Source organism: Domibacillus sp. (assembly GCF_031181085.1).
Classification (GTDB): Bacteria; Bacillota; Bacilli; order Bacillales; family Domibacillaceae; genus Domibacillus.
The window spans coordinates 226101-340889 of record NZ_JAPSLE010000001.1 but is presented as its reverse complement, the minus strand read 5'-3'; the positions used below and the strand labels follow the sequence as shown (position 1 = coordinate 340889).

The window sequence follows — 114789 nt, the reverse complement described above, 5'->3', positions numbered from 1 at the left end:
TAGGTGCCGGTGCTTCAAACTCCATATATTCATTCGTACGCGGGTGAACAAAGCCCAATACGCCTGCATGAAGTGCCTGGCCGTCAATGTCAAGTGTTTTTCGCGGTCCGTATTTTGGATCTCCGGCAAGCGGGAAACCGATATACTTCATATGAACACGGATTTGGTGGGTACGCCCTGTTTCGAGCTCACATTCCACCAGCGTAAAGTCCCGGAAACGCTCAAGCACCTGAAAATGCGTCACAGCTACTTTACCGTGATCTACAATCCCCATTTTTTGCCTGTCTTTCGTATCCCGGCCGATCGGGGCATCGATAGTGCCATAATCATGAGAAATAATACCGTGTACGATCGCCTGGTACTTACGTGTCACCGACTTTTCGACAAGCTGATTCACTAATTTTTCATGTGCCATATCATTTTTAGCGACCATGAGAAGACCAGATGTATCTTTGTCAATCCGGTGGACAATACCCGGACGCATCACACCGTTAATACCAGATAAGTCTTTGCAATGGTACATTAAACCATTCACAAGCGTTCCCGTCGTATGCCCGGGGGCCGGATGCACAACCATGCCGCGCGGCTTGTTGACCACGATGACGTCTTCATCCTCGTAGTAAATGTCCAGCTTCAGGTCTTCTGCTTCAATATTCAGTTCTTCAGGGTCTGGAATGTCAATGGTCACTTCATCTCCTGCTGCCGCTTTGTAGTTCGCTTTGACCGGCTGACCATTGACTAGAACGCGCCCTTCCTTAAGCCACTCCTGCACCTGCGAACGGGAATACTGCTCCTCTTGAGCTGCGGTGAGTTTATCAATCCGGCTCCCGTTTTCTTCTTCACTTACTGTAAACTGTAATGATTTCATATTATGCCTTCTTTCCTTTTCGATCTTCTATTAGCATGGCAGCAAACAGCAAAATAACACCGATCGTTAACGCCGCATCGGCAATATTAAAAATGGGAAACCGGTAGCCGAAAATAAACGTCTGCACAAAATCAACCACTTCCCCGCGGATCAGCCGGTCAATAAAATTGCCTAATGCTCCCCCGAGCAAAACAGCTAGGGAGATTTTCATTAACGGTTTTCCCTTTGCTTCTTTTTGCATAAAGTAAATAATGCCAACCACTACAATAGCTGTAATCAGATAAAACAGCCAAAATTGACCTTCAAGCATTCCCCATGCTGCTCCCCTGTTTCGGTGCGAAGTAATATGAAAAAGATTGTCCATAACCGGCACACTTTCCCCTATTTCCATTGATTTCACAATAAGCCACTTTGTCCATTGGTCAAGCAGAATGATGAGCAGCGACAATACGTAGTAATACATATTTTACCTCCAACGCTGAAAAGAGGTTAGCGGTTTTCTTAGCTAACCTCTTTTTCGTTTGTTTTAGTTCACTTCTGAATAATGCTCTTTTACAACAGACGCACAGCGTGGGCAAAGCGTCGGATGCTCAGCATCCTTTCCTACTTCGTCCGTTACAGTCCAGCAGCGTTCGCATGTTTCACCAGACGCTTTTTCTACTACAACAGAGGCTGTTTCAAGCTGAACCGCATGTTCAGGTGCTTCAGCGTCTGTTCCAGCAATTTCAAATCCAGAAACGATAAACAGCTGCTTCAAGTCTTCTTCGATAGACGCAAGCAATGCTGTTGTTTCCGCTCCAGCAAACAACTTCACATGGGCTGTCAATGATTTCCCAATGACTTTTTCGTTGCGGGCTTCTTCAAGCGCTTTGAGCACATCGTCACGAACTGCCATAAACGCTGTCCATTTTTGCGTTAACGCCTCAGCGTCCGGAAGTTCTTTATACTCCGGCATATCTGTCAGCTGTACGTATTTCTCTTCAGCTTCCGGCACTTCCACCCATACTTCGTCCGCTGTATGCGGAAGGATTGGCGATACCAATTTTGCAAGTGCTGTTAACGTTTCAAAGAGAACCGTTTGAATAGCACGGCGGTCGGCATGATTCTCCGCTTCGATATATAAAACATCTTTCGTAAAGTCAAGGTAGAAGGAGCTTAAATCAACTGTACAGAAATTGTTGATCGCATGGTAAATAGCCGCGAATTCATAGTTTTCGTAATGGCCGCGTACCGCTTTGATTAATTCGTTTAATTTCACCAACATAAACTGGTCAACTTCACGCAGGTTTTTATATGCTACCGCATGCTCACTCGGCTTAAAGCCATCCAGGTTTCCTAAAAGGAAGCGGAACGTGTTACGGATTTTGCGGTAAACTTCGGCCACTTGTTTTAAAATCGCATCTGACACACGCACATCCGCTTGGAAATCAACCGATGATACCCATAGACGCAGAATATCAGCACCAAGCTGCTCCATTACTTTGGCTGGAACGACCGTGTTGCCAAGTGACTTACTCATCTTGCGGCCTTCACCGTCAAGTGCAAATCCGTGGCTTAGCACCCCTTTGTATGGAGCACTTCCCGTTACGGCTACTGCTGTGATCAAAGAAGAGTTAAACCAGCCGCGATACTGGTCAGAACCTTCCAGGTAAAGATCAGCCGGACGCTGGGCATCCTCGCGCTGCTCTAAAACAGCTTCATGTGAAGAGCCGGAATCGAACCAAACATCCATAATATCGTTTTCTTTCGTAAATTCACCGTTCGGGCTGCCAGGATGCGTAAATCCTTCTGGAAGCAGCTCCTTCGCTGTACGCTTAAACCAAATATTTGATCCGTGCTCGTGGAATAAATCCGAAACACGCGAAATCGTCTCATCAGTAATAATCGCTTCACCGTTTTCTGCATAAAATACCGGGATTGGCACTCCCCATGCCCGCTGGCGGGAAATACACCAGTCACCACGGTCACGGATCATATTAAACAAGCGTGTTTCGCCCCATGCCGGCACCCATTTCGTTTCTTTTACAGCTTGGAGCAATTCCGGGCGGAACTTGTCGATCGACGCAAACCATTGAGCTGTCGCGCGGAAAATAACCGGCTTTTTCGTCCGCCAGTCATGCGGATACGAGTGGGTAATAAACTCCATTTTTAACAGCGCGCCGGCTTCTGTCAATTTTTCGGTAATCGCCTTGTTGGCATTGTCATAAAACAGCCCTTCAAATCCAGGAGCTTCCTCTGTCATCACACCGCGGTCGTTTACCGGGCAAAGAACATCAAGGCCATATTTCTTCCCAACGATAAAGTCATCTTCCCCATGCCCTGGTGCTGTATGAACCGCTCCTGTACCGGAATCCGTTGTTACATGCTCACCAAGCATTACTAGAGAATCACGTCCGTAAAGCGGATGTGCGGCGATGATACGGTCAAGCTGTTCCCCTTTTACCAGCTTATCAGTCGTATAGGATTCCCAGCCGATTTTTGATGCTACTTCTTCTAGAAGTGCTTCAGCCACAACAAACTTCTCGCCCGCTGCACTGATAACGGCATAGTTCAGTTCCGGATGAACGGAGATACCAAGGTTAGCCGGAATCGTCCATGGAGTTGTGGTCCAAATGATAATTTTTGTGCCTTCTTCAAGCACACCATTTCCTTTTTTCACCTCAAAAGAAACATAAATAGAAGCTGATTTTTTATCCATGTACTCAATTTCTGCTTCTGCAAGGGCAGACTCAGAAGACGGAGACCAATAAACAGGTTTTAACCCTTTATAGATAAACCCTTTTTTTGCCATTTCACCAAACACTTTAATTTGAGCTGCTTCATACTCAGGCTTTAATGTAATATAAGGATTTTCCCAGTCACCGCGGACGCCAAGACGCTTAAACTGCTCCCGCTGGCTGTCGACTTGCTTGTAGGCATAGTCTTCACAAAGCTGACGGAACTCGGCTACCGTCATCTCTTTCCGATTTACACCGGAATTTGTTAGTGCCTGCTCAATTGGAAGACCGTGAGTATCCCAGCCTGGAATATACGGTGCATAAAAACCGCTCATCGATTTAAAGCGGACAATGAAGTCTTTTAAGATTTTATTCAGCGCGTGCCCAATATGAATATCACCATTTGCATACGGAGGGCCATCGTGCAGGACAAACATCGGCCGGTCCTTTGTGCGGTCCAATACCTGTTGGTAAATGTTTTCTTCATTCCATGTGCTCTGCATGACCGGCTCGCGCTTTGGCAGATTGCCGCGCATCGGAAAGTCTGTTTTCGGCATTAATAACGTATCTTTATAATTCATTCCATAATCTCCTTTTTTAAATGAAAATAAAAAAACCTTTCACATCCCTCAAAAGGGACGGAAAGGTTTCCGCGGTACCACCCTGATTGACAGCCAATGGCTGCCCGCTCAAAACCCGTAACGTGGATCGATCGTTTTCCGCTACTCCGATGTTCACGAAAAATGCTCAAGGGTGATTTTGGAGCTGCATATCGGCACCAGGCTTTCACCGTCCCTGGTTCGCTTATAACCGACTATCTGCGCTCTACTGTCCCTTTCATCGCGTTTCACAATTTATTCAGATGGTTACATTATAAAAATGAACGATTCATTCGTCAAGCTTATCTCTCTTCGTCGCTGAAGCGCTCAATTTCTTCCGTATCTATTTCAAATTCAAGAAGTGTATCCCAGTCATCATTGTTTAATAAGTCTAACTGAGCTTCCATCAGCATTTTAAAGCGCGTACGGAATACTTTAGACTGCTTTTTTAGTTCTTCAATTTCAACAGCGATGCGGCGGGCTTTTGATAAAGACTCCTCGACAATGCGGTCGGCATTTTTTTCTGCTTCACGAATCAAAAGTTTAGACTCTTTTAAAGCATTTCGTTTTACATCCTCTGCCGTTTCCTGCGCAATAATGATGGATTTATTTAATGTTTCTTCAATATTGGCAAAATAACTGAGCCGTTCCGTTTGGCCGGCCAGCTGCGCTTCTAATTCTTTTTTCTCGCGAATAATCAACTCGTAATCTTTAATAATTTGATTTAGAAAGTCGTTCACTTCATCTTCATCATATCCACGAAATGAACGGCCAAATTCTTTTTTATGTATGTCCAACGGCGTTAAGGGCATACAGCCACCTCCAAAGCATTACATGATCATTGATTTTCATTATAAAGGTTTTTCGAGCGCTTGTGGGAAAATCCCGGCATTTTCACAAATTTATTTCAAAATGCCCAAGGTCATTCGCCATTTTTCTTTTTTGGTTTGTCCATCAAGGGATAAAATTTTCAAACGCCCTGTTCCACGAATAGACAGCATATCCCCTGTTGCACATTCAAAGGAAGGCTGGTCTACAGCCCGCCAGTTTACTTTCACGGCACCGCCTTTAATAAGCTGCTGAGCCTTTTGACGTGACATCGACGGCAGCGCGCTGATAATCACATCAAGGCGCAGTGATGAAACCGTAACCGCTTGCTCGCGCCACTCTTCAGCTGTGTAAAGAGCTTTTGAAAATGGCTTTTCTTTCAACGAAACAGGTACTTTGCCAACATGGTCAAAATGGCTGTGCAGATAATCGACAAGTTCTTTTGCCACAATTATTTGAAAGAATTCCTGCTCGTTTAAAATATCGCCAAATTTCTCCCGCTTTAAGCCAAGCCCCATCATACTCCCCAAAATATGGGGGTGGCTGATAGAAGCAAATTTATGCGGGTATTCTATATCAAAAAGACTAACATCAAAATCCGTTTCCTTCGGTTCGAAATAAGAAGGATGAATAAGCGCTCTTTTTCGTTCTGCGTTCGGGTAGCCTCCGAAAAACGAAACGAGCACTTCCTCCCCTGATCCGACAACTGACCGAAGAATCTGCCGCTGCCGGGGGTCTAAAAAGCCGGTTAGTTTAGGCGCATACATATCCGCCACTTGCTGCTTCCACTTTACGGTTTTATCAATGAAATCCCGCTCTTCCGGCCTGAAATGCTGATAAATATCACTCATGTTATACCCAGATCATCAGCTGATGAAGTCCGCGCGTTGCTAGATTCAGCGTAATAAAAGCAACGATTGGCGAGATATCAATCATGCCAAGCGGCGGAATAATACGGCGGAATGGGTCCAGATACGGTTCACAAATTCTTGTTAAAAAGCGCCCGATTGATGTATTACGTGCATCGGGAAACCAAGACATTAAAATATAAATAATGAGTGCCCAGGAATATAGATCAATTGCCCGGATCAAATAATAAAGTACAACATCCATCTCTTCTATTGCCACCCCGTTTTTTCTTGATCCTGCTGCCCAAACTGTGTAATATTTCCTGAAATCTCCACGTTTTCCGGCGCACAGAAAAAGATTTTTTCCCCAATTTGCTGAATTTCGCCGCCGATGGCGTATACCGTTCCGCTTAGAAAATCAACAATTCTGCGCGCCTGATCTGTTTGAATGCGCTGCAGGTTTACAACAACTGCTTTTTTTGCTTTTAGATGATCGGCAATCTCTTGTGCTTCTGCATACACACGTGGTTCTGCCATAACGACTTTTGATGGCTTTTGCGCACTTTTTAAACTCACAACATTTTTTTTGCGAGGCGCTGCCGCTGGAGGCGGCTCTTCTTCATACACTTCTTCCTCCACCATATCGTAATCTTCTTCATCCAGCAGGAAAAATGACTTAAACTTCGACTTCACGCCCATCATTCCACCTCCGCTTTCTTTTTACTCTCCAACAAGCGCCGTGCCAATACGAATCATTGTAGCTCCTTCTTCTACAGCTATTTCAAAATCATTGCTCATGCCCATCGATAGCTCCTGGCACGGGGCATAGGGAAGATTTAATGCTGCCACTTCTTCTTTGCATAAAGCAAGCTTCCGAAAGCAGGATCGCAGAACATCACGATCTTCTGTCAGCGGAGCCATTGTCATCAAGCCGCACACGCGAATTTTTTCGTAGATATGAAGCGATTGAATAAATGGAACGACTTCATCCGGTGCCAGCCCGTGCTTTGACTCTTCACCTGATACATTTACCTGCACAAAACATTGGATAGGTTTTTCAGCACGGCTGTTTATTTCTTTAGCGAGCGATGCCCGGTCAAGTGAATGAATAAAATCAGCCTGGTGAATAATTGACTTTACTTTTCTTGTCTGCAGAGACCCGATAAAATGCCATACGGCACGATCTCCAATACTTTCATACTTTTCATTTAGCCCTTCGGCCCGGTTTTCACCAAGATGTGTAATACCCGCTTCCACTGCTTCCTGGCCGCGAGCCGTTGTCACGTATTTTGTGACGGCGATAATCTGCACATCTTCCGCCTGCCGGCCTGACCGGCGGGCCGCTTCTTCAATCCGCTGTTTAATACTTTTTACATTTTCACTAACTTTCATGTTTCCCTTCCTTCCAGCCGATATAACCCATCATTCTGCCCGTACTCCCCCGGTCACGCCGATGAGAAAAAAAGTCCGGAGAGCAGCTTGAACATAAGGATGTTACATAAACATTTTCCGGCGGGAGTCCTGCTTTGATTAAAAGGTCTTTGTTAAAATCCTGCAGGGAGAAAAAATACACATCTACTTCACCCGGCACGGGAGAGAGCGGCAGCTTTTCTCCCGGACGATACCATTTCTGTACTTCTTCTGCCACAGCCGCTCCCACCTTGTAGCATGATCCACAAATAGAAGGGCCAATGGCTGCTTCAATATCCTGCAGGCGGCTGCCTTGCTGCTTCCATTTCTCAAGCATCTTCGGCCCTATTCCGCCAACTGCACCCTTCCAGCCGGCGTGAGCCGTACCAATGCGCTTCGCTGCCCGGTCAAGAAAAAAAAGAGGTACACAATCCGCATAACAAAGAGTAAGGAGCACACCGGCATCCTCGCTGTACAGTCCATCAGTGGCCGCGAGGGCCGTTTCGTAATCAAGTGCGCCCCTGCCGGCATCCTGCTTTGACACATGAGCAATGTGCACCTCATGTGTTTGTTCACACCCAACCCAGCCAGCTGTCGGAAAATCAATTAATTTAGCTGTATTTTTTCGGTTTTCCTGAACAAAAGAAGCTTCCTCTTGCACATGAAAAGCCATGTTCAAGCCATTATAGCGGCCGGTTCCGCCAGCTTTCGACGTAAATCCAGCCACAAGACCTGGTTCTTCCAGCTCCCACTTTTCCAAATGAAATAAACCGTCAATCGATTTTTTAAAAGGTTCTGTCATGGCATGCTCCCGCTCATTTTCTTTTAGTGTACCACATGCCCTCTTTTTCGTCACCGTTCTTCCTCTTTCGGTTCGGTGTCACTATGGCGGACTAAAATAACGTCACCGCCGATTTTCACAATATGCATCCAGGGAATCACCAATTCTTCTTCCCTGCCGAATAAACCAAATTTTTTTCCGCTTTGTTCAATGATAAGAGCGGATATAGCACCCGTTGCATTATTTAACTCAATATCAGCCAGCCGGCCAAGCTTTTTTCCATTTGTAACATTGACGATATCCTTGAGCTGGAATTCTGAAATTCGCATAACAGCCCCTCCTTTGTATCAATGTATGCGCCAAACCAAAGAAAAAACAGAAGATCTTCTCTTCTGTTTTTTTTGATTAACCATTTATTTTCTTTTTCATTTGTTTGATGGCCCCTTTTTCGAGCCGGGATACCTGTGCTTGAGAAATACCGATTTCATCTGCCACTTCCATCTGAGTACGTCCGGTAAAAAAGCGTTTTTCGATAATCATTCGTTCCCGGTCTGATAATTTACTCAGCTCATCGGTCACCGTCATTGTATCTACCCATTCTTTTTCCCTGTCTTTTCCGTCGCTGATTTGATCCATCATGTAAATAGGATCGCCTCCGTCCTGGAAAACGGGTTCAAACAATGAAACAGGATCTTGAATCGCATCAAGAGCAAAAACCATTTCTTCTTTTGGCACATTGATTTCACGTGCAATATCTTCCGCTGCCGGCTCAACAGACCGTTCGGCTGTCAGCCTTTCTCTTGCCTGCAAAGCTTTATAAGCAATGTCACGCAGCGAGCGTGATACTCGAATAGGATTATTATCCCTCAGATACCGGCGGATTTCACCGATAATCATGGGAACCGCATAAGTGGAAAAGCGGACATTGTGGCTTAAATCAAAATTATCAATGGATTTCATCAAACCGATGCAGCCTACTTGAAACAAGTCATCGGCTTGTTCATTACGGTGGTTGAATCGTTGAATTACACTTAAAACGAGGCGTAAATTTCCGGTAACCAGTTCTTCGCGGGCTTCTTTATCCCCATTTTGGTATTTTACAAACAGCACTTTCATCTCAGGATTTGTTAATACAGGAAGCGTCGATGTGTCGACGCCGCACAGAACAACTTTATTTCGGGCCATCACTGTTCCTCCTCATGATGTCTGTTTCTCAAAACAGTATTGCCGGCCCGAAAGAAATTATTCAGCGCAGTTTATTGAGTTCCTTTTTTAGTCTTCCGATAATCTTTTTCTCCAACCGTGAAATATAAGACTGTGAGATTCCCAGCAAATCTGCGACATCTTTTTGTGTTCTTTCTTCCTGCCCGTTCAGTCCAAACCGCATTTCAATAATTTGTTTTTCACGGCCTTCTAAGTCTTCAAGCGCTTCTGCTACAAGGTGTTTGTCCACTTCTTCTTCAATGCCTTTTGTAATAATATCACTTTCAGTCCCCAGCACGTCGGATAAAAGCAGTTCATTTCCGTCCCAATCGATGTTAAGCGGTTCGTCAAATGAGATTTCCGAACGGATTTTATTATTGCGGCGCAGGTACATTAAGATCTCATTTTCAATACAACGGGACGCATAAGTCGCAAGTTTGATTTTCTTTTCGGGATCAAAAGTGTTTACGGCTTTGATAAGCCCGATTGCTCCGATGCTGATGAGATCTTCAATATGAATGCCAGTGTTTTCAAACTTCCGGGCAATATACACAACAAGGCGCAGATTTCGCTCAATTAGCATAGCGCGTACTGCTTTGTCTCCGGAAGGCAGCTTTGTTAAAAGATGCGCTTCCTCGTCACGTGTAAGCGGCGGCGGAAGTGCTTCACTGCCGCCGATATAGTAAATCGCCTTGGATTTAAGCCCGGCTTTTTGAATCATATTATACATTACGTACATCCATTTCGTTTTTACCTGCCGCATATTATCCACTCACCTTTCGATTCATTCCCGAACCATATTCGGATGCAGGATGCACGCAAACGCTCCGTCATCCGATAACATCTTGTCCGTAAACGTGACAAGCGCCCTGTTCGTTTCTTGTTTTTTTCCATTTATCCATATAGTAAAGCTGTCTGTACGAAAGGAGGCAAGCAGCCTGCTTTCAGCATGAATAGATTTAGATGGTACCCAAACGAGTTTTTCAGTCCAAGTGTCTGGGAGATGGAGCAGATCACTGATGTCTTCTTTAAAAAGCGCTTCGGGCCACTCATCGGAGGGCTGAATCTGGCAGACTGCCACTTCTTTTTTTGAAATAGGATCACACAGCGCATTGCCCGTATCAATCAATCCGTGCCCTGACCAATTAATTCCGCAAAGTGTAAAAGAAACGGGAACTGTCTGACTGATTACCCGCCTTGAAGCATTTAAACCTAATAAGCGGCGTTGAATAAAGTAAAAGGAAATGGCCACTGATACAATAAAAAAGAATATGAGAGACCATTTTCCCGCATCGGCATATTGCCTGTACATAGATTGAAATCCGAATAAAATGCCGCCTGTTAAAAAAACAGTAAAGTAAAAGGTAAGAACCATAGAAACAAGGCTTTTTATGCCGGTTGTTTGAAACGCAATACGAATCATGAACACAGGCATGATGACCGTCAGCGATTTATGCAAAAGTCCGGTCGGGCCTGCTGCTAAATAGATACATACAGGGATAGTTCCAGCTAACGAAGCCGCAAGCAGCCGGGGCACCCTAAATGTACGCCCGCTCAGCTTTCCTGTTACGAAAAGAAGCAGTGCATCCGCAGCAAAATTAAAAAAAATAATCCCTTCTGCGTAACCGGCCAATTGATCCCTCCTTTTTTCCGGCTGCCTGTCCTATGTGCATTAGTGTACCGGATTCAATAGTGGATGTATGTCGGAATGTAAGTGAATTTTTACAGTAGTTTTTCCGAATCATGTCTAATTCGGGCATGGAAAAAGCCTGTTACGCCCTTTACATAGTACGGTGCGCCTTTTGCCTGTAAGAATGAGCATGCACAAAAAACCCGCCACATAAGTGGCGGGTCTGCTTTTTATCTTCTTCTATTGCGGTTACGTAAAAATGTAGGAATGTCCAACGTATCATCCGCTGAAGGCTGTTGATGCTGGCGCATTGGCTGCTCCGGCGCCGGCGTATCTTCACGCTTTAGTTCACGCGATTTTGGCTGCTGTTGCGAAGCTGGCTGTGAAGGCTGTGGTTTTACTTGGCCAAGACTTGGACGAACCTGCTGGCCTGCTTCACCTGGCACCTCTTTAAAACCAGTCGCAATAACTGTAACGACAATTTCTTCTTTTAAATTTTCATTAATAACAGAACCGAAGATCATATTTACGTCTTGGTCTGAAGCGGAAGATACAATATCAGCTGCTTCCTGTACTTCATAAAGACTTAAGTTTGTGCCGCCGGTAATGTTCATTAGCACACCTTGCGCACCGTCAATAGCTTTTTCAAGCAATGGACTGGAAATGGCTTTTTTCGCCGCTTCCACTGCGCGGTTTTCACCCGAAGCAACCCCGATTCCCATCAAAGCAGAACCTTTGTTCGACATGATGGTTTTTACGTCAGCAAAGTCTAAGTTGATTAAACCTGGTGTTGCGATCAAGTCAGAGATACCCTGTACCCCTTGGCGAAGAACATTGTCTGCTTCACGGAATGCTTCAAGCATTGGTGTGCTTTTGTCGACAATTTCAAGCAGGCGGTCATTTGGAATGACGATTAATGTATCTACTGCCGCTTTCATTGATTCGATTCCACCAGCTGCCTGCGTTGCACGCTTACGGCCTTCGAATGTAAATGGACGTGTCACAACCCCTACTGTCAGGGCGCCAAGATCTTTTGCAATTTGCGCAATAACCGGAGCCGCACCTGTTCCTGTGCCTCCGCCCATACCAGCTGTTACGAACACCATGTCAGCACCTTTAAGCGCTTCTTCAATTTGCTCTTTGCTTTCTTCGGCCGCTTTTTTTCCAACCTCAGGGTTAGCGCCGGCACCTAGTCCGCGCGTCAGCTTGTTGCCGATTTGCATTTTCACTTCCGCTTTTGACAAATTAAGAGCTTGCGCATCCGTATTGACGGCAATAAAGTCTACTCCCTGCACTCCGTGCTCAATCATTCGGTTGACGGCATTGTTACCGCCGCCGCCTACGCCGATAACTTTAATCGTTGCCAACGAATCTAAACTTGTATCGAATTCCAGCATGGCAAATCCTCCTATTTAATGCGTTCTTTTTCTATTCTTCAAAGAAGTACCCGAAAAGTCTTTTCATTTTTCCTTTGACGCCTTTTTCTTCTCCGTCATGCGGCTGCTCTTTTTTCACAGGCTTCGGTTCCTGCTTGACTTCCTGGCGCTCTCTTCTAACTTCTTTCGCTGCCGGAGCCGCTTGATTGGATTCACTTAATTTCCGTCCCGTTAACCGGGCATTTTTATAGGCATACTTGATCAGGCCTACAGACGTTGTAAATTGCGGCTCACGTACACCGATATAATCAGGAATCGCAACGCGTACACGATTTTGAAATACATCCTGTGCCAAGTCAAGAATGCCATTCATTGCGGATGATCCGCCGGTTAAAACAAATCCACCTGGAATATCATGAATACCCGACTGGCGAAGTTCTTCCACGACCATCATAAACAATTCTTCTAGTCTTGCCTCGATAATTTCTGAAATTTCAAGCTGGTTAAATTGATCATGCTGGTCACTGCCAATCACCGGAACACTGAACACTTCTTCTTCAGAAGCTAAATCATAAAAAGCATGTCCATGCTTAATTTTAATTCCTTCGGCTTCCTCTGTTGACGTACGCAGACCAATGGATAAATCTTTCGTAATATGATCGCCGCCAACAGGCAGGACAGAGGTCTGCTGAATATAGCCGTCTCTAAAGTAAGAAATTGTCGTGGAGCCGCCACCGATGTCGACTAGTACAGTGCCTAGATTTTTCTCATCCATGGATAAAGCGATTTCCCCACTCGCAAGCGGCTGCAGAACAATTTCATTAATCTCAAGACCCGCACGCTCTACACAGCGCAGCGTGTTATGTAAAAATGTTCTTGAACCTGTTACGATGATCCCTTCCATTTCAAGACGTACACCGAGCATACCGCGGGGATCATTAATTTCATCAAAGCCATCTACAATAAATTGTTTGGCAATTACATTAACAATTTCCCGGTCGGGTGGAATAGACATCACTTGTGCCGCATCTTTGACCCGGATCACGTCTTCACTTGTAATCTCCCGATTTTCGCTTGAAACAGCTACAACGCCATTGCACGGATGCAAAATGGCGTGGTTGGCAGCAATACCAACAATCACGGAGCCAATCTCTAGGCCTACCATACGCTCCGCCTGCTCAATCGCTTTTTTAATCGAATAAACGGTATCGTCAATATCGACGACCGCGCCTTTTCGAATGCCTTTTGATTTTACATTTCCGACACCAATTATATTTAAGGAATCATTAACCATTTCGCCAATAATCACTTTAATCGCGGATGTACCGATGTCGAGACTAACTAAAATTTCATTATTATTCATGCTGCGGCACCTCCTTTACCATAAAAGCGTGAATAACCGAACAAACATTCGCACATTTACTCTACGAATACATGTTTAAGAACGTAATTCGTCATATTCAGCGTGTTTCCCTTTTAAAGTTTAGTATTTTTGATGTTTTTCTTAAACTCTCTCATACAAGTCTACACTAAGATAAGAAGCTCGAAAAGGCTAAGTTATTCAGTTTTAAGAAAACTTTATGGCGTCTCTGCCTCTTCTATTGTTTCCTCTGTTGTTTCTCCTGCTGCTTCCTCTTCGGCTTCTTCCGCTAGTTCCTGCTGCTGAGCTGGATCATAGGCTTTAAAGTACGAACCAACTTCGATGTCGATTACACCTTTTACATCGGGATTAAGCTGCGTAGAAATGGAAGGATAGTAAACCATTTTCTCAGCAAATGTGGAGAGAGTGGCAGACACTTCAAACCCATCTGTCATAAACGCCTTTATATGAAGAGAGTTATTTTTCTTTGGGTCATAGTACACTTCAGAAATTGTATTATACACTTCATCCGGAAGTGTTTGGGCTGCTTTTGTAAACAAATCGAGCGCCTTTCCTTCTTTGAAGTTATACAAAATCGGAAGCTGTAATGGTGCACCGCTCAGAGGCTGGCTTAAAATTTTTCCATTTTGAAGAACAGGGTACAACCCGCCTTTTTGAGCAGCGTAAGCAATTTCATTATGCTCTTCCACTGAAATCATTAAATCATTTGGGAACCCAATTGTAACCTCCGCTTTTTTAATGCGGTCGTCTTTTAAAAGAGCTTCTTCTGCCCTCCCCTTCCCGGCTGCCCAAATGCTGCTTCCTTTTACAAGCCCGCTTTTCTCAATTACTTCCTGATTTGTCACAAGACTGTTTCCCTGCACGTGAATGTCTGCCACTTTGCTTAAGGGAGACTGCAGATACACAACAAGAAGAATAAGCCCGAAAAACAAAGATAGTAAAAACAGCAGCCGGCGGTTCGCTTTCTTTTTTCTGATTTGTTTCAGCTTTGGAATGCGATCCTCAATTGAAATGATTTTTTCCTTTGTCATGTTCACACCTCTGCCCATGCTGCAAACCAGCCGCGCATGGTTTCTTTTAACGCGGCTGACTGCCATGTGTTCAAGATGAACGGCTGGTTCTTTCTGTTAATTCCACCATTACATTATATAAACGGTCTGCCGCATCCGGAATGCCCAAACGTTTTGCTTGCTCTTTCATCTTGCCGAGCCGCGGCTCATTCATCAGGATAGCATCCAACTCTTTCACGAGCAACGCGCCCGTTAAATCTTTTTCAAGCAGCAACACTGCTGCGTCCTGGTCCGTTAGAGAGCGTGCATTTTTCTCTTGATGATTGTTTGTTACGTATGGACTTGGAATTAAAATGGACGGAATACCGAGCGCTGTCAGCTCTGCAAGGGTAGTGGCCCCTGCTCTTGCTACTACCAGATCACAAGCAGCCAGCACATCCGGCATGTTATGAATAAACGGCTCAACCGCTACATTATCAGGCTTCCCTGCAGTCTTGAGCTCCGTCGAAACGCGTTCATAATGAACATCACCTGTGACATACAGCACCTGGTAGCTGCGTTCCGCCAAGTTGTTCAATGCCTCGATTACCGCATCATTAATAGGACGGGCGCCGCGGCTTCCCCCAAAAATAAGAACGGTTTTTCGTTCAGGTGTAAATCCGTACTTTTGCAGCACACCCGCCCCGCTCGCTTCGATCACTTCGGAAGCTCTAGGATTGCCGGTAAGAACGGTTTTTTCTGCCGGAAAGTGTGTTTTTGCTGCATCAAAACAAACCGCCACTTTATCCACATACTTGCTTAGAAATTTATTTGTCAGTCCTGGCACGCTGTTCTGTTCATGGACAATTGATGGGATTCCCATTTTCGCAGCTGCATACACGACTGGTCCGCATACGTAGCCGCCTGTGCCAATCACAACATCCGGCTGAAATTCTTTTAGCATTTTTTTACAGTCGTTAACGCCTTTTAAAAAGCGTATAACCGTTTTCACGTTTTCAAATGAAACTGCCCGGCGGAATCCCGTAATGTCGATTGATTGGAAGGGAATCCCTTCCCGTACAACAAGCTTGGATTCTAGTCCTTTTTCTGTTCCGATGTATAGGAACAATGTGTCCGGGTGTTTCTTTTTAATCATCCGAATAAGTGCGAGTGCCGGGTAAATATGTCCGCCCGTTCCTCCGCCGCTGACTACTATTTTCAATTCTGTCACCTCAATAATTCATCTGGCAGCTTTTGTTGTTTAAACAGCTGTCCAATGCATTTTCATCTTAAATCAATGTGTCACGAGAATCAAATATTATCTTGAAAAACCCGTAAATTTCCTTCAATACTACCGCATATGACGGCTTGCACTTAAAACAATTCCCGCCAATGCCAGTGTCATAGTTAAAGAAGAGCCTCCGTAGCTTAAAAACGGCAGGGTTACCCCTGTTACTGGAAGGAGTCCTACTACGACCCCAAGGTTAATAAAAGACTGCAGGCTAATCATAGCCGTCAAGCCGAAAACGAGCAGCATGCCAAATGGATCGTCAATCCGCATGGCTATATATACTCCGCGCCAAATAAGCAGGAAAAATAAAAGAATAATCCACACAGCACCAAGAAAGCCCGTTTCTTCTGACCATATGGCAAAAATAAAATCAGTCTGCGGTTCAGGAAGATAGTAATATTTCTGCCGGCTTTCTCCGTAGCCATGCCCGAAAAGCCCTCCCGGTCCAACTGCATAAAGAGACTGAATAATTTGAAACCCACTTCCAAGCGGATCCGACCATGGATCCAAATAAGCCGTAATACGCTTCATTCGATAGGGTGCCGATGCAATCAGTCCAACCAATCCAATCACTGCTGTTACACCGATCGTAATAAAAAAGCGAATCGGTGCTCCCGCACTGAACAGCAAAAGAAAAGCAGTTCCCCCCATAACGGCCGCTGTTCCAAGATCCGGCTGCAGCATAATTAAGCCAAAAGCAGCCCCGATAACAGAAAGTGGAAAAAAGAGCCCTTTCCAAAACAAGTGAATGGTTTTCTTTCGTTCAGACAGGATGGATGCCAGAAAAAAAACAAGAGCCATTTTCATCCACTCAGAGGGCTGGAAGGACAAAGAGCCTACGCCAATCCAGCTTTGTGACCCATTGCGCACCATCCCAATCCCCGGAATTAGTACAGCGATTAGCAGCAAAAATGCGACGATGAGCGCATGCTTTGAATAGATCTTGAAAATCCTATAATCAAAGCGTGAGAATACCATCATCACCACGATCCCGGCTGCAGCAAATACGGCTTGTCTTTCTACAAAATAAAAAGAATTCCCATAGTTAAATTGCCCCCATACTTCTCCAGCGCTTGCGACCATCAGAAGGCCGCTTCCTGTTAACAACAAGACAAGCAGCAAAAACAGTTTGTCCGTTCCACGAGTAGAAACAGCAGCCACCCCTCTCATGCGCATTAAAAAACCGGAGCCATTAAGGCCCCGGCTCTTTCTTATAACGTATTCACACAGTCGATAAATATGTCTCCGCGTTCTTCAAAGGTTTTATATTGATCCCAGCTTGCACAAGCTGGAGACAATAAAACAACATCTCCTGCTTTTGACAGTGCAGCTGCTTTTTGTACCGCATCAGTCATATATTCCGCTTTTTCAATACAGGTAATGCCGGCTTTTTCCGCCGTTTCTCTCCATTTTTCTGCTGTTTCTCCAAACGTCACAACTGCTTTGACATCGTGCAGGTATGGAAGCAGGTCATCAAAGCCGTTGCCCCGATCGAGCCCTCCCGCGAGCAGAATGATAGGAGCTTGAAAGGCTGTAAGGGCACTTTTTGTCGCAAGCGTATTGGTTGCTTTAGAGTCATTGTAAAACTTCCGGCCGTTCCATTCGCGTACAAACTGGGTCCGGTGTCTCACACCCGAAAACGTCTTAAGAACATGGATAATCGCTTCATTTGCTACACCTGATAGTTTAACTGCCGCAATGGCCGCCAAAATATTTTCAAGGTTATGGCTGCCCGGCAATGCGATATCTGCTGTCGGCATAATCCCTTCTTCTTGAAAATACACCATTCCATTCTCGATATAAGCCCCATTTTCTACTTTCTGGTGCACGGAAAATGGAATTACATTCGCCATACTCGCCCCAGCCAAAGACAGAAGAGCTTCTTGGTCCGCGTTAATAATTAAAAAGTCTTCGTCAGTCTGGTTTTGCGTGATTTTCATCTTTGCTCCAACGTATTCTTCCCGTGATCCATGATAGTCTAAGTGGGCATCATAAATATTCGTAATAATCGCAATGTGAGGACGAAATTCCTGAATTCCCATTAACTGAAAAGAGGAAAGCTCAATCACCACATGGTCTTCCGGCTTGGCTTGCTGTACGACCTCAGATGCTACCTTGCCTATATTACCGGCAAGCACAGTACTTTTGCCGCCTTTTTTCATCATTTCATCGATCAGTGTCGTCGTTGTTGTTTTGCCGTTAGTGCCGGTGATGCCAATAAACGGCGCTTCAGAAATCAGTCCGGCAAGCTCTACTTCCGTAATCACCGGCAGTCCGTCTAAGACCGCCTTGGATATGATCGGATTTGAGTAGGGAATACCCGGGTTTTTCACGACCAGCTCGAACCCTTCATCCAGCAGTTCTACCGGATGGCTTCCGCAGATCACTTTAATTCCTTCTGCCGAAAGTGAGCGGGCAGCTTCATTTTCTTCAAGCGGCTTTCCATCATTGACTGTGATATCAGCGCCTAGTTTTTTCAGCAAGCGGGCAGCTGCGAGCCCGCTTTTTGCTAAACCTAATACAAGTACTTTTTTTCCATTAAATTGATTGATCTGCTTCATATGTTCCATACTCCAATCCATAGACCGACCGCTGCTGCAATCACACCGACGGACCAAAAAGTGACCACTACACGCCACTCAGACCAGCCGCCTAGTTCAAAGTGATGGTGCAGCGGACTCATTCTAAAAATTCGTTTCCCTCTAGTTTTAAATGACCAAACCTGCAAAATAACCGATAGTGTTTCTGCTACAAATACAATCCCAATAAGAAGCAGCAAAAACTCAAACTTCGTTAAAATAGATAGAACCGCAATCGCACCGCCCAGCGCAAGCGATCCTGTGTCTCCCATAAATACATGGGCCGGATAAGCGTTAAACACAAGAAAACCGATGATGGCCCCAACAACTGAAAAGGCGAAAATGGCTGTTTCATCAAGCCCCTGGCTCCAGGCAATGACCGCATATGCTCCAAATGCAACAGCTGCCGTACCCGATACGAGGCCATCAAGTCCGTCGGTTAAGTTCACTGCGTTTGAAAAGCCGACCAGCCAGAAAAGAACAAACAATGCATATAAAATACCCAGGTCAACGGAGAAAAAACCAAATGAAAGCTCCGTTGATAATCCTTGCTGCGCATAAATCACATAAAAGATAATAGAAATAATAATTTGGCCGATTAATTTTTGCAAGGATGTCAAACCAAGGTTGCGCTTCATCACGACTTTAATAAAATCATCTAAAAACCCAAGAAGTCCAAATCCAATGGTTACAAGTAAAAGCAAGGTTGTTTCTGTACCGATTGAATCAAATAACTGGGCAAAAAACAACGTCGTCACAATAATAGATAGCAAAAAGACAATTCCGCCCATTGTCGGTGTGCCCGATTTTTGCTGATGAGACTTCGGTCCTTCTTCACGAATGCTCTGCCCGAACTTCAGTCTCCTTAAAAAAGGAATAAATAGCGGGGCAATAAGAACCGTAATTAAAAACGAAACCGCAATAATTAACGCTATCTGCCACTCATTCATGCCTGTCCACCGTCCTTCTGAAGAAGTGCTTCTTTCGCAATCTCCCGATCATCAAAATGAAAAACATCTTTTCCAATAAGCTGATATGTTTCATGGCCTTTTCCTGCAATCACAACCGCGTCGCCAGGCTTCGCCGTACGAATCGCTTCAAAAATGGCTTCTTTTCGATCCTCAATCACCGTATAGCGCTCCTGCGGCACACCTGCTTCCATATCTTTTAAAATGGCTTTCGGGTCTTCGCTGCGCGGGTTATCCGATGTAAAGATCGCTTCATCTGCATACTTGCAAGCCGCCTGTGCCATAAGCGGGCGCTTTGTTTTGTCACGGTCACCGCCGCATCCGGCAATGGCAATTACCCGCCCTTTTGTTAATGGCCGAACCGTTTGAAGAACATTAATTAAGCTGTCCGGTGTATGGGCGTAATCAACAATCACCGAAATATCACGGTCATTTGGCACCACTTCAAAACGGCCTGCTACCCCTTCCACCTGCTCAAGCGCTGTTTGAATGGTTTCCGGCTTGATGTCTGAGACGAAGCCAGCCGCAAACGCAGCGAGCATATTGTATACATTGAAGCGGCCTGCTAATTTTGACTGAACTTGCAGCTCTCCGCCCGGATACGTGATAGTAAAAGCTGTTCCTCCTGAGGTGAGCCGAATATTCTTCGCACGAATGTCTGCTGGATGGTCAATGCCATAAGTAACAACATGCGCCGCCGTCATCGAACGGTAAACAGCGGAAGCTGCATCATCGGCATTTAACACCGCAAAAGACGGACGGTCGGAATGCATTACATTTCCAAGGCGGGCAAACAACAGCCCTTTCGCTGTCCGGTATTCATCCATTGTTTTATGAAAATCGAGATGATCCTGCGTTAGGTTGGTGAAAACTGCCACATTAAAAGCAGTGCCGTTTGTCCTCCCTTCTTGGAGTGCATGAGAAGATACTTCCATAACCGCAGCCGTTACACCTGCTTCTTTCATATTTGAAAATGTTTTTTGGAGCGTAAGGCTCTCTGGTGTCGTGTTTTTCGTTTCAATAGTCTGGTCGCCAATCTTCATATACATCGTTCCGATTAAACCAGTCGTCTCTCCGTGAACCCGCAAAATATGGTCAATTAAATGGCTCGTAGTTGTTTTTCCGTTTGTTCCTGTAATCCCAATTAGATGGAAGGAGTCTGTGGGGTAACCGTAAAAATGAGCCGCTAAAAGCGCCATTGCCCGTTTTGTATCCGGTACATAAATAACTGGAACAGATACGTCCACAGGCCGTTCTGCTACAATGGCAGCTGCCCCTTTTCTTACTGCTTCTTCCGCAGCGTTATGGCCATCAAAGGTAAATCCTTTTATACAAATAAATATTGATCCCTCTTGAACAAGGCGGTGATCGTTTTCCATCGACGTAATCGCCGGATTTCCATCCTTATCTTGCTGATAAAATGGAAGTGCTCGGAGCACAGTTGATAAATCCACGTTTTTTCAATCCTTTCTTTTCTGCAAACACTATGTACAATTTCCCGCGATTTCTATTGTAACGAAAAAAAGCCGCCGATGCGAATGCTTTTCAGCCTGTTTCGATCAAATTTGGCGGCATAGGGTCTTTTATTTTAATAAAACGCGTACTTTGCTACCTCTCTCTACTTTTACTCCTTGTTTCGGCGATTGGTACACGACCTTATCGCCTGCTCCTTCAGCTACAATTTCAACATTGATCAGTTGTTCTTTTAATTTCTCTTTTGACAGGCCAATCAAATTAGGGACCTGAATGAAATCCGGGTCATTCCAGGCTTTTTCCTTTTCAATCTGATTCGTTTGTTTTTCAACGTTTAACAGCGGAAGAATATCCTGCATCATTTTTCCGACAATCGGGGCGGCGACTGTACCGCCAAACTGAACCGTGCCTTTTGGGTTGTCAATAGCCGTGTAAATGACCACTTTCGGATTGTTTGCCGGCGCCATTCCGATAAAAGAAACAATATGGTTGTTTTCAAGGTAACGGCCGTCTTTCGCTTTCTGGGCGGTACCTGTTTTTCCTCCAACCCGGTATCCGTCTACGAAAGCGTTTCGTCCGGTTCCTTTGGCTACTACGTTTTCAAGGGCGCGCCGCACTTCTTTCGATGTTTCTTCACTAATGACCCGGCGTACCTTTTTCGGCTTACGAACCTCTTCCGTTTTGCCTGTCTCCGGGTTTGTCCAACTCCTGGCTACATACGGCTCATACAATATGCCGCCGTTTATCGCCGCGGACACTGCTGTCACCTGCTGGATAGGTGTAACGGCTACACCTTGTCCGAAAGCTGCCGTTGCCGCTTCTACCGGACCGGCCGATTCCTCTGTAAAAAGGATTCCAGTTCCTTCTCCATACAAGTCAATGCCTGTTTTTTCGCCAAATCCAAATTTGCGAATGTAAGAAAAAAGCTTTTTTTCACCAAGACGTGAACCGAGCTCTACAAAACCCGGGTTACAAGAATTCTGCACGACTTCAAGGAAAGTCTGATGGCCGTGCCCTTCCCGCTTCCAGCAGCGCAGCCGCGCACCATCCACTTCCACGTAGCCGGGGTCATTAAAGTGATCCTTGTCAAGATCTACTTTCTTTTCTTCTAAAGCAGCTGCCAGTGTAATAATCTTAAAGGTTGATCCCGGCTCAAATGTGCTCCATACAGGAAGATTTCGATTATATACATCTGGATCATATTCGCTAAAGCGGGCCGGGTCATAAGACGGGCGTGAAGACATCGCCAAAACAGCCCCTGTATTCGGATCCATCGCGATACTCATAGCTGCATCCGGCTTGTACGTTTTTTCAGCCTGATCCAGTTCTCTTTCCATTACAGCTTGAATATCCGCATCAATCGTTAAACTTAAATCCATTCCATTTACCGGTTCCTCATAATGGTTGGTAAGCCCCGGCATTTGGTTTCCTTTCGCATCTGTATACATTTGGATCGAACCTGGTTTGCCAGAAAGCTTTTTATCATAATAGGCTTCGATCCCGGCAAGCCCCTGGTTGTCAGCTCCCGTAAATCCAATAATGTGGGCAAGCCTGTCCTTCATTACGTAATCCCGGATCGAGTCTTCCCCAAGCCAGACTCCCTTTAATTGAAGATCCCTTACCGCCTGCGCGGTTTCAGCGGATAAATGCCTGCCTTTGGAAGAAAGACGTTCAATTGAAGAACGTTTTGTCATTCGTTCATACAAAACTGATTCTTTCTCCCCGAGAACGGCGGCCAGCTTCTTGGCCGTTTGTTTCGGGTCGTCAATTTGAGCCGGAATCACATAAACCGTCGGCGCATTTTTATTCCCCACTAATATTTTTCCAGTTCGGTCCAGGATCAGACCGCGCTCCGGCTCAGCAGGGATGCTTCTTCCCCACAGTTCTTCTGCTTTATCTGTCAGCTCACCCCCATTAACAAGCTGGATATAGCCGGTGCGGATGACCAATGCCGAAAAAGCCAAAAAAGACAAAAGAAGGATCCAAAACATTCGCACCCGCATTGTCCACACTCCTTTTCTTCATGATCATATGCTTCATTTGAGGAAAATTGACAAAAAAAAGAGCCGTCCCGGAGATTTAGTGACTGGCACTAAAAAGCGAGACTGCTCCCTTTATCGGGATTGATCCGAGTCTTCATTTGCTTTTTGGTTAGCTTCTTCCGCACTGCCAGGCTCCTGAAGCTTAATAATAAGCTTCTGGCCTTCTTTTACGGCTTTGTTTGGTTCAATATTTTGAGATACTACATAGCCGGATCCTGAATAGCTTACTTTAAGCCCCATACTCTCAGCTACTTTCATCACATCACGCATGGCCCAGCCTTTCATATTTGGCATCGTCCACTTCTCAGATGTCAGCAGGATGGCTTTTTCTCCCTGCAGCAGCTTTTCGCCGGCCGCTGGTACTTGCTTTTTAATTTTGCTGCCTGTACCGATCACGACCGGATCCATGCCGGCGTCTTCGTACGCCTTACGTGCTTCTGATGTTTTCTTGCCGGTAAAATCTTTTAACGTTACCGTTTGAGAAATAATCGTTTTATCCGGCTTGATATTTAAATATTGAAGACTGTTTCGCATAACAGGATTGAAAATCTTTGAAACAGGGACCGATCCGGACTCTCCATCCAGCTGCGGCTGCGCAACTGCTACATATACGATGAGCTCCGGATCTTCTTTTGGGGCCATGCCCATAAAAGAAAACAAGTAATTGTTTGATCCTGTTAAGTAGCGCCCGTCTTCTCCGACAAGCTGTGCGGTTCCTGTTTTCCCGGCCACATCATATCCTTCAATATGATACGGCTTGCCAGTGCCGTGTTCTGCTGTTACGACTGTTTCCAGAATGTCTAGTGTTTCGGCTGCCGTTTCTTTAGAGATAGGCTCACCAACCACTTTCGGTTTTGTATCGACAATTGTTTTGCCGGTCGTGTCATCCACAATTTTATCAATAATATACGGCTTCATCATTTTTCCGCCATTGGCAATCGCCGTCGCTGCCTGGAGCATCTGCATTGCATTTACCGTTGATCCTTGGCCAAATGCGGTTGTCACTTGTTCAAGCGGGTAATTATACAAAATACTGCCTGCCGCTTCATTAGGCAGCTCAATACCTGTTTTACGCCCGAAATGGAAGTCTTCAAGATACTGCCTGAAAACACCCGGCGACATTTGTTCCAGCATATTCGCAATCGCTACATTGGAAGAGCGCTGAATGCCTTCTTTATATGTAATATTGCCCCAGCCGGCCCCGCTGTTATGATCTCCAATACTGCCTCCACCTTTTACTTTATATCTTCCTGACTTGTAAAGAGCATCGGCTTCAAACGTGCCTTCCTCAATCGCCGCTGCCAGCGTAAAAATTTTCATCGTAGATCCGGGCTCATATGAGTATTCAACAAGGTCGTTCATCCAGTTTACATCAAGCCCTTCCCGCGTGCCCGGATGAAAAGTAGGACGCTGGCTCATTGCCAAAATTTTGCCTGTTTTAGCTTCGGCTACAATGGCAAACGCTTTGGATGGATTGTATTGCGCTTCTACTTCACTTAATGCGTCTTCCATAAACGTCTGGATTTTAGAGTCAATGGTTAAATACATATCATCGCCGTTTTGCGGCTCAGTGACCATTTCTTGTTTTTCAGGAAGCAGGTAACCCCATAAGTCACTCGTATAACGAATTTTCCCATTTTTGCCCTGCAAATATTTTTCATAGGATTTTTCAATGCCCATCTGGCCTTTTGTTTCAAACGCAACATTCCCATTTTTATCTTCTTGTTCAATTTGCTGTGTAAAGCCAATTAAATGAGAAGCAAATTTTCCATTAGGATAAAACCGTTTCGCCTGTCGGGTAAACGTAATACCGGGCAGCTTTTCGGCTTCAATTTTTCGCTTCACGCTGTTCGTCAGCCCGCGTCCCGCCGTGCCAAACTCCACTTGGAATGCTCCTTCTTTTTTCAAACGCGCTAGTATATCTTCCTCATCCATATCAATATATTTTGCCAGTACCTTTGCTGTTTTCTCTGGATCTACTACATGATTTGGAGATTCTGGATTCGTTGTTACAGAATCGTCTAAAATTGCTGCCATTGTAAATGAAGTAGTATCTTCTGCAATTACTTCTCCATTTGTATCATAAATCGTTCCCCGGCTCGCTTCAAGAACATCTGTACGCATGTATTTTTCAAGCGCTTCGTTTTTAAGTTTATGTCCGTCTGCTGTTCCGGTCGCCTGAATGTAAAATACCCGTGAAAATAAGATAAAAAAGAGGAGGGCGAACCCGACGTACAGGATCGCAACTCCTATTTTCCGATTGTTTCTATTTTCCATCATTTCGGCTCAACAACCTTAATATTTTTGCTTAAATCCAGTCCCATCGCTTTGGCACGTTCCCAAATTTTTTCATACGTGCTTTCTTCGCTGATCTGAACCTCAAGATCATGATTTACTTTTTCCTGCTCTTGGATTTTCACTTCGATATCCTGAATTTGTTTGTTTGTTTCATAGATCGCTGCTTGTGTAGAGATAAGCTTTGCACTCATAAAGCAAACTGTTAATACAAAAACAAGAAACAGTACCTTTTCTCCAGGAGTAAAAAATGACCTGCTGATCTTCCGCTGTTTAACAGAAGCCTTTTTAGGCTGTTCCACAATCGGCTTTCTCGCTGTGTTGTTCATTTCGATCCCCCCCTAATTGGTTTGTTTTCTTTTTTCTGCAATACGCAGTTTGGCTGAACGTGCCCGATTGTTTTCTGTCAGCTCTTTTTCAGTGGGGACAATCGGTTTTCTTGTTACCAGCTTTAAAACAGGTTCATATTCTTCCGGAATTACAGGTAAGCCGGGCGGCAGCTCCGGCCCTGCAGACGCTTCCTTGAAAACTGTTTTGCAAATACGGTCTTCAAGCGAGTGGAAGGTGATGACACTAATACGCCCATCGACATTCAATAAATCGATCGCATCGTGAAGTGACCGTTCAAACACACCCAGTTCATCATTTACCGCAATTCGAATGGCCTGGAAAATACGTTTGGCCGGATGGCCGCCTTTTCTTCTTGCCGGAGCCGGAATTCCTTCTTTGATCAGTTCCGTCAGCTGGCCTGTCGTTTCAATCGGCTGAACTTCCCGCGCAGCTTCAATTTTCCGGGCAATCTGCTTGGAAAACTTTTCTTCTCCATATCTGAAGAAAATGCGGACAAGCTCTTCAAAAGACCATTCATTCACAACGTGATAAGCAGTCAGTGCAGCACTTTTGTCCATTCTCATATCAAGAGGTGCATCATGATGATAGCTGAAACCGCGCTCCGGTGTATCAAGCTGAGGTGATGAAACACCCAAGTCGTACAAAATGCCGTCGATTCCCGTAACATTTCGTTTGTGAAGCTCTTCCTTCACATGTTCAAAGTTGCTTTTTATAAATTCAACACGCTCAATAAACGGAGCAAGCCGTTTTTTCGCATGTTCAATCGCAGTTTCATCTTGATCAAATGCATATAGTTTTCCGTTTAGCCCGAGCTTTGACAGCAAATATTCACTGTGTCCGGCTCCGCCGAGTGTACAATCTACATAAATTCCGTCCGGGCGGATATTCAGCCCGTCGACTGTTTCATGAAGTAGGACAGTCGTATGATTAAATTCCATTTTTTATCAGTCCAATCAGCATTATAAATCGAAATCAGTTAAATTTTCCGCTATGTCTGCGAACGAATCCGCCGATGCTTCCACATACTCATCCCATGCTGCGGCACACCAGATTTCTATCCGGTTTGACACCCCAACAATCACACATTCTTTTTGAAGTGAGGCATATTGCAGAAGCGGGCCGGGGATATTGATTCTGCCCTGCCGGTCAAGGGTACAGTCGTTTGCTCCCGAAAAGAAAAAACGGGCGAACGCACGTGAATCCTTCCTTGTTAAAGGCAAAGCGGTGAGTTTTTTCTCGAGTACTTTCCACTCGTCTAGGGGATATAAAAACAAGCACTTGTCCAATCCGCGTGTGACCACAAAAGTTTGTCCGGCTTCACCGCGGAATTTTGCGGGGATAATCAATCTGCCTTTTTCATCGACCGAATGACGGTATTCACCCATGAACATAATGCTTCCCCACTTTCTACACTAACTTTACCACATCCCCCCACTTTGCACCACCAATTTCATGTTGCAGATCTTTTCATTTCGTTTACACAAAAAAGCCTGCCCTAAGAGCAGACTTTTCATTTATACGTATAGAAGATAATGGCCGCCATCGTGTTTATATGGCTGATTCAACAAGTCATCAATAAAAGAAGGACCGTACACATTTAAAAATGGATATACGTTCCACACTCTTTCCTGCAATCCATTCGGGCGCAGAGCGGCTTGTACACGGTCAAACCGGCGTAAGGCCGCGTCGTGTGTCTGCTTTAGAACAGCGTCGCTTTTTTGAAGCAGCAGCTCAATTTGCCGTTCATGATACTGCTTGTTTTTTTCAACAATCGGTGCAAGGCCATTATGAAGCTCGGCCGCACGCGCTTCAATTTTCTCATAGCTCGCTATCAAATCCTGCTTCATATGGGCAACAAGCTCATCAAGGCGGTGATCACGAATAGAGTCCATATAAGCAGATTTCTCATTTTGCACGCCTTGCTGCACCGCCGTTTCAATCGGTGTCCCAATCTCTGAAACAATCTCCGCCACTGTCCGGTCTACAATCGTAATATTTAACCTTGGCATAATAAGCGGCATCGTAAGCTCGATATATTCAAAAGCTCCTTTTAACTCCGCCCAATAAGCAATCTCACCTGGACCGGCGATAAAAGCAAGTGTAGGAAACAGCCATTCCTGCATGAGCGGACGCGTCACAACATTGTTACTAAAGGATTCCGGCGACGTTTCCAGAAGCTGCAGTAAATCATCTTCTGTGTACGACTTCCCGCTTTTGCTGATAAACAGCCCGCCTTCCCTTTCAAGCAGGTGGCGCTCTCCCTCTTCAATCAGGAATAGATTCGCCGGCTGGCCGCTCGTTTCAATTGCGGGTGTAAAGCCGGCTTGTTCAAGCGCCTGCTGCGTGGAGTGCACCGCTTCTGCAATCGGGCCGCTTTCCACAATCAGTCTCTTGAAAAATGGCGCTTCAAGCTTTCGGAGCTCGGGATCTGCCGCATCAATCAGCAGCAGACCGTGCTTGGCAAAAAAGGATCCGGTTAAAAAAGCAAAAAAATCGGTAAATGTGCGGCTTGCCTTCACCGCTTTTTTCACATCATGAAGAAGCCGATTCGTATAGTGTGTTTCTTTTAAACAAGCAAAAACAGAGGCCACCCAGCCGAGCATTTGCTCTTGATCGTAGACCGTGCTTGATGCGGCCTGTTTTTTCACAAACCGCTCTGGGTATCCTATTTTTTGCATATTCCCGTTTTTTTCTACAAACACATGGTTGATTTCCAGCAGATCATGATCCTCGCCAGCAATCCAAAAAACGGGGACAACCGGAATACCCAGCTGCTCTTCCTGCTCTCTCGCCAGGTGCAGAATCGAAATGATTTTATGTATAGAATAAAGCGGACCCGTTAAAAGTCCAGCCTGCTGGCCGCCGATCACGACAACCGATCCAGGGTCTTCAAGCTTCTGAAGAGAGTGCTCTGTTTGCGCTGTCACATGATGCGGCTCCATATAATTCCGAATAATGCCAGCCAGCTCTTTTCGCTTAAACATTCGTGTCCGCACCTCTTCTGACCGCTGCTGAAAAGACTGCTGCGAAAATGGATCGTAGTCAAAAAAGCCGCCTGCCTGCTTTGAGCCGCTTGTATATTCCCTGGCAAATGGGGTCAAAGCGGGAACAGAAATGCGTTTTTGTTCCATGGATGTACTTCCTTTCTTTCGGACAAATTTTCTTGTTCGAGTATACCACCTGGCGGATTGAAAGGGAAAACAATGTGCCTGCACAGCTCCAATTCTTTTCCCTTATCTGCCCAATTCGGCTTCTTTTCCTTTTATGAGATGGTATAAGAGCGAAAAAGCGGGGGTCTCAACGCCCCTTTGTGCTGCTTCTTCCAAAAGAGCTCCTACGATTGCGTCTAATTCCGTTTTCCGCCCCGCTTTTATGTCTCGAAGCATCGAGGATTCATTGGCGGCTGTCTGGCGGCATATATCGAAAACAGACTGCGTAACGGATTCCTTCGTTTTAAAAGGAAAAACGGCCGCAATTTCTGCACACAATTTTTCTGCCGCTGCAGCATATTCGCTATTTTCAGCCAGCTCTCCGTTTTTCACATACAAAAGGGCAGTTAACGGATTAATCACTGCATTTGCGGCCATTTTATCAACCAGCATTTCATATGCACTTTCTTCCCATTGAAAAGAAAAAACAGGCGTCTCCAGTTCGCGGGCAACCGCTTCCTCTCCCCCTTTTACACAGGCTATTTTAGTTTGGCCGCGCCCGTTCACCTGCACCGTACGCTCGTCTATTTTGGCTGCCCCATGCGTGACAGAGCCGGCATAAATATTTGAAAAAGGAAGCTGCTGAATCAGCTTAAGATGGCTTAAACCATTTTGGATAAACAGCAAAGATGATGCTTTTGGAAGGTGCTCAAGGATCTCCTGCAAATGGTACTGCTTCACCGCTGCAACGATTAAATCCGTTTCAGGAGGCGCAACAGCGGCTGTTTGAACCGGATAAATATGTGACTGCCCCTGCTCAATTACACGAATGCCTTCCTCTTCAAGGCGTTTCCGTTGTACGCTTGTTCTCGTTTGAATAGTTATGCGGTGGCGGCTGCTCCACTCTGCAGCAAAAAACAGCCCAAGGGCCCCCGCTCCAATAATATGAATGTTCATGTATCTCTCCCGGTTTGTAAGCGATAACAGGATCGCTACTTTTTTTATTTACTTTATTATATAATAAAGGGGACAAATCAAGAGAGAGTTTGCAAAGGAGATTGAGGAAATGGGCTTAGCAGTTGAGAATCTGAAAATGAATTTCAAAACGATGGAAGAGTTTAAATCCTTCAAAGAATATGGACTTGAAGAACTTTCGATGATTGAGGAACTACAAACTTCCATGGTCGAAGACAATACCGATTCGCCTTTTTACGGCATTTATTACGGGGACCGGCTTGCTGCCCGTATGTGCCTGTACATCCGGCGGGATACATCAAATCTCGTACCCGGAAACGATCAGTATGTAGAAATTTGGAAACTTGAAGTGCTGCCGGCTTTTCAAAAGAAGGGACTTGGGGCATTGCTTGTCCAGTTTGCCAAGTCATTTGAACTCCCTATCATGACAAAACCGCGCGTAAAGTCACAGTCTTTTTGGGAGAAAGTAGATTTTAAGCCGGTATCCGAAAACAGTACACGCCTTATTTGGCTTCCTGAAAAGAAAAACGCTCAAAAAACAAGCTGAACTCACGCACAATCTGTTCTCCTTTATCCATACTCTAATGACAAAAAAAGCGAAGAGCCATGGCCTCTTCGCTTTTTTTGAAAGATGTAAAAGATGTTATTTGCTAACAACTTCTTTACCTTTATATGTTCCGCACTCTTTGCATACGCGGTGCGCAAGTTTCATCTCACCGCAGTTCGGGCAAGCTACCATACCTGGCACTTGAAGTTTGAAGTGCGTACGGCGTTTGTTTTTGCGTGTAGTAGAAGTTCTTCTAAAAGGTACTGCCATGTGATATACACCTCCTTAACGGAATAAAAACTATATGAAGCCAGAATAGCTGTACTTCTCAATTACTCATCATCGGACGAAAAGAAGTTTTGAAGTCCTGCTAATCTTGGATCAACAGCCGGCTTCTTTTTTTCGGGAAGCTCTTCTTCTTCTTCAAAAAACGCCCAATCTTTCCCAGACTGAACAACATGCTCATCCGCTTCTTCACTGAAAATCTGCATCGGTACCTCTAAAATGATCGCTTCTTTTAAAATCGGCCGGAGATCTATTACATTTCCCTCCGGAAAGTGAACATCTTCTGTCTCATATGATTCGCCTTCCTCCGGCTTTAATAAAAACCGTTCTGTCAGCGGAATTTCAAACGAGTAAGGCACGTCTACAAGTGTCCGAGAACAAGGGACAATCATTTCACCCGTTGCTTTTACATGAAAAACAATTTGATCATGACGAATATCAGCTCTGCCTGTTACATGGACAGGCGAAATGCGGCGTATGTCATTATCGAGTGTTGTTAAGTCTGTTACGTCAACTGTTTCATCAATTTCAAGACCGCGGTCGCGGTATTTTTGCAGTTGAATTATTGACCATTTCATTTAATCACCTCAAGGCAACAAAAGTAATTATAGCCCTCTCCCGATTGAATGTCAATATATTTTCTTTACAGTGAAATACCGGTTTGACTTTTTATTCACCATCTTTGAAAATGAAAGAACATTCTCCTGAAGAAAGGACGTTTCACATGAACGCAGCCGGCATTGTTGTTGAATACAATCCATTTCATAATGGACATCTCTACCATATAAATGAAACGAGGCGTTTGTCAAATGCAGACACCATTATCGCGGTAATGAGCGGCTCCTTTTTACAGCGCGGAGAGCCGGCCATTGTTGATAAGTGGACCCGCACAAAGGTAGCCCTGCAGCACGGTGTTGATATTGTCGTTGAACTTCCATACGCTTTTTCAACGCAGCGGGCTGAAATATTTGCACAGGGCGCCATTGAAATTCTTTCCCATTTAAAGTGCCGTTTTTTTTGCTTTGGCAGTGAAAATGGCGGTATGGATCCTTTCCTCCACACCGCAGAACAATTGAAAAAAAACAGCATAGAGCTTGATACCTGCGTCCGCTCCCTTATGAAAGAAGGAATGAGCTACCCCGCCGCCCAGACAAAAGCAAGAAACGAAGTGTTCGGAGAAAATGCACTGCCGCTTGATTTATCAAAGCCAAATAACATTTTAGGCTTTCATTATGTACAAGCCAACCTTGGACTGCCCACGCCTATGCAGCCGCTGACGATTCAGCGAAAAGGAGCAGGATTCCATGATACTGAATCAACAGGGCCGATTGCAAGTGCGACAGCGATTCGGCAGCGCCTCTTTACTAAAGAAGAACCGATTCATGATGTCATGCCTTCGCTGAGTGCTGAAGCCATGCAAAACCGTCCGCTACATTCATGGGAATCTTACTGGCCTCTGCTTCGCTATCGCCTACTGTCCATTGAACCCGGCCGTCTTGCTTCCATTTATGAAGTAGAGGAAGGCATTGGACCAAGACTCACAGAAGCAGCGCGGCAAAACAGCTCCTTTGCCGGCTTTATGGGACAGGTTAAAACGAAGCGTTACACGTGGACCCGCCTTCAGCGAATGATGACCCACATTTTAACTGACACCGATAAAGCAAGCATGCAGAAGGCTCAGCAGACCTCGTTTGCCCGGCTGCTTGGCATGACCGAAAGTGGGCGTGCATATATCCGGTCCATTAAAAAAGAAATGGAAGTGCCGCTGCTTTCCCGCACGGCTGCTGCCGGCAGCCTGCTTGCGCTGGATATAAAAGCATCCCGTGTGTTCGCTTCCGCCCCCAACGCGAGTGAAAGCTACGTGCGTTCTCTTTTAGAACAAGAATATTCCATGCCGCCGATTTTACTTTGACGCAGACAGGTTCCTTAAATAGTCCACTGCCTCCGAAAAAGTTTGAACCGGTACAATAACCATGCTTGTTCCAATATCCTCTGCAGCTTTTTTGGCTTCTTCATAATTGGTTTTGACATCTGTACGGCCCGCCGGCAGCTTATCATCCGGTGCAAAGAAAAACTGCGCCCCTGCCCGGTCGGCCGCTACGACTTTTTGAACGATGCCTCCAATCCGGCCAACTGTGCCGTCCGGGGCAATTGTTCCCGTTCCAGCTATCTTTAATCCAGCCGCCAAATCCTCTTCTACCAGCTGGTCGTAAATTTCAAGTGAAAACATAAGACCGGCAGAAGGACCGCCAATGTCATCTGCTTTCAGCGTTACCTTTGGGTCGCTTTTGAGCGCTCGATCATCGGCCAGGCTGATGCCAAGGCCGGATTTGCCGCCCAGCTCTGCGAATGCTCTGAGCTGAACGATTTTTTCATATTTTTTTTTATCGCGTGTAAATGCGACTGTAATTCGGCTACCTGGCTTTTTCGCCTGCACATAATCCGTCATTTGTTTAGACGATGTAACAGAACGGCCATCAATAGATATAATGCGGTCGCCTGCTTCAAGCACTCCTTCCGCAGGCATATCTGGAAATACACTTAACACATAAATACCTTTGTATATCCAGCTATGCGGTTTGCCCGCTTCCCTAAAAGCAACCGCTATGGCATTTTGCTGTGAGGTGTCCATTAAATGAACCTGTCTCACGTTAAATTCGTTCTCTGATTCGTGTGAATAGCGAACCGTTTCTTTTGGGAGAATTTCCTCGTAATCCCGAAGAAATGCCCACGCGTATGAATAAATGTTAGCAGGCCCCATCTGTATCGTGGTCAGCATCAATGTGCTTGTATCATTTTCGTCTCCTTCATCTACATCAACAATTGGATTAAGCGTGTGCGCTTCTCCCGGTCTTGTAATGTAAAACGGCAGCGGGATAAAGGCTGCCACAATAATCAACAGCAGAATCGCATATAAGAGCCCTGTTCTTTTATTTTTCACATTTGTTCTTCCTTCCATGCAGAAATCATCCAGCTCTATAACTGGTATGAATTGTTTCATTAGTCTATTCTTTCTGCCTTTACATATCCTTTTGTACAGGCTCTTTTATTGTACAAAATTTTAAGAAGGCGTGCTTTATATTCTAATCAGGGGGCTTTTTATGTGGAAAACTTATGCTGCTGCCTGCTCCATTACGCTGCTGGCTGCCGCTCTTTTATTTTCACCTCAAACCGGCTTGAAGGCAGCAGTCTACGGTATGGATATATGGTGGAAAACTGTTTTTCCATCCCTTCTTCCTTTTCTCATTTTAACAGAGTTAATGACAGGTCTTGGCGTGATTGCTTTTTTCGGCTCCATTCTAAGCGGTTTGATGCGGTTTTTTTTCCGCATTCCTGGTCCAGCCGGTGTGACTTGGATGCTGTCACTTGCTTCAGGGTTTCCGGCCGGCGCAAGAATGGCTGCACAGCTTCGCACGGAGCAGTCGATTACCCGTACGGAAGCAGAACGCCTCGTTGCGATGGCCCATTCCTCTAACCCATTATTTATTTTAAGTGCGGTGGCCAGCGGTTTTTTAAAAAGTCCGGAGACCGGCCTGCTGCTTGCCTCAGCTCATTACAGCGGTGCTTTTTTAGTCGGGCTTACAATGCGTTTTTATGGAAAAGAAGAAAAAATAGAGAGAAAAAAAATAAAAACAGCCGGGCCTCTTCAGGCATTTAAAGAAGCACGCGAAAAAGATGGACGGGTTTTTGGCACCTTGCTCGCTGATGCAGTACTGTCTTCTGTTAAAACACTTGTACTGGTTGGCGGCTTTATTCTCTTTTTTTCTGTCTTAACCACTTTGCTGCATAAGTATGGAGTGGCCGCTTTTTTATTTTCTCTTCTTGGTTCCAATGAAACAAGCATGCCTGTGTTTAAAGCGCTTTTTGCTGGTTTTTTCGAACTCACGTCTGGTGTGCAGCTCTCCTCTTCCGAATCGATTCCTTTACCCGTAAGCCTGTTGCTGATCAGTGCTATTCTTGGCTTTAGCGGCTTAAGCGTTCACGCGCAGGTAGCGGCGATTATTAGTGAAACGGATATCCGTTTTGGCCCTTTTTTCGCCGGCCGTATTCTTCATAGTGTATATGCAGCAGTCATTACTTTTTGTCTGTTATCGTGGCCTGTTTCTTTTCCGAAGGCAGCTCTATCGTTTGCGCCAGAGCATGGCATGCTGATCACAGTAGTTGTTCTGGGTGTCGCTTCTCTTTTGCTGGGAGTCCGCTACTCAAAAAGCCGGACCAAAAGAGTTTAATCTTTCGGCCCGGCTTTTTTATTTCGAAACGGAATCAGCAAGACGTTTTTTTATTAAAGCTTCTTCCACTTCCCTCGGGACGAGCTCTGAAATATCCGCCCCATACTTCGCCACTTCCTTGACAATGCTTGAGCTGAGAAACGAATACTGACTATTGGTCATCATAAAAAACGTTTCAAGCTCATCGTTTAATACGCGGTTCATGGACGTAATCTGCATTTCATATTCAAAGTCAGATACAGCCCGCAGTCCACGCAGTATGGCTTTTGCTTTTACCTGTTTTGCGTAATCAACGAGCAGGCCCTGATAATGGTCCACTTCCACATTTGGTATATGTGCCGTAACCTGGCGGATTAACTCTGCCCGCTCCTCCGCCGAAAACAGCGGTTGTTTAGATGAATTACTTAAAATGACGACATACACTTTGTCGAATACTTTCGCCCCGCGCTGAATAATATCCAGGTGCCCGTTGGTAATCGGATCAAAGCTTCCTGGGCAAACTGCAATACTTGTCATGATCTTTCCTCCTCATCTGCCGCTTTGTAAATGGAAACAGAAATCATTCCGTACGTTTCGGCGCGTGTGCAAGAAAACGGGCCGACCTTTTCAGGAAGGCGTACATCTGATCCGTGCTCACACATCACAAATCCATGTGGTGCAAGCAGATTATGCTCCGCAATAAACAGCAGCATGGCTTCAAGCTTTTGCTTTTTATAAGGCGGATCAAGAAAAATACCATCGAATACTAACTCGCGCTTTACAATGGCTTTTAATGCCCGCTCCGCTTCATTTCGATATACTTCTGAGCACTCTGAAAATCCAGCGTTCCGTATATTTTCTTTTACTGTTTGAATCGCTTTCATATCGCGATCAACAAAAATCATCCGATCCATTCCCCGGCTGAGCGCTTCAATTCCGAGCCCCCCTGAGCCTGCAAATAAATCTAATCCAGTGCCGCCTTCAAAATAAGGACCGACCATATTGAAAATGGACTCCTTTACTTTATCTGTCGTAGGGCGCGTGTCTTTTCCCGGCACAGCTTTTAAAGGCAGCCCCTTTTTTTCACCTGAAATGATTCTCATATTTTAACCTGCCATTCGTTTTTCTTCATTCATGGTATCATAAACGTATAAATGAAATCTATAGGGTGAAAAAGAAACCCCGCCTTTGGCGCGAGGTTTCTACAGTCCATAAGATGTCAGCTCAATGGCTTCATTGGATTCTTTTACTTCAAAGAGAAACACTTTTTGAAACCAAATTTTATCTATATACGTTATACCGTCGATTTGGTCCAGAGCATGTTCATACAAAGGGTGCGGATGGTTATTTACATATACCTGGTTTCGGGCTGCATCGAACCGGTATACGTCCACTCCTTTTTTCATCCTCCATTGCTGCGGCGATACTTTTTGAACAGAAAATCCGAGAGCTTTGGCTGCGTCTTCAAGCGGAATATACAGCAGGCCATTTTTTGTTTTAACATGAAAAGATACTGGCTGATCCTCTACTGTAACAGGCCGTCCATCAAAAAAAACAAGAGGCAGAGACGGAGGGCGGCTGCTTTTGTTTTCTTTAAAGAAGTTTGTCTGCTCACCTTTTACTGCTGACAGCACCTGGTCAAGCTTAACGGTATTTACTTCTTTGCCTTTAAGCTGCAAAAGTGCTTTTTCCCATTTCTTTTCTTCTTGTTCAGTCAGTACGGCCGTAACTTGCTCCTTCATCTCGGCGGCTTTCATATACATCGGCTTTGCGTTATATAAAGACACAGCAAGGAATGACGTCATCCATTGTTCATCTGCCGGAAAAATAAAGTGTTTTTTAATATACGCATACACCGCATCTGTGTGGATGGTGTTTAAATCACTTTGCTGCCGGATAAACAGCAATCCGTCGAGCTGCTGCGGTTTAATATTAGAAGAGATCACAACGGTCTGCCTTGGAAGGTCTTCTGTAGAAAATGGCATGTCCACTAACCCTGCCGGAAGCTGCACGGTGTCTCGCGCAAAAATGGTTCCTGCTGAAAAATGAGTTTCTTTTAAACGTTCTTTTTGCCAGAAAAGCGGCGGCCTTTCTGCTTCCCCTTCAAAGGAATAAAAATCAATTTCTGAAAGCTGCTTGGCGGCTTTTTGCTCAATAGAGGATATCCATTGTCCACCTCTTTTTGTATGATCCGTTATGAGCAGCGTTGTTTTGGCTGGTGTCATTTCTTCAAACGCTGCCTGCCAATTGTTCAATAAAAAAGAACGCGGAGAAAGCGAAGCCGGAATCGTGTATTGAATCGAGACATTTTCACCTTTTACAGTAATGGTTCCCGACTGACTGCTCGTTATGCACCTATCTCCTTTTGAACAGGATACTTTTTCTGCATCGGCAGGCAGTCTCATTGTTAAATTCGTGCCTTCTGATACGGAAGCGAGCGTTTGCTTAATCGTAAAGCCGCTTTCTTTAACATCTATTTCAATCGTCTGGTTTGCGATTACTTTCTGGAAAGCGCTTGATCGTTTCTCATAGCCAATCCATTGAACTGTTAACAATACGCCGGAGACCGCTGTTAAAAGCAAAAGAAACACAAGGACTTTCTTCACACACAATTCACACTCCTTAAGAACTATGACCTATTTCTATCATATCAAAAAAATTTTTCGCTGACGATGAAATTTGTCAAAATCAAGTGAACATTGCTTATAATAAAGGAGATGAATGGAGGTATATAGATGATTCAACGATTTATTGAACTTGGTGAAGGATATTCAGATTTATATGAGCTTCTTGATATTGCGGAGCGCGCAGCCGGCCGGATTTCGCAATTTGTTGCCCTGCACTCTGCCGGCGGTACGTCATGTGCTGTTATTCTACACCCAACGGAGACAGGCAGTTTTCAGCCGATTTATGTATGCCGGGAAGGCATTCCCAACCCTTATCAAAAAGAAAATGAACGGTTTCGCATGTTTCAGCAGGCTGCAGCTTCAGCGGGCAAACCGCTCATTGAGCTAGAAGTCAAGCCTTCCTCCCAGTTTGCCGAAAAAACGTTGTACTACCAGTATTTAATCGGCATTTTACGCCTTAACCATTATCTTCGTCCGCTTTAAATAAAAGGTTTTGTTAAAGATGAATATCGATAATGACGACAAAAGGCAGAGAACCCAGTCTCCTTGGATTCCCTGCCTTTTGCTTTTTAGTTTCATCGTGTTTTCTAACGGCGAGACAATTGCTGTTCCGCCATTTGCACGAGGCGCTTCGTGATTTCACCGTTGACACGCGACGAGGCATCGGCCCCGGGCTGAACACCAAATTCAGAGGCGATTTCTTCCTTCAATTGGTCAATAGCTTGCTGGTCTCCAGGGCCCAACAGTCGATTGCCATTGCTGCTTGACACGATTCAATCACTCCCTCTTTTTTTGTTCGCCTTGCCTTACCAGTATGGGTCGCTTCTATCCTTCCCATCCTTGGTAACTTAACCAAATAAAAAAGCCTGTCTAAAGACAGGCTTCGGGCTGTTGACAAACGCCCGCTTTCTTACTTTGTCCACAATCTCAAGCCTGTTTAAAAACAGGCTTTTTTTACACACCAATTTTATAATCATATTCTTTTGCTTTATCGGGACGGGAGTTTTCGTAGTCCACCTTTAAAAACGGCTTTTCGGAAAAATCAACTTTCTTAACAAAAGAAAATCCCGTCAGCTTTTCCGCCAGTTCCGGCGCTTCTGCATGGTTGCAATAAAGAACCGCATACTTCATTTTTTTTGAGACGTAATGAATATTCCCGTATTTGCGTAATGATTTGGCTGGCTTCAATGAATGAAGCCATACAATCAATGCCTGCCTTTCTGTCAGCATGTCCACCCCCCGCTTTTTTACTTTTTATGCCGAACAGCCACAAGAACCGCCGCTTCCACAGCTTCCACATCCGCTCGAAAATATAGAGCCGGCTCCTGGCACCTTTACCTGCTCTGATACAGACCGGGCAACAAGCAGGCTCACTTCATCGAGCAGCTGCTGAAGTTCCGTTTCCGCCCGTCTAAAGGCTGCGACATGCTCATCCATATCCATTTCTCGTTTGGCTGTACGTGTTTCCATCATAATCCGCTTATAGTCCGGATGGTATCGCCCAAAACGCTGTACTTCTTCATATTGCTCTTTCAGACGGCTGAAAGCGGAAATTTTATGTTTAACGGATTCTTCCGTATAAAGTTTCTGGTAACATTCACGGTACTGCACGGCTTGCTCTGATTGAAGAATCATGTCTCCAAGTGCGTCTGCTGCATCGGCAATGTTAATAAGCTCCATTGTTGTTGCAATCATATGTGCACCTCCATCGGTTTATTCTACCACATATCGTTACTTTCCGGTGAAAATTTGTGTAAAATGCGTTCGGTAGGCACCGGTACCAAATGAAGTAAACGTATCGCTCAACAACAATTCCCGCTCATCCGGTGAATTGAGCCATGCTTCCATCGCAGCGGGTGCGTCCGGATAATTGGCATTAATCATTTCATCCGCTTGATCAAAAGACAAACCTGCTCTTGTTAAACGCTGCTTTAAATCTCCAAATCGAGGTGATTGATGCCCAAAATAGTCAGCTTCAAACATGTCCTGGCTGTGTGCCTTGGCTGCGCTGTTTAATTCAGGCGCCCAAACAAGTGCCGGCACACCTTCTTTGTCTCTGATGAAATGACTTATATCAGCCAGCTGCGCTTCACTTCCGCGCTCAATATGAACCCATGCCGACCTGCCCGGTGAAGGAACTTCCGGCAATACCCCTTCATACACAAGCTCATAAGGCTTCATTTTCAGCAAAACGTCCGATGTCATAAATCGGATACCCGATAAAATGCCAGTCTGCTGATCAATATAAAGCTGGGCGTAAAAATCGCCAACTGGAATAAGCGGCCTGATATTCAGCTCTTCTTCCGACAATTCAAAGCGATAATAGCTGTCATTTGCATGGGCTACGATCTCGGCTTCTGGATACCGGGAACGGAAAATTTCGCTGGCAGAGCGGCCGAGTAAGAAAGGAGACGTATTCATCTCTCCCTTTGCAAAAATCGTGACAACTTGGCTGTTTTGGACTCCCGCAAGCATATAGCTTTCAGACGTTTTATATACCCACCATGTATAGCCATAGGCAGATGGCTCTCTCCGAACCGGCTCTCCGTATTTTTTGACAAGCACTTCCTGTGACGCACCGATCAGGGTCCCCACGCCTTCTTTCGGCGCCGGTTCTACATCTGCCGGCAGGCGGGGGTCAACCTTTCCGCTGTTTACGGGAGGCAGTGAAGGCGGCTCCTCGCCCTTTTCATCTATTGCTTTGTCAGCATAAATGCCAATCAGCATGATAATTAAAAAAATGACCAAAATCTTAAAGACAGCTCGCAGACGATCATCTCCCTATCCAGTCCTTCTCTTTCTTTCATCAGTATATCATTCCCTTTCTATGTTTCAAAAACTTTCCTTGCCTGCATTGCATTTTGTTCACTTTTACTCCTTCACTCCATTGCGTGAAAGCGCATTTTCGACTATGATGAAAAGAAGAAATAAATGGATGATATAGCGGAAAGGGGTATGTGTATGAAATTTGAGAATACAGGCTTGGAAGGCATGCAAATTGACTTGAACCAGCTGACTCATATCATGGAACAGCACGGGATGGTTCTGGCAGGACAGTGGGATTATGAACGTGTCACCTATGACCGCAAATTTGAATTAAAAGAAGGTATATATTATTTACGTATCTTTGGTTTTGCCGCAAAAGGAGACGTGGGAGCTGAAGATGCCCTGATCGAGTTAATGGCGCCGCTTCTCGGCAAACACTATTATCCACACGGCGTAGAATATGGGGACAATGAATATTTTCCAGAGTCTCTTGTTCAAACCTGTGAAAAGCTGCTGACCGATATAAAAGGAGAAATCCTTTATTATGTATAAAAAAAGCTTTCCTCTTTTCAAAGAGGAAAGCTTTTTTAATGACCGCCTAAAATAGCTTTAAACATAGATGTAGTTGGACCGCCTGTATAAAAAACATACAAAAGCAAATATACCGCTACACCGGTAATCGCGGTGAAAAACCAAATAACACTCGTCACAGGCCCTATTTTCCGATGAAGGACCCATTTACTTTTCAAGCCGCTGGCAATAGAGACGATGCCAAAAACAGCTCCTGTTGTGGCCAGAAAAATATGAAAAACCAAAAAAATCGTATAATAAATTTTAATGTTGTCTGGACCGCCAAATGCCGTATTGCCAATAAACAGCGTGCGGCTTACGTAAATGGTAAAAAACGTAAGAGCAAAAAGCCCTGCTAAAAGCATCGTTTTTTTATGTTTCTCTATTTTTCTCTGTTTGATTTGTGCCCAGCCGATCGCTACGAAAACAGCGCTCAAAACGATAAAAAACGTACTGATCGTCGGCAAAATTGGTAATGACATTTTTCTTCCTCACTTCCATTATGTAAAACAAAAGAAATGGCAGACCATTTCTTTTAATAGATTACATTGTTTTATTGTGCCGGGCAAGTGCGGCCTCTGTTAGTCTGTCCGCCTCTTTTTCTTCTTTTCTCACCCATTCAAAAAAGACCTGGGCCAGAACAACACCAAATACAATTTCCTGTACAACTTTCATGACAATGCCGCCGGTTTTTTGGTCTTCAACAACCGCCATGTTAGAAAATAGTTCCGGTCCGCTTAACTGCAAGTTGGATAACGTGGAGGAAGGCACACAAAGCTCCATCGCTTTAAGCCATGCAGTTCCATCAGAGTAAGTGGCATAAAGCGGTGCGGATGCAAAAATAATCAGCGCGCAGGCAGGCGTAAGCAATATGCCATTCGCAAAAATGCAGCCGACTTTTTTTAATCCATCCAGCCCTTTTTCTCCCGGCTGCTCATTCACAAGCGGCCACCACATGCAAACCGCAAAGAAAAACAACATAACCGTATATAAACTGTGAAATACTTCGTTCATCTTAACAAAATCAAAAATGAGCGGAATGTGGTAAAAAGAAAACAAGCCGTTAAATAAAATAAGTGCAAGCAGCGGCCGCGATGAAAATGAAAAAAGCGGTTTTACTATAGGAAGAGTCATAACAGGCCGCCATATCCACCAAGGAATCGCTTTAATAAAAAGAGGCGGCACGACAAGATAAAGCACAGCCATTTGCAGCATATGGTAGGTCATCATAATATGCCCAAGCAGATCAAGCGGCGAGCCTTTGATGGTATACAAAATGATCACCGCGCTTACAAACAGCAGCGCTTGGCGCTTTGTGAGCGGTTCACTGTTTTGAAAATTCCGGCACCCTTTCGTTGTCACCCAAAAGAACAGCATGGTTATAACCAACAGTATAGCCAGAAAATAGGGGCTCCAAAGAGCGGAAAAACCAAATATACGGATCGGCATCTTTCCCACCTCATTTGTATTTCACTGCTTCTCTATATTATATCGTTCGCCCACATACTTGACAACGACAGCAAATGACAAGTTCTTGACAAAAAAGAGTGCTTCCCGGCAATGTCGGGGAGCACTTTTTTCTCAGAGCCAAATAATCGTTAAAAAAGCAAGAATCGTCACAAATGCTACCACGATGCCTGAGTACATAAATAACTGCGGCGCTTCATGGCCTTTGTGACTCATATGCATAAAATAGTACAGCTGAAAGATGACCTGTACAACCGCTAGAAGCAATACGAATGGAACAACAAACCATTTAGAAAAACCCGCTCCCACTGCAGCAAAAGCAATGACGGTAAAAAAGATCATCATCGTAAACGTAATAACCTGCATTCTCATTTCTTCTGCATTCTTTTTACGGCGATATTCATACGTAACTTTAGGATCTCCTGACTTTGGGTGTAAATTCGCCATTCGCTATCCCACCATTCCCATTAAGTATACAACCGTAAAGATAAACACCCATACTACATCGATAAAATGCCAGTAAAGACTTGCTAAATAAAATTTAGGTGCATTGTACAGATTAAGACCACGTTTTGCATTTCGAACCATCAACGCAATAATCCAGGAAAGACCGAAGACGACGTGTCCTCCGTGAAAACCAACAAGCGTATAAAAAGCAGATCCAAATGCGCTGCTTGTAAATTTGTGTTCAAACTCATGATAGTAATGATAAAATTCATAAATTTCACATGCAAGAAAGCCCAAGCCAAGCACAACGGTTATAAACAGCCATTGCTGCATTTTTTTAAAGCTGTAGTTTTTCATATGATAGATCGCAAAAACCGATGTTAAAGAGCTGGTTAAAAGCAGCATTGTCATAAAAAAAACGAGCGGCAATTCAAACAGGTCACTTGCTTTGGCATGCGTATCGCTTGGTACACTATCTTTCAGAGCTAAATACGTTGCAAATAACGAAGCAAATAAAACGGTCTCGCCTCCCAGGAAAAACCAAAAGCCAAGAAACTTATTTTTCCCTTCAAGCGTTGCCTGCTCAGGCGATTCGGGCCACGTCTGCGGAGTGAATTTTTGTTCAGCTGCCATTACCGTGTTCCTCCTTCTGCCTCATCCAGCAAGTCTTCTTTATGAATATGGTAGCCGTGATCATCTTTAACGGAGCGGTACAGCATCGCGCCAAATGTGATCAGCATACCGATAATCAGCACAGGAATGGCCCAGTCCTTACCTTCATCAGCATGATACATGGCGCCAAATGCAGCGATAAACAGCCCAAGGGAAATCACAAACGGCACAAACGAATTGTTTGGCATGTGAATGTCACCAATTGGTTCAGCTGGTGTCATATCCGTTTTTCCTTCCATCTTTTCGATCCAAAAAGCATCCAGTCCGCGAACGAGCGGAAGCTGCTTGAAATTATAGAAAGGAGTCGGAGATGGAATCGCCCATTCAAGTGTACGGCCATCTTTCCATGGGTCTCTGCCTACCTGTATATTGTTTTTCTGCGTAATGACGATATTCACAAGCAGGACGAGAATGCCAAGAGCCATCAAACCAGCACCGATCGAACTGATTAAGTTCCCTGTCTCGAGTCCCTGCCCTTCAAGGAATGTCCATACACGGCGCGGCATTCCCATCAATCCAAGAAAATGCTGAATAAAGAAGGTTAAATGGAAGCCGACTAAAAACAGCACAAACGTAATTTTGCCCAGCTTTTCGCTAAGCATCGTGCCAAACATAAGCGGCCAATAAAAGTGGGCGCCTCCAAGCAGTCCGAGAACGATTCCCCCTACGATTACATAGTGGAAATGCGCAACAATAAAGTAGCTGTCATGGAACTGGTAGTCAGCTGGCGCAGCAGCCTGCATCACTCCCGTTACGCCGCCCATCACGAAAGAAGGAATAAACGCAACTGCGTACAGCATTGGCACAGTGAATTTAATGCTTCCTCCCCAAATCGTTAAAATCCAGTTGAAAATCTTAATGCCCGTCGGAACGGCAATAGCCATTGTAGCAACGGCGAAAATCGCATTGGCAACAGGACCAAGCCCGGTTGTAAACATGTGGTGTGCCCATACCATAAATCCAAGAAAGCCAATCAGCACCGTAGCAAATACCATGGATGAGTAGCCAAATAAGCGCTTTCTCGCAAAAGTCGGGAATATTTCCGAGAAAAGGCCAAAAGCCGGCAGGACAAGAATGTATACTTCCGGGTGGCCGAAAATCCAGAAAAAGTGCTCCCAGATAATAGTGTTCCCGCCCATTGCTACATCAAAAAACCCTGAGCCAAACATCCGGTCAAAAATGAGCATAAACAATCCAACGGTAAGCGGAGGAAATGCAAACAAAATCAGAGCGGACGCTACAAATGTTGTCCATGTAAAAAGCGGCATTCTCATATACGTCATTCCCGGTGCACGCATGTTGATAATCGTTACTAAAAAGTTAATGCCGCCCATCAGTGTGCCAAAGCCGGAAATTTGAAGCCCAAGAGCATAAAAGTCAATGCCATGCCCTTCGGAAGCAAGTGAAAGTGAGGCGTAGGACGTCCAGCCTGCATCAGGGGCTCCGCCCAGGAACCAAGAAAGATTTAAAAACAGTCCGCCGAAAAAAAACAGCCAAAAACCAAGTGCATTTACAAAAGGAAAAGCTACATCGCGTGCGCCGATTTGAAGCGGCATCACAGCGTTCATAAAAGCGAATAAAAGCGGCATAGCAGCCAGGAAAATCATGGTAGTACCGTGCATGGTAATAATTTCGTTAAACAAACCGGCACTGACAAAGTCATTATTCGGCACAGCCAGCTGAATGCGGATCATCATCGCTTCGATACCGCCGACAATAAAGAAAAAGCCGCCGGCAAGCAAATACAAAATAGCGATTTTCTTGTGGTCCACTGTCGTTAAGTATTCCCAAACTGTGCTGGTAAATCCCCGTTTTTGTGTATGTGTAATGCTACTCAACGGTTTTACCTCCTTTACCCTGATTCTATATATTTATTCTACTTTAAGGCTCATCAAGTACGCAGCAAGCTGATCTGTTTCCTGATCAGACAATTCTCCATACGTGCCTGTCATTTTATTGCCTGGTTTGTACTCTTCCGGATTTGAAATCCAATTCTTCAATTCTTCTTCGTTATGCTCAAGAATACCTGCTATTCTTTCACGTTCTCCAAATCCTGCAAGGTTTGGCGCGGTGCGGGCTGCTTCGGGACGTGCATCAGCCGTTGTAACAGCATGACAGCTCAAACACTTTTGATTGAATATTTCCTGCCCTGCAGCTGCAGCTGGATCCTCTGGTTTTGCTTCTGCTGCTTTCGCGTCGATTGCCTGCATCGCTGTTACCCACTGGTCAAATTCCTGTTTTGGAAGCGCATGCACTTTAAAGTCCATTAAAGCATGGGAAGGGCCGCAAAGCTCTGCACATTTCCCATAAAATAGATTGTCTGCTTCTTCTGCCTTTTCACCATCAAACTCAAGCCAGATTTGATTAACGTTCTCTACATTTGTGTCTATTTTCCCGCCGGCCGCTGGAATCCAAAAAGAGTGTTTTACATCAGATGCTTTTACGTTAAAGTACACCTTCTGGTCTGTCGGAACAACGAGCTCCTGGCTTGTAATAATTTTTTGGTTCGGATATTCAAATTCCCACCAATACAAATTGGCCCGTACGTTTACAACCATGGCATCTGTTGTACCGTCTTCCTTTTTCTTATCCATTGCTTTTGTGTCAGCTAAATCAAATGTAGCCAAAACTGTTGGAATTGCTAAAATAATCAGTAAAATGATCGGAATAATTGTCCATATCATTTCGAGTACATGGCTTCCTTCCACTTGCTTTGGAATAGCCGGGTCATCTTTTTTGCGGCGGAACTTCAAAACCGCAATGGCAAATAAAACAGAGACAACGATGACCACGCCGACCATGATCCATGTGCTGAGCAACATGAGATCATAGGCGGTTTGGCCTGCTTCACCAGCAGGAGTCAACGTTGAAAGAAATGGTTCGCCGCAGCCGGACAGAAAGAGCACCGTCAGGCTGGTAAACGTAAAAAGACGCCAATTTGTCAGCTTCCTTTTCATAGCGTATTACAACCCCTCTTTCGTTTGAAATGTTTACTAAAACAGTGCATATATATGGATTTCTTAAAAGAAGAATTCCCTGTTTAAATAACGGTAACGATAACCATCGCAACGAAAATAATGGTTAAATACTGCAATGAATAAATAAACATATACCTTGCCCATCTCAAATCATCTTTTGCTTTAAAGCCTGCTGCTGCCAGGGCAACCCAGCCCACGTTTAGCAAGGCAGCCAGAACGATAAACGCCGTGCCAAGTTCTGTCATGAAAAACGGCAGCGGCAAGAGAAGCAGCGTCCAAACAAACATATGGCGCTTTGTAACGGCAAATCCTTTTACAGTGGGAAGCATCGGAATTCCTGCTCTTCCATATTCATCAGCACGCTTCATCGCCAATGCGTAAAAGTGCGGCGGCTGCCAGATAAACATAATTAAAAACAGCATCCAAGCCAGCATATCCAGTGTTGGGTCCACAGCAGCCCAACCGATAAGAGGCGGCACAGCACCTGAGATGCTGCCAACGATTGTATTGCTTACATGACGGCGCTTTGACCACATTGTGTAAATCACTACGTAGCTGATGATCCCAATGACTCCGATCACCCCTGCTGTAAAGGTCGTCATAAATAAAAGCGCTGATCCGACAATGACAAGCGCAAGTCCTATAGTTAGTACTTTTGGATAGCTGATTTTTCCGGTAACTGTCGGCCTTGTTTTTGTACGCTCCATTAAAGGATCTATGTCCCGGTCAATATAGTTGTTCAAACTTGCTGAGCCCGCGATGATAAGGGCGGAACCAATGAGTGTTAAAGCAATGGTATCCAGGTTGGCTAAAAACCGGATATCGTTTAAAATAAAAGCCAGCCACATACCTGTAAAAACAGTTATTAAATTGGAGTTAACGATGCCGATCTTAATCAAGGCCATAAAATCTTTTACAGCCGTTGTTTCCGGCACACTTGTTTTATCTAATGCTGTACTGCGCAACACTATTCCCCCCCTTTCTTTAAACACACTATCTTAATCTTACTATAAAGGATATAGCTGCGCTTTTCTACACAATTTAAAAACATTTCAAGCAAATAGACGCTCTCTTCCATATTAAATCATATTCACCGTTTTTATGTGAACGGCTGATGAACGATTTATGTCGAATTTGTGTCTCGTAAAAACGATTTGTTTCCAGTGATTCTTTTTTGTAAGATAATAGAATAAATATGGGAATCGACAAAAATGAAATGGCTTTCTTTCCCGTATATAAAAGGTTAGATATAGATAGATAGAGAGAAGAAGGTGAGCATGTTGAACGGCTGGCTTAAATGGCTTGGAGTTGTGACCACATTGGTTATGCTTGCAGTTTTAATTGGCGGTGCACTTGTGACAAAAACGGATTCCGGGCTTGGCTGTGGTAACGACTGGCCGCTTTGCCATGGACAGGTTATTCCCGAAAATATTCAGGCAGAAACCATTATTGAGCTTTCCCATCGTGCTGTTTCTGGTGCAGCCGGACTTCTTGTTTTAGCGCTGTCTGTTTTTTCCTGGCGCTGTATCGGCCATAAGCGGGAAACAAAATTCCTCTCTGCTCTAGCTTTTTTGTTTCTGCTTGTCCAGGCATTAATTGGAGCGGCGGCTGTTTTGTGGGGGCAAAACGACTTTGTGCTCGCTCTTCATTTTGGCATCTCTCTTATTTCGTTTTCTGCCGTTTTATTGCTAACCCTGCTTATTTTTGAAGTGGATCAGCGATTTGATGCTTCCTCCATCGTGATTGACAGCCGAATGAAATGGCATACTGTCGGCGTTACCCTGTACAGCTATATCGTTGTATATACGGGGGCGCTCGTCCGCCATACAAAATCCAGCATGGTATGCGGGTCCTGGCCGCTGTGCGGAAATGATGAAATACTGCCTTCAAATTTGTACCAGTGGATTCAAATGAGTCATCGGGCGGCAGCCGGCTTGATTTTCATCTGGATTGCTTATATCGCTTACCTTGCCCTTAAATACTATAAGCACCAGCGTGTTTTATATTACGGATGGCTGATTGCTTTCATTCTTGTTTCACTGCAGGCAATTGCAGGCGCGTTTATTATTTGGACCCACTTAAATCTGTATATCGCTCTCGCCCACGCTTTATTTGTATCCTGCTTGTTTGGACTGTTGTGTTACTTTATTCTGCTCGTCTCCCGAAGCAGAATCAATACTTAACAAAAAAGCACCGCCTCTTTTGAGACCGGTGCTTTTTGTTTTCTATTTTATTTTTCAAGTTCTACCAGGAGATCGCCCGTAGAAATGGCTTCGCCGTTTTGTACATGGACAGCTTTAACAGTTCCATCAAATGGTGCCTGTACCGTTGTCTCCATTTTCATCGCTTCGGTAATCATAAGATGATCCCCTCGCTTCACTTTATCGCCTTTTTCAAGAATGACTTTAATGACCGTACCCGGCATTGTGGCCGCAATATGACCCTCATTTTTCGGATCAGCTTTCACTTTCGCATTGACGGCTGATTTGATGCTTTCATCTTTAATCACCACATCACGCGGCTGGCCATTCAGTTCGAAGCTTAAAATGCGTGTTCCATCCGCCTGCGGGTGACCGATCGAAACGAGTTTCACAATGAGTGTTTTTCCTGTTTCAATCTCGATTTCTTTTTCTTCACCGAGACGCATGCCGTACAGGAACGTCGGTGTATCGAGAACCGAAATATCGCCATACTGTGCTTTTACTTTTGCATAATCTGTAAACACTTTTGGATACAGGGCATACGCAATCACATCATGATCCGTTGGTTCTTCCCCGATTTCCTGCTCCAGCTCTTTGCGAAGGGCATCGAAATCAACGTCTTCCAAAAGTTCACCCGGACGTACGGTGATCGGTGATCTTCCTTTTAAGATGACTTTCTGCAGCTGCTCTGGGAAGCCGCCAACCGGCTGGCCAAGATAGCCTTCAAACAGTTCAATCACAGAGTCAGGGAAATCAATTTTGTCGCCGCGAAGCAGCACTTCTTCCTCCGTTAGGTCATTCTGCACCATAAAGAGAGCCATATCCCCGACTACTTTAGAAGACGGCGTTACCTTGACAATATCACCAAACATCAGGTTCACGCGGCGGTACATATCTTTTACTTCATCCCAGCGGTCGCCAAGGCCGACGCCTTTCGCCTGCTGCTGAAGGTTCGAATACTGGCCGCCTGGCATTTCATGCTCGTAAATTTCTGTATGCGGCGCAAGCATGCCGCTTTCAAACGGCGCATAAAACTTGCGGACATCTTCCCAGTAGTAAGAAACCTTTTCAAGCGCATCGATGCTGACAGATGGAGCCCGGTCTGTTCCTTCAAGTGCATAATGAAGCGTATTAGCGCTTGGCTGTGATGTAAGCCCCGCCATTGTGCTGAGAGCCGTATCAACGATATCCACACCCGCTTCAATCGCTTTCGTGTACATCAGCACACCGTTGCCGCTAGTATCGTGCGTATGCAGGTGAACCGGAATATCAACCGCTTCTTTCAATTCGGAAATCAGGCGGTAGGCAGCCTGCGGCTTCAAAAGGCCGGCCATATCTTTAATACCCAGAATATGGGCACCCTGTGCTTCCAGCTCTTTCGCCATGTTTTTGTAGTATTCTACATTGTATTTCGCACGGGATGGATCATCGATATCGCCTGTATAGCAAATCGTCGCTTCGGCAATTTTACCGGACTGGCGGACTGCATCGATGGCAACCTCCATGCCTTTCACCCAGTTTAAGCTGTCGAAAATACGGAATACGTCAATGCCAGAATCGGCAGACTGCTGGACAAACTCTTTAATGACGTTGTCCGGATAGTTTTTGTAGCCAACCGCATTCGATGCGCGAAGCAGCATTTGGAAGAGAATGTTCGGTACCTGCTTGCGAAGCGTTTCAAGACGCTTCCAAGGATCTTCTTTCAGGAAGCGATACGCCACATCAAACGTCGCTCCTCCCCACATTTCCATTGAGAACAATTCTGGAAGAAGGCGGGCCGTTGCCGGTGCGATATGAGTCAGATCCGTTGTGCGGATACGTGTTGCAAGCAGTGACTGATGGGCATCGCGCATTGTCGTATCTGTTAATAGCACTTCTTTTTGTTCTTTTACCCAGTTTACAAGACCGTCTGCTCCCTGCTCGTCCAGGATCTGCTTCGTTCCGTGTGCCGGTTTTTCGGACAGTTTGACTTTCGGGATGCGCGGCGTGTCAAAGACAGGCTTTTTCTTCTGTTCCACACCTGGGAATCCATTCACTGTGACGGTGCCGATATAATTGAGCATTTTTGTTCCGCGGTCTTTTCGTTTCGGGAATACAAACAGCTCAGGTGATTTGTCAATAAAAGACGTATCATAGTTGCCTGAAATAAAATCCTCATGGCGCATAACGTTTTCCAAAAACGGAATATTTGTTTTAATTCCGCGGATCCGGAATTCCTGCAGGTTCCGCAGCATCTTAGATGCGGCCTGTTCAAAAGTCATCGCAAACGTCGATACTTTTACAAGCAGTGAATCATAGTATGGCGTGATTACCGCACCCTGGAAGCTGTTACCGGCATCCAGGCGGACACCGTAGCCGCCGCCGGAACGGTAAGCCATGATACGGCCCGTATCCGGCATAAAGCCGTTTTCAGGATCTTCTGTTGTAACACGTGACTGAATGGCATACCCCATAGTGCGAATGTCTTTCTGCTCAGGAATGCCGACCTTGTCGCTGTGCAGTCCGTGGCCTTCTGCTACGAGGATCTGCGTCTGCACGATATCGATTCCTGTAATCAGCTCCGTAATCGTATGTTCAACCTGAATGCGCGGGTTAACTTCGATAAAGTAAAAGTCTTCACCTGCGGTTAAGAACTCCACGGTTCCCGCGTTCAAGTAGTCCACCTTTTCCATCAGCTTCACAGCTGCTTCACAGATACGGTCACGCAGGTCTTCTGAAATCGAAACGGCTGGTGCTACCTCTACTACTTTTTGGTGACGGCGCTGAACCGAACAGTCACGCTCATACAAATGAACGACATTTCCTTCATGGTCGCCGATAATTTGCACTTCAATGTGCTTTGGATTTTGAACAAATTTTTCTACATACACTTCGTCATTACCAAAGGCTGCTTTGGCTTCAGACTTCGCACGGTCGTATGCTTCACGCACTTCTCCGAGGTTTTGAACAATCCGCATGCCGCGGCCGCCGCCGCCAAGAGCCGCTTTGATGATAATAGGGAAGCCGTAATTTTTCCCGAATTCAATGACTTCATCTAAGCTGCCAACCGGTCCATCAGTGCCTGGAATAACCGGAATTTCTGCGTTGATCGCCTGTGTGCGTGCTTTTACTTTATCGCCAAACATATCAAGGTGAGCGGATTTTGGTCCAATAAAGATAATACCTTCCTCTTCACAACGTTTCGCAAATTCGATATTTTCAGATAAAAATCCGTAGCCGGGATGAATGGCATCAACCTCTGCCTGCTTGGCAATTTCAATAATCCCCTCGATATCAAGATAAGCATCAATTGGTTTTTTTCCTTCTCCTACCAAGTATGCTTCGTCGGCCTTATAGCGATGATATGAACCTGAATCTTCCTTCGAGTAAACAGCTACTGTCCGGATATGTAGTTCTGTGCAGGCGCGGAATACGCGGATGGCAATTTCTCCCCTGTTTGCCACCAGCACTTTGCTGATTTTTTTCATCTTCATCTCTCCCCTGATCTGTTGATAAAATTATATATAAAAAGGTTCAAATCTTTGAACCTTTTTATTTTTAAGAATTATAGTTTTTTTCGTATTTTGACTGCATCGATATGTTAGCCAAAATACCAAGTGAAATTGAGAGCAGCAGTAAAGAAGATCCGCCATAACTGATAAATGGCAACGGAACTCCCGTAATAGGGATGACCCCTGACATGCCGCCGAGATTGATAAATGACTGTATCCCAATCATCGAAGACACGCCGACTGCAAGCATTGAACCAAACGAATCAGGACTTTTCACGGCAATACGAAGGCCGTGTAACACGATAAATAAAATACCGCCTATGGCAAAAATGACTCCCAAGATTCCCAGTTCTTCAGCGATAATCGCCATGATAAAATCTGTGTGCGGCTCCGGTAAGTAGCCAAGCTTTTGTACACTTTGGCCAAGTCCCCGACCGGTCAGTCCGCCCGAGCCAATCGCAAGATAGGAATTCACTAGATGATAGCCATCACCCTGCTCATATTTAAAAGGATCTAAATAACTTGTTAGACGCCCCATTCGCTCTTCAGACAAAATTTCATCTTTTTGCCAAAAGAACAGCGGCGACAAGAACAGGGAAAAAATACCAATCAACAGCATAAACTTAACAAGCTTTTTCATTTTTATACCGGATGTTAAGACGATTGTCAACCCGATTGCAAAAATGATCGCAGCCGTTCCGAAGTCAGGCTGAAGCGCTACAAGGAAACAAATGCTAAAAAGCATAATAACTGGCGGCGCAATACTGTTGTTAAGCGAGTTAATATTTTTTTGTTTTTTTGAAAATATGGCAGCCATATAAAGAATGACAACCAATTTAGCAAACTCTGACGGCTGAATCGAACGCGCTCCTATTTGAAACCAGCTCTGGGCATTATTTGATACATGTCCAAATGCAAACAGTAAAAGCAGCATTCCAAACATGCCTGCCAGCATCCATTGCTGAAACCGCTTCGCTCTTAAACGCTGGTACGGAAAAAAGGATACAACGCCAAAAGCGATAAAAGCCATAAGAATATGTATCTTTTGCTTATCATAAAAATAACCACTTTCAAGTCCCCACCGCTGAACGGCCATTACTGAACTTGCACTAAAAATCATCATCAGCCCAAATAAACATAAAATACAAAACACGGCCGCTAACGGATAATCATATGATTTTAAATTTCTTTTCCACATACAAACCTTCCATTCATGCGCTTACCGATAAGCGATACTCGTTAAGTTAAAAAAACTCAAACAGCTGTTTGAGTTTTCTGTCTGTTTACCGGTCAACGGATGCTTCATGCAATGCTGAAAGTTCTTGCTCAAGTGAGTCAATCAGCTGTTTGCCATCTGCTTCATCTACCAGTCCGAGACGTATAGCGAAGTCTATTTCACGGGATAAGCCGAACATTTGAGTGTCAAGCACTTCCTCGTATAAAGGACATTGCGGCATCGTTAAATTGTCCATTTGCACTTTGATGAGACGCAAAATTTTTTCCGCATCCGCCTGCAACAGAGAGTAGGCCTTTTCCCGATGGTCTATTTTCATTTCAGATGCCATAATTTCTCCCCCTGTTCCAAGAATGGAATCACTGTATATTAAAAGATTTTATCGTTAATACAGGGAATTTGCAAGGAATTTTAACAGGTAGACTGACAACACAAAATTTTCACGCTATACTTATGAGGAAACATAGTTCACTTACATAAAGGAGATATGATTCGATGGAGCAAATCATTCCCATCAAAGGAAACGTATCGTTTCCGCTCACTCTTGACCCTGGTGTGTGGATCTTCGACGACCGCCGCATTGATTTAGACGACTTTTTTTCCTCATCACCTCAGCCTGAACGGGACACAGAGCAAGAATACATAAAAAGCACATCAAAATTTTGGGAAAAAGAAATTCGGGAAGGTGCGGTTTTTCCGCCGACGATTAAATCCGAAAAAAAATATGAAAAAGAAAAAGTGCTCACCAGCACATTCGGCGTGCCGCTTTCACCCTTTTTAAAAAATGCGGTGCCGTCAGACAGCGCTTCCCAAATTGTGATCGAAACAAAGGACGGTTCTTTTTCATTTCCTCTTGCAGAAGCGGACTCGCTCATCATGCAGTTTTCCTTTAAAGGAAAACCGCTGCGGGAAGACGGCCCCGTTTATGTCTTACTGAAAGATGGATCAAACCGTGACTGTCCGATCAAAAATGTAACGGCTGTTTCTGTTCAGTAAAAATCCATCTGCCTTCGGGCAGATGGATTTTTTATGTACCAGACAATGTTGTATCCGTTTCTTTTATAAAAACGGTTGTTTCAACTGCTAGATTCACCTTATAAGGCACCTTTAAGTTGTGTCCGCCTTCTTCCAAAATAAGCAAAACAGGCCGGTCGCTGACATGCTCATTCTGCTCGCACACAATACCCTTCCGGCCGTCTGTAAGCCATACGGTTAAACCTGTTGGATACATCACGATCGCTTTGCGGAATTTTTCAATATACTCCGTTTCAAACTCGGTTCCCGACCCTGCATATAAAATTTCCATTCCTTCATGCGGCAGCATCGCTTTGCGATAAGTTCGATTTGAGGTTACCGCGTCGTATACATCGGCAATCCCAATCATTTTCCCAAAAATATGAATTTCATTTCCCTTTAAGCTGCGCGGATAGCCAGAACCGTTTAAGCGCTCATGGTGCTGAAGTGCACAATGGGCTGCAGTCAGCGGCAGCCCGTGTTCTTTCCGAAGCAGCTCAAAGCCTAATTCTGTATGAGATTTCATAATAGTAAATTCGTCACTTGTCAGCTTTGAAGGCTTTTTTAAAATGGTTAACGGAATCAGCATTTTTCCTACATCGTGCAGCATTGCCCCTAAGCCGATTTCTTCTGTTTGTTTTGGTGTTAAATTTTTCAGTTTCATACTGAGCGCCAGTGTGTAAATGGTCACGTTTAGTGAATGAGTAAAAATATAATCATCATGGGCATATAAGTGGGTCAATAAATCAATCGCTTCTTTTCGGCTTCTGATCTGCCTGGTAATATCACGGACAACAGAAACAAACTTTTTTTCCATTTTATGAAAGCCAAATTTCGGTGAATCTGCCGATAAGTCTTGTTTCACTTGATTAAACGCTTCCGACATAACACAGAGAGCTTCTCTTCTTGTCCCTTCTGTTAAAACCGGACGAATATAGATGTCATCCGTACGTGCATCTTCAATGTATACGTATGAAATACCAAGCGAGTACAGCCGCTTCACGATAGGCGGTGTGAGCTCAGCACCTGCCTTCAGCAGTATTTGTCCTTTGCTGTTTAAAACATTTTCAGCAAGAAAGACATTTTCTTGGATGGATGACACAGCGACTAATCTCAAAATGTTCGAACTCCTTATATAGCCAAAATAACGTTATTGAATCGTTTCCTGTTTTAAAGCTTCCATAATTTGCCCGTCCAGCTTTTCGGCTGCCTGTAAATCGTATGTTTTTTCGGAAACAGGTTCTACTGTAATTCTTGATCCATAAAACATAACATCCCGCACTTCTTTAATAGACACTTCGATAACGGATGTTTTTAACGGTACTCCCTCTAAATGAGAAGATAGGATTTTTGCACTACCACTGATTGTATAAGCCGATTCGGAGGCAAAAACAGCCAGGGAAACCAGTGCATTTTTATGAATATTATGGATGATTTTTGAACGGCTGTCTACCGCTATACGCAGCGTTGTATCATTTAAAGCATACACCCAGGAAATCGCATTCATAAAAGGGGCCCCTGTTTCCGCATCTACTGTCGAAAAAAATGAAAGGCGTTCCGATTGAAGTGCTTCGAACAATTCCGGTATTAAATATGGTTCGTTTCGATTTGCCAACGCCACCGCTCCTTCTGACTTTTCTCCTATTATACCGATATTCTATCTGCATTTCTATATGCTGCCCTCTCCCATGTTATACTACTTGTAAAACGGAGGTGCCTCTATGAGAGTAAAATGCATAATGTGTGACAAAATTGAATCAATTGACGATCAATTGCCTTCTGCTAAAAAGCTGCGCAACCGGCCCATTCATACCTATATGTGTGAAGCATGCCGGGCACGTATTGCGGAAAAAACCGAGCAGCGAATCCGTACAGGACAGTTTTTTGTTTATCGTTCTGGAAAAGAAAAAGAGTGGCTTTCATAAAAAGCCTTCTGTTGGCTGGCACTGCAGGAGGAATAGTGCTTGGCTTTTTTTTAAAGGCAGCCGAATGGCTTACAGGAAAGAAAGTGTATACCTTACTGCTGAACGTTGATTTCATTCCTCTTCTTAACCGAATTGTGTGGCCGGAATGGATGGAATTTCTCTTTCACTTACTTCTTTCTTTTTCGATTACAGCTGTTTTTTTGGGACTGCTTTCCAAAACGAAGCGGCCTTTTACAACTGCTTTTGTTCTTGTGCTGCCGACTGTTTTTCTGTACTACCCTTTATCTATACTTTCCCACAAGCCCGTTGCTGCTCCGTACGATGGACAGGCTTTTGGCTGGTGGGCAGCAGGACATGCTTCATATGCCCTTGTCCTTGGTCTGTACGGGCAAAAAATAAAGCGGGAGGCATAAGCCTCCCGCTTTATTCAGCGTGTGGTTTTTTCTTGTTTTTGATACTTTCTCAGCCTGAATTTATACGCCCCTAACACAAGGGCAGCTACAATCAGGCTTTCAACAACCGGCAGCTGGTAAGACAGGATTAAAAGCAGCAGGGAGCCGGCCGCAAGGGAAACATAAACGATGGCGTTTTGCCACATTTTTAGTTTTTTTGCAAACCCGAGATTATAAACGAGAATGGAGAGGGCAATTAAAACAGCCCAGTAAATATAGATCGCTGTTTGAACACCAAATGATTCAATAAGAGCCCGAAGAAGCGGGCCGACATGTTCCAATCCTTCCACACTCATTCCTCCCTATCCTTATGCTTAATGCTTAGTCCTGCTTATTCTTTTTCGCTGCGCGCTCACGTTCGTTTTTATCTAGGATTTTTTTGCGAAGACGGATCGATTCCGGCGTTAATTCGCAGTATTCATCATCATTCAAGTACTCAAGCGCTTCTTCAAGAGACATAATGCGCGGCTTTTTCATTGTAGCGGTTTGATCTTTGTTGGCAGAACGGACATTGGTTGCCTGTTTTGTTTTTGCGATATTTACCGTTAAATCATTGTCACGTGTATGTTCGCCCACGATCATACCGGCATAAATTTCTGTACCCGCTTCGACAAAAATCGTTCCACGGTCTTCCACACCCATGATGCCGTATGTTGATGCTTTTCCAGTTTCCTGCGATACAAGAACGCCCTGACGGCGGCCGCCGATGCGTCCTTTTTGCATTGGCTGATAGCTGTCAAACGTGTGGTTAATAATGCCGTAACCGCGTGTCATGGTTAAAAACTCTGTTGTGTATCCGATCAATCCACGTGCAGGCACCATGAAAATCAAGCGGACCTGGCCGTTTCCATTGTTGATCATGTCGAGCATTTCACCTTTACGCTCACCCATTGATTCGATGATAGAGCCGGTGTATTCTTCCGGCACGTCAATTTGAACGCGTTCAACCGGTTCACATTGAACTCCATCAATTTCGCGAACGATAACCTGCGGCTTCGATACTTGAAGCTCGAATCCTTCACGGCGAAGGTTTTCAATTAAAATGGATAAGTGAAGCTCGCCACGCCCTGATACGATCCACTCATCTGGAGAAGCGGTATTTTCAACACGAAGGCTGACATCCGTTTCAAGCTGTGCATGAAGACGTTCTTCGATTTTTCTTGATGTAACAAATTTCCCTTCGCGGCCAGCGAATGGGCTGTTGTTTACAAGGAAGTTCATTTGCAATGTTGGCTCATCAATGCGAAGTACCGGAAGTGCTTCTTGATGCTCCATTGGTGTAACTGTTTCACCAACGTTAATATCTTCCATGCCGGAAACGGCTACAAGATCGCCGGCTTTTGCCGTTTCAATTTCAACCCGTTTTAATCCAAGGAAGCCAAACATTTTTGTTACACGGAACTGTTTTACTTTACCGTCAAGCTTCATTAACGCTACAGACTGTCCAACAGACATTTCGCCGCGGAAAACACGGCCGATTCCAATACGGCCTAAATAGTCATTGTAATCAAGAAGAGCTACCTGGAATTGAAGCGGCTCGTCACTGTTATCAACCGGTGCCGGGATATGTTCGATAATCGCTTCGTATAGTGCTTCCATGTTTTCATCTTGTTTTTCGGGATCTGTACTTGCAGTTCCGTTAATACCAGACGCATAAATAACCGGGAATTCAAGCTGCTCATCGTTTGCATCAAGCTCAATGAAAAGCTCAAGTACTTCATCTACTACTTCTGCCGGACGGGCAAAATCACGGTCAATTTTGTTAACAACAACAATTGGACGCAAATTTTGCTCTAGTGCTTTTTTCAATACGAAGCGTGTCTGAGGCATGCAGCCTTCATACGCATCGACAACAAGTAAAACACCGTCAACCATTTTCATGATCCGCTCTACTTCGCCGCCGAAGTCAGCGTGTCCTGGTGTATCCAAAATGTTGATTTTTGTATCTTTATATTGAATCGCAGTATTTTTAGCGAGAATTGTAATACCGCGTTCGCGTTCAAGGTCGTTTGAATCCATCGCGCGCTCTTCTACATGCTCATTTGAACGAAAAATACCTGACTGCTTCAATAACTGATCGACCAGCGTTGTTTTTCCGTGGTCAACGTGGGCGATAATCGCGATGTTCCGTAAATCGTTTCTTGTTTTCAACCTATTTCCTCCTGCCTTTTCTAGAAACTTCGTTTTGTTCGGTTTCCATTAACTGAACTATTATACCACATCATAACCACGATGCCTATTTGGAAAAAGCAGCATTGCAAAAAAAGATCTCGTTGTACTACAATAGACAAAAAGGAGGTCTGCACTTTGCCTACTATTCAATGGCCGTTTTTAGGATTTGCTGTTTTAGCCGCTGCATGCATGATTGGCATCGGTATTGCCATCGGTGAAGGAAGTATTTTAGGCGGCGCGCTCTCTATTATCCTGCTTCTCGCTGTTATGGGATTTGGATTTTCGTACAAAGCGAAAATGCGCCGGGCAGGCAAATTATAAAAAGGTACAAGGTAACAATGCCTGGTGCCGGGCCGAGTAACGCCCTACATATAACGGACTGCTTACAATAAAAAGGAACAGCCGCATAAAGCGCTGTTCCTTTTTTCTTAGCTCAAATATTTCTTTAAAATGTCTTCATAAAGACCTGGCGCTGCCGCAAAAACCGGATTGATGGAAAGCATATCAATTTCTTCTCCGCTAATCGTGCTCACAATGCCGCCCGCTTCTTCGACAATCATTTTACCGCCGGCAAAATCCCACGGCGCATTCCGCATTGTAATATAGGCGCTTAAACGCCCCGAAGCTACATAAGCAAGTTCCAGCGCTGCTGATCCGTATGATCTTACTCCGCGCACATCTTTCGCCAGCTGGATGAGTTTGTTTTGATCAAAATGCCGATTGTTAATCAGCCATGTGGCACTAATCCCTAATATAGCCGTTTCAACCGGTACTTGTTCGAGTTTTTGAAGCGGTGTATCGTTCATCCAGGCCCCATGTCCTTTTCTGGCATGATAAAGCTCGTCATGAACAATGTCATATATGTATCCAAGCCGGCCGATACCGTCCTCATAAATACCGATAGAGATGGCGAAATTACGCTGCTGGTGAACAAAATTCATCGTACCGTCAATCGGGTCGATTATCCATATCACACCATCAAGCGATTTGATTTGATCTCCCTGGCCTTCTTCCCCTAAAATACGATGATCTGGAAAGTGGGAGCGGATATTCTCTATAAAAAACCGCTCTGTTTCCTGGTCTACATTTGTCACTAAATCATTCGGATTTGACTTTGCCTGAATGGTGAGCGAATCAGTAAAGGATGCTCGTATATTTGTGCCGGCTTCCTGAATCCACCGTTTTACCATTTGGTCTATTTTTGTCCAATTCGCCATGATACAGCCCCCGTCTCACTTCTATTCCGTTTTTTATCACCTTACACGAAATAAAAAGGCTTATCAAGTTTTTCCAACTTCTCACGATATGGTAACATAAGAATGAAAAATGATTTGCAGGAAAGGATTACACTCTCATGAATTTTACCGGTTTTACAGAAGAAGATTTTCAGACCTTCCAAATAAATGGTCTTATAGAAAGAATGACTGCCATACAGGAACGGATCCAGCCGAAATTCAATCAGCTCGGCAGCGCCCTGGCCGATGATTTGGCAGCACTGCTCGGACAGGAAATGTTTTTGCACATTGCACGCCACGCGCGACGTAAAGTGAATCCGCCAAACGATACATGGCTTGCTGTAGCAGATAACAAACGTGGATATAAGCAGCACCCCCATTTTCAAGTCGGCTTGTTTGACGATCATGTTTTCGTTTGGCTTGCTTTTATTTACGAGCTGCCGCGTAAAAAAGAAATTGCCCAAGCCTTCTTAACTCATCAGCAGATGCTCCAAAATACGATACCGGCTGACTATGTGGTGTCTCTCGATCATTTAAAAAAAGACGCTCAAACATGGGAAGAGCTGGACGTTGAACAGGCTCTCGAGCGGTTCCAGGATGTAAAAAAAGCGGAGCTTTTAATTGGCCGCCACATTCAAGCGGATGACCCAGTTCTGCAGGATGGAGAAGCACTTTATACCCTTATTAAAGAAACGTTTAAAACACTTCTTCCTATTTATCAGCTTGCTTATAAATAAACAGCAGCCCATTTCCTCTGCCGAAATGGGCTGCTGTATTTACATGCGTATTTTCGCTTGTTCAGGAGCCTGCTTCATTTTTTGAACAGCCCGGTAGGAAGAATAGCCGCTTACTTCTTCAAACTCATTGCAAATGCGCTTTTCTTCTGCTTTTCCTGGCACAATTTCTTTAAAGCGGCGATACCGCTCCATTAACGTTTCTTTGGCAATTCCTTTTTCATAAGCCTGTTCAATGGCTTCGAAAAAGGAAACAACATCAATCACTTCTTCCGTTGACCAGTCCGTTGAAAACGGGTACGAATATTCCATTTTTCTCACCTCCCTTTATTTATTCGCTTTTGTACAAGTCATCTCCTTGCTTGGGAAGAAAAATTTCTTTGCAAGGACCATGCAAAGTGCTATAATTCTTTTGCTTTAGCGAATGATTAGAAAAGAGGTGGAAATGGCGTTGTCACAACACGAAACACCATTATTTGACGGGCTTCTTCGCCACGCCGAACGGAACCCAGTTCAATTTCATATTCCAGGTCATAAAAAAGGAAACGGAATGGACCCCGTCTTCAAAGAATTTATCGGAGAAAATGCGCTTTCCATTGATTTAATTAATATTGCACCCCTTGATGACCTCCATCAACCGCACGGTATCATTAAAGAAGCCCAGCAGCTGGCTGCCGAGGCATTTGGTGCTGACCATACGTTTTTCTCTGTTCAAGGAACAAGTGGAGCTATTATGACAATGATTATGGCCGTTTGCGGACCTGGTGAAAAAATCATTGTACCGCGTAATGTTCATAAGTCCATTATGACCGCGATTGTATTTTCTGGTGCAGTTCCGATCTTTATTCATCCTGAAATTGACAAAGATTTAGGAATTTCACATGGTATTACAACCGAGTCTGTTACTCGGGCATTAACAGAGCATCCGGATGCAAAAGGCCTGCTCGTGATTAACCCGACGTACTTCGGCATTGCGGGCGACTTAAAACAAATCGTTGATATTGCCCATTCATTCAACGTTCCCGTTCTTGTCGACGAAGCACACGGTGTTCATATCCATTTTCATGAAGACCTCCCGATTTCGGCTATGCAGGCAGGAGCCGATATGGCGGCCACGAGTGTGCATAAGCTGGGCGGTTCTATGACCCAGAGCTCTATCTTAAATGTACGCGAAGGACTTGTATCCGTAAATCGTGTACAGACGATTTTGAGCATGCTGACAACGACATCTACGTCTTATATCCTGCTTGCTTCCCTTGACACCGCACGGAGACACCTTGCGATCAACGGGCATCAAATTATTGAGCAGACCCTGAAACACGCGCAGGAAACACGAAAAAAAATAAACGAAATTGATCACCTGTATTGTGTAGGTGAAGAAATTCTAGGCTCAAAAGCCACGTATGATTATGACCCGACCAAACTGATTGTTTCTGTTAAGAACCTTGGTATAAGCGGACATGATGCAGAAAAATGGCTCCGGGACCGTTATAACATCGAGGTAGAGCTCAGTGATTTATACAACATTCTCTGCATTATTACACCAGGGGATACGAAAGAAGATTGTGAACTGCTTGTGAAAGCTTTAACTGAAATGGCAGCTTCCTTTAAAGGCACTGTTCAGTCTAGATATGCGCATGTAATGCTGCCGGATATCCCGCTGTTAGCACTGTCTCCTCGCGAAGCTTTTTATGCCGAGACAGAAACCGTCCCACTTGATGAATCAGCAGGCCGGATTATGGCAGAATTTATGATGGTTTACCCGCCGGGTATCCCAATTTTTATTCCGGGTGAAATCATTACCGAAGAAAACCTGCGTTATGTAAAAGAAAACGTAGCAGCCGGACTTCCTGTTCAAGGCCCTGAAGATGAAGAATTAAAAACATTACGTGTAATCCGCGAACGCAAGCCGATTTATTAAAAAAAGAGCCGCTCCAGTTGGAGCGGCTCTTTATATATCCGTTCAGTCATCACTCTCTGTTTCATGATCACAGCCACAATGAGAGTATAAAACTGTCACCTTTTCTTCTTCGAAATGCTCAATTGTTGCTTTGCATAACTTGCAGATGATTGTTCCCATGTTTTATAACCCCCTGTTTTTGTTTTTGAAAGCGATTTATGTTTAATAAATTTATATCCACTTGGAGCGGCTCATTTTTGCTATCCGTTCAGTCGTCACTTTCAGTTTCATGATCACAGCCACAATGAGAGTATAAAACTGTCACCTTTTCTTCTTCGAAATGCTCAATTGTTGCTTTGCATGACTTGCAGATGATTGTTCCCATGTTTTATAACCTCCTGTTTTTGTTTTTGAAAGCGATTTATGTTTCTTGAGTTAATAATAATATAACACATTTTAAATTTCAAGCTCTAATTGTATAACATATTTAAAAACGGGACAAAAAACCCCCGGTTTCCTAAAATAAGGAAACCAGGGGTTTCAATGTAATCATTCGATTATTTTACGATGTGAATTGGTGTTCCAAGTGCTACTTCTGCTGCTTCCATTGTCATTTCAGCAAGCGTAGGGTGAGCATGGATTGTCATCGCTACATCTTCAAGTGTCATACCTGCTTCAATCGCAAGACCAAGCTCTGCAACCATATCTGAAGCACCTGAACCAGCGATTTGCGCGCCGATAATCAGTCCGTCTTCTTTGCGTGATACCACTTTTACGAAGCCGTCTGTGCTGTTAAGCGCAAGCGCACGGCCATTCGCTGCGAATGGGAATTTCGCAGATACGATTTCGATATTTTCTTCTTTTGCTTGTGCTTCACTGTATCCAACTGTTGCAAGTTCTGGCTCTGTAAAGCAAACCGCTGGAATCGCAAGGTAATCCACTTCAGATTTTTCCCCTGCAATCGCCTCAGCAGCAATCTTACCTTCGTAAGATGCTTTGTGGGCTAAAGGAGGTCCCGAAATGATATCGCCGATTGCGTAAATGTTTTCTACACTTGTACGGCACTGTTTGTCAACTTCTACCAAGCCGCGCTCTGCTACTTTCACGCCAACGCCTTCAAGACCCATTTCATCCGTGTTCGGACGACGGCCTACTGTAACAAGTACGTAATCCGCTTCAATTGTTTCTTCTTTTCCGCCTGCTTCGTATGTTACTTTTACGCCGTTTTCTGTTTCTACAGCAGATTTAGCCATCGCACTCGTTACGATTTCGATGCCTTTTTTCTTCATGTTACGTTTAACAATAGAAGACATTTGTTTTTCAAAGCCGCCAAGAATTTCAGGAGCGCCTTCAAGGATTGTTACTTCTGTTCCAAAATCCGCATATGCTGTTGAAAGCTCAGAGCCGATGTAGCCGCCGCCGACAACAACCATTTTTTTAGGGATTTCTTTTAGTGATAATGCGCCTGTTGAATCAATAACGCGGTTTGAAAATTTAAAGTTTGGAATTTCAATTGGGCGTGATCCAGTAGCAATGATCGCATTTTTAAATGTATACGTTTGTGCAGAATCTTCACCCATAACACGAAGAGTGTTCGCATCGTTGAAATAAGCTTCACCGCGAACGATTTCCACTTTGTTTCCTTTTAGAAGACCTTCAACGCCGCCTGTAAGCTTGTTCACGACGCTAGCTTTCCACTCTTGTACTTTGTCGAAGTTTACAGAAACAGCTTCAGCAATGATACCGATATCGTCAGAGTGTTTCGCCTGCTCGAAACGGTGAGCTGCTGTTAAAAGAGCTTTAGAAGGAATACAGCCTACGTTTAAGCAGACGCCTCCAAGATTTTCTTTTTCGACGATCGTTACTTTTTGTCCAAGCTGTGCTGCGCGGATTGCCGCTACATAACCGCCAGGGCCTGAACCAATTACTATAGTGTCTGTTTCAATTGGGAAATCTCCTACTACCATCTCTTACGCCTCCATTAGTAAAAGTTCTGGGTTGTTTAACAACCGTTTAATGTGATTCAACGCATTTTGTGCAGTCGCTCCGTCAATCATACGATGATCAAAGCTCAAAGATAATGCTAACACAGGTGCCGCTACAATTTCACCATTTTTTACAATTGGTTTTTCAGCAATGCGTCCAATACCCAAAATTGCTACTTCTGGATGGTTGATAACTGGTGTAAACCATTGTCCGCCGGCAGAACCGATATTGGTGATTGTGCAAGATGCGCCTTTCATTTCTGCAGGAGCCAATTTGCCGTCACGTGCTTTTACAGCAAGTTCATTGATTTCGTTAGAGATCGTAAACATTGATTTACGGTCTGCATTTTTCACAACTGGTACCATCAAGCCTTTTTCAGTATCAGCTGCGATACCAATGTTGTAATAGTGCTTATGAACAATTTCGCTTGTTGCATCATCGATGGATGTGTTAAGCGCAGGGAATTCACGAAGCGCACTCGTCAAAGCTTTTACAACGTATGGAAGGAACGTTAATTTTACGCCTTTTTCCGCCGCAATATCTTTGAACTTTTTGCGGTGTGCCCACAACTCGGTTACTTCTATTTCATCCATTAGAGTAACGTGTGGTGCTGTATGTTTTGAGTTGACCATCGCTTTGGCGATTGCTTTGCGGATGCCGCTCATTTTTTCGCGTGTTTCTGGGAACTCGCCTTCTGGAATCGCTGCTGCCGCTGCTGGTTTTGACTCTTCTTTCGCTGCTGGAGCTTCTTGTTGTACAGCTGCTTCAGCTTGTGCAGAAGTGTTCGCACCGCCGTTCACGAATGCATCAATATCTTCTTTCACAATACGGCCGTTTTTACCGCTGCCTGCTACTTGAGCAATGTTTACATTTTTCTCACGTGCGTATTTACGTACAGATGGCATTGCAATGATGCGGCGGTTCGGGTCTACTTCTTCCTGTGTTTGAGCCGGGCCTGTGTGAATAGGACCTGTAGACTCTTTCGGCGCTTCTTCAACAGGTGCTTTATCAATGTTTTGACCGCCTTCTAAAGAAGACTGAACTTGCGCTTCTGTTTTTGCTTCGCCTTCGTCGCCGTGATCGTCGCCTTTGAATTTCAAATCTTCGTATCCGGGAGCGTCAAATTTGATTAATGTATCGCCAACGATTGCTGTAGTGCCCTCTTCAACCAGTACTTCTTCTACTGTACCCGCAACTGGTGACGGGATCTCAACAACTGCTTTATCGTTTTGTACTTCGCAAAGTACGTCATCTTCCGCTACTTTGTCACCTGGCTTTACAAACCACTTGACGATTTCACCTTCGTGAATACCTTCACCGATGTCTGGTAATTTAAATTCAAATGCCAATGCATTCAGCCTCCTAATAATTGAATTTTGAAAAGGAGGCACTGCCTCCTTTTCATGAATTAAGTATGATTAAAATTGAAGAACTTTTTTCGCTGTTTCGATAACATCTTTATGGTTTGGAAGCCATACACCCTCGGCCTGTGAGAATGGGAACACAGTATCCGGTGCTGCTACACGGAGAACAGGAGCTTCCAGGCTTAAAATTGCACGATCGTTGATTTCTGCTACAACGTTCGCTGCAATACCGCCTTGTTTTTGCGCTTCTTGAACAACGATAGCGCGTCCTGTTTTCTCAACTGAAGCGATGATTGTTTCGATATCAAGCGGCTGGATCGTACGAAGATCGATTACTTCAACAGAATGTCCTTCTTTTTCAAGCGCTTCTGCTGCTTTAAGAGATTCATGAACCATTGCGCCGTACGTAATGATCGAAAGATCTGTACCTTCACGTTTTACTGCTGCTTTTCCAAGAGGAATTGTGTATTCTTCTTCTGGCACCTCTTCACGGAATGAACGGTACAATTTCATGTGCTCTAAGAAAATAACCGGATCGTTGTCACGAATAGCAGAGATCAAAAGTCCTTTTGCTTCGTAAGGAGTAGAAGGAATAACTACTTTTAAACCAGGCTGCTGTGCTACCAATCCTTCCAAGCTGTCCGCATGAAGTTCTGGTGTGTGAACGCCGCCGCCAAATGGAGAACGGAACGTTACAGGAGCAGAATAAGTTCCGCCTGAACGGTAACGCATACGTGCAAGTTGTCCGTTAATAGAATCCATTACTTCGTAAACAAATCCGAAAAACTGAAGCTCTGGTACTGGGCGGAACCCTTCTAAAGCAAGACCGACAGCTAAACCACCGATTCCAGATTCTGCAAGCGGCGTATCGAAAACGCGATCTTCCCCGAATTCTTTTTGAAGGCCTTCTGTTGCACGGAATACGCCGCCGTTAACGCCGACGTCTTCGCCGAAAACAAGGACGTTTTCGTCATTTTTAAGCTCTACGCGCAAGGCATCCGTAATCGCTTGAATCATTGTCATTTGTGCCATGGCTTACTTCGACTCCTTTTCAGTGTAGATTGCATATTGTTCTTTTAAGTTTGCTGGCATTTCTTCGTACATATTTTTCATAAGGTCTGTTACTTTTTGTTTTGGCGTTTCATCCGCTTTTTTGATCGCGTCTTTGATTTCTTCTTTCGCGCGTTCAATTACTTCTGTTTCTTTTTCTTCGTTCCATAGACCTTTTGCTTCTAAGTATTTGCGGAAACGAACAAGCGGATCTTTTTTCTCCCACTCTGTATCAAGGTCAGATGTACGGTAGCGAGTCGGGTCATCACCGGCCATTGTATGTGGACCGTAACGGTAGCAAAGTGTTTCGATCAATGTTGGACCTTCACCGTTGATTGCACGCTCACGCGCATCTTTAACAGCCGCATATACTGCAAGTGGATCCATACCATCAACAAGAACAGATGGAATACCTGCTGCAATCCCTTTTTGAGCGATGGTTTTCGCTGCTGTTTGTTTTTCACGCGGAGTTGAGATCGCGAATTGGTTGTTTTGAACGATAAAGATCGCTGGAGCATTGAATGCACCGGCAAAGTTGATTCCTTCGTAGAAATCACCTTGTGATGAGCCGCCGTCGCCTGTATATGTAACAGCTACTGCTTTTTTACCGCGTTTTTTAAGTCCTAGAGCCACGCCGGCGTTTTGCACGTATTGTGCACCAATAATGATTTGTGGAGACAAAACATTTACGCCCTCAGGTGCCTGGTTGCCTACATAGTGACCGCGCGAGAACAAAAATGCTTTCCATAATGGAAGGCCATGCCATACGATTTGTGGAACATCACGGTATCCTGGCAAAATCCAGTCTTCTTTTTCAAGAGCATACTGGGAAGCAATTTGTGATGCTTCTTGTCCAGCTGTTGGTGCATAGAAGCCAAGACGTCCTTGACGGTTTAATGAAATAGAACGCTGGTCAAGTACGCGTGTGTATACCATGCGTGTCATCAATTCTTGAAGTTCTTCATCTGAAAGCTTTGGTGCTGCACTTTCGTTTACAATTTTTCCTTCTTCATTCAAAACTTGAACCATTTCAAATTGCGTTTCAATCGACTCAAGCGTTTTTTGCGGATCGAACTGAGTTTTCTTTGGACTCATAGTTGTCACCTTCCCTTTCTTTATTTGTCATGTGGCTGTTTTCATTTATAATGACCTGTACCAGTTATTTTTTATAAATTACTAATACAATTAAAAGCTTCGGTTAATAGTGTATAATAACCATGTTCATACGTCAATTCAAAAAGAATTTTTATAATTATCCTTTAAACCACTGCTTTCATGCGCTCTGTACTAGTGTTTCTGTTTAATCTGTACTATAAAAAGAAAGCGCTTTTTTAAGCTGTTATACATTACATTTTTTACCCCTTTCCCCTATTCCCGGTTTCCAAAGCGTAAAACAAAAAATCGCTTCATTAACATTTTGCACAGTTTTTGATAAGATAAATACACTAAAAGCGAAAAAGGAAGGAAACCATATGATTAAAATGAATGACATCGTGCGGGAAGGCGATTCGGTTCTTCGGGAAAAAGCGAAAGAAGTGCCGCTTCCTGCTTCTGAAGAAGACAAAGCGGTTCTCGCTTCACTGATTGAATACGTAAAAAACAGCCAGGATCCCGAAATAGCTGAAAAATACGGGCTGCGCCCTGGTATTGGTTTGGCTGCACCGCAAATTGGTGTTTCAAAACGGATGATTGCTGTCCATGTAAATGATGAGAATGGAAACCAGCTCAGCTATGCGCTGTTTAACCCGAAAATTGTCAGCCATTCTGTTGAAAAAGCTTATTTAACAAGCGGTGAAGGGTGCTTATCCGTTGATCGTAACGTTCCGGGTTATGTACACCGCTATGCAAGAGTGACAGTAAAAGCGGTTACACTGGAAGGGGAAGAAGTAAAGCTGCGTTTAAAGGGGCTTCCTGCTATTTGTATACAGCATGAAATAGATCACTTAAACGGCGTTATGTTTTATGATTATATCAATGAAAAAGCGCCTTTTCAGATTGAAGAGAACGCACAGGCAATCGAACGCTGAGCAGTCTAATAGAATATGTCGATCTCTTTTCATTCCGACAGCCATATGATAAAATGGCAGTGAGGAGTGATCCACAATGTTGAAGAAGCTGAAAAAAAAGCTCGCAAAACAGTGGAAAGATCTGCTTAGAAGAAAATCAATTGCATAATTTAGAATGGTTAAGCCCTTCCGTTACGAAGGGCTGTCTTTATGTATGAAACAAAAAGATGTTCTTTCGTGTCAAAACATCGTTCTTTCTATATAATAAAAACCAAGATCACTTAATAAGACGCAGCATTAAAAACGAGAAGAACCGCTTTTATGGCGGTTTGTATATACTAAACCGGAATAAAGGAGAGAAAATCATGATTTTCAAAGTGTATTACCAGGAAGACCGTTCTGAAGTGCCCGTTCGGGAAAAAACAAAAACCTTATATGCGGAAGCGCAAACAGAACGTGAAGTACGCCACGCATTAAAAAGCCGCCCATATAATATTGAGTTTGTTCAAAAGGTAACTGACAACCACCTTGAGTATGAGAAGAAGTCTCCCGACTTTAAAGTGGAGCAGCTGTAAAGCATGAAATTTGTAAAAAATGATCAAACTGCAGTTTTCGCCCTCGGCGGTTTGGGCGAAATCGGCAAAAACACTTATGCCGTCCAATTTCAGGACGAGATTATTTTAATTGATGCAGGGATTAAGTTCCCTGAAGATGAGCTTCTTGGAATCGATTATGTGATTCCAGATTATTCTTATCTTCAAAAAAATGCGGATAAAATTAAAGGCTTGTTTGTTACACATGGTCACGAAGATCATATCGGCGGTATCCCTTACCTGCTCCGGGTTGTAAATGTACCGGTGTACGGCGGGAAGCTTGCACTTGGTCTTCTGCGCAATAAACTAGATGAACACGGCCTTCTGCGCCGCGCCCGCCTTCACGAAATCGGCGAGGATGACATTATCAAGTTCCGGAAAACATCCGTATCCTTTTTCCGGACAACCCATAGTATTCCAGACTCTTATGGTGTTGTAGTCAAAACACCGCAAGGCAATATCGTGCACACAGGCGACTTTAAATTTGACTTCACTCCTGTAGGAGAGCCGGCCAACTTAACGAAAATGGCGGAAATCGGCAAGGAAGGTGTTCTTTGTCTCCTGTCTGATAGTACTAACAGTGAAGTGCCCAATTTCACGATGTCTGAAAGGAAAGTTGGGGAAAGCATTCACAATGTGTTTCGAAAAGTACAGGGACGCATTATTTTCGCTACTTTTGCTTCGAACATCCACCGCCTCCAGCAGGTCGTTGATGCAGCTGTTGAAGACGGCCGGAAAGTCGGTGTGTTTGGGCGCAGCATGGAAAATGCGATTAATATCGGACAACAGCTCGGCTATATCCGCTGTCCGAAAGACACGTTTGTCGACACTCACCAGTTAAATAAATTACCGGCGAACAAAGTAACAATTTTGTGCACTGGCAGCCAGGGTGAACCTATGGCGGCACTGTCACGCATCGCCAACGGATCTCACCGTCAAATTCAAATCCAGCCGAATGATACGGTCGTTTTTTCATCCTCACCGATTCCCGGCAACAATGTAAGTGTCAATCGAATTATTGATGCTTTGTCCCGGGCAGGAGCAGACGTTATTCACGGCCCATTAAATGAAATCCATACATCCGGGCACGGAAGCCAGGAAGAGCAGAAATTGATGCTCCGCTTGATTAAGCCTAAATTTTTCATGCCGATTCACGGTGAGTACCGGATGCAGAAAATGCACTGCCAGCACGCGATCGACTGCGGTGTTCCGCCGGAAAACTGCTTTATTATGGACAACGGCGATGTATTGGCTCTTTCAAAAGACGAAGCGCACGTGGCTGGACGCATTCAATCCGGCTCCGTTTATATTGACGGAAGCGGCATTGGCGACATCGGCAACATCGTGCTTCGTGACCGCCGCATTCTTTCAGAAGAAGGCCTTGTGATTGTGGTCGTAAGCATCAACAAAGAAAAAAATAAAATAGAAGCGGGCCCTGATATTATTTCGCGCGGATTTGTGTATATGCGTGAATCGGGTGATCTTATTTACGAAGCACAGTCGATGCTGAATCGCCATGTAAAGCAGCTTCTCAATAACAGCACCACTCAATGGTCTGATATTAAAAATGAAATTACCGATACTCTTTCACCTTTCCTTTACGAGCGGACAAAACGCCGCCCGATGATCCTGCCGATCATTATGGAAGTGTAACAAAAGAAAACGCGCTCCTGCTTTTAGGAGCGCGTTTTTTCGGAGGTGTCTGCTATCATTCAAGTAAAGAGCCAATCCCAGTATGCAGAAAATATTAAAAAGAGCTATCGTTCATCCGCCTGCGGCCCCGTCACAATTTCGGTTATTTTAGATTACTGGGGATATTCGTGTACAGCAAACGATTTATATAAAAAACTTGGTACTACAAAAATCGGTTTATCCCGCTTTTTAATGGTTCGGAGATTAAAAAAACTGCTGGACAGCAACTGGCGTGTTAGCTCCTCGAACCAGATTGATGAAGTGATTCACGAGCTTGATCACGGCCGGCCCGTTGCCGCAAAATTTGACAAGTATTTCACCCTCCGCTTTTTTGCTAGGCCTTTGTTTGCGTATCATTGGGTCGTGCTTACAGGATATGAAATCCAGCAGGGGCGTATTTATTTGTTCCTGCATGATCACGGTGCTCCTGGACGAAAAAGTAGGATCCGCCGCATCTCATTTGAAGATCAGGCACACGTCCTCCGTTTTGTGCTTGTTTCGCCAAAAAACCCTCCACTTTGAGTGGAGGGTTTTTTTCAGTGATTCATTTTTCTCTGGAATCGGTCAATATCTCTATCCGCACCAATAATAATTAAAATATCGCCTAAATGAATAGGCTCATTCGCCTGTGGCGACACGATAATTTCCTTACCCCGTTTAATTGCTACGATATTAATCCCGTAAAGAGCCCGTATATCAAGGTCAATCAACGTATTGCCAGCAAGTGATTCATTGGCAATAATTTCGGCGATGGAATGCTCATCGGAAAGCTCTAAATAATCTAATACGTTGTTTGAGACGATATTATTGGCAATGCGCCGTCCCATATCACGTTCCGGGTGGACAACCTGGTCTGCGCCGATCTTGATCAGCACTTTTTCATGATAATCATTTTGTGCCTTGGCCGTAACTTTTTTAACGCCCACTTCTTTTAACATCAGCGTCGTTAAAATACTGGACTGAATATCATCTCCAATAGCGACAATCACGTGATCAAAATTTCGAATGCCCAGGCTTTTTAAAACCGATTCATCTGTCGTATCTGCAACAACAGCATGAGAAGCAATCGAAGTAAACTCATTTACACGGTCCTCGTCTTTATCGATCGCCATTACTTCCATTCCTTGTTCACTCAGCTCCCGGCAAATGCTGCTTCCGAATCGACCGAGTCCAATAACGACAAATTCCTTTTTCATGATTCTTCCCCCGCTGTCAACGTTAAATAAAAGGTTTTGCTCTGACAGTTTACCACGAAAGGCCTTTAATTGCTTTCTTTCTTATTTTCCTGCCCCCGCCATACCCTCACTCTTTCTTACGAAAAGAAACAAAGAAAAACCGGCTGGCGCCGGTCACCTGCTTTATTTTGTTTTGGACGTTTCACCGAGAACGCGATTTAAACGCTTCTCAAGCATTTTCAGCCCGCTTCCTCCTGCTTGAAAGTGACGCAGCCGGCCTTCTTTATCGAAAACATAATAAGCAGGAACATATTGATTGTTAAATGCTTCTGTAAGTGTATGTTCACTGTCAACAAAAATCGGGTGTGTGATTCCATGTTCTGCTGCTGCCGCTTTAATCTCTTCCAAGTTCAGATCATCCTCCGAAAGAGGCATGTGTACAGCCAGAACATTTAATGTATCCTTGTAATCACCACGGAATTTGTTGATGTTTGGCATGGCTTCTTTGCATAGGTGACAGCTTACCGACCAAAAATGAATGAGGGTTGGCTTTTCGCCAATTAACTCACTGGTAGACACTTTCCCGTTCAGCCACTTTGTTGCACCATTAAGCTCTGGCATTTGCTCTTTTAATTTCATCCGTCCACACCCCTTTTCTAATAGTATAGACACATCAGGGCCTAACGGTGTATCAAGCCCTGGTGAGCACTACAGATTAAAGGGGTTTTGTGGTTTCGTTTTCAGTTTGGAGGGCAAAGCCAGCTCGCTTAAATGGAGCGCTTTGTAAGATGGTTGGTCCTTTAAAACGCTCAGCGGCTGCCCAGCTGCTCAAAGTAACCGCTGATAAATGAAATTGCCGTTTGGATCGCAGTCTCATTCGGGTTTAATTTTGCGTGATGAAGGCCATACTCCGACCCGACACCAAGCCAAAACATAAGACCTGGAATTTCTTTCAGCATAAAGCCAAAGTCTTCCCCTGTCATGGCTTCTCGTGCCTGCACGAATTGGATATCTGGCTGCTGCATTGCAAATTGAATAAAGCGGCCCGTCACTTCCGGATCATTATACACTTGATAATAGCCGCTGCCGCAGTCGATTTCTGTTTCGCAGTCAAACGCCGTTTCTATCCCTTTTAAAAGAGACTGAACCCGTGCCTTTGCTTTTACCATTGCCTCTGGTGAAAGCGTGCGAATGGTGCCTTCCAGCCTTGCATGGTCGGCGATCACGTTTTGCACAGTGCCGGCCGTCATTTTCCCTACCGTCACCACAGCACTATCAAGCGGGTCAACGTTTCGGGAAACGATAGACTGGAGCTGTGTAACAAAGTAAGAGGCTGCTACAACCATATCCTTTGTTTCATGCGGATAAGCAGCATGGCCGCCTTTGCCGCGAATATCAATAAACAGCTCTGACGTATTCGCAAATAAAAGGCCCGGCTTCGTGGAAATTGTGCCCGCCGGGTGCTCCGGCGCAATATGAAGTGCATAAATTTCATCGGGCAGCCACGCGCGGAACTCTTCCGATGCCATCATCGGCTCGGCTCCTCCTGGTCCTTCTTCTGCCGGCTGAAAAATAAAAACTAAATCGTCATCAATCGGATGAGAAGCAAAATGAGTAACCACGCCAAGTGCAATGCTCATATGCAGATCATGGCCGCATGCGTGCATACGCCCTTCGTGTGTTGAAGCAAATGAAAGGCCGGTCTGCTCGGTAATAGGCAGGCCATCGATATCTGACCGCCATCCGATTGTTTTAGAAGGGTTAGACCCGTTTATTTTTACAAGAATGCCTGTCCGCCATGTTTGAATTTCCATCCGCTCCTGCGGAAGTGATTTTAAATACTCCAGCAAATAAGCCTGCGTTTTAAATTCTTGAAATCCGAGCTCTGGAATTTGGTGCAAATCACGTCGAATAGCTGTAAATTGGCTCATTTCTTTTCCTCCTTTTTAGAAAAAGAACGCGCGAGCAGCTGCCCACGCGTCCTTATGATTACCGCTTTTATAGTTTACGGAGTTCCTGCATGATTTCTGTTTTTGATTTTGTTTTATCATCGATCTGTTTAATCACGCGTGCTGGTGCTCCAACTGCAACAGAGTAAGGCGGAATATCTTCTGTAACGATCGCGCCTGCAGCCACCACAGAACCTTCGCCAATACGGCAGCCTTCAAGCACAACCGCATTTGCCCCGATTAAAACGTTGTCTTCTAAAATAACCGGTGAAGCAGAAGGCGGCTCAATCACACCCGCTAACACAGCGCCTGCACCAACATGGCAGTTTTTACCTGTTGTCGCACGCCCGCCAAGAACCGCATTCATGTCGATCATCGTTCCTTCGCCAACTACTGCTCCAATATTAATAGAAGCACCCATCATAATAACGGCATTGTCGCCGATTTCAACTTGATCGCGGATCACAACACCCGGCTCAATACGCGCTTTAATGTTTTTCATATCTAAAAGCGGAATCGCAGAGTTGCGGCGGTCATTTTCCACTACGTAATCAGTGATTTTATCTTTATTTTGCTCAAGTGCTTCAGACACTTCTGCCCATTCACCGAACACAACAACAGATTTGCCTTCGCCAAATACTTTTGCTGATTCGCCGAAGTTAATGCCTTCTACGTCTCCGTTTACGTACACTTTTACCGGTGTTGATTTTTTGCTGTTTCCGATAAAAGCAATAATTTCGTGTGCATCCATCATTTTCATAAGTATGTATTCCTCCTGGTCAATCTGTTTTTTCTGCTATTACTGTATCAAAGCAGCGCCACTTTCACAAGCGATTTTCTTTCGATTGTGCCATAAAAAGCTCCACTGTTTCGACAAATGCCTGCACTTGACGAAGTTCGAAAGCCGCATCATAGCCAAGAAGCCACGTATCGCGCTGAATCGGTGCTCCTTCACGGTCAAGAAGCGGGATTTGAAAAAGATCGTGTTCATGATTCGCTAATGTAATAGCTGGCAAAATCGCGTACCCAAGTCCATTAAACGCCATCTGCCGGCATGTTTCAATTTGGTCTACCACAATTGAGCGCTTTGGCGCCATTTGAAAACGACTGTGCCACCATTCTTGTATTTCCTGATAGTAGCTTGAGTCACTTTTGAATTGAATAAACGGTTTGTCGGTGGAAAGCACATCTTCTACATTTTGAATATCTTTATCGACTAAATAAAGCGGATCTTCAAACAAGTGAATTTTTCGCCCTTTCCATTCCGGCGTTCCACGTATAATGCCAACATGCACATCCCCTTCATAAAGCGCTTTGACGATTTCGCTGCTCCAGCCGGTAATCAGTTGAATTTTGGCGTGGGGATAGCGTTCTACGTACAGCTTTAGCACTTTTGGCAGCCAGTTTTGGCCGACGATGGTGGCGCAGGCGATTTTCAATGTTCCATGTACTTGCGGCTCAAGCAGCTGCAGCTCTTCGAGGAGACGCTCTCTTTTCTCCAGGGTTTCTTTTGCATATTCCACAATTCTCTCACCTGCCGGCGTTAAAGAAAGCCCTTTTGTAGAACGGTTAAAAATTTTAACCCCCCACTCTTTTTCGACTGTCTGCAGGCGCTGGGAAAGAGCCGGCTGAGAAACAAAAAGCCGCTCTGCTGCTTTTCGCATATTCATTTCCTCTGCAAGGACGGTCAACAGGCGAAATTCTGAAACAGACATCCCGTCACTCTCCTTTCTTTAAAAACAAAAGCAGAATAAATGAAAGGGCCGCAAATAGGAAAACGACAAAATAAACCGCGTGCAGGGAAGAAGTCAGCCCTTCACCTAAAATAGCGCGGGCGGAAGCTGGTATATCTCCTTCTCCGCCGAGGAGCTCATTCACAGAGTTAACACTCAGATTATCTGCTCCGCTTTTGCCTGCCAAATAAGCGGACAACTGACTGTTTAGTACACCGCCAAGCAGCGCTGCCCCTATAGCATTGCCGATATTTCTCATAAACATATTGGCTGCCGTCGCAGCTCCTCTTTCATGCCAGTCAACCGCGTTTTGTATCGAAATAATAAAAGCAGTCGAGGTCAAACCCATTCCCACTCCTGTGACGAAAGAAGAAGCGGCTGCCCACCAGGGGCCTAAATCCGGTGTCATGAACATAAACATTAAGCCGCCGGCTAACAGTGCTGCCCCGCCAATTAGAGTTGTAGCACGGTAGCCAATGGAATAAAGAAGGCGGCCGGATAAAGAGGAGGCAATCGGCCAGCCGATTGACATAGCGGTCAGTGTGAACCCGGCGATCGTAGCACTTTTCCCCATCACACCTTGTACATAAGTCGGCAAAAAAGATGAAATGCCGATGAGCACAATGCCGGTCGTTAACGATACAAGGTTGGCAATTAAGATTGGACGCACCTTCCATAAATGAAAAGGCACAATAGGAGACGGCGTACGCCGTTCATGCAAAGCAAAAAGACAAAACGAAACGGCTCCAAGCACCAGCAGCGGACCTGTATCAGCTGTATTGCCTGCTTCAACTAACCAGTACATAAACGTTGAAATTCCTACTAAAAAAAGCACCGTTCCGATATAGTCGATATCCGGCTTTTTCTTTTCTACCTTCTCATGCAGGAAAAGGCCAAGCATGACCATCGAAACAACGCCAAGAGGTATGTTAATCCAAAATACCCAGCGCCACGATACATATTCTACAAGCAGGCCGCCAAGTGCCGGCCCGGAAACGGCCGAAATGCCCCACACACTCGACAGATAGCCTTGAATATGCGCCCGCTCTTCCTTGGAATAAATATCGCCGACAATGGTTGTGGCAATGGGCATTACTGCACCGGCCCCCACTCCTTGAATAAAGCGAAAAAGAATCATCTGCTCCATTGAGCCGGCCAGTCCGCAAAGAATAGAGCCGGCCAAAAAAATCGTCATACCCGCAAATAAAACCGGCCGCCGGCCAAAGATATCTGATAGCTTTCCATAAATTAAAACAGTCGCTGCGTTCATAAGCAAATAAGCAGAGAACACCCAGCTATACAGCGAAAAACCACCAAGCTCCGCTACAATATCCGGCATAGCCGTTGAAACAATTGTTGCTTCGATCGCTCCCATAAACATGGCCAGCATCACAGCCGCCAAGACGAGAGGACGCTTTGTTTGTTTTGGTTTCAACCCTTTCACCCCAAATTCAATAAAAAAAATCCGCCGCCTGGCGGATCTTTAATTTAATCCATCAACATAATAATTGAGCTGCTTTAAAATGACCCGTCTCGTTAATATACCCTCAAAATGGCCTTCTTCATCAGTTACACATAAAAAAGGATGATTAATAAGCTGTCCAAGCGCTTTTCGGAAGTGGTCATGAACCGTTAATCTCGGTTTATCGATGGCCATCACATCCTCCACTTTCAGCTCATCAAGCCGCTCAAACTCAATGCGTTCAAGACCGAGAAGCGCTTCCGTAATCATAGGAATGCTAATCAGCCCTTCAAGACGATATTTGGTATCCAAAACCGGAATAGCCGTGTAACCACTTTTCGTCAGAATCAGCAATGCATGCTCCAGACTGTTTCCCCGCTGGACAAATGCCACTTTCTCTCCCGGAATAATGTAATCCATAATATTTGTCTGCAGAACGTCTTTGTTTCTGAAGGAGATCATTGGTGTTCTTCCTTTCTGTTTTGTAAGCGCTTTACTTACCTTCCATTATAGCAAAATGCCTGTAGCTTCTACCAGAGAAACGAGCCGTTCTTCTTCAAAAAGATCCGGCCCTGGCCGCCTGCTGTTACCCTTGTGCTTCCTGCTTCGCTTCTTGAAGAAGTTCAAAAATTTCGATTGCTGTCATATCAATATCATCAAAAGGATACTTACTTCCTTTTCCGTCCTTATCATATACTTCAAGTTCAAACGTGTCTTTATTTGGGAAATATTTTACCTGGCAGAGTGTTTTGCCGTTTAATTCAAACAAGCGCTGCTGTACTTCTCCCTGCTCTCCGCCTTCCTGCAGTGATTTAAGGCGCTGTACGATTCCAACTAATTGTGACATATATTGTCGACCCCTTTCTTTCGTTAACCATTTAGTAAGCACAAGAAATATACCATACATCCCTGCTTTAATCCAATATTTTTGCCCTCTTTTTTCACAATCTACAAATAAAAAAGACGCCAGAATCAGCGCCCCTGCAGCCATACAATTGCAATAATTCCAAGAAATATGACAAACATCGTGATAAATAGCCAAATGACCGGATTCAATCCATATGGATGCTGGCGAACCGGCTTAGAATTGGCTGTATCCCGAATGCCAAAAGCGCCGGACCGTTTCATTAATCTGGCAGTCCAAAGCAGGCCGCCAAGCAGAACAGCAGCTGATAATAGAATCCAAGCTTCCATAAGCATCCCCTTTTATGCCAGGATACTTCCATTGTGCCCGGATTCCTCCAGCTTCATACGTTAATAGAGCAGTCCATCCTGGTCGTATAAATAAGCATATGGAATATCAAAAAATAAATATTCGTGCTCATTCACCGGGCAGGAAAATGTTCGGATGGTTTCTCCTGTTTCAAGATCATTATACAAATCAGAGATTAAACCGCCGCCGTTTTTATTCATCCGGACAATGTTTTCAAGAAAATAAGGGCGCCAGCTCCAATTCTTGTTTAAATATTCCGGCTGAAAAATCCATTGGCCATCCCTTTTAAAGTAGTTTGGTGTTAATTCAAAACCGTTCTCATCACATATATATAACCGGAAACACATTTCATTAAACTCCCTGGCGATATCTTCGAGGAGTTTTTCTTTTGGGCCTGATTTCGATCTGGAAATGATAGCACTCAGTCCGCTTTCCAGCTGGTCCGCTAGCGCATATACGCTGCTGAGCGCCTGTTTTTCATACGTAATAAACCGGCTGCATTTTTCCCTTAGCATTTCTTTTTGCCCGTCAGGCTGGGCAAAATCGGGCATAGGCTCCGATAAGTAAAAGCCTTGATAATAACGCCCGCCATTTTTCCAGGCATACTGAAGCTGATACTCTGCTTCCACGGTTTCAAACAGGAGCGAGGCACCAATTTTACGGGCAAACATTGAAAGGGAATAAACGATATTTTTATAGGTCTGGTCGCTAGCGTCTTTTCGAAGGGCCTGCAGGCTTATTTTTAAAATATCAGGTGATGACCCGGCAAAACGGCGAATATCTCCGTCCGCGTCCACTTCCCCTATATGATCAACGGCAAGCCGAATCCCGAGTGTTTTATAGTAGCGAAGAACATTATCAAGCGATTTGCTATAATCTGCTTCCGAGATCTCCAGCACAATCTGCTCATACCTTAATCCTTTTTCGGTATATTCGTCTAAAATAGCCAGAAAAGATTCGCCGTAATCCTCAAGCAGTCCGGCTGCCCGCCGGTTTACAAACAGCATTTCGGTTCTGCCGGCTTTCAAAAAAGCATCGAGTGCTTTTCGTATAATGACATCTTCTACTTCACAACGGTAGTCATCCGGTGTATCTTCATCATGGAAAAAGTGTCCGAGACTATGGACCGTCTCTCCTTCTATGTAACGGCCTAACACTTCATACCCAATAATTTTATGTTCATCAGCGCTGAAGATCGGCTGGTAATATGGTACAACACGATCCAAATGACTCATAATTTCCAATGCATCCATGAAAACCCCCCATTCCGTCCAATCGTTTATTATTATACATGACTTTTGTTTATTATGCTGTTAATTCAAAGAAGCCCGGCACAGAAACGCGCCAGGCTACATCATATGCCGGCGGGCAAAATCGACGAATCGAAATTTATCCGGTCGGTGTCTTGACTCCGTATACTGAAAAAGGCTCGCATTATCTAAATAAACGTAGTTGCGCACCACAGCAATATGTGAACAGCCATTCATGTCAAGAAGGGCAGTGTCTTCTTCTGTGCAGGGCTCGACGGTTATTTCCTTTTTAGCAAAACTGATCGCTAAACCGAGTTCTTCTTCAATGTAAGCATAAATCGATTGTCCGCATATCTCTTCTGTCAGAGAGGGAACATGCTTTTTCAATAAAAAATCCTTGTCCAAAATAACACGTTCCCCATCAAAAACACGCGTCCGGGTCACTTTCCATATCTCTTCCTTTGGACTGCATTGAAGCTGATGCTGCAAATATGGCTCAGGACGAATTAATGCAAGCTCTTCTACATCTGTATGAATGGCTGCGTTAAGCCCTTCTGCCAGCTCTTTAAAGCTGACAAGCCCTGAAAACGGAAAGCTTGCACGGCTCGTGTCAAGAACGACGGAGCCTTTTCCGCGCAGCTTTTGAATAAAACCATTTTGCGAAAGAAGTGTCAGCGCTTTTCGAATCGTTTCCCTGGATGTTTCATAGCTGGCGGCCAGCTCATTCTCTGACGGAATAAGCTCACCCGGCTGAAAAACACCCGTTTTTATTTTCTCAACCAGCTCTTCATAAATATACTTGTATTTATTGATTTTCATCTTGGTTCACCTGCATACTGTCATTCCCTCCACTATAACATAAAATGGATCAGTTAAACAGACGGTACACGGTGCTTTCATAAGGCGTTAATGTCCGGTTTGAGAGATGCGCAGGAGCTTCTTTCTCATTTGACAGAACAAGCGATGAACGCTTGCCTTTCAATTCTTCAGGCACAACGAATGGCACGGGGCGGCCATAAAAATTATTGATGACGATCCAAGCTTCTCCCTCGTATTCTCTCATATATACAAACAGCTCAGGATGGTCGCTCATAAGCAGCCGGTAGCTTCCTTCACGCATCACCTTTTCCTTTTTCCGGAGCTCAATCAGTGTTTTGTAATGATAAAAAATAGAGTCTTGGTCTTGTTGTGCGGCTTCCACATTAATTTCTTTATAGTTTTCAGCCGTTTCAATCCATGGAGTGCCGATTGTGAAGCCAGCATTTTTTCCGCTGTTCCACTGAACAGGTGTCCGGCTGTTATCACGTGATTTTTGCTTTATAATCGTCATAATGTCTTCTTCTGCCATTCCCTGTGCGCGCATTTCATTGTACATATTCAAAGACTCCACATCACGATACTGCTCAATCCGTTCAAAATGAGGATTTGTCATTCCAATTTCTTCGCCTTGGTAAATATAAGGGGTTCCTTTCATAAAATGAATGGCGTTTGCCAGCATCTTCGCTGACTTCACCCGGTATTCTCCGTCATTTCCATACCGGCTTACAATACGCGGCTGGTCATGGTTACACCAGAACAAGGCATTCCAGCCTCCGCCTTTATCCATTTCCTGCTGCCAGTCTGACATAATCCCTTTCAGCCATAAAAAATCAAACGGAGCGGCTGTCCATTTTTCTCCTCCAGGATAATCCGCTTTTAAATGATGGAAATTAAAGGTCATCGCCAATTCATGCGAATCCGGATGAGAATAACGAATGCAGTGTTCAATGGTTGTAGAAGACATTTCACCTACCGTTAACAGATCATATTGAGAAAACACATTATCATTCATCTCACGTAAAAACTCGTGAACCCGCGGGCCATCTGTGTAAAAGCGCCGCCCGTCCCCTTCAAAGTCATCTGGGAAAGATTGATCTTTGGAAATAAGATTAATAACATCCAGACGGAAGCCGTCAATCCCTTTTTGAAGCCAAAAATGCATCATTTCATATAGATCACGGCGAACTTGTTCGTTTTCCCAATTTAAATCGGCCTGCGTACGATCAAATAAATGCAGATAATACTGGCCGCGCTTTTCATCATAAGCCCATGCTGATCCGCCAAACTTTGACTTCCAGTTGTTTGGCGGACCTCCGTTTACTCCGTCTTTCCAAATATAATAGTCCCGGAAGCGGCCGTCAGCTTCTCTCGACTGCTGAAACCAGTTATGCTCGGTAGAAGTGTGGTTAACAACGAGGTCCATAACAATTTTGATCTCCCGATTATGGGCTTGCTCGAGCAGCTCTTCCACGTCAGCCATTGTTCCGTATTCCGGGTTTACCGCATAATAATCGCTAATGTCATAGCCGTTGTCTTTTTGCGGGGACGCATAAATGGGCGTCAGCCACAGCACATCAACTCCGAGGCCTTTTAAATAATCCAGCTTTTCAATAATGCCCCGCAAGTCGCCGACTCCGCCGCCGTTCGTATCGTTAAAGCTTTTCGGATAAATTTGATATACAACACTCTGTTTCCACCATTGTTCATTCATATCGTAAGCCTCCTAATAGAAAAAAGGGCAAAAGCGCCCTTTATTTTTGTTTCTCAAATCGTGAAAAAATAAATGTGAGAATGATCGGCAGAACGATTACAATGAGCATGCCGATCAAAAAGGATGTCATTCCTTTACTGATAACGAGAAAGCCTGGAATGCCTCCGACGCCAATCGTACTAGCGAGAACACCATTTACCGAGATAAACATACCGGCAATGGCGGAGCTGATCATGGCAGCGATAAAAGCATACCGGAAGCGGAGATTAACCCCGAATATAGCCGGCTCTGTTACACCGAGAAACGCAGACAGTGCTGATGTGTAGGAAAGCCCTTTTAAACGTTCTTCTTTTGCTGAAAGCCCAATTGCTAAAGCAGCTGCGCCCTGTGCGATGTTAGAAAGAGCAAGCATCGGCCATAAAAACGTGCCGCCAAGCTGAGAGCCGACCAGCTGCAAATCAACAGCTAAGAAGGTGTGGTGCATTCCTGTGATAACAAGCACGCTGTACAGGCCGCCGTAAATTAAGCCGCCTAAAAGCGGTACGGTGTCAAAAATATAAATAACCGCATCTGTGATGGCATTTCCAACGATAAACATAACCGGGCCGATTAAAATAAAAGCGGCAAACCCGGTAATAAGAAGAGCAACCGGTGCTACAACGAGCAGCTGAATGCCTTCAGGAACTCTTTTTGTTAAGAAAACTTCAATTTTTGCCAGTAAATACGAGGCGAATAAAACAGGCAGAACCTGTCCCTGGTAACCGATTTTTTCAACCGTCATACCCAAAATATTCCAGGTGGGAACTTCTCCTGCTTTTTCTGCTTCACCGTATGCCCAGGCATTCAATAAATCGGGATGAACGAGAATTAATCCCAGCACAATCCCTAAAAGCGGACTGCCGCCAAACCGCTTCACGGCTGACCATCCGATCAAGGCAGGAAGGAAGGTAAACGCTGTATTCGCAATCAAGTTGATAACGTTTGCAATGTCCGCCCACTGAGGATAACGCTCGATTAACGATTCCTCAAAGAAAATGCCGGGACCGGTTAAAATATTATTCAGTCCAAGCAGCAAGCCGGCTGTTACAATGGCCGGTAAAATGGGTATAAAAATATCAGCCAATGTTTTAATCGCCCGCTGCAGCGGATTTAAATTGGATTCTGATACTTTTTTTACATCATCTTTGGAAGATTCTCCAATACCGGTTTGGTCAACTAAATCCTGATACACTTTGTTGACAGTACCCTGGCCAATAACAACCTGATACTGTCCGTTGGCTGCGAAAGATCCTTTGACTACATCAATTTGTTCGAGCTTTGCTGTATCGACTTTGCTGTCATCTTTTAACGCAAAACGCAGCCGTGTTACACAATGTGTAGCTGCACTAATATTATCACGTCCGCCGACTGCCTCTACAATCTGCTCCGCTTGTTTTGAATATGCACCCATTGTTACAGCCCTCCTAATCTTGTATATACATCTTAATAAGACTTTACCACCTGTATATACATGTTGTCAACAAACAAGGAAGCGATTCCAAAAAAAGCACCCCTATCGCCGCTTTTAAAAAGGAAAGCGATTTAACCACTGTCCGCCATCTATTGTAATACATTCACCATTTATATAAGCAGCGTCTTTTGAACACAAAAAAAGGGCAAGAGAAGCGACTTCCTCGGGCGTCCCAAGCCGGCCCAGCGGTACGCTGTTCAGCGTCCGCCGGGCTCCTTCTGATGACTCCCATAGTTTTTCAGCCCCTCCTGTCCGCTCAATTGGACCGGGAGCGATCGCATTAACACGTATTCCATACTGATAGCCCCATTCAACTGCAAGAGTACGTGTGAGAGACAGTACACCTGCCTTGGCAGCAGCCGAATGCGCAACTTTGACTCCTGCATTCCATGCATAAGCAGCAGCCATGTTAATGATTAAACCGCTGCTTTTTCGTTTAATCCAATAGTTTCCTGCAGCGTGTGAACAATAAAAGGTTCCGTTTAACACAATGTCTATAACAGCCTGCCATCCATTTGGCGTCAGCTTTTCTGTGGGACAAATAAAATTACCGGCAGCATTATTAATGAGCACATGGATCGAGCCAAACGCCCGATCCGCCTTTTCCATCAGCTGGACAGCTTCTTCAGGACAGCGTACATCCATAGCCACTGTTAAAAGCCGGTCGTTTTCTCCGCTTATTTCATTTTTAGCCGCCCTTAATTTTGCTTCGTTTCGTCCGCAAATGACCACATTGGCTCCTTCCTCAAAAAAACGCCGGGCCATATATTTTCCCATACCGCTTGATCCGCCCGTTATGACGACCGTCTGGTTTTTCATGTGTTCTCCTCCTTTATAAATGAATAGTCATTCATAAATATATAATAAAAAGGAAATCCGCCATACAAGTGGATTTCCTTTTTTGTTTTATTCTTCGTCTTCCCTTAGCTGATAAACAGCCTGTAAACATTCAAGCTGGCTGTCAACATATATCTCATCTTTGTCACTGGCTACGTAATGGTAGTTTCCTTCATTGTCCTGATAGCGTGCTTTTGCTGTATCCGACAGCTGCAAATGCAAAAAGTCCGTCAGCCTGTTTTTTAATGTATGGTCTAAGATTGGGAATAAAATTTCCACCCGCTTAATCATATTGCGTGTCATCATATCTGCTGAAGAAAGGTAAATATTCCGTTCACCGTTATGATGGAAATAGTAAATCCGGCTATGCTCTAAAAAGCGGCCCACAATGCTGATTACCCGTATGTTTTCACTTACGCCGGGAATCCCAGGGCGCATACAGCAAATTCCACGGATGATGCAGTCAATTTGCACCCCTGCGTTGGATGCTTCGTACAGCTTCATAATTAACCGTTTATCTGTTAAAGAATTCATCTTTGCAATAATCCGGCCATTTCCATACTTTTTGTGATTATCAATTTCTTCATCAATGAGTTTGATAAATGCGTCCTGAATATCAAATGGAGCGACCACTAAGTGATTATATTTTGGTTTGTCCATGTACCCGCTTAAATAATTGAAGAAATTCGTCGCATCTACGCCAAACTCTTTTTTAGATGTAATTAAGCCATGGTCCGTGTAAAGCTTTGCCGTTGCATCATTATAATTGCCTGTGCCGAGATGAACGAACCGTTCAATTTGGCCTGCTCGTTTCCGAACAACAAGCGTAATTTTACTATGCGTTTTCAAATTGTGCATGCCATAGATCACATGACAGCCCGCTTTTTCCAGCTCTTTGGCCCATTGAACATTGTTTTCTTCGTCGAATCGCGCTTTTAATTCAACAAGAACGGTAACTTGTTTTCCTTTTTCCGCTGCCCGTTTAAGCGACTCAATAATCGGTGAATCGCCGCTGACCCGGTAAAGCGTCATTTTAATCGCTAAAACGGTAGGATCATCTGCCGCCTGCGAGATAAAATCCACTACCGGTTCGAATGATTCGTACGGGTGATAAAAAAGAATATCCTGCTGCAATACTTTTTCAAAAATATTTTCCCGGGAAGACAAATCGATCGGCAGCTGCGGAATAAACGTTTCATATGTCAGCCCTTCACGAAGCGTGCTCAGCTTTTTCGTAAAAGGAAACAAGAAAGTTAAATCAATCGGGCCGTCTATTTCATAAACATCTTTAAAATGAATTTCAAGCTCTTCAAGCAGGTAGTCCAGTACATCCTGATCTAAATCCTGAGATTTAATTTCAAGCCGGACAGCGGCTCCCCATTTTCGCTTTTTTAATTCTTTTTCAATTTCAAGAAGCAAATCGCGGGCGCCTTCTTCGTGAATTTCCATATCCGCATTGCGTGTAATCCGGAAAGTATTCACATTCTTCACAACATAACCTTGAAAGACACGGTCAATAAAATATTCTAATACGTCTTCAAGCAAAACGAATGTGCCGCCTTCCTCCGATGGCACTTCGATTGTACGTTCCAGCACTCCCGGCACCTGCACAATGGCTACGCGGTCCATTTCCGCTTCCGGTTCATCATTTTGCAGCATCACAACTAAATTAAGTGATTTATTTAACAGCATTGGAAATGGGCGGTAAGCGTCAATGGCCATCGGTGTTAAAACAGGAAACACTTCGTTGTCGAAGTAATCAAGTAAAAAACGCTGTTGTTCATCCACCAGCTCAGCCGGCTTTTTCAACACAAATCCTTCTTCTTTAAGAGCGGGAAGAATTTCCTCTCTTAGTATCCTGTTTTGTGTTTCCACGAGCTCATGCGCTTTAATGCTGATCCGGTTCAGCTGCTGCTTGGGGGTCAGGCCCGCTTTGTTCTCAGGCTTATTAAAGCCTGCTTTTACTTGATCTTTTAAGCCAGCTACCCGTACCATAAAAAATTCATCTAAATTTGAACTGAAGATCGCCAAAAATTTCATGCGTTCCAGCAAAGGATTGTTTAAATCCGACGATTCTTCCAACACACGTTTGTTAAAGTTAAGCCAGCTTAATTCTCGATTGTTGTAGTATCTTGGATTCGCTAAATCAATGGCTGTCTGCCTGCTCATCGGACTCCCCCATTTCAGTTTTCTTTCATTTGTTTAAATTCTATCTGAATGTCTGTCTGCAAGGCTTTTTCTAAATGGCGTTTTTGTTTATCGCTTTGGTAGCGTTCAGCGAGCTCGCTTCCTTCGCAATAAACCGTAATAACAATATGCTCATGTTTTCTTTTCACGCCTAGATCGCTGACAATGCTTCGCTTTGAGCTGTTTAAGCTAAAACAAAGCTTAAGCAGGGCACCGTACTCCCGCATTTTTTGGATGTCCTCTTTGGTGAACCAGCCGTCGAACTGCTCTAAATATTGCTTGAGTGTCGAATTATTTGTAAAGGAAGCGACCAAAGAAATATATGCTTTCTCTCGATGGGTAAAGCCGTCAAACATGGAGTTAAGCAGAAGATAAAAGGTATGCCGGCTTTTTGCATTGGATGATATGTATTCACCGAGATAAAACAAAGCCGCCGCTTGTTCAATCATAAACCGCTCTTTGTTCGTGATCTTTAAAATCTGTTCCTGTTCAAAACCGCGAAGCATATTTTGAGTCAGCTTCATCATTTGGTAGTGATGATTTTCATCATGGCCATAAACAGTTAACAGCCTTTTCACGCCGTTTCGTTTTACATCTTCTGCTGTGTCCCAATTGCTGTTTTTCGCCCGCTCCAGCATGATTCCATCCCGAAGCCCCCGGGAGCTGACCAGCATTCTTTTCGCTTTTGTATGTATAGTCAGCTGATAAAAGACTTCAATAGCCGGCAAAATTAAATCAGCGCGCTCATTTGAAAGACCATCCACTTTCTCAAGCTCTGTGTATGAAAGCGGAGAGAGCTCGGTGCGCAGCTGTTCAAGAGCTTCTGCGGACAGCTCATAGCCGTGTACGCCAAGAGGCGGATAATTTTCTTTTAGCTGCTGGACATTCGCCAAGTTGCGCGCGCTGCCGCCCAGAGCCGTAATCATGCCGTCCGGTGCTTCACCAAGCCAATCGAATTTTTCAAGCTCCCCTTGAATAAATTCAGCCATTCGTTTCTGCTCTTTCGGCTTCATTCGGCCTTCTGGGATAAACTGTTCTTTAAGGGAGACCACGCCAAAAGGAAAGCTGAAAAAATGTTTCAATTTTCTGTTTCTATAAAGTGTAATTTCTGTACTGCCTCCGCCGATATCAATCGTCAGTCCATTATCAGCCGGCATTGTTTTCAAAACGGCTGACAGCCCGTAAGAAGCTTCTTCCTCTCCCGACAGCAGCCGGATATGAAATCCCGTTTCTTCCTTGACCCTTTCAATAATGGCATCCCGGTTTGATGCCTGTCTTATAGCAGCTGTTGCGGTACATTCTACCTCTGTTACCTCGTAGTAATGGAGAACTTCTTTGAAATTGAGCAGCGCTTCAAGCAGCAGCCGGACACCTTCATCGCTCATTTCACTTTTTTCATTTAAAAATTGCCGCAGCCTGAGAGGTGCTTTTACATTTCGAAATTCCTCAATCGCTGACCCTTGCTCTTTATATAAAACCAGACGGACTGTATTGGATCCAATGTCAATAATGCCTGTTTTGGTTTGCATCACAGTGATTCCCGCTTTCTTTTTTTATTCATTTTCCCCTTTAAATATACCACGCAAACCACTATGAATGCTTCCAAATCACGGTTAAACAGTATATAATGAGAGAAAATGAAGACGAAAGGAGTCACTACATTGAGCAAAAAATCTGAACCCTTCACCGAACCTTCATCCGATGAGACCCTCGCCAAAGCCATTTTCACGGTTAACCGCCATGCAAAAACGGCTATAAACCCAAAATATCTATATGCGCTGAAAAAATGCGCCCTCCTGAAGATGATCAAGGAAGGCAAAGCAGAAAAAAAAGGCCTTCACTTTTCCCGAAATCCTAAAAACAGCCGGCAGCAGTCGGATGTGCTTGTTTCATGCGGTGAATATACCTTTCATATGCCGCCTTGTAAAGAAGACTTTACTTTATTGCCGCACCTAGGGCGGTTAAGCGAGCAAATACGCAACCCCCGCTGTTCCATGGGGCTGTCTAAAGCAAAAATTATTCTTGAGGCGTATACGGGTATGAAAGAAAAAGAAACAAAGCCGAAGAATCCTGGTCAGAAAAAGTACACGAAGCCGGTGTTTAAACCGCTTGGCCAGTCATATTAAGAACGAAAAGGACGCCGCTGAACAAGCAAGCGTCCTTTCTTTTATAGGGCAAGTTCATCAATATACTGAACAAGACGGGCAATTTCCGGCTTGCTCACCTGCGCATCGGCACCTACTCCTGTACCCTTGTGGCGAAGCTCGTCGGTAATCAATGAAGAAAAAATAACGACTGGAAGTTTTTTCAAAATAGGGTGATCTTTGATCCGTCTCGTTAAATGGTGTCCGTCCATTTTTGGCATTTCAATATCTGTAACAATCAGCTGCACTTTTTCGAATGTATTTTCCTCTTCAAGTGTCGATTCCAAATAATCGAGGGCAATCTGACCGTTTTCAAAAAACTCAACCCGGTCATATCCCGCTTCCACAAGCGTATCGTGAAGCAGCTTGCGGAGCAGCGGTGAGTCCTCTGCCACAATAATTTTTTTTTCGGACCGCTCACGCTTGCCCAGGCTTCGAATTTGATCCACGTGAATGCCGGAATGCGGATTAATATCTACAACAATTTTTTCAAAGTCGATCAACAAAATCATCGTTTCATTGATTTTAATCACGCCGATAATTTGATTGTTGCCTCCCTGATACATTTCAGACGGCTTTTCAATATCATTCCAGGAAATACGGTGAATGCGCGTCACGTTTTGAACGTGAAAAACCACTTTCTGCTGGTTAAACTCTGTTACAATGTATTTATCCATCTGGCCATTTTGAGATGGCTGCAGGCCCAGCACTTTTGCCATATCAATCACTGGCAGCACCTCACCACGAAGCTGAATAATGCCTTCAATGTGGGAGTGGGCATGCGGGATAAAAGTAATAGGCATGGGCTGAATGATTTCTTTTACTTTCATCACATTAATTCCATATTTACTGCCCTGAACTTCAAATTCCACAATTTCAAGTTCATTTGTTCCAGATTCAAGTAAAATTCCATAATCATAAGTCATAAGTCATAAGTCCCCTTGCTTTTTTATTTTACTATATCACGAATGAAAAAATTGTCGATGCTTGAAAAGTTTATAATTCTTTAATATTTAATTCAAAAATTTACATTATAATAATATTAGATAAGAAAAAGGTGGTTTATAAATGGAACATCGATTGAACACACGTGTGAAAAGCATTGAAATTTCGGGTATCCGCAAGTTTTATAACCTGGTCGGTACTCAGGAAGGAATGATTTCTCTTACGATCGGCCAGCCGGATTTTAACACTCCTGATCATGTAAAAGAAGCCGGTATCCGTGCTATCGCGCAAAACGCGACCGTGTATACGCCAAACAGCGGGCTGCCTGAGCTAAAAGAAGCTGCTGTCCATTTTTATAAGGAAAAGTATGGAGTCTCTTATAGTGCGGACACTGAAGTGATTGTAACCGTTGGCGCAAGCCAGGCGATCGACATTGCACTGCGGGCTGCTCTGGAGCCGGGTGATGAAGTGATTCTTCCAGGTCCTGTTTACCCCGGTTATGAGCCCATTATTCACTTATGCGGTGCCAAGCCGGTGATGGTAAATGTAACCGATAATGATTTTCGCATGACTGCCGATAAAATTGAGCCATACATATCCAAAAAAACAAAAGTGATCGTTCTTCCTTATCCTTCAAATCCGACTGGCGTCAGCTTAACGGAACAGGAGCTTCAAGATATTGCGGCGCTAGCAAAAAGATATGAGCTTTTCGTTTTAGCAGATGAAATTTACAGCGAAATTGTGTATGAACGTCCTCACGTTTCCATTGCGTCCTTTTTGCCGGAACAAACGATTGTCGTAAACGGCTTGTCCAAGTCACATGCAATGACCGGCTGGCGGATTGGGCTCTTATTTGCGCCGCAGTCTATTACACAGCACATTTTAAAAGTCCATCAGTACAACGTCTCCTGCGCTTCTTCTGTTTCACAAAAAGCAGCGGTTGCCGCCCTGACCGACGGCATGGATGATGCGCTGCCAATGCGCAGCGAATACCAGAAGCGGCGTGATTTCACCTTTGAGAAACTGCAGGAGCTCGGACTAGAGACGGTCAAACCGGATGGTGCCTTTTACTTTTTTGTAAAGATACCTACAGCTTATATCGGCTCTTCTTTTGATTTTTGTTTAACTTTAGCTCAAAAATATAAAGTAGCAGTTGTGCCTGGCAGTGCTTTTTCTGATACAGGGGAAGGCTGGTTCCGTTTGTCTTATGCATGCAGTGTTGAGGAAATTGAAGAAGGGCTGCGTCGGATCGAGCAATTTTTAAGAACACTTTAATGAATAAAGCAGAAGCTGCGATGCAGCCTCTGCTTTTTTTCATAAAAAAAGGCCCGGACAGCGATCGCCCGGGCAAAAAGTGAGAGAAATGGAGAATGAAAAACTGGTTACGTTTATATCATTCCCGTTTTTTCTACTTTTACACCTTTTTTATGAATTTTTTTTGATGGATTGAACAAGTTCTACAACTTCTTCGGCTGTTGACATTTCAATTGCTTTTGCTGCCAGCTCTTCCATGTCTGCTTTTGACAAATGTTTCATTTGCGCACGTGCTTTTAGGATAGATGTGGCACTCATTGAGAATTCATCAAGGCCTAGACCTAAAAGTAATGGAATCGCTGTTTCATCTCCGGCCATTTCACCGCACATGCCGGCCCATTTGCCTTCTTTGTGCGCCGCTTCAATAACCATTTTAACAAGACGCAGGATAGACGGATTGTACGGCTGGTACAAGTAAGATACACGTTCGTTCATACGGTCTGCCGCCATTGTGTATTGAATCAAGTCGTTTGTGCCGATTGAGAAAAAGTCTACTTCTTTTGCAAACAAATCAGCAATAACAGCTGTTGATGGAATTTCCACCATGATGCCAAGCTCGATGTGTTCTGCAACGTTTACACCTTCTGCTTCAAGTTTTGCACGCTCTTCTAAAAGAACGGCTTTTGCCTGGCGGAATTCATTTACGGTCGCAATCATCGGGAACATGATTTTCAAGTTTCCGTAAATGCTCGCACGAAGCAGGGCACGAAGCTGCGTACGGAAAATATCCTGCTCTTCTAAGCAAAGACGAATCGCACGGAAACCAAGGAATGGGTTCATTTCATGCGGCAGGTTCAAGTATGGAAGCTCTTTATCACCGCCGATATCCAATGTGCGAACAACGACCGGTTTGCCTTCCATGCCTTCTAAAACAGCTTTGTAAGATTCAAATTGCTCTTCTTCTGTAGGCAGGTTATCGCGGCCCATGTATAAAAATTCTGTACGGTACAAGCCAACGCCTTCTCCGCCGTTTGCTTTTACCCCTTCAAGGTCTGCAGGCGTCCCAATGTTAGCAGCAAGCTCAACGTGGCGGCCGTCCGCTGTAACCGTTTGTTCGTTTACAAGCTTCGCCCATTCCGCTTTTTGCTGCGCGTATGCTTCTGCACGTTTTTTGTATTCTGCTGCTACTTCTTCTGTCGGGTTAATGTGTACTTCCCCTTGAAGACCGTCAATGATAATCATATCACCGTTTTGAATATCTGTTGTTGCATTTTTCGTTCCAACAACTGCTGGAATTTCCAATGAACGTGCCATGATCGCAGAGTGCGACGTACGGCCGCCGATATCTGTTGTAAATCCTTTAACGAATTCACGGTTCAGCTGAGCGGTCATAGAAGGTGTTAGATCTTCTGCAACGACAACGACTTCCTCTGCAATCAAAGCAGGTGCTGGAAGATCTACACCAAGAAGCGCTGCTAATACACGTTTTGTTACGTCTTTAATATCTGCTGCGCGCTCTTTCATGTATTCATTATCCATCGCTTCAAACATGCCGATAAACATGTTTGCTGTTTCTTGAAGCGCGTATTCTGCATTCACAGACTCTGATTTAATTTTGTCTTCAATCGGTCCAGTAAGTTCTGGATCGTTTAACACAAGCAGGTGAGCTTCAAAAATAGCGGCTTTATCGTCTCCTAGATCCTTGCGTGCTTTTTCTTTGATTACTTCAAGTTCCGCTTCTGATTTTTTCAACGCTGCGCGGAAACGTTCCGCTTCAGCTGGAGCATCTGCTACATCCTTTTTCTCAACTGTTAAGTCTGGTTCCATTAAGCGGTAAGCTTTTGCAAATGAAATTCCGTCTGATGCGCCAATTCCTTTTAATATCGCTGCCATTATTAGTTTGCCAGCCCTTCGTTTTGGAGTAGTGTTTCAATCGCTTGGAGTGCAGATTCTTCATCACTGCCTTCTGCTGAAATCGTAATTTCAGCACCTTTGCCGATTCCAAGTGACATTACACCCATGATGGATTTTAAGTTCACTGTTTTACCGTTAAATTCAAGATTTATATCGCTTGAGTGTTTGCTTGCTGTTTGAACAAGCAATGTTGCAGGACGTGCATGAATGCCTGTGTCTGCTGTTACTGTAAAAGTTTTTTTCGACATGGATCGTCTCTCCTTCATACATTTTTCTTCATAGAGAATAGCATTAAATTTCATTTCTCTCAACGATCGAGTTTTTTCAAGTTGCTGCTTCTCCCTTTATCTTTTAAAATAGACAAATATAGACAAGCGTAAGGAGTTTTTAGCATGTATTATAAAAGACAGGAAGCGTTTCGTTATGCTTTTTCCGAATCAATTCCAGCGGTTTGCGAGGTATTCGAGTCCACCGGTCCAGATGAAAGAAAAAAAGTTCAATCGTTTGATGCTTTTATCCTCGATATCAGCCCCAGTGGATTAAAAGCGGCTTCAAAAGAGGCTCTTGACCCAGCCGTCGATCCGATTCTCGTTTTTACTTTTCAGCTGGCTGGTACGCTTATTTCTTTTCCAGGAAAAATGATTCGGCAGCGACAAGCCGGCAGCGTATATCACTACGGTGTTCAAAGCGATGGAAACGAAGCATTAAAAAACCAGATTATTGACTCGCTTAAAAGGTACGCGAAAGAGCAATTGAAAAAGTCGAAACGTTAATGAACATAAATCATTTTGCGCGTCATTCCACCGTCAATAACCAAATTTTCTCCGGTTATAAAAGTATTTTCCGGGTCGGTAAGATATAAACAGGCTTTGGCTACATCCTCCGGCCTGCCGACCCGGCCTGCTGGATGCTGGGCATGATCTTCCGGCCGCAGCTTCGTGTAGTCACCCGTTTCAATCCAGCCGGGACTGATACTGTTTACCCGTATTCCCTTCTCACCTAATGTCACGGAAAGCGCATGAGTCAACGAATAAATGGCTCCTTTTGACGCTGCATACAATTCTGTATGAGGCTCTGACATACTTTGCCGAGTTGAGCACATATTTACGATGGCGCTGCCGCTTTTCATATAACGGGCGGCTTCGCGGGAACAAAACAGGACGCTGGCTGCATTGGTGGTCATTATTTTGTCCCAGTCTGTTTTCTTTATGTCCCAGATAGAGCCAAAAGAAGAAACTCCTGCATTGTTAATTAAGATGTCGATGCCGCCGTATTCCTGGTTAATCTGCGCAAACAACTCTGCCATTTTGTCTGTATTTCCTACATCCGCACAATAAAACGCCGCGTTATAACCGGATTGCTTCCATTCCTGAACAACTGTCCGGCCTTCCTCTTTCATATCTACAATAATTGTGTTGGCACCTTTTGCGGCGAAAGCATAGGCTGTTGCTCTGCCAATCCCATTCGCCCCGCCTGTTACGATGACGGCTTTGTTCTTGAACATGCTTCCACTCCTTTAGCTTCGAGGTGCTTCCATATATTCATATTCAGTGTGGCCACCGTGTTTGGCAATGCCTCGGAAATGTTTAAAGTCAGCCTGTTGAATAAGCACCTGCCGAAACGAAAGAAAATCATTTCGTTCAATGTGTACACGTGCAACAGTTCCATTGCGAAGGCTTTCAATATATCCCGCAGCTTCTTCTGCAGTCACGCTCCTCACCTCCTATTAAAATAGTCAAAAAATTAACACAACACCGTGTAAAATCCTTTACTATTTTCAAAAAATAAGGCAAAATTTATTTTAATACCTTTCGCTAACGTTTTCATTATAAAAGAAAACGAGAGAAAATGGTATCGTCAATTGTCGAAAAGGAGCGAAACAGATGACTAAAGCAGAAGTCGGCAACATTATTGAATTTAAAGACGGCCTACGCGGGATCGTCGAAAAAGTAAATGAAAACTCCGTCATTGTTGATTTGACAATAATGGAAGATTTCGACGAGCGCGAATTAGAAGAAAAAACAGTCGTTAACCATAAAAATTATATCATCGTCCATGCATGAAAAAAAGAGCGGATTCTAGAATCCGCTCTTTTGTTTATTTACACTGACTGAATCGTAATTTGATCGTTTTTAACTACTGCTTTTAAATGCGAAGCATCTGGATAATCGATCATAAAATCAGCGATTGCATCTTCAATATGCTCCTGAATTGCCCGGCGAAGCGGCCGTGCCCCGAATTGAGGATTGAAACCAATCTCAGCCAGCTTTTCTTTTACTGCTGCATTCACATCAATTTTCATTTGCTGCTCCGCAAGCATATCATTCAAGTCGCCGAGCATCAAATCAACAATCTGGATAAGCTCCTCTTTGCCAAGCGCTTCAAACTCGATAATCGCGTCGAAACGGTTTAGAAATTCCGGCTTGAAGAAATCAGACAATGAGTCAAGAACAGAATCATCGGATTTTTGAGCCTGCTTGTCAAAGCCGACTGTTATATTTTTTCTGCCGACACCAGCGTTGCTTGTCATAATAATAATGCACTCTTTGAAACTTACCGTCCGTCCCTGACTGTCTGTTAATCTGCCATCTTCCATTATTTGCAGGAACATATGCTGAACATCAGGGTGTGCTTTTTCAATTTCATCAAGCAAAATAATGCTGTATGGATTACGGCGCACTTTTTCTGTTAACTGACCTGCTTCTTCAAATCCCACATATCCCGGAGGAGAACCAATCAGTTTAGACACACTGTGTTTCTCCATAAACTCACTCATGTCCAGGCGAATAAGGGATTCTTTAGAGCCGAATAACTCTTCTGCCAATGTTTTTGTTAATTCTGTTTTACCAACCCCTGTCGGTCCGACAAACAGGAATGAACCAATTGGGCGGTTTTTCGCTTTTAAGCCCGCACGGCTGCGACGGATCGCTTTCGCCACTTTTTGAACGGCTCTTTTTTGCCCAATTACCTTACCGGCAAGATTTTCTTCAAGATGTTTGATTTGAAGCTGTTCATCTTGATGAAGCTTTCCAACCGGAATGCCTGTTTTGCTTGCAATTAATGATTGAATCACTTCTGCTGTGACGATTGGTGCCTCAGCCGCTGTACCGCCTTGAGCCAGTTTTTGTTCCAGCGCAGCTTCTTCGTCACGCCATTTTGCTGCTTCTTCATATGCTTCCTTCTGCAAGGCTTCTTCTTTACGCTTTGCTGCCTCGGAAAGCTGTTCTTGTATAGAAGCTGTATCAGACGGGTCAATGGTCAAGTTTAACTTAGAACCTGCTTCGTCAAGAAGGTCAATTGCTTTGTCCGGCAGGAACCGGTCCTGGATATAACGGTGTGACAGAGCGGCACACGCTTGAATCGCTTCTTCAGTGTAAGTAACCTGGTGGAAGTCTTCATAATGCTTCTGCAGACCTTTTAAAATATGAATCGTTTCCTCTACGTTTGGTTCCGCAACTTGCACCGGCTGAAAGCGTCGTTCAAGCGCTGCATCTTTTTCGATTTGACGGTATTCTTTTAATGTTGTTGCACCAATCAATTGCATTTCACCGCGGGCAAGAGCCGGTTTTAAAATATTGCCGGCATCCATAGAGCCTTCTGCTGACCCCGCTCCAACCAGCTGATGAATTTCATCAATAAAAAGAAGAATATTTTTTCGCGTTTTTACTTCTTCAATGACTTGTTTCATACGCTCTTCAAATTGCCCGCGCACACCTGTACCGGCAACAAGGGAAGCAACATCCAGCACATATACTTCTTTGCCTGTCAGTTTCGCCGGCACTCGTCCTTCTGCAATGTAAAGAGCAAGTCCTTCTGCAATCGCCGTTTTACCAACACCAGGCTCCCCAATCAGAACAGGGTTGTTTTTATTTCTTCTGTTTAAAATTTCAATCACACGCGCAACTTCTTTGTCGCGGCCGATCACCGGGTCAATTAATCCGGTTTTGGCAAGTGAGGACAGATTGCGTCCGAATTGATCGAGAATCCCTCCGCGTCCCGCTCCAGCTGGCGGTACTTGCTGCTTCATTGCCTGCTGCGGATTTTGTGATTGCATTCCTTTCATAAACTCATCAAATGGAAAACCGAATGATCCAAAATTCATGTTCATTCCTCCCATAGTTTGTTTTTCTTTTTGAAAGCATGCATCGCATAAATGATACTGTGCTGATTGACCATTGACACGGACATTCATTTGCACATTCGCGCGATGCTGCTGGCATTTTTGACATTTCATCCACGTCATCCCCTTTGTTTTGACTTTGACTATATTTGACTATATCTTTATTATAATTTGACCTTTTTTGACTTTCAACTTTTCTGCTCACCCTAAATGGAAATGGCTGCAACAAAAGAAAAGTTCAACTTACATAGAAGAAATGGATTCTTGTATTGCTTTTGCCCTACATTGCAAGTTCGTTTGAAAGTTTCGTTGTTCTTAATTTTGACCATCTTTGACTATAACTCTATTATAAACTTACCTTTTTGACTTTCAACTTTTCTGCTCAATATGATGTGCCTCAGCAAAACAGCACGAGCAGGCATAAGGAGAACAAAAGCAAGTTCAGCTTCCCCAAGAGAAAACTGCTTTCTCTGGTTTTTGACTGTCCTGCAAATTGATCTAAAAAGTTTCGCGAGTAATTATTATGTTTAACTTTGACCATCTCTGACCATGTACTTATTATACTTTGACCTTTTTTGACTTTCAAGCACTTTTTCAAAAAAAATAAAGCGCCAAAAAGGCACTTTATGCAAGCGGCAAAAAAACAACAAAAAGCAAATCAAAGATTAAGTGAGAAATAATCAGCATTGGTATGCTTTTGCGCCATATATATAAGCTTCCCCAAAACAAGCCGCCACAAAGAGCTGCCACCATCCAAAGCCATTCACCGGAAAAAACAAAAACAGAAGCGTAAAACAGTGCCGCTGTCACCATAGCTGCCCACTTGTTCATATAGCGGCCGAGGCGTTTTTGGATAAATCCCCGGAAAAACAATTCTTCTCCAGGAATGATAATCAGCACAAGAACGATATAATGCCAAACAAATACGGGGCTGAATAAAGCATAGATAGAAGAAACATGCTCCTCTGCCGATACAGGCATCAGCTTCAGCAGTGCATATCCAGCCGCAAAGAGTGCGTATAAAACAACCCCAGACAAGATACCGTATAGCATAAACCGGTTTGTATTCTGCTGGTCATCTATGGGCTCGCTTATAATTGAAATACTAATAAAAAACAAAGTAGCTGCTGTGTAAATATACCAAAAAATATCTTTATCCAAGAAAGTTACATATAAGAGAATGTATGCCGCTGCCACTCCAAGAATAAAGCGCCAGTCTTTCCATAGTGCCATTCATAAAGCTCCTTTCCTTAATCCGAGTTATTTTACCATATAAAACTCAGATTCGGCAAAAGCGTTACGACAAGTTTTTAATAGACAGCCCTAGTTTTCTTAAAATAGCCGTTGCCTGTTCGACTTCTTCTTCCGACAACACACTTACCAGATCATGAATGTTTTGCTCATGCACTGGAAAAATGTGCTCAATCAGTTCTGTTCCTGCTTCCGTGACAGCGGCATGGGTAATGCGCCGGTCGTGTGGGCAGGCTACCCGTTTTAGCAGCTGCTTTTTCTCAAGCTTATCTACAACGTATGTAATACTGCCGCTTGCAAGCAGGATTTTCCCGCCGATCTGCTGAAGCGGCTGAGGCCCTTTATGATACAACAGTTCCAGTACGGCAAATTCTGTCGGATTAAGACCGGACTTTTGAATAAACCCATTAACCTGCTCGTTTACCACTTTATATGCGCGCGATAGCACAATAAATAATTTTAACGATTTTTCACTTTCTTTCATTATTATTCCCCTGCCTGTCTATTCATTTCTTCATTTATACGTTACACATTTTTGCTTCCTTTTGGAAGCAGGAAGCTGCGATTTTCCGTAATTTCCACAGCGGTTTTTGTCGATTTCCTTTCTCGGTCGTGTATAATAACGTCATGTGTTTACTCTATTAAACAGGTGATCTTATTGAAAAAACGTGATAATTATTTTGACAACGTTCGGTTTTTTCTTATTTTTTTGGTGGTATTTGGCCATCTTCTTCGTCCATATATTCACACCAGTCCGTTTCTTTATACTCTTTATATGGTAATCTATTCTTTTCATATGCCAGCTTTTATTTTGATTTCCGGCTTTTTCGCCAAAAACATAAAGCGGCCGGGCTATATTAAAAAAGCGGCCGAAAAGCTGCTGATTCCATTTCTTATTTTTCAATGTGTGTATTCGGTTTTTTATTTTTGGATCGACCATGAAGAAGCCCTTTCTGTAAGATTGCTGATCCCTGAATGGTCGCTTTGGTTTTTAATGAGCTTGTTCCTTTGGCATGTATTGCTTTTAGGCACTGTTAAATGGCTGAAAAACCCGTTCATTGCGCTTATCCTTTCGGTAGCAGCCGGTGTTGGAATCGGCTTGGTTAATGAATCACTAACTGTTTTAAGCATCGGCCGGACTTTTGTGTTTTTCCCATTCTTTTTAGCGGGCTATTATGCAAAAAAAGAATGGTTCCAGCCGTTGTTCCGCATGCGGTCCCGCATTCCGCTGTTTCTTTTTGCGGCCGGGCTGTTTGCATACTGCTATACGCATACAGCGATGCAGATTGAGTGGCTGTTTGGCTCCCAATCGTACGCGGCGCTTGGCGCTGACGGAACAGATGGTTTGCTTTTACGATTGTTTGTTTATGCTATTAATATCGTCATGATTGCTTTTTTTCTTTCCGTTGTGCCGCATAAAGTCTTTTTCTTTACCACATGGGGACGCAATACATTATACGTATACTTGCTGCATGGTTTTTTTGTTCAGTCGTCACGGCGTGTAGAAACACTGGAACTGCCGCCGTCTCTGCTTGTTTTGCTTGGAACTGCCGCTGTTTTAACATTTGCCCTGGCGTCTCCATGGACAGCCGTCCTGTTCCGCCCATTTTTGGAGCTGAAACGCCCCAGCTTTTTCATTAAAAAGGAGAATAAATCGTGAATATTACTGTTTGCACATTAAATGCAAAATATATCCATACTAATTTAGCGATCCGTTACTTGAAATCTTACTGTGAGGATGCCTATAATATCCGGCTGGCCGAGTATACGATCAAAGATCCTGCCATGAATATTGTATCCGACTTGTACAGCCACAAACCAGATGTGATCGGCTTCAGCTGCTATATCTGGAATATTGAAGAAACGATCCGCGTAGCCGGCATGATTAAAAAAGTACTGCCCGAGTGTACAATTGTCTTTGGCGGCCCAGAAGTTACTTATGATGTTTCATACTGGCTGGACCGGCTTACAGATGTGGACTTCATCGCGATCGGTGAAGGAGAAAAAACGTTCCGCATGCTGCTCGATCAGCTGTCGGGAGAGCGCGACTTTTCCAAAGTGCCCGGCCTTGCCTACAAAGAAAACGGTAAACAGCGTATTCAGCCTCAAACGAATAAAATCGACCTGCGCGAGCTGCCTTCCCCGTTTCGCTTTGAAGAAGACCTGGATTCACTGTCTAAGCGGATTACCTACATTGAAACGAGCCGCGGCTGTCCATTCCGCTGCCAATTCTGTTTATCGTCTATTGAGACCGGCGTGCGCTATTTTGACCGCGAGAAAATAAAAGACGATATTCGTTTTCTGATGAAAAACGGAGCTAAAACCATTAAATTTGTTGACCGGACATTTAATATCAGCCGAAGCTATGCAATGGAAATGTTTCAGTTTCTCATTGATGAGCATGTGCCCGGCACTGTATTTCAATTCGAGATTACAGGTGACATTATGCGCCCGGAAGTGATTCAATTTTTAAACGAGAACGCCCCGGCCGGTTTGTTTCGTTTTGAAATCGGGGTGCAGTCGACCAATGACGGCGTAAACGAGCTCGTTCAGCGAAAACAAAACTGGGAAAAATTAGTACGTACCGTGACGATGGTAAAGGAAGGCGGTAAAATTGAGCAGCACCTTGATTTGATCGCCGGCCTGCCAGAAGAAAATTACGATTCATTCCGCAATACCTTTAACGACGTCTTTGCCCTTCGGCCGGAAGAGCTGCAGCTTGGCTTCTTAAAGCTGCTTCGCGGCACAGGTCTGCGTCTGAGCGCTCCTCAATACGGCTATCAGTACATGGATCAAGCGCCGTATGAAATGCTGTCAAACCGGGTGCTTCCATTCGATGAAGTCATTCGTATTAAACAAACGGAAGACGTGCTTGAAAAGTACTGGAACGATCATCGGACAGACGAGACGATTGATTATATTACACGCCATCTCGCCAAAACACCGTTTGACTTCTTTCAGGATTTCGGTGCCTTCTGGGAAGCGAACGGCTGGAGCCGTATCGGCCACCAGCTGGAGGATTTATTTAAACGGCTAGATTCGTTTGTGCGGACGGCTTATCCGAATGACGCGGCTCATGTGGAGAGTATTATGAAGTATGATTATTTAGCCAATCAGCGCTTTAAGCCGCGTAAGCCTTGGTGGAATACAGACGAGTCTGCCCAGCGGAAAGCGATCTATCAGCAGCTTGCCGCCCACCCGCTTCTTGCCGGTGAGTCGTTCGCATCTCTTGGACTTCGCGAAAAAGAACTGCATAAGCATACGATCCTAGAGCCCGTTACAATGCAAAAACGAAATGGCGCCTGGGCACAAGAAGACGGCTGGCTGCTTGTTTACTTCCAGCCAAACGGTGCCGGCTCTTCGTCTTACTTTTTTCCATCCCGTTTAACGGCAGCAATTTAAACCAAAAGCGGCAGGCCTTCCCGGCCTGCCGCTTTTTACTTTGGTTCATAAACCCGCTCTTTTGAATAAAATGAAAAAGCCCCATCTCTTTTTCCCATTAAAAACCGGACGATCAGACGGGACAGAAACAAGCTGTACACCACTCCGTTGCCGCCATAGCCAAGCAGGAACAAGCTGTTGGGCACATGACTGTACTGGCCGATGATGGGCTGCCCGTCTTGCGTATGGGTAAACGACCCGCTCTAGCTGTACTCCGCGTGTATCTTTCCTTTTAAAGACGGGAACCATGCCTCAGCTTCTCCAACAAGCTTCTCCATCTTTGCCGGCATTTTTCGGTCACGCTCCCTTCCCTCTGAAGCCGGTTCATCAAGTCCGCCGATTACAATGCGCCGGCCTGCTGTTGTCCAGGCGTAGTAGTAAGGGCAGTTGGATTCCCAAATCATAACGCCATCCTTCCAAAACGATAAATCTCTACTGGATTCGTTATAATCGCATAGCTGCTTTCGACGACTGCGTTTCGGTCCTTTACCGTTTCTTGCGTTTCATACCCTTGGGCAAAAACGGATTTTTTTGCTTTGAGTAAATGGCCGGCCTCTGTTCGCAGAACGACACCGGCTTCATCCGCTTTTTTTAAACTTACTTCTGTTGGCTCAAACACACGGACTCCTTCTTCTGCAGCCGGCCGGCTGAAAGGAACCCATTTTTTCATTTCCTCTCTTTCCACATAGTCAACATCAAAACCGGCTTCTTTTAAAGCAGTGTATTCTGTTTGTATTTTGCGGATATCTTCTTCACCGCTCGCGAAAAATAAACTGCTGCGCATGGCCAGGTCCGGATCAATCGGCAGCGACGGGGCGATATCGTTCTCAAGATAGCGGATTGCATTAAAACAGCGCCGATAATGATCAACTGCTGTCTTTTTGCCAAATGAACGGATCGCTTCATGCAGAAGCTGATCGTTGGCAAACTACAGTAAGCCTGTATTCGCGCTCGAGCTTCCCGCGGCCACTGTCCGTTTTTCAACGAGCACGACGTCAAAGCCGCTGTTTCTTAATTCATAAGCGGTACAGGCGCCGGATACACCTACACCGATAATCACGACATCGCACTTTATATCCTCTTTTACAGATGGATAAGCCGGCGCTTCTTTCAATGTCTCCTGCCAGTACACACTTCCTGATTTTAAATCCATAGCTGTATCTCCTTTTTCTTATCCGTCTCTATCTATACGCTTAAAGCATAGTTTTCACATAAAAAAACACATCGAATTGTGATATTCGATGTGTTTTAAAGTTTTTTTCTTTAAGCGCTGGCGTTTTCACTGCTTTGTTCAGGCCCTTTCGCGCGGGCAACTAAATAACCGCCGGCAACAATCGCAAGGAGAATACCCCAGAAAACGAACTTCCACGGTTTTGATTCAGGAAAATGCTCATCCAGCACTGCCAGGGATGGGTGAGACAATGTAAAGACTGCCAGTTTCACGCCAACCCAGCCGACAATTAAAAATGCGGCTGTTTCGAGTGTTGGATATTTTTGAAGAAGACGGACAAACCAGGTAGCCGCAAAACGCATAATGATCACACCGATAAATCCACCAAGGAACATCACCAAAAACTGCCCGGAATCAATGCCGCCAATCTGGCCCCAGCCTGTTTCCGGAAGTGTAACGGCTAATGCTACCGCCGCGAGCATCGAATCAATGGCAAATGCAATATCCGCCACTTCTACTTTTAACACCGTCATCCAAAAAGAAGAGCCGCGCAAATCCTTTTCGAGTCCATGCCCTTCGATCTTTTTGTCTTCTTTCCACTTTTTGTACAAATGACTGACGCAGATAAAGAACAAGTAAAGAGCGCCAATCGCCTGTACCTGCCATACTTTGACGAGGAACGAAATAAGGAACAGTGCCGCAATGCGAAAAACAAGAGCCCCCATCAATCCGTAAAACAGCGCTTTTTTCTGTTGCTCCTTCGGCAGGTGCTTAACCATAACGGCCATGACGACTGCATTATCCGCTGCCAAGATCCCTTCCAAAATAATGAGGACACCGAGCACCCATGCGTATTCTAGTAACAAAGCTGCATCCATTTTACCCATCTCCTTCCAATAATGGTTTAAAACAGGCATGAAGAAAACAAAAAAAGCGAGACCTTTGTCTGTAATAGATTACAGACAAAGGTCTCGCTAAGCATGTGTGGTCTTCCTTCATGCCAGCAGCGCCGATGGATATAGATCAAATCCATGAAGTGACGACACTGCTTTAGGTTTGCACCTAACGCTACTCCCCTTCGACTATTCGTCAAAGAAATTTATTTTTCACAATATTAGTATATTCAATTCTTTTTAGTTTGTAAACTTTTTTCTCTTTTTGTCCCCCGATCAAAAAAACTAAACACAACCGGAATAACAAAAAGCGTTAAAAACGTACTGGAAACCAAACCACCGATCACAACGATCCCCATCGGCTGGTTGATTTCCGTCCCGTCACCAATTCCTGATGCAAGCGGAATGAGCCCGAGAATGGTTGTCAGAGCTGTCATTAATATTGGGCGAGCCCTGTCTTTAACAGACTGGACAATGGCTTCTGTGCCAGAATATCCTTCTTCTTTTCGCTGTAAAATATAATCAACAATTACAATGGCATTGTTGACGACGATACCGACCAAAATTAAAATACCAATTACAGCAGGGATACTAAGTGGCAATTTTGCCATAATAAGCGACAACGCTACTCCAATAATCATTAATGGTACTGTAAACATGATCACAAACGGATATTTAAATGATTCATACTGGGCAGCCATAACAATGTAAATAAGTACGATGGCCAGCACCATTGCCATAATCATATCATCCTTAGAATTATCCAAAAGCTCTTGGTCTCCGCTGTATGAAACAACGGTTTGATCCGATAAGTGCAGGCCGGCAATTTTCTCATCTACAGCCGAAGAAATGTCTCCCAGATTTTGAGATGCTGCGTAAGTAACCGTAAATTGAACGGCATCCTGTCCATCAATATGTCGAATATTAACAGGTCCTTTTGTTACTTCAATATCTGCTAATGCTTCAAGAGCCAAAAAGTTGCCGGCTGGTGTTTTAACAAGCATTTTCTTTAATTTTTCCAAATTTGCTGTTACATCTTTATCGTACCGGACGTAAACCGCTTTTACTTCCGAGGATTCTTCTTCGATAATCTGTGTGGCAAACACGCCGCGTGTTGCGTCATTAACGAGCTGCGCTACTTGAGCAGGCGCAAACCCAGCTGCTTGGGCTTTTTCACGGTTGACCGTTATTTGTATTTCGCGAACCGTTTCATCCAGATCTGTTCGTACATCTGTTACACCGTCAATTGCTGCTACTTCCGACTGAAGCTTTTCAACTACACGATCAAGACGGGTTTTATCACTGTCCCGTACGCTAAAAGACAACGTTTGCGGAGTAGTTCCAGATGCAGATTGAAGATTAAACCTTACATCCGCTGTTTTATTTACTTCTTTTGCAGCTCTCTCTGCAGCTGGCTTCACATGATCTACAAAGTCAAAAATAGACCGGTTCCGATCTTCTTTCATTTTCACATACAGTTCGGCTTCATTTGCACTGTCTCCTCCACGAAATGATCCTTCCTGCGTCGATCCAATTAAACTCACGTATACCTGTGTATCCTGCTCACCGGCCAGCACTTTTTCAACAGCTCTAACCACGCGGTTTGTTTCCTCAAGGGAAGTTCCATTTTCCGTCTCTACCCGAACCGTTACAAACCCTTCATCGGTTGGAGGTAAAAACTGAGTTCCCACTTTCGTTAACCCGAACACACCTCCAGCAAGCAATGTCAGTGCTGTACCAAGGACAATCAGCCGATGTGCGAGTGACCATCTCACAGCTCTCTCAAATAACATCAGCCGGCGTGACTGTTGGCGCTTCATTTCCAAATCGGCGGGTACTGTTTTTAAAAAGCGGCTGGCCAGCATCGGTATCACGGTTAAAGCAACGAAAAGTGAAGCCAGCAAGCTGAAGGAAATGGTTAAAGCGAATTCTTTGAAAATCTGACCGAGAATCCCTGAGATAAACACAACAGGCAGAAAAACAGCAACGGTCGTTAAAGTAGAAGCTGTAATCGCCGCACCGACTTCTTTAGCGCCGTCATAAGCAGCTGTTTTTGAATCCTTCCCCATTGACAGGTGCCGGTAAATGTTTTCAATGACTACGATGGCATTATCAACGAGCATTCCGATCCCGAGGGCAAGAGCGCCCAGAGTCATAATATTCAAATTGAACCCAGCCAAAAACATGAGTACAAACGTAATAATAACGGAATAAGGAATGGCTACTCCAATAATAAGCGGGCTTCTGATGTTTTGTAAAAAGAAGAAAAGAACCGCCATGGCCAGCACCCCGCCAACAACAAGAGAATTGGCGATGTTTCCGATTGCCAGCCGGATATAATCTCCCTGGTCTGTTAAAATATCGGCTTGAACGGATTTGTATTCGCCTTTTTCCAGAAGCTCATCCAGCTTTTCCTGGAACCTCTTTGATACTTCTGCTGTATTTGCATTTGATTCCTGAAGAACACTTAATAAAACAGCCGGCTGCTTGTTCGCTCGTGTAATGGAATTTTCATTCAATGGTTTTTTTTGAACAACGGCCACATCGGCTATACTTATTTCTTCTCCAGTAAGCGGGTTAATCGAAATGATTAAATTTTCAATGTCTGCCAGTGATGTTAACTGACTGATAACACGCGTAGTCAGCGTCTTCCCTTCTGTTTCCACTGTGCTGCCCGGAAGTGATACGTTATTGGCACCGATTACTTGAACAACGTCAGATTGTCCCAGCCCATACTCCTCTAATTTTTCTTCATCAAGCTCTACAATAACTTCGTCGGCTGTTGTTCCTGTAACCGATACATTCGCCACGCCTTCTACGGAAGACAAATTCGTTTGCAGCGCTTCTGCCAAACGTTCAAGGTCTTCTTCTGCTCCTGCCTGAAGGGACAGCTGAATAATAGGAAACTGTGATGGATCAAATTTTAACAACTGGGGTTCCCCTGCACCGTCCGGCATAGGTGTCTGCCCAATCCGCTGCAGTATATCGTTCTGAACATCATCGATACTTGTGCTCCAGGAAAATTCAAGCAAAATAAAGTTGGATCCTTCCTGGGAGGTCGATGAGATATTTTCTATGCCTGGAAGAGTGGCCAGATTTGTTTCAAGCGGCTTGGTTACTTTTTCCGACACTTCCTTCGGACCAGCCCCTTCATAATTAGTCACCACCACCGCAATCGGCGGATTTAAATCCGGAATTAATTTTAACGGAATCCGGGTTAAGGAAACGATTCCGAGAATAATGACTAAAAACATAATGACCGTCGTAAACACGGGCCGGTCAATCGAAAATCGGCTTAACTTCAACCTGCTTCCTCCTTCTTTCTTGACTGATTCTTCTTTAACTATACCGAATGATCGGCCCGCTGACCAAATTGAACACTTTTATGGCCAAAAGAAAAGAAGCCTTGTAACAAGGCTTCTTTAAAAAGAGATTATCCAATTAAGTTATATAAGCGGATATTTGGATGCTTATCCTGGAACCAGCGGAGCGCAAAGTCATTTTCAAACAGGAAAACAAGCTTGCCATGACGATCGCGCACAAGCGTGCTGCGCGAAGACGACATTGCATCGGTAATATCCTCTTCGTTTTCAATCCAGCGGGCAATTTTTTGGCCAATTGGCTCCATACGCACTTCTGAATTGTATTCACCGCTCATCCGGTGCTCAAATACTTCAAATTGAAGCTGCCCGACAGCCCCGAGAATATACTCTTCTGTCCGGACCGTTTTATACATTTGAATAGCGCCTTCCTGTACAAGCTGCTCGATTCCTTTGTGGAAGCTTTTTTGCTTCATCACGTTTTTCGCTGCCACTTTTACAAACAGCTCCGGAGTAAACTGAGGCAGCTTTTCAAATTGGAAAATAGGCTTGCCGCCTGTAAGGGTATCGCCAATTTGGTACGTTCCTGTATCGTATAGTCCGATAATGTCCCCACTAACCGCTTCATTGACCGTACTACGGTCGTCCGCTAAAAATTGTGTGGATTGGGACACCTTTGTTGTTTTTCCTGTCCGGGCGAGTGTAAGCGCCATACCGCGCTCAAACTTGCCGGAGCAAATACGCAGAAAAGCAATCCGGTCACGGTGAGCGGGGTTCATATTTGCCTGGATTTTAAAAATAAAGCCGGAAAACTGTTCGTTCAGCGGATCAACTTCTCCTGCGTCAGCATTGCGCGGCTGTGGCGGCGGCGCAAACTGCAGGTACGTTTCTAAAAATGTCTGTACGCCGAAGTTTGTCAGTGCGCTGCCGAAGAAGACAGGTGATAATTCACCTGAATTAATTTTTTCCCGAGAAAACTCATTGCCTGCTTCTTCTAGCAGTAAAATATCATCCATCGCTTCTGTGTAAAGAGAAGATTCTTTAATAGGGTGGTCAACCGCAATATGCCCCTCTTTATCAAGCGGCAAAAAACGGTCCGCTTCTTCTGTACGGAATTGTTCAACCCGCTTGTTATAACGGTCGTAAATGCCAAAAAACTCTTTCCCCATGCCAATCGGCCAGTTCATCGGATATGACTGAATGCCGAGCACCTCTTCAAGCTCTTCCAGCAGTTCAAGCGGCATTTTCCCCTGGCGGTCCAGTTTATTAATGAACGTAAAAATCGGAATGCCGCGCATGCGGCATACTTTAAATAATTTGAGTGTCTGGGCTTCAATCCCTTTTGCCGCATCGACAATCATCACGGCACTATCAACCGCCATCAGCGTCCGGTACGTGTCTTCCGAGAAATCCTGGTGACCCGGTGTATCCAAAATGTTTACATTGTACCCTTCATAAGCAAACTGCATAACAGAAGAGGTTACGGAAATCCCCCGCTGCTTTTCGATTTCCATCCAGTCAGATGTAGCAAATTTTCCTGTTTTCTTTCCTTTTACCGTTCCGGCGTCACGGATTGCACCGCCGAATAGAAGCAATTTCTCTGTCATCGTCGTTTTCCCGGCATCCGGGTGAGAGATAATTGCAAAGGTTCGTCTCGATAATACATCTTCTTTAAATGATGCCATTTCTGTTCTTCCTTTCTTTCCTTACACGTTTATATTCTGTTAAATCAGATAAGCTATATAAGTAAGTATTATTTTAATGTTGCGTCTTTTTCTAAACAGTTGAATAGCCAACGCTGTTAATTATAAACTAGTCAGATGTGGATGTGTAAAGAAAATTAAAGGAGTGTTTAAAATGTCGTTCCTCTGGGGACTATTTGGGGTTGTAATCGTATTAGGGATTGGATTTCTTTTCTCGACTAATCGAAAGCGCATCAACTGGCGGACTGTACTTGGCGGCCTTGCTTTCCAGCTTGTTTTTGCATTTGTTGTTTTAAAATGGAGCTTCGGGCAAAAAATGATGCTGAAGCTAACAGAAGTCGTCAACGCAATTACTGGCTATGCTAATGAAGGGATTAATTTCTTATTTGGCGGCTTATATACAGAACAATCTGGGATTACATATGTATTCGCCTTAAATGTTCTTCCTGTTGTTATCTTTTTCTCGGCCTTGATTTCTGTTTTGTACTATTTAAACATTATGCAGTTTTTTATTAAAATAATTGGCGGTACCTTGTCCGCTATACTCGGTACACGAAAAGCGGAGTCGATGTCGGCTGCTGCCAACATTTTTGTCGGGCAGACGGAAGCCCCGCTTGTGATTAAGCCTTATATTAACAAATTGACAGAATCAGAATTATTTGCCGTTATGACAGGCGGACTTGCATCCGTTGCGGGCTCTGTTTTGATTGGCTACTCCCTTCTTGGCGTGCCTCTTGAGTATCTACTTGCTGCAAGTTTTATGGCTGCACCGGCTGGACTTGTCATGGCTAAATTATTTGTTCCAGAAACATCTGCGGAACCTGAGCCAAAAGAATTTAAAATGGAATCAGATGAAGATGCTGTCAACGTAATTGATGCAGCTGCTAAAGGAGCGAGCGTCGGTCTTCAGCTTGCCCTGAATATTGGCGCCATGTTACTAGCTTTTACGGCTATTATCGCTCTTGTCAACGGCCTGCTTGGCTTAATCGGCGGATGGTTCGGATTAGACAGCCTCTCTCTTGAGATGATTCTTGGCTACCTTTTCGCGCCAATTGCCTTTGCCATCGGTGTTCCTTGGCATGAAGCTGTTACAGCCGGCAGCTTTATCGGACAAAAGCTCGTTGTAAATGAATTTGTTGCTTATTCTAATTTCGCCCCGCAAATCGACAGCCTGACTCCGAAAACAGTCGCTGTTATCAGCTTTGCGCTTTGTGGGTTTGCGAATATTTCTTCATTAGCAATTCTAATTGGCGGACTTGGAAACCTAGCTCCCTCCCGCCGTGCTGACATTGCCCGCCTCGGCTTAAAGTCAGTTATAGCAGGTGCTCTTGCTTCCCTGCTCAGCGCTGCGATTGCCGGTATGCTTCTTTAATTGTTTGGCCGCTTCTTTTCACAGGGAAATGATAGAAGAAACTCAATCTGACCCGAAAAGGAGCGATTCTTAATGGAACCGGTCTATAGTGTGACCGTTAATGCAAAGGGCGGACGGGAAGGAAGCGTCTGGACAGAAGAGGGACCGCTGAACCTTGAGCTGACCACTCCATCCATATTAGGCGGCCAAGGACAACTGCGGACAAACTATCTTGAGTTATTTAGTGCTTCAATTGCTGCCTGCTAACAAAACGCCGTGCAGCAGGCTGCCGCCATTGATGATTATGCAGATGAAACGTTTGTTGATGTTGCTGCACAGGTTGATGTATTGAAAGACCCTGAGAGGGGCGGCCACCGTCTCAGCATTATGCCTTATGTGAAATTTTACGGAGGCCGATTTAATGAACTGCTTGATCAGCGTGTAATGGATAAAGCCAGCGGGTTCGGTCCGCTGATTAAAGCGCTCGAAGGTGAATGTGATTTTGCCATTCGGAAATACTAAAGAAAGAGCGATCGCTCTTTCTTTTTCTTTTGTCTTGACTGTGAAAATATTGTCAATTAATTTTTATTCATTTTTTTGGTTTGATCTATTTGATATCGGGAATACATAAACCATCAAAGCATTACAAATAACTTTACCAGGAGGAAAACATCATGGGCTTTATTATCTTCTTAATTGTCGGTGGAATCATCGGCTGGTTAGCAGGACTTATTCTAGGTAAGGATATTCCAGGCGGAATCATCGGCAACATTATTGCAGGTATTATTGGCGCATGGATTGGCGGCGCAATCTTTGGCGATTGGGGACCAACCATCGGTGGAATGGCCATTATTCCAGCTTTAATCGGCGCTATCATCCTTGTTGCCATTGTAAGCTTTATCCTTAAAAAAATGCGTCACGCTTAATAAAAAACGTCATCCTTTTAAAAAGGATGACGTTTTTTTGCATTAATCTTGAAAAGCCTGTTCAAAATCCCGGATTAAATCATCTGGAGATTCCAGCCCAACGGACAGGCGCAGCAATCCGTCTCGAATGCCACGCTTGTCCCGTTCCGCATCCGGCATAGCCGCGTGGGACATTTTTGGCGGGTATGACAAAATAGATTCAACCGCACCAAGACTGACAGCAAATACTGGAATTTTTGCGCGGGCAGTAAAACGGCGTACCGCATCTGCATCTTCTAATTCAAATGACAGCACAGCACCGCCGCCTGCTGCTTGGCGGAAGTGAGTGGCATGGCCTGGGTGCTCAGCAAGTCCCGGATAATACACATGCTTTACTTTTGGGTGAGAAGCCAGGTAATGAGCAATTTCAGCTGCCCCTTTTTGTGACTGCTCCATCCGGACTGATAATGTCTTTAATCCTCTCAGCACAAGCCAGCAGTCCTGAACGCCAAGCACCGCTCCAAACGAGTTTTGCAGCGCATAAAATTGAGCAGCTAATTCTTCATCTTTTGCTACAGCGAGACCGGCCAGCACATCGCTGTGCCCGGATAAAAATTTTGTTGCACTATGAAGAACAAGATCTACACCAAGCTCAATGGGCCGCTGCAAATAAGGTGTCAAAAAAGTGTTATCTAAGAATGTCAGGCATCCGTTCGCTTTAGCGAGTTTCACAACGCCCTCAATATCGGTTACTTTTAGCAGCGGATTAGACGGCGTTTCCATATAAAGCACTTTTGTATTCGGCTGAATAGCTTTAGCAACAGCATCCAGATCTGTCATATCGACAAATGTATGTTCAATGCCAAAGCGTGTGAGCACGGATGTAACCATCCGGAACGTGCCGCCGTATACATCATCTGTCACCACTACATGGTCGCCTTTTGATAAAAGCATAAACGCTGTAGAGATAGCCGCCATACCGGAAGCGAGCGCAAAGCCACGCACGCCGCCTTCCAATTCAGCAATTGCTGCTTCTAGCGTTTCACGAGTCGGATTGCCGGACCGGCTGTAATCATACTGGCCAAACGAATCAAAGTCAGGCTGATGAAACGTAGATGCATGCTGAATTGGCACACTGACCGCGCCAGTATTTGGATCAAATTTATGATTGTTATGGAGTAATTTGGTTTGAAATGTATAGTCGCTCAACTCGTTGTTCATCCCTTCATTTTTTGAAATGCCTGCTCGAGATCTGCAATTAAATCCTCCGCATGTTCGATCCCGATTGAAAAACGTAAAAGCCGGTTACAGACGCCGTTTGCAACACGGATTTCTTCCGGTATATCCATGTGGGTTTGCGTGGCTGGATATGTCATAAGACTCTCTACGCCGCCCAGGCTTTCCGCAAAGGAAATAATCTGCAAGTTTTGCAGGAATGCATTTACCCACTCTTCTGACCGTAAGCGGAATGACAGCATACCGCCCTGTCCCGGATATAGAACGTCTGTAATATCATCATGCTCTTTTAAAAATGACGCAATTTTTTGACCGTTCTCTGTATGCTGCTTCATACGCAGGCTGAGCGTTTTCATACCGCGGACAAGCAGCCAGGAATCAAATGGCGCGAGCACGGCACCGATTGCATTTTGAAAGTCAAAAACACGAGCCGCCAGTTCTTCACCTTTTACAGCAATTAAGCCGGCCAGCAGGTCATTGTGCCCGCCAAGATATTTCGTGGCGCTGTGAAGAACAATATCGGCACCCTGCTCAATAGGGCGCTGCAGCACTGGAGTATAAAATGTATTATCCACAATCAGCAGCAGACCGTGTTCTTTTGCAAAATCAGAAACGGCTTTGATGCTGATTTCGTTCATAAGCGGGTTGGTCGGCGTTTCCAAAAAGATCGCTTTTGTTTTCTCGGTTACCAATTTTTTTGTTTCACTCAATGACTCAAAGCTGTCATATGTAAAGTCGAGGCCAAACTTTTTCCAGGCTTTTTCAAATAAGCGGTACGTGCCGCCGTACAAGTCAGCTGATACTAAGAAATGATCGCCCGGCTCAAACAAAGACATTAAAGTATGGATAGCGGCCATGCCGGAAGAAAAAGCAAATCCTGCATCTGCTCCTTCAAGATCAGCGATCGCTTTTTCGACGACTTCGCGGGTTGGGTTTCCTGTCCGCACGTAATCATAGCCTGTTGACATGCCAATTCCCTCGTGGCGATAAGCTGTTGAAAAATAAACAGGCGGATTAACTGTTCCAGTTGGATTGTTTGTACGGTTACCGAGTTGGGCAAGCTTTGTTTCAATATTTGTCATTTCTATCGCTCCTTTTAATATAAAAAAAACAAGCCTCCATGGAAGAAGGCTTGTTTTTACACTTCTTCTCATCTCCCGGACGGTGTCAGTCCGCTGGATTTAGCACCTTTGCCGATACGGCCGGTTGCTGAAGCATCGTCGGGCCAGTCCCTCCGCTTCTCTTGATAAGGTTTGTTTAATTGATCTTATTTTCTAAATGTACAGTAAAAAAGAAAAGAACACAACCCTTTTATTTATCGGGACATTTTTTGCCCGATTCTATTTACAACCCTTCTGAAAAGCGATACAATACAAAAATAAATTTTCAGAAAATTCGAATCAGTTTCCGGTTTGCGTTGCTATGAAAATTAGAAAACTGAACAGAAAAGGGGAATCGCATTGAAAGATTTACGTCAGGATGCACTTGATCTTCATCGTCACTATCAAGGAAAGCTGGAAACAGCAGCGAAAATGGGGGTTACAGACTTAAACGATTTAAGCCTTGTTTATTCGCCTGGCGTGGCTGAACCCTGCCTTGAGATTCACGAAAACCCAGAAAATCTGTATGAGTATACGATGAAAGCCAACACAGTGGCAGTTGTATCAGACGGTTCAGCTGTTCTCGGATTGGGAGATATCGGCGCACATGCTTCCCTTCCCGTAATGGAGGGAAAAGCTATTTTATTTAAAAATTTTGGCGGTGTGGATGCTTTTCCGCTTTGCATTAATAGCAGTGACCCAGAAGACATTATCCGAACTGTAAAACTTACTGCTTCATCCTTTGGAGGCATTAATTTAGAAGATATCAAAGCGCCCAACTGCTTTTTGATTGAGGAGCATCTCAGAAAGGAAATGGATATTCCTG

Annotated in this window: 119 protein-coding genes, 1 riboswitch and 1 other annotated feature (2 of these 121 running past the window's edge); of the genes, 27 read left to right on the top strand and 92 right to left on the bottom strand. The window is 44.4% G+C overall.

The features are described from left to right. From RIN81_RS01900 to RIN81_RS01765, 28 genes are all read right to left on the bottom strand, one after another. Positions 1–868 carry the 5' portion of an RluA family pseudouridine synthase gene (locus RIN81_RS01900; RefSeq protein WP_309087034.1) on the bottom strand. Its footprint begins 44 nt before the window's first position, so only the first 868 of its 912 coding nucleotides appear in the window; it begins with the start codon at positions 866–868; its stop codon lies beyond the left edge, outside the window. 1 nt (position 869) lies between these two features. Continuing rightward, positions 870–1331 (bottom strand): signal peptidase II, encoded by a 462-nt coding sequence (gene lspA, locus RIN81_RS01895; RefSeq protein ID WP_309087033.1) that lies wholly within the window; start codon positions 1329–1331, stop codon positions 870–872. A 63-nt stretch (positions 1332–1394) separates the two neighbouring features. Then, positions 1395–4166, bottom strand: a complete 2772-nt coding sequence (ileS, locus tag RIN81_RS01890; protein ID WP_309087032.1) for an isoleucine--tRNA ligase — start codon at positions 4164–4166, stop codon at positions 1395–1397. Positions 4167–4216: 50 nt separating this feature from the next. Beyond that, positions 4217–4435 (bottom strand) — a binding site (T-box leader). A gap of 51 nt (positions 4436–4486) precedes the next feature. Beyond that, the gene (locus RIN81_RS01885) at positions 4487–4996 is read right to left on the bottom strand and encodes a DivIVA domain-containing protein (protein WP_309087031.1); all 510 of its coding nucleotides are present in this window, start codon (positions 4994–4996) and stop codon (positions 4487–4489) included. Positions 4997–5086: 90 nt separating this feature from the next. Further along, positions 5087–5863, bottom strand: coding sequence for a YlmH family RNA-binding protein (locus RIN81_RS01880; protein ID WP_309087030.1), 777 nt, complete (start codon positions 5861–5863; stop codon positions 5087–5089). Between the two features lies 1 nt (position 5864). Continuing rightward, positions 5865–6125 carry a YggT family protein gene (locus RIN81_RS01875; RefSeq protein ID WP_242232114.1) on the bottom strand — a complete coding sequence of 87 codons (261 nt, stop codon included), beginning with the start codon at positions 6123–6125 and terminating at the stop codon, positions 5865–5867. A gap of 5 nt (positions 6126–6130) precedes the next feature. Then, a complete protein-coding gene (locus RIN81_RS01870) occupies positions 6131–6559 on the bottom strand; it encodes a cell division protein SepF (RefSeq protein ID WP_251270322.1) in 429 nt (142 codons plus the stop codon). A gap of 21 nt (positions 6560–6580) precedes the next feature. Further along, positions 6581–7252: a YggS family pyridoxal phosphate-dependent enzyme gene (locus RIN81_RS01865; RefSeq protein WP_309087029.1), complete on the bottom strand. Its 672-nt coding sequence runs from the start codon at positions 7250–7252 to the stop codon at positions 6581–6583. Beyond that, a complete protein-coding gene (pgeF, locus tag RIN81_RS01860) occupies positions 7242–8126 on the bottom strand; it encodes a peptidoglycan editing factor PgeF (protein ID WP_309087028.1) in 885 nt (294 codons plus the stop codon). The genes RIN81_RS01865 and pgeF overlap by 11 nt, the downstream gene beginning before the upstream one ends. Further along, the gene (locus RIN81_RS01855; protein ID WP_242232118.1) at positions 8123–8380 is read right to left on the bottom strand and encodes a YlmC/YmxH family sporulation protein; all 258 of its coding nucleotides are present in this window, start codon (positions 8378–8380) and stop codon (positions 8123–8125) included. The genes pgeF and RIN81_RS01855 overlap by 4 nt, the downstream gene beginning before the upstream one ends. A 76-nt stretch (positions 8381–8456) precedes the next feature. Further along, positions 8457–9236, bottom strand: coding sequence for an RNA polymerase sporulation sigma factor SigG (gene sigG / locus RIN81_RS01850; RefSeq protein WP_242232119.1), 780 nt, complete (start codon positions 9234–9236; stop codon positions 8457–8459). A 61-nt stretch (positions 9237–9297) separates the two neighbouring features. Then, a complete protein-coding gene (gene sigE / locus RIN81_RS01845; RefSeq protein ID WP_242232120.1) occupies positions 9298–10017 on the bottom strand; it encodes an RNA polymerase sporulation sigma factor SigE in 720 nt (239 codons plus the stop codon). A 21-nt stretch (positions 10018–10038) separates the two neighbouring features. Next, on the bottom strand, positions 10039–10887 hold the full coding sequence (locus RIN81_RS01840; RefSeq protein ID WP_309087027.1) for a sigma-E processing peptidase SpoIIGA: 849 nt from the start codon (positions 10885–10887) through the stop codon (positions 10039–10041). Between the two features lie 227 nt (positions 10888–11114). After that, entirely contained in the window at positions 11115–12281 is a 1167-nt protein-coding gene (gene ftsZ, locus RIN81_RS01835) for a cell division protein FtsZ (RefSeq protein ID WP_309087026.1), read from the bottom strand. Positions 12282–12312: 31 nt separating this feature from the next. Then, a complete protein-coding gene (gene ftsA / locus RIN81_RS01830; RefSeq protein WP_242232123.1) occupies positions 12313–13623 on the bottom strand; it encodes a cell division protein FtsA in 1311 nt (436 codons plus the stop codon). A 215-nt stretch (positions 13624–13838) separates the two neighbouring features. Next, entirely contained in the window at positions 13839–14672 is an 834-nt protein-coding gene (locus RIN81_RS01825; RefSeq protein WP_309087025.1) for a cell division protein FtsQ/DivIB, read from the bottom strand. Between the two features lie 70 nt (positions 14673–14742). Further along, positions 14743–15852 (bottom strand): undecaprenyldiphospho-muramoylpentapeptide beta-N-acetylglucosaminyltransferase, encoded by a 1110-nt coding sequence (gene murG / locus RIN81_RS01820; RefSeq protein WP_309087024.1) that lies wholly within the window; start codon positions 15850–15852, stop codon positions 14743–14745. Positions 15853–15981: 129 nt separating this feature from the next. Then, positions 15982–17091: a putative lipid II flippase FtsW gene (gene ftsW / locus RIN81_RS01815; RefSeq protein ID WP_309087502.1), complete on the bottom strand. Its 1110-nt coding sequence runs from the start codon at positions 17089–17091 to the stop codon at positions 15982–15984. Between the two features lie 41 nt (positions 17092–17132). Beyond that, on the bottom strand, positions 17133–18482 hold the full coding sequence (gene murD, locus RIN81_RS01810; RefSeq protein ID WP_309087023.1) for a UDP-N-acetylmuramoyl-L-alanine--D-glutamate ligase: 1350 nt from the start codon (positions 18480–18482) through the stop codon (positions 17133–17135). Continuing rightward, positions 18479–19450: a phospho-N-acetylmuramoyl-pentapeptide-transferase gene (gene mraY, locus RIN81_RS01805; RefSeq protein ID WP_251270331.1), complete on the bottom strand. Its 972-nt coding sequence runs from the start codon at positions 19448–19450 to the stop codon at positions 18479–18481. Before mraY ends, murD begins: the two co-directional genes overlap by 4 nt. After that, entirely contained in the window at positions 19447–20922 is a 1476-nt protein-coding gene (locus tag RIN81_RS01800; protein ID WP_309087022.1) for a UDP-N-acetylmuramoyl-L-alanyl-D-glutamate--2,6-diaminopimelate ligase, read from the bottom strand. Before RIN81_RS01800 ends, mraY begins: the two co-directional genes overlap by 4 nt. 129 nt (positions 20923–21051) lie before the next feature. Then, on the bottom strand, positions 21052–22944 hold the full coding sequence (locus RIN81_RS01795) for a stage V sporulation protein D (RefSeq protein ID WP_309087021.1): 1893 nt from the start codon (positions 22942–22944) through the stop codon (positions 21052–21054). A 111-nt stretch (positions 22945–23055) separates the two neighbouring features. Further along, the gene (locus RIN81_RS01790) at positions 23056–25263 is read right to left on the bottom strand and encodes a penicillin-binding protein (protein ID WP_309087020.1); all 2208 of its coding nucleotides are present in this window, start codon (positions 25261–25263) and stop codon (positions 23056–23058) included. Then, positions 25260–25607, bottom strand: coding sequence for a cell division protein FtsL (gene ftsL, locus RIN81_RS01785; RefSeq protein ID WP_309087019.1), 348 nt, complete (start codon positions 25605–25607; stop codon positions 25260–25262). The genes RIN81_RS01790 and ftsL overlap by 4 nt, the downstream gene beginning before the upstream one ends. A gap of 12 nt (positions 25608–25619) precedes the next feature. Further along, positions 25620–26567 carry a 16S rRNA (cytosine(1402)-N(4))-methyltransferase RsmH gene (gene rsmH / locus RIN81_RS01780; protein ID WP_309087018.1) on the bottom strand — a complete coding sequence of 316 codons (948 nt, stop codon included), beginning with the start codon at positions 26565–26567 and terminating at the stop codon, positions 25620–25622. A 21-nt stretch (positions 26568–26588) separates the two neighbouring features. After that, positions 26589–27020: a division/cell wall cluster transcriptional repressor MraZ gene (gene mraZ, locus RIN81_RS01775; RefSeq protein WP_309087017.1), complete on the bottom strand. Its 432-nt coding sequence runs from the start codon at positions 27018–27020 to the stop codon at positions 26589–26591. Positions 27021–27143: 123 nt separating this feature from the next. Next, complete coding sequence (bshC, locus tag RIN81_RS01770) at positions 27144–28760, bottom strand: bacillithiol biosynthesis cysteine-adding enzyme BshC (protein WP_309087016.1); 1617 nt, start codon at positions 28758–28760, stop codon at positions 27144–27146. A gap of 102 nt (positions 28761–28862) precedes the next feature. Next, complete coding sequence (locus RIN81_RS01765) at positions 28863–29735, bottom strand: 2-dehydropantoate 2-reductase (protein ID WP_309087015.1); 873 nt, start codon at positions 29733–29735, stop codon at positions 28863–28865. A gap of 109 nt (positions 29736–29844) precedes the next feature. On the opposite strand from RIN81_RS01765, the gene RIN81_RS01760 reads away from it, so the two are divergent. Further along, positions 29845–30300, top strand: coding sequence for a GNAT family N-acetyltransferase (locus tag RIN81_RS01760; protein ID WP_309087014.1), 456 nt, complete (start codon positions 29845–29847; stop codon positions 30298–30300). A 96-nt stretch (positions 30301–30396) separates the two neighbouring features. Here the strand turns inward: RIN81_RS01760 and rpmF are convergent, their stop codons facing one another. Together rpmF and RIN81_RS01750 are read right to left on the bottom strand one after the other, a co-directional pair. Further along, positions 30397–30570, bottom strand: coding sequence for a 50S ribosomal protein L32 (gene rpmF / locus RIN81_RS01755; RefSeq protein WP_046175141.1), 174 nt, complete (start codon positions 30568–30570; stop codon positions 30397–30399). A gap of 62 nt (positions 30571–30632) precedes the next feature. Continuing rightward, on the bottom strand, positions 30633–31163 hold the full coding sequence (locus RIN81_RS01750; RefSeq protein ID WP_242232136.1) for a YceD family protein: 531 nt from the start codon (positions 31161–31163) through the stop codon (positions 30633–30635). A 146-nt stretch (positions 31164–31309) separates the two neighbouring features. On the opposite strand from RIN81_RS01750, the gene RIN81_RS01745 reads away from it, so the two are divergent. Further along, complete coding sequence (locus RIN81_RS01745; RefSeq protein WP_309087013.1) at positions 31310–32497, top strand: nucleotidyltransferase; 1188 nt, start codon at positions 31310–31312, stop codon at positions 32495–32497. On the opposite strand, the gene RIN81_RS01740 is transcribed toward RIN81_RS01745, so the two are convergent. Continuing rightward, positions 32489–33586, bottom strand: coding sequence for a SepM family pheromone-processing serine protease (locus RIN81_RS01740; RefSeq protein WP_309087012.1), 1098 nt, complete (start codon positions 33584–33586; stop codon positions 32489–32491). The genes RIN81_RS01745 and RIN81_RS01740 overlap by 9 nt on opposite strands. Positions 33587–33686: 100 nt before the next feature. On the opposite strand from RIN81_RS01740, the gene ylbJ reads away from it, so the two are divergent. Next, positions 33687–34814 carry a sporulation integral membrane protein YlbJ gene (gene ylbJ, locus RIN81_RS01735; RefSeq protein ID WP_309087011.1) on the top strand — a complete coding sequence of 376 codons (1128 nt, stop codon included), beginning with the start codon at positions 33687–33689 and terminating at the stop codon, positions 34812–34814. Between the two features lie 18 nt (positions 34815–34832). On the opposite strand, the gene coaD is transcribed toward ylbJ, so the two are convergent. The 3 genes from coaD to RIN81_RS01720 form a co-directional block, all read right to left on the bottom strand. Beyond that, on the bottom strand, positions 34833–35330 hold the full coding sequence (gene coaD / locus RIN81_RS01730) for a pantetheine-phosphate adenylyltransferase (RefSeq protein WP_242232140.1): 498 nt from the start codon (positions 35328–35330) through the stop codon (positions 34833–34835). Next, positions 35327–35896 (bottom strand): 16S rRNA (guanine(966)-N(2))-methyltransferase RsmD, encoded by a 570-nt coding sequence (gene rsmD, locus RIN81_RS01725; protein WP_309087010.1) that lies wholly within the window; start codon positions 35894–35896, stop codon positions 35327–35329. The genes coaD and rsmD overlap by 4 nt, the downstream gene beginning before the upstream one ends. Before the next feature lie 99 nt (positions 35897–35995). Further along, complete coding sequence (locus RIN81_RS01720) at positions 35996–37399, bottom strand: stalk domain-containing protein (RefSeq protein WP_309087009.1); 1404 nt, start codon at positions 37397–37399, stop codon at positions 35996–35998. A gap of 129 nt (positions 37400–37528) precedes the next feature. Here RIN81_RS01720 and RIN81_RS01715 point away from each other — a divergent pair, with 129 nt between their 5' ends. Beyond that, on the top strand, positions 37529–37903 hold the full coding sequence (locus RIN81_RS01715) for a DUF7147 family protein (RefSeq protein ID WP_309087008.1): 375 nt from the start codon (positions 37529–37531) through the stop codon (positions 37901–37903). Between the two features lie 104 nt (positions 37904–38007). Here the strand turns inward: RIN81_RS01715 and RIN81_RS01710 are convergent, their stop codons facing one another. From RIN81_RS01710 to RIN81_RS01695, 4 genes are all read right to left on the bottom strand, one after another. Then, positions 38008–38190, bottom strand: coding sequence for an alpha/beta-type small acid-soluble spore protein (locus RIN81_RS01710; RefSeq protein WP_375164474.1), 183 nt, complete (start codon positions 38188–38190; stop codon positions 38008–38010). A 184-nt stretch (positions 38191–38374) separates the two neighbouring features. Beyond that, entirely contained in the window at positions 38375–38650 is a 276-nt protein-coding gene (locus tag RIN81_RS01705; protein WP_309087007.1) for a YlbG family protein, read from the bottom strand. 24 nt (positions 38651–38674) lie between these two features. Further along, positions 38675–39115: a YlbF/YmcA family competence regulator gene (locus RIN81_RS01700; RefSeq protein WP_309087006.1), complete on the bottom strand. Its 441-nt coding sequence runs from the start codon at positions 39113–39115 to the stop codon at positions 38675–38677. 36 nt (positions 39116–39151) lie between these two features. Continuing rightward, the gene (locus RIN81_RS01695) at positions 39152–40168 is read right to left on the bottom strand and encodes a CAP domain-containing protein (RefSeq protein WP_309087005.1); all 1017 of its coding nucleotides are present in this window, start codon (positions 40166–40168) and stop codon (positions 39152–39154) included. A 213-nt stretch (positions 40169–40381) separates the two neighbouring features. Here RIN81_RS01695 and RIN81_RS01690 point away from each other — a divergent pair, with 213 nt between their 5' ends. Then, the gene (locus RIN81_RS01690; RefSeq protein ID WP_251270350.1) at positions 40382–40738 is read left to right on the top strand and encodes a YugN family protein; all 357 of its coding nucleotides are present in this window, start codon (positions 40382–40384) and stop codon (positions 40736–40738) included. Between the two features lie 35 nt (positions 40739–40773). Here the strand turns inward: RIN81_RS01690 and RIN81_RS01685 are convergent, their stop codons facing one another. The 7 genes from RIN81_RS01685 to cyoE form a co-directional block, all read right to left on the bottom strand. After that, positions 40774–41238: a DUF420 domain-containing protein gene (locus RIN81_RS01685; RefSeq protein ID WP_309087004.1), complete on the bottom strand. Its 465-nt coding sequence runs from the start codon at positions 41236–41238 to the stop codon at positions 40774–40776. A gap of 61 nt (positions 41239–41299) precedes the next feature. Continuing rightward, complete coding sequence (gene ctaG, locus RIN81_RS01680) at positions 41300–42205, bottom strand: cytochrome c oxidase assembly factor CtaG (protein ID WP_309087003.1); 906 nt, start codon at positions 42203–42205, stop codon at positions 41300–41302. 132 nt (positions 42206–42337) lie between these two features. After that, on the bottom strand, positions 42338–42670 hold the full coding sequence (gene ctaF, locus RIN81_RS01675) for a cytochrome c oxidase subunit IVB (protein ID WP_242232150.1): 333 nt from the start codon (positions 42668–42670) through the stop codon (positions 42338–42340). A gap of 3 nt (positions 42671–42673) precedes the next feature. Further along, complete coding sequence (locus RIN81_RS01670; RefSeq protein WP_309087002.1) at positions 42674–43303, bottom strand: cytochrome (ubi)quinol oxidase subunit III; 630 nt, start codon at positions 43301–43303, stop codon at positions 42674–42676. Further along, complete coding sequence (locus RIN81_RS01665; protein WP_309087001.1) at positions 43303–45180, bottom strand: cbb3-type cytochrome c oxidase subunit I; 1878 nt, start codon at positions 45178–45180, stop codon at positions 43303–43305. The genes RIN81_RS01670 and RIN81_RS01665 overlap by 1 nt, the downstream gene beginning before the upstream one ends. A gap of 33 nt (positions 45181–45213) precedes the next feature. After that, positions 45214–46299, bottom strand: a complete 1086-nt coding sequence (gene coxB / locus RIN81_RS01660; protein WP_309087000.1) for a cytochrome c oxidase subunit II — start codon at positions 46297–46299, stop codon at positions 45214–45216. A gap of 83 nt (positions 46300–46382) precedes the next feature. Then, positions 46383–47225: a heme o synthase gene (gene cyoE, locus RIN81_RS01655; RefSeq protein ID WP_375164486.1), complete on the bottom strand. Its 843-nt coding sequence runs from the start codon at positions 47223–47225 to the stop codon at positions 46383–46385. A 372-nt stretch (positions 47226–47597) separates the two neighbouring features. Here cyoE and RIN81_RS01650 point away from each other — a divergent pair, with 372 nt between their 5' ends. Next, positions 47598–48503 carry a COX15/CtaA family protein gene (locus RIN81_RS01650; RefSeq protein WP_375164473.1) on the top strand — a complete coding sequence of 302 codons (906 nt, stop codon included), beginning with the start codon at positions 47598–47600 and terminating at the stop codon, positions 48501–48503. A gap of 47 nt (positions 48504–48550) precedes the next feature. Here RIN81_RS01650 and pyc read toward each other — a convergent pair whose 3' ends face one another. From pyc to RIN81_RS01635, 3 genes are all read right to left on the bottom strand, one after another. Continuing rightward, entirely contained in the window at positions 48551–51988 is a 3438-nt protein-coding gene (gene pyc / locus RIN81_RS01645) for a pyruvate carboxylase (RefSeq protein ID WP_309086998.1), read from the bottom strand. A gap of 70 nt (positions 51989–52058) precedes the next feature. Continuing rightward, complete coding sequence (locus tag RIN81_RS01640) at positions 52059–53210, bottom strand: FtsW/RodA/SpoVE family cell cycle protein (RefSeq protein ID WP_309086997.1); 1152 nt, start codon at positions 53208–53210, stop codon at positions 52059–52061. A gap of 85 nt (positions 53211–53295) precedes the next feature. Beyond that, entirely contained in the window at positions 53296–53577 is a 282-nt protein-coding gene (locus tag RIN81_RS01635; RefSeq protein WP_050181559.1) for an Fpa/YlaN family protein, read from the bottom strand. 164 nt (positions 53578–53741) lie between these two features. Here RIN81_RS01635 and RIN81_RS01630 point away from each other — a divergent pair, with 164 nt between their 5' ends. Continuing rightward, the gene (locus RIN81_RS01630) at positions 53742–54242 is read left to right on the top strand and encodes a peptidyl-prolyl cis-trans isomerase (RefSeq protein ID WP_309086996.1); all 501 of its coding nucleotides are present in this window, start codon (positions 53742–53744) and stop codon (positions 54240–54242) included. A gap of 31 nt (positions 54243–54273) precedes the next feature. Here RIN81_RS01630 and RIN81_RS01625 read toward each other — a convergent pair whose 3' ends face one another. Beyond that, positions 54274–55377, bottom strand: coding sequence for an HD-GYP domain-containing protein (locus RIN81_RS01625; protein WP_309086995.1), 1104 nt, complete (start codon positions 55375–55377; stop codon positions 54274–54276). A gap of 33 nt (positions 55378–55410) precedes the next feature. Beyond that, on the bottom strand, positions 55411–55875 hold the full coding sequence (locus RIN81_RS01620) for a pyridoxamine 5'-phosphate oxidase family protein (RefSeq protein WP_309086994.1): 465 nt from the start codon (positions 55873–55875) through the stop codon (positions 55411–55413). Between the two features lie 106 nt (positions 55876–55981). On the opposite strand from RIN81_RS01620, the gene RIN81_RS01615 reads away from it, so the two are divergent. Both RIN81_RS01615 and RIN81_RS01610 read left to right on the top strand, forming a co-directional pair. Then, positions 55982–56185 carry a YlaI family protein gene (locus RIN81_RS01615; protein ID WP_242232159.1) on the top strand — a complete coding sequence of 68 codons (204 nt, stop codon included), beginning with the start codon at positions 55982–55984 and terminating at the stop codon, positions 56183–56185. A gap of 35 nt (positions 56186–56220) precedes the next feature. Then, positions 56221–56598 carry a hypothetical protein gene (locus tag RIN81_RS01610; RefSeq protein ID WP_309086993.1) on the top strand — a complete coding sequence of 126 codons (378 nt, stop codon included), beginning with the start codon at positions 56221–56223 and terminating at the stop codon, positions 56596–56598. A 14-nt stretch (positions 56599–56612) separates the two neighbouring features. On the opposite strand, the gene RIN81_RS01605 is transcribed toward RIN81_RS01610, so the two are convergent. Beyond that, the gene (locus tag RIN81_RS01605) at positions 56613–56927 is read right to left on the bottom strand and encodes a YlaH-like family protein (protein WP_375164472.1); all 315 of its coding nucleotides are present in this window, start codon (positions 56925–56927) and stop codon (positions 56613–56615) included. Between the two features lie 31 nt (positions 56928–56958). Beyond that, the gene (typA, locus tag RIN81_RS01600; protein ID WP_242232162.1) at positions 56959–58788 is read right to left on the bottom strand and encodes a translational GTPase TypA; all 1830 of its coding nucleotides are present in this window, start codon (positions 58786–58788) and stop codon (positions 56959–56961) included. Positions 58789–58944: 156 nt separating this feature from the next. On the opposite strand from typA, the gene RIN81_RS01595 reads away from it, so the two are divergent. Further along, positions 58945–59130: a DUF5325 family protein gene (locus RIN81_RS01595; protein WP_242232163.1), complete on the top strand. Its 186-nt coding sequence runs from the start codon at positions 58945–58947 to the stop codon at positions 59128–59130. Between the two features lie 107 nt (positions 59131–59237). Here the strand turns inward: RIN81_RS01595 and RIN81_RS01590 are convergent, their stop codons facing one another. Continuing rightward, positions 59238–60029, bottom strand: coding sequence for an inositol monophosphatase family protein (locus RIN81_RS01590; protein WP_309087496.1), 792 nt, complete (start codon positions 60027–60029; stop codon positions 59238–59240). Positions 60030–60163: 134 nt separating this feature from the next. Here RIN81_RS01590 and RIN81_RS01585 point away from each other — a divergent pair, with 134 nt between their 5' ends. After that, a complete protein-coding gene (locus RIN81_RS01585; protein ID WP_309086991.1) occupies positions 60164–60781 on the top strand; it encodes a YktB family protein in 618 nt (205 codons plus the stop codon). A 39-nt stretch (positions 60782–60820) separates the two neighbouring features. Here the strand turns inward: RIN81_RS01585 and RIN81_RS01580 are convergent, their stop codons facing one another. Further along, positions 60821–61090 carry a UPF0223 family protein gene (locus RIN81_RS01580; RefSeq protein ID WP_309086990.1) on the bottom strand — a complete coding sequence of 90 codons (270 nt, stop codon included), beginning with the start codon at positions 61088–61090 and terminating at the stop codon, positions 60821–60823. Between the two features lie 139 nt (positions 61091–61229). Between RIN81_RS01580 and RIN81_RS01575 the strand changes: the two genes are divergently transcribed. After that, on the top strand, positions 61230–62699 hold the full coding sequence (locus RIN81_RS01575) for an aminotransferase class I/II-fold pyridoxal phosphate-dependent enzyme (RefSeq protein ID WP_309086989.1): 1470 nt from the start codon (positions 61230–61232) through the stop codon (positions 62697–62699). A 42-nt stretch (positions 62700–62741) separates the two neighbouring features. Here RIN81_RS01575 and RIN81_RS01570 read toward each other — a convergent pair whose 3' ends face one another. The 6 genes from RIN81_RS01570 to pdhA form a co-directional block, all read right to left on the bottom strand. After that, positions 62742–62858, bottom strand: a complete 117-nt coding sequence (locus tag RIN81_RS01570) for a GapA-binding peptide SR1P (protein WP_309086988.1) — start codon at positions 62856–62858, stop codon at positions 62742–62744. Between the two features lie 88 nt (positions 62859–62946). Further along, positions 62947–63063, bottom strand: coding sequence for a GapA-binding peptide SR1P (locus RIN81_RS01565; RefSeq protein ID WP_251270364.1), 117 nt, complete (start codon positions 63061–63063; stop codon positions 62947–62949). Positions 63064–63235: 172 nt separating this feature from the next. Further along, the gene (gene lpdA / locus RIN81_RS01560) at positions 63236–64645 is read right to left on the bottom strand and encodes a dihydrolipoyl dehydrogenase (protein ID WP_309086987.1); all 1410 of its coding nucleotides are present in this window, start codon (positions 64643–64645) and stop codon (positions 63236–63238) included. A 3-nt stretch (positions 64646–64648) separates the two neighbouring features. Further along, positions 64649–66013, bottom strand: coding sequence for a dihydrolipoamide acetyltransferase family protein (locus tag RIN81_RS01555; protein ID WP_309086986.1), 1365 nt, complete (start codon positions 66011–66013; stop codon positions 64649–64651). A 69-nt stretch (positions 66014–66082) separates the two neighbouring features. Then, positions 66083–67060 (bottom strand): alpha-ketoacid dehydrogenase subunit beta, encoded by a 978-nt coding sequence (locus tag RIN81_RS01550; protein WP_251270367.1) that lies wholly within the window; start codon positions 67058–67060, stop codon positions 66083–66085. 3 nt (positions 67061–67063) lie between these two features. After that, positions 67064–68173: a pyruvate dehydrogenase (acetyl-transferring) E1 component subunit alpha gene (gene pdhA, locus RIN81_RS01545; RefSeq protein WP_242232173.1), complete on the bottom strand. Its 1110-nt coding sequence runs from the start codon at positions 68171–68173 to the stop codon at positions 67064–67066. A gap of 377 nt (positions 68174–68550) precedes the next feature. Between pdhA and def the strand changes: the two genes are divergently transcribed. The 4 genes from def to RIN81_RS01525 all read left to right on the top strand — a co-directional run bounded on the left by def (position 68551) and on the right by RIN81_RS01525 (position 71891). Continuing rightward, positions 68551–69105 (top strand): peptide deformylase, encoded by a 555-nt coding sequence (gene def / locus RIN81_RS01540; protein ID WP_309086985.1) that lies wholly within the window; start codon positions 68551–68553, stop codon positions 69103–69105. Between the two features lie 344 nt (positions 69106–69449). Next, positions 69450–69659 (top strand): DNA-dependent RNA polymerase subunit epsilon, encoded by a 210-nt coding sequence (locus tag RIN81_RS01535; protein ID WP_242232175.1) that lies wholly within the window; start codon positions 69450–69452, stop codon positions 69657–69659. 3 nt (positions 69660–69662) lie between these two features. Then, on the top strand, positions 69663–71330 hold the full coding sequence (rnjA, locus tag RIN81_RS01530; RefSeq protein ID WP_242232176.1) for a ribonuclease J1: 1668 nt from the start codon (positions 69663–69665) through the stop codon (positions 71328–71330). Positions 71331–71375: 45 nt separating this feature from the next. Further along, positions 71376–71891 carry a C39 family peptidase gene (locus RIN81_RS01525; RefSeq protein ID WP_309086984.1) on the top strand — a complete coding sequence of 172 codons (516 nt, stop codon included), beginning with the start codon at positions 71376–71378 and terminating at the stop codon, positions 71889–71891. A 14-nt stretch (positions 71892–71905) separates the two neighbouring features. Here the strand turns inward: RIN81_RS01525 and RIN81_RS01520 are convergent, their stop codons facing one another. The 16 genes from RIN81_RS01520 to RIN81_RS01445 form a co-directional block, all read right to left on the bottom strand. Beyond that, positions 71906–72565, bottom strand: coding sequence for a potassium channel family protein (locus RIN81_RS01520; RefSeq protein WP_242232178.1), 660 nt, complete (start codon positions 72563–72565; stop codon positions 71906–71908). A 162-nt stretch (positions 72566–72727) separates the two neighbouring features. Continuing rightward, positions 72728–73183, bottom strand: a complete 456-nt coding sequence (locus tag RIN81_RS01515; RefSeq protein ID WP_309086983.1) for a TlpA disulfide reductase family protein — start codon at positions 73181–73183, stop codon at positions 72728–72730. A 170-nt stretch (positions 73184–73353) separates the two neighbouring features. Beyond that, complete coding sequence (locus tag RIN81_RS01510; RefSeq protein ID WP_309086982.1) at positions 73354–74475, bottom strand: N-acetyldiaminopimelate deacetylase; 1122 nt, start codon at positions 74473–74475, stop codon at positions 73354–73356. A 67-nt stretch (positions 74476–74542) separates the two neighbouring features. Next, positions 74543–75253 (bottom strand): 2,3,4,5-tetrahydropyridine-2,6-dicarboxylate N-acetyltransferase, encoded by a 711-nt coding sequence (gene dapD, locus RIN81_RS01505; protein WP_242232181.1) that lies wholly within the window; start codon positions 75251–75253, stop codon positions 74543–74545. Positions 75254–75317: 64 nt separating this feature from the next. Then, the gene (locus RIN81_RS01500) at positions 75318–76208 is read right to left on the bottom strand and encodes a transcriptional regulator CcpC (RefSeq protein ID WP_309086981.1); all 891 of its coding nucleotides are present in this window, start codon (positions 76206–76208) and stop codon (positions 75318–75320) included. A gap of 4 nt (positions 76209–76212) precedes the next feature. Continuing rightward, entirely contained in the window at positions 76213–77616 is a 1404-nt protein-coding gene (locus RIN81_RS01495) for an MDR family MFS transporter (protein ID WP_375164485.1), read from the bottom strand. Positions 77617–77709: 93 nt separating this feature from the next. Further along, the gene (cbpB, locus tag RIN81_RS01490; RefSeq protein ID WP_242232184.1) at positions 77710–78150 is read right to left on the bottom strand and encodes a cyclic-di-AMP-binding protein CbpB; all 441 of its coding nucleotides are present in this window, start codon (positions 78148–78150) and stop codon (positions 77710–77712) included. 124 nt (positions 78151–78274) lie between these two features. Then, a complete protein-coding gene (locus RIN81_RS01485; RefSeq protein WP_046179710.1) occupies positions 78275–78535 on the bottom strand; it encodes a YkuJ family protein in 261 nt (86 codons plus the stop codon). Between the two features lie 125 nt (positions 78536–78660). Further along, complete coding sequence (locus RIN81_RS01480) at positions 78661–78882, bottom strand: hypothetical protein (protein ID WP_309086979.1); 222 nt, start codon at positions 78880–78882, stop codon at positions 78661–78663. A 60-nt stretch (positions 78883–78942) separates the two neighbouring features. Continuing rightward, a complete protein-coding gene (locus RIN81_RS01475) occupies positions 78943–80154 on the bottom strand; it encodes an EAL domain-containing protein (RefSeq protein WP_309086978.1) in 1212 nt (403 codons plus the stop codon). 96 nt (positions 80155–80250) lie between these two features. Continuing rightward, positions 80251–80970, bottom strand: coding sequence for a trehalose operon repressor (treR, locus tag RIN81_RS01470; RefSeq protein WP_309086977.1), 720 nt, complete (start codon positions 80968–80970; stop codon positions 80251–80253). Between the two features lie 49 nt (positions 80971–81019). Beyond that, positions 81020–82681: an alpha,alpha-phosphotrehalase gene (gene treC / locus RIN81_RS01465; protein ID WP_309086976.1), complete on the bottom strand. Its 1662-nt coding sequence runs from the start codon at positions 82679–82681 to the stop codon at positions 81020–81022. A 40-nt stretch (positions 82682–82721) separates the two neighbouring features. Then, a complete protein-coding gene (gene treP, locus RIN81_RS01460; RefSeq protein WP_309086975.1) occupies positions 82722–84131 on the bottom strand; it encodes a PTS system trehalose-specific EIIBC component in 1410 nt (469 codons plus the stop codon). A gap of 114 nt (positions 84132–84245) precedes the next feature. Beyond that, on the bottom strand, positions 84246–85010 hold the full coding sequence (fadH, locus tag RIN81_RS01455) for a 2,4-dienoyl-CoA reductase (protein ID WP_309086974.1): 765 nt from the start codon (positions 85008–85010) through the stop codon (positions 84246–84248). A gap of 87 nt (positions 85011–85097) precedes the next feature. Next, complete coding sequence (locus RIN81_RS01450; protein WP_309086973.1) at positions 85098–87197, bottom strand: RNA degradosome polyphosphate kinase; 2100 nt, start codon at positions 87195–87197, stop codon at positions 85098–85100. 14 nt (positions 87198–87211) lie between these two features. Further along, on the bottom strand, positions 87212–88744 hold the full coding sequence (locus RIN81_RS01445) for a Ppx/GppA phosphatase family protein (protein ID WP_309087494.1): 1533 nt from the start codon (positions 88742–88744) through the stop codon (positions 87212–87214). Positions 88745–88876: 132 nt separating this feature from the next. Here RIN81_RS01445 and RIN81_RS01440 point away from each other — a divergent pair, with 132 nt between their 5' ends. Then, a complete protein-coding gene (locus RIN81_RS01440; RefSeq protein WP_309086972.1) occupies positions 88877–89341 on the top strand; it encodes a YkyB family protein in 465 nt (154 codons plus the stop codon). Between the two features lie 41 nt (positions 89342–89382). On the opposite strand, the gene RIN81_RS01435 is transcribed toward RIN81_RS01440, so the two are convergent. After that, positions 89383–90285, bottom strand: a complete 903-nt coding sequence (locus tag RIN81_RS01435; protein WP_309086971.1) for a chemotaxis protein — start codon at positions 90283–90285, stop codon at positions 89383–89385. A gap of 142 nt (positions 90286–90427) precedes the next feature. Between RIN81_RS01435 and RIN81_RS01430 the strand changes: the two genes are divergently transcribed. Beyond that, positions 90428–91579: an aminotransferase A gene (locus RIN81_RS01430; protein ID WP_309086970.1), complete on the top strand. Its 1152-nt coding sequence runs from the start codon at positions 90428–90430 to the stop codon at positions 91577–91579. A 150-nt stretch (positions 91580–91729) separates the two neighbouring features. Here the strand turns inward: RIN81_RS01430 and ptsP are convergent, their stop codons facing one another. After that, positions 91730–93451 (bottom strand): phosphoenolpyruvate--protein phosphotransferase, encoded by a 1722-nt coding sequence (ptsP, locus tag RIN81_RS01425; protein ID WP_309086969.1) that lies wholly within the window; start codon positions 93449–93451, stop codon positions 91730–91732. Positions 93452–93453: 2 nt separating this feature from the next. Further along, positions 93454–93720 carry a phosphocarrier protein HPr gene (locus RIN81_RS01420; protein ID WP_309086968.1) on the bottom strand — a complete coding sequence of 89 codons (267 nt, stop codon included), beginning with the start codon at positions 93718–93720 and terminating at the stop codon, positions 93454–93456. A 144-nt stretch (positions 93721–93864) separates the two neighbouring features. Here RIN81_RS01420 and RIN81_RS01415 point away from each other — a divergent pair, with 144 nt between their 5' ends. Next, positions 93865–94245, top strand: a complete 381-nt coding sequence (locus tag RIN81_RS01415; RefSeq protein WP_309086967.1) for a PilZ domain-containing protein — start codon at positions 93865–93867, stop codon at positions 94243–94245. Here RIN81_RS01415 and RIN81_RS01410 read toward each other — a convergent pair. Continuing rightward, positions 94242–94976, bottom strand: coding sequence for an SDR family NAD(P)-dependent oxidoreductase (locus RIN81_RS01410; protein ID WP_309086966.1), 735 nt, complete (start codon positions 94974–94976; stop codon positions 94242–94244). The genes RIN81_RS01415 and RIN81_RS01410 overlap by 4 nt on opposite strands. Positions 94977–94988: 12 nt before the next feature. Continuing rightward, complete coding sequence (locus RIN81_RS01405) at positions 94989–95183, bottom strand: hypothetical protein (RefSeq protein WP_309086965.1); 195 nt, start codon at positions 95181–95183, stop codon at positions 94989–94991. A gap of 172 nt (positions 95184–95355) precedes the next feature. Between RIN81_RS01405 and RIN81_RS01400 the strand changes: the two genes are divergently transcribed. Continuing rightward, positions 95356–95535 carry a YkvS family protein gene (locus tag RIN81_RS01400; RefSeq protein ID WP_069939554.1) on the top strand — a complete coding sequence of 60 codons (180 nt, stop codon included), beginning with the start codon at positions 95356–95358 and terminating at the stop codon, positions 95533–95535. Between the two features lie 38 nt (positions 95536–95573). Here the strand turns inward: RIN81_RS01400 and RIN81_RS01395 are convergent, their stop codons facing one another. The 3 genes from RIN81_RS01395 to RIN81_RS01385 form a co-directional block, all read right to left on the bottom strand. Then, positions 95574–97706 carry an ATP-dependent Clp protease ATP-binding subunit gene (locus RIN81_RS01395; RefSeq protein WP_309086964.1) on the bottom strand — a complete coding sequence of 711 codons (2133 nt, stop codon included), beginning with the start codon at positions 97704–97706 and terminating at the stop codon, positions 95574–95576. Between the two features lie 510 nt (positions 97707–98216). After that, on the bottom strand, positions 98217–98825 hold the full coding sequence (locus RIN81_RS01390) for a CPBP family intramembrane glutamic endopeptidase (protein ID WP_309086963.1): 609 nt from the start codon (positions 98823–98825) through the stop codon (positions 98217–98219). A 64-nt stretch (positions 98826–98889) separates the two neighbouring features. Next, entirely contained in the window at positions 98890–99327 is a 438-nt protein-coding gene (locus RIN81_RS01385) for a MarR family winged helix-turn-helix transcriptional regulator (protein WP_309086962.1), read from the bottom strand. A 174-nt stretch (positions 99328–99501) separates the two neighbouring features. Here RIN81_RS01385 and RIN81_RS01380 point away from each other — a divergent pair, with 174 nt between their 5' ends. Both RIN81_RS01380 and RIN81_RS01375 read left to right on the top strand, forming a co-directional pair. Next, the gene (locus tag RIN81_RS01380; protein ID WP_309086961.1) at positions 99502–100503 is read left to right on the top strand and encodes an acyltransferase family protein; all 1002 of its coding nucleotides are present in this window, start codon (positions 99502–99504) and stop codon (positions 100501–100503) included. Continuing rightward, positions 100500–102245 carry a B12-binding domain-containing radical SAM protein gene (locus RIN81_RS01375; RefSeq protein WP_309086960.1) on the top strand — a complete coding sequence of 582 codons (1746 nt, stop codon included), beginning with the start codon at positions 100500–100502 and terminating at the stop codon, positions 102243–102245. Before RIN81_RS01380 ends, RIN81_RS01375 begins: the two co-directional genes overlap by 4 nt. 242 nt (positions 102246–102487) lie before the next feature. Here RIN81_RS01375 and RIN81_RS01370 read toward each other — a convergent pair whose 3' ends face one another. The 6 genes from RIN81_RS01370 to RIN81_RS01345 all read right to left on the bottom strand — a co-directional run bounded on the left by RIN81_RS01370 (position 102488) and on the right by RIN81_RS01345 (position 109353). Beyond that, positions 102488–102688: a hypothetical protein gene (locus RIN81_RS01370; RefSeq protein WP_309086959.1), complete on the bottom strand. Its 201-nt coding sequence runs from the start codon at positions 102686–102688 to the stop codon at positions 102488–102490. Continuing rightward, the gene (locus RIN81_RS01365; protein ID WP_309086958.1) at positions 102685–103068 is read right to left on the bottom strand and encodes an FAD-binding oxidoreductase/lyase; all 384 of its coding nucleotides are present in this window, start codon (positions 103066–103068) and stop codon (positions 102685–102687) included. The genes RIN81_RS01370 and RIN81_RS01365 overlap by 4 nt, the downstream gene beginning before the upstream one ends. Positions 103069–103212: 144 nt before the next feature. Further along, complete coding sequence (locus RIN81_RS01360) at positions 103213–103437, bottom strand: FAD-dependent oxidoreductase (RefSeq protein WP_309086957.1); 225 nt, start codon at positions 103435–103437, stop codon at positions 103213–103215. A 110-nt stretch (positions 103438–103547) separates the two neighbouring features. Further along, positions 103548–104333, bottom strand: coding sequence for a TerC family protein (locus tag RIN81_RS01355; protein ID WP_309086956.1), 786 nt, complete (start codon positions 104331–104333; stop codon positions 103548–103550). A 245-nt stretch (positions 104334–104578) separates the two neighbouring features. Beyond that, entirely contained in the window at positions 104579–107653 is a 3075-nt protein-coding gene (locus RIN81_RS01350) for an efflux RND transporter permease subunit (RefSeq protein WP_309086955.1), read from the bottom strand. A gap of 128 nt (positions 107654–107781) precedes the next feature. Beyond that, on the bottom strand, positions 107782–109353 hold the full coding sequence (locus RIN81_RS01345; protein WP_309086954.1) for a peptide chain release factor 3: 1572 nt from the start codon (positions 109351–109353) through the stop codon (positions 107782–107784). Between the two features lie 172 nt (positions 109354–109525). Here RIN81_RS01345 and RIN81_RS01340 point away from each other — a divergent pair, with 172 nt between their 5' ends. From RIN81_RS01340 to RIN81_RS01325, 4 genes are all read left to right on the top strand, one after another. Further along, on the top strand, positions 109526–110743 hold the full coding sequence (locus tag RIN81_RS01340; protein WP_309086953.1) for a NupC/NupG family nucleoside CNT transporter: 1218 nt from the start codon (positions 109526–109528) through the stop codon (positions 110741–110743). A 72-nt stretch (positions 110744–110815) separates the two neighbouring features. Next, the gene (locus tag RIN81_RS01335; protein ID WP_309086952.1) at positions 110816–110989 is read left to right on the top strand and encodes a hypothetical protein; all 174 of its coding nucleotides are present in this window, start codon (positions 110816–110818) and stop codon (positions 110987–110989) included. Between the two features lie 9 nt (positions 110990–110998). Continuing rightward, positions 110999–111244: a hypothetical protein gene (locus RIN81_RS01330; protein ID WP_309086951.1), complete on the top strand. Its 246-nt coding sequence runs from the start codon at positions 110999–111001 to the stop codon at positions 111242–111244. 152 nt (positions 111245–111396) lie between these two features. Beyond that, positions 111397–111648 (top strand): GlsB/YeaQ/YmgE family stress response membrane protein, encoded by a 252-nt coding sequence (locus tag RIN81_RS01325; RefSeq protein ID WP_050181614.1) that lies wholly within the window; start codon positions 111397–111399, stop codon positions 111646–111648. A 42-nt stretch (positions 111649–111690) separates the two neighbouring features. On the opposite strand, the gene metC is transcribed toward RIN81_RS01325, so the two are convergent. Together metC and RIN81_RS01315 are read right to left on the bottom strand one after the other, a co-directional pair. Next, positions 111691–112836, bottom strand: coding sequence for a cystathionine beta-lyase (metC, locus tag RIN81_RS01320; RefSeq protein WP_309086950.1), 1146 nt, complete (start codon positions 112834–112836; stop codon positions 111691–111693). Between the two features lie 8 nt (positions 112837–112844). Further along, positions 112845–113945, bottom strand: a complete 1101-nt coding sequence (locus RIN81_RS01315; protein WP_309086949.1) for a methionine biosynthesis PLP-dependent protein — start codon at positions 113943–113945, stop codon at positions 112845–112847. A gap of 65 nt (positions 113946–114010) precedes the next feature. Next, positions 114011–114116, bottom strand: a riboswitch (SAM riboswitch). A gap of 207 nt (positions 114117–114323) precedes the next feature. Here RIN81_RS01315 and RIN81_RS01310 point away from each other — a divergent pair. After that, positions 114324–114789 carry the start of an NAD(P)-dependent malic enzyme gene (locus RIN81_RS01310; RefSeq protein ID WP_309086948.1) on the top strand. 794 nt of this gene lie beyond the right edge of the window, so 466 of the gene's 1260 nt are visible here — the first part of the coding sequence; its start codon is at positions 114324–114326; its stop codon lies off the right edge, out of view.

Bases quoted from the DNA above. Each gene is read 5' to 3' on its own strand.
- ftsA (WP_242232123.1), bottom strand. From the start codon at position 13,623: ATGAATAATAATGAAATTTTAGTTAGTCTCGACATCGGTACATCCGCG.
- RIN81_RS01760 (WP_309087014.1), top strand. From the start codon at position 29,845: ATGGGCTTAGCAGTTGAGAATCTGAAAATGAATTTCAAAACGATGGAA.
- RIN81_RS01450 (WP_309086973.1), bottom strand. From the start codon at position 87,197: ATGAGCAGGCAGACAGCCATTGATTTAGCGAATCCAAGATACTACAAC.
- RIN81_RS01365 (WP_309086958.1), bottom strand. From the start codon at position 103,068: ATGCGCAGCAGTTTATTTTTCGCGAGCGGTGAAGAAGATATCCGCAAA.
- treC (WP_309086976.1), bottom strand. From the start codon at position 82,681: ATGAATGAACAATGGTGGAAACAGAGTGTTGTATATCAAATTTATCCG.
- RIN81_RS01385 (WP_309086962.1), bottom strand. From the start codon at position 99,327: ATGAAAGAAAGTGAAAAATCGTTAAAATTATTTATTGTGCTATCGCGC.
- dapD (WP_242232181.1), bottom strand. From the start codon at position 75,253: ATGAAAATGATGGATGCACACGAAATTATTGCTTTTATCGGAAACAGC.
- RIN81_RS01565 (WP_251270364.1), bottom strand. From the start codon at position 63,063: ATGGGAACAATCATCTGCAAGTCATGCAAAGCAACAATTGAGCATTTC.
- RIN81_RS01445 (WP_309087494.1), bottom strand. From the start codon at position 88,744: ATGCAAACCAAAACAGGCATTATTGACATTGGATCCAATACAGTCCGT.
- RIN81_RS01550 (WP_251270367.1), bottom strand. From the start codon at position 67,060: ATGGCACAAATGACAATGATTCAAGCGATTACGGATGCCTTGCGCGTA.
- ctaF (WP_242232150.1), bottom strand. From the start codon at position 42,670: ATGGCGAATTTACACCCAAAGTCAGGAGATCCTAAAGTTACGTATGAA.
- RIN81_RS01370 (WP_309086959.1), bottom strand. From the start codon at position 102,688: ATGATTTGGGAATCCAACTGCCCTTACTACTACGCCTGGACAACAGCA.
- RIN81_RS01345 (WP_309086954.1), bottom strand. From the start codon at position 109,353: ATGGCATCATTTAAAGAAGATGTATTATCGAGACGAACCTTTGCAATT.
- RIN81_RS01520 (WP_242232178.1), bottom strand. From the start codon at position 72,565: ATGAAAAAGGAATTTGTCGTTATTGGACTCGGTCGATTCGGAAGCAGC.
- RIN81_RS01475 (WP_309086978.1), bottom strand. From the start codon at position 80,154: ATGGATGCATTGGAAATTATGAGTCATTTGGATCGTGTTGTACCATAT.
- RIN81_RS01650 (WP_375164473.1), top strand. From the start codon at position 47,598: ATGTTGAACGGCTGGCTTAAATGGCTTGGAGTTGTGACCACATTGGTT.
- def (WP_309086985.1), top strand. From the start codon at position 68,551: ATGATTAAAATGAATGACATCGTGCGGGAAGGCGATTCGGTTCTTCGG.
- RIN81_RS01485 (WP_046179710.1), bottom strand. From the start codon at position 78,535: ATGTCACAATTAGTTGGAATCGTACAGCGCCTTAAATCACTGCAGGAA.
- RIN81_RS01570 (WP_309086988.1), bottom strand. From the start codon at position 62,858: ATGGGAACAATCATCTGCAAGTTATGCAAAGCAACAATTGAGCATTTC.
- RIN81_RS01340 (WP_309086953.1), top strand. From the start codon at position 109,526: ATGTCGTTCCTCTGGGGACTATTTGGGGTTGTAATCGTATTAGGGATT.
- rsmD (WP_309087010.1), bottom strand. From the start codon at position 35,896: ATGAGAATCATTTCAGGTGAAAAAAAGGGGCTGCCTTTAAAAGCTGTG.
- pyc (WP_309086998.1), bottom strand. From the start codon at position 51,988: ATGAAAAAAATCAGCAAAGTGCTGGTGGCAAACAGGGGAGAAATTGCC.
- RIN81_RS01430 (WP_309086970.1), top strand. From the start codon at position 90,428: ATGGAACATCGATTGAACACACGTGTGAAAAGCATTGAAATTTCGGGT.
- RIN81_RS01420 (WP_309086968.1), bottom strand. From the start codon at position 93,720: ATGTCGAAAAAAACTTTTACAGTAACAGCAGACACAGGCATTCATGCA.
- ftsZ (WP_309087026.1), bottom strand. From the start codon at position 12,281: ATGCTGGAATTCGATACAAGTTTAGATTCGTTGGCAACGATTAAAGTT.
- pdhA (WP_242232173.1), bottom strand. From the start codon at position 68,173: ATGAGTCCAAAGAAAACTCAGTTCGATCCGCAAAAAACGCTTGAGTCG.
- RIN81_RS01480 (WP_309086979.1), bottom strand. From the start codon at position 78,882: ATGGAAGCTTGGATTCTATTATCAGCTGCTGTTCTGCTTGGCGGCCTG.
- ftsL (WP_309087019.1), bottom strand. From the start codon at position 25,607: ATGAACAACACAGCGAGAAAGCCGATTGTGGAACAGCCTAAAAAGGCT.
- RIN81_RS01705 (WP_309087007.1), bottom strand. From the start codon at position 38,650: ATGCTGACAGAAAGGCAGGCATTGATTGTATGGCTTCATTCATTGAAG.
- rpmF (WP_046175141.1), bottom strand. From the start codon at position 30,570: ATGGCAGTACCTTTTAGAAGAACTTCTACTACACGCAAAAACAAACGC.
- mraY (WP_251270331.1), bottom strand. From the start codon at position 19,450: ATGAATGAGTGGCAGATAGCGTTAATTATTGCGGTTTCGTTTTTAATT.
- treR (WP_309086977.1), bottom strand. From the start codon at position 80,970: ATGAAAATCAATAAATACAAGTATATTTATGAAGAGCTGGTTGAGAAA.
- mraZ (WP_309087017.1), bottom strand. From the start codon at position 27,020: ATGTTCATGGGTGAATACCGTCATTCGGTCGATGAAAAAGGCAGATTG.
- RIN81_RS01715 (WP_309087008.1), top strand. From the start codon at position 37,529: ATGATTCAACGATTTATTGAACTTGGTGAAGGATATTCAGATTTATAT.
- RIN81_RS01510 (WP_309086982.1), bottom strand. From the start codon at position 74,475: ATGAGCCAATTTACAGCTATTCGACGTGATTTGCACCAAATTCCAGAG.
- RIN81_RS01670 (WP_309087002.1), bottom strand. From the start codon at position 43,303: ATGGCAGCTGAACAAAAATTCACTCCGCAGACGTGGCCCGAATCGCCT.
- RIN81_RS01795 (WP_309087021.1), bottom strand. From the start codon at position 22,944: ATGCGGGTGCGAATGTTTTGGATCCTTCTTTTGTCTTTTTTGGCTTTT.
- RIN81_RS01390 (WP_309086963.1), bottom strand. From the start codon at position 98,825: ATGGCACTATGGAAAGACTGGCGCTTTATTCTTGGAGTGGCAGCGGCA.
- RIN81_RS01500 (WP_309086981.1), bottom strand. From the start codon at position 76,208: ATGTCTGTTTCAGAATTTCGCCTGTTGACCGTCCTTGCAGAGGAAATG.
- RIN81_RS01315 (WP_309086949.1), bottom strand. From the start codon at position 113,945: ATGACAAATATTGAAACAAAGCTTGCCCAACTCGGTAACCGTACAAAC.
- RIN81_RS01740 (WP_309087012.1), bottom strand. From the start codon at position 33,586: ATGAAACAATTCATACCAGTTATAGAGCTGGATGATTTCTGCATGGAA.
- RIN81_RS01790 (WP_309087020.1), bottom strand. From the start codon at position 25,263: ATGATGGAAAATAGAAACAATCGGAAAATAGGAGTTGCGATCCTGTAC.
- sigG (WP_242232119.1), bottom strand. From the start codon at position 9,236: ATGGCCCGAAATAAAGTTGTTCTGTGCGGCGTCGACACATCGACGCTT.
- lpdA (WP_309086987.1), bottom strand. From the start codon at position 64,645: ATGGTAGTAGGAGATTTCCCAATTGAAACAGACACTATAGTAATTGGT.
- RIN81_RS01360 (WP_309086957.1), bottom strand. From the start codon at position 103,437: ATGGATTTAAAATCAGGAAGTGTGTACTGGCAGGAGACATTGAAAGAA.
- RIN81_RS01435 (WP_309086971.1), bottom strand. From the start codon at position 90,285: ATGACTTATGATTATGGAATTTTACTTGAATCTGGAACAAATGAACTT.
- RIN81_RS01400 (WP_069939554.1), top strand. From the start codon at position 95,356: ATGACTAAAGCAGAAGTCGGCAACATTATTGAATTTAAAGACGGCCTA.
- RIN81_RS01415 (WP_309086967.1), top strand. From the start codon at position 93,865: ATGTATTATAAAAGACAGGAAGCGTTTCGTTATGCTTTTTCCGAATCA.
- RIN81_RS01335 (WP_309086952.1), top strand. From the start codon at position 110,816: ATGGAACCGGTCTATAGTGTGACCGTTAATGCAAAGGGCGGACGGGAA.
- RIN81_RS01395 (WP_309086964.1), bottom strand. From the start codon at position 97,706: ATGAAATGTCAAAAATGCCAGCAGCATCGCGCGAATGTGCAAATGAAT.
- ptsP (WP_309086969.1), bottom strand. From the start codon at position 93,451: ATGGCAGCGATATTAAAAGGAATTGGCGCATCAGACGGAATTTCATTT.
- murD (WP_309087023.1), bottom strand. From the start codon at position 18,482: ATGAAGCAGATCAATCAATTTAATGGAAAAAAAGTACTTGTATTAGGT.
- coaD (WP_242232140.1), bottom strand. From the start codon at position 35,330: ATGACAAGTATTGCAGTTTGCCCAGGAAGCTTTGATCCGATTACCAAC.
- cbpB (WP_242232184.1), bottom strand. From the start codon at position 78,150: ATGATCTCCTTCAGAAACAAAGACGTTCTGCAGACAAATATTATGGAT.
- sigE (WP_242232120.1), bottom strand. From the start codon at position 10,017: ATGCGGCAGGTAAAAACGAAATGGATGTACGTAATGTATAATATGATT.
- RIN81_RS01515 (WP_309086983.1), bottom strand. From the start codon at position 73,183: ATGAAATTAAAAGAGCAAATGCCAGAGCTTAATGGTGCAACAAAGTGG.
- ftsW (WP_309087502.1), bottom strand. From the start codon at position 17,091: ATGAGAGGGGTGGCTGCTGTTTCTACTCGTGGAACGGACAAACTGTTT.
- RIN81_RS01690 (WP_251270350.1), top strand. From the start codon at position 40,382: ATGAAATTTGAGAATACAGGCTTGGAAGGCATGCAAATTGACTTGAAC.
- ylbJ (WP_309087011.1), top strand. From the start codon at position 33,687: ATGTGGAAAACTTATGCTGCTGCCTGCTCCATTACGCTGCTGGCTGCC.
- cyoE (WP_375164486.1), bottom strand. From the start codon at position 47,225: ATGGCCTTGATTAAGATCGGCATCGTTAACTCCAATTTAATAACTGTT.
- RIN81_RS01635 (WP_050181559.1), bottom strand. From the start codon at position 53,577: ATGGCATCTGAAATGAAAATAGACCATCGGGAAAAGGCCTACTCTCTG.
- fadH (WP_309086974.1), bottom strand. From the start codon at position 85,010: ATGAAAAACCAGACGGTCGTCATAACGGGCGGATCAAGCGGTATGGGA.
- coxB (WP_309087000.1), bottom strand. From the start codon at position 46,299: ATGAAAAGGAAGCTGACAAATTGGCGTCTTTTTACGTTTACCAGCCTG.
- RIN81_RS01700 (WP_309087006.1), bottom strand. From the start codon at position 39,115: ATGATTGCAACAACAATGGAGCTTATTAACATTGCCGATGCAGCAGAC.
- RIN81_RS01880 (WP_309087030.1), bottom strand. From the start codon at position 5,863: ATGAGTGATATTTATCAGCATTTCAGGCCGGAAGAGCGGGATTTCATT.
- bshC (WP_309087016.1), bottom strand. From the start codon at position 28,760: ATGGAACAAAAACGCATTTCTGTTCCCGCTTTGACCCCATTTGCCAGG.
- RIN81_RS01495 (WP_375164485.1), bottom strand. From the start codon at position 77,616: ATGCTGGCCATGTTTATGGGAGCGATCGAAGCAACAATTGTTTCAACG.
- RIN81_RS01640 (WP_309086997.1), bottom strand. From the start codon at position 53,210: ATGTGGAAAAGAAATTTAAAATCATATGATTATCCGTTAGCGGCCGTG.
- RIN81_RS01885 (WP_309087031.1), bottom strand. From the start codon at position 4,996: ATGCCCTTAACGCCGTTGGACATACATAAAAAAGAATTTGGCCGTTCA.
- ileS (WP_309087032.1), bottom strand. From the start codon at position 4,166: ATGAATTATAAAGATACGTTATTAATGCCGAAAACAGACTTTCCGATG.
- RIN81_RS01585 (WP_309086991.1), top strand. From the start codon at position 60,164: ATGAATTTTACCGGTTTTACAGAAGAAGATTTTCAGACCTTCCAAATA.
- RIN81_RS01580 (WP_309086990.1), bottom strand. From the start codon at position 61,090: ATGGAATATTCGTACCCGTTTTCAACGGACTGGTCAACGGAAGAAGTG.
- RIN81_RS01745 (WP_309087013.1), top strand. From the start codon at position 31,310: ATGAACGCAGCCGGCATTGTTGTTGAATACAATCCATTTCATAATGGA.
- RIN81_RS01855 (WP_242232118.1), bottom strand. From the start codon at position 8,380: ATGCGAATTTCAGAATTCCAGCTCAAGGATATCGTCAATGTTACAAAT.
- RIN81_RS01615 (WP_242232159.1), top strand. From the start codon at position 55,982: ATGAGAGTAAAATGCATAATGTGTGACAAAATTGAATCAATTGACGAT.
- RIN81_RS01410 (WP_309086966.1), bottom strand. From the start codon at position 94,976: ATGTTCAAGAACAAAGCCGTCATCGTAACAGGCGGGGCGAATGGGATT.
- ctaG (WP_309087003.1), bottom strand. From the start codon at position 42,205: ATGCCGATCCGTATATTTGGTTTTTCCGCTCTTTGGAGCCCCTATTTT.
- RIN81_RS01355 (WP_309086956.1), bottom strand. From the start codon at position 104,333: ATGGATGCAGCTTTGTTACTAGAATACGCATGGGTGCTCGGTGTCCTC.
- RIN81_RS01825 (WP_309087025.1), bottom strand. From the start codon at position 14,672: ATGACAAAGGAAAAAATCATTTCAATTGAGGATCGCATTCCAAAGCTG.
- RIN81_RS01535 (WP_242232175.1), top strand. From the start codon at position 69,450: ATGATTTTCAAAGTGTATTACCAGGAAGACCGTTCTGAAGTGCCCGTT.
- RIN81_RS01685 (WP_309087004.1), bottom strand. From the start codon at position 41,238: ATGTCATTACCAATTTTGCCGACGATCAGTACGTTTTTTATCGTTTTG.
- RIN81_RS01875 (WP_242232114.1), bottom strand. From the start codon at position 6,125: ATGGATGTTGTACTTTATTATTTGATCCGGGCAATTGATCTATATTCC.
- lspA (WP_309087033.1), bottom strand. From the start codon at position 1,331: ATGTATTACTACGTATTGTCGCTGCTCATCATTCTGCTTGACCAATGG.
- RIN81_RS01865 (WP_309087029.1), bottom strand. From the start codon at position 7,252: ATGAAAGTTAGTGAAAATGTAAAAAGTATTAAACAGCGGATTGAAGAA.
- RIN81_RS01750 (WP_242232136.1), bottom strand. From the start codon at position 31,163: ATGAAATGGTCAATAATTCAACTGCAAAAATACCGCGACCGCGGTCTT.
- RIN81_RS01765 (WP_309087015.1), bottom strand. From the start codon at position 29,735: ATGAACATTCATATTATTGGAGCGGGGGCCCTTGGGCTGTTTTTTGCT.
- RIN81_RS01325 (WP_050181614.1), top strand. From the start codon at position 111,397: ATGGGCTTTATTATCTTCTTAATTGTCGGTGGAATCATCGGCTGGTTA.
- rnjA (WP_242232176.1), top strand. From the start codon at position 69,663: ATGAAATTTGTAAAAAATGATCAAACTGCAGTTTTCGCCCTCGGCGGT.
- RIN81_RS01630 (WP_309086996.1), top strand. From the start codon at position 53,742: ATGGAGCAAATCATTCCCATCAAAGGAAACGTATCGTTTCCGCTCACT.
- rsmH (WP_309087018.1), bottom strand. From the start codon at position 26,567: ATGGAATTTAATCATACGACTGTCCTACTTCATGAAACAGTCGACGGG.
- treP (WP_309086975.1), bottom strand. From the start codon at position 84,131: ATGGGTGCATATTCAAAACAAGCGGAGCAGATTGTAGAGGCAGTCGGC.
- RIN81_RS01870 (WP_251270322.1), bottom strand. From the start codon at position 6,559: ATGGGCGTGAAGTCGAAGTTTAAGTCATTTTTCCTGCTGGATGAAGAA.